This window comes from Chryseobacterium gleum (assembly GCF_900636535.1).
Lineage (GTDB): Bacteria > Bacteroidota > Bacteroidia > Flavobacteriales > Weeksellaceae > Chryseobacterium > Chryseobacterium gleum.
In genome coordinates this window covers 4,737,501-4,852,843 of the sequence record NZ_LR134289.1, presented here as the reverse complement: position 1 = coordinate 4,852,843, position 115,343 = coordinate 4,737,501, and the positions used below count along the sequence as shown (strand labels likewise).

The 115,343-nt window shown below is 37.1% G+C and carries 99 protein-coding genes, 2 tRNA genes, 1 pseudogene and 3 riboswitches (2 of these 105 cut by a window edge); of the genes and pseudogenes, 48 read left to right on the top strand and 54 right to left on the bottom strand.

Features of this window, described 5'->3' with window-relative positions; genetic code table 11:
* The 3 genes in view from EL165_RS22315 to EL165_RS22305 are tightly spaced (at most 1 nt apart) and all read right to left on the bottom strand, a layout consistent with a single transcriptional unit that may run on beyond the window.
* Positions 1 to 158 carry the 5' portion of a DUF3408 domain-containing protein gene (locus tag EL165_RS22315; RefSeq protein ID WP_002981495.1) on the bottom strand. It extends 139 nt beyond the left edge of the window, so 158 of the gene's 297 nt are visible here — the first part of the coding sequence; it begins with the start codon at positions 156 to 158; the stop codon falls past the left edge of the window.
* A 1-nt stretch (position 159) separates the two neighbouring features.
* Complete coding sequence (locus EL165_RS22310; RefSeq protein ID WP_002981497.1) at positions 160 to 567, bottom strand: DUF3408 domain-containing protein; 408 nt, start codon at positions 565 to 567, stop codon at positions 160 to 162.
* Between the two features lies 1 nt (position 568).
* Positions 569 to 1,336: a nucleotide-binding protein gene (locus EL165_RS22305; RefSeq protein WP_002981499.1), complete on the bottom strand. Its 768-nt coding sequence runs from the start codon at positions 1,334 to 1,336 to the stop codon at positions 569 to 571.
* A gap of 676 nt (positions 1,337 to 2,012) precedes the next feature.
* Here EL165_RS22305 and mobA point away from each other — a divergent pair.
* The 27 genes and pseudogenes from mobA to EL165_RS22170 all read left to right on the top strand — a co-directional run bounded on the left by mobA (position 2,013) and on the right by EL165_RS22170 (position 27,853).
* On the top strand, positions 2,013 to 2,441 hold the full coding sequence (gene mobA, locus EL165_RS22300) for a conjugal transfer protein MobA (protein ID WP_002981500.1): 429 nt from the start codon (positions 2,013 to 2,015) through the stop codon (positions 2,439 to 2,441).
* Positions 2,438 to 3,721: a conjugal transfer protein MobB gene (mobB, locus tag EL165_RS22295; protein WP_002981503.1), complete on the top strand. Its 1,284-nt coding sequence runs from the start codon at positions 2,438 to 2,440 to the stop codon at positions 3,719 to 3,721. Before mobA ends, mobB begins: the two co-directional genes overlap by 4 nt.
* Before the next feature lie 131 nt (positions 3,722 to 3,852).
* A riboswitch (Fluoride riboswitch) is annotated at positions 3,853 to 3,919 on the top strand.
* 248 nt (positions 3,920 to 4,167) lie between these two features.
* A complete protein-coding gene (locus EL165_RS22290) occupies positions 4,168 to 4,623 on the top strand; it encodes a universal stress protein (RefSeq protein WP_002981505.1) in 456 nt (151 codons plus the stop codon).
* Between the two features lie 3 nt (positions 4,624 to 4,626).
* Positions 4,627 to 4,911 (top strand): DUF211 domain-containing protein, encoded by a 285-nt coding sequence (locus tag EL165_RS22285; RefSeq protein ID WP_002981507.1) that lies wholly within the window; start codon positions 4,627 to 4,629, stop codon positions 4,909 to 4,911.
* Positions 4,908 to 5,444, top strand: coding sequence for a hypothetical protein (locus EL165_RS22280; protein ID WP_002981509.1), 537 nt, complete (start codon positions 4,908 to 4,910; stop codon positions 5,442 to 5,444). Before EL165_RS22285 ends, EL165_RS22280 begins: the two co-directional genes overlap by 4 nt.
* A 214-nt stretch (positions 5,445 to 5,658) precedes the next feature.
* Positions 5,659 to 6,084, top strand: a complete 426-nt coding sequence (locus EL165_RS22275; RefSeq protein ID WP_228370551.1) for a phosphatase PAP2 family protein — start codon at positions 5,659 to 5,661, stop codon at positions 6,082 to 6,084.
* Positions 6,085 to 6,144: 60 nt separating this feature from the next.
* Positions 6,145 to 6,819 carry a response regulator transcription factor gene (locus tag EL165_RS22270; protein ID WP_002981512.1) on the top strand — a complete coding sequence of 225 codons (675 nt, stop codon included), beginning with the start codon at positions 6,145 to 6,147 and terminating at the stop codon, positions 6,817 to 6,819.
* A complete protein-coding gene (locus tag EL165_RS22265; protein ID WP_041461912.1) occupies positions 6,816 to 8,105 on the top strand; it encodes a sensor histidine kinase in 1,290 nt (429 codons plus the stop codon). The genes EL165_RS22270 and EL165_RS22265 overlap by 4 nt, the downstream gene beginning before the upstream one ends.
* A gap of 114 nt (positions 8,106 to 8,219) precedes the next feature.
* Entirely contained in the window at positions 8,220 to 9,518 is a 1,299-nt protein-coding gene (locus EL165_RS22260; protein WP_002981515.1) for a TolC family protein, read from the top strand.
* 23 nt (positions 9,519 to 9,541) lie between these two features.
* Positions 9,542 to 10,450, top strand: a complete 909-nt coding sequence (locus EL165_RS22255; RefSeq protein WP_002981517.1) for an efflux RND transporter periplasmic adaptor subunit — start codon at positions 9,542 to 9,544, stop codon at positions 10,448 to 10,450.
* 17 nt (positions 10,451 to 10,467) lie between these two features.
* Positions 10,468 to 13,590: an efflux RND transporter permease subunit gene (locus EL165_RS22250; RefSeq protein WP_002981519.1), complete on the top strand. Its 3,123-nt coding sequence runs from the start codon at positions 10,468 to 10,470 to the stop codon at positions 13,588 to 13,590.
* 23 nt (positions 13,591 to 13,613) lie between these two features.
* A complete protein-coding gene (locus EL165_RS22245) occupies positions 13,614 to 15,944 on the top strand; it encodes an HAD-IC family P-type ATPase (protein ID WP_002981521.1) in 2,331 nt (776 codons plus the stop codon).
* A 58-nt stretch (positions 15,945 to 16,002) separates the two neighbouring features.
* A riboswitch (Fluoride riboswitch) is annotated at positions 16,003 to 16,073 on the top strand.
* Between the two features lie 178 nt (positions 16,074 to 16,251).
* Complete coding sequence (locus EL165_RS22240) at positions 16,252 to 17,790, top strand: MutS-related protein (protein WP_002981523.1); 1,539 nt, start codon at positions 16,252 to 16,254, stop codon at positions 17,788 to 17,790.
* Positions 17,787 to 18,559: pseudogene (locus tag EL165_RS22235) on the top strand (hypothetical protein); the annotation flags it as partial. The gene EL165_RS22240 and the pseudogene EL165_RS22235, both read left to right, overlap by 4 nt.
* Before the next feature lie 66 nt (positions 18,560 to 18,625).
* Positions 18,626 to 19,276 (top strand): MutS-related protein, encoded by a 651-nt coding sequence (locus EL165_RS22230; protein WP_488154038.1) that lies wholly within the window; start codon positions 18,626 to 18,628, stop codon positions 19,274 to 19,276.
* A gap of 37 nt (positions 19,277 to 19,313) precedes the next feature.
* Entirely contained in the window at positions 19,314 to 19,673 is a 360-nt protein-coding gene (locus EL165_RS22225; RefSeq protein ID WP_126358695.1) for a hypothetical protein, read from the top strand.
* A 32-nt stretch (positions 19,674 to 19,705) separates the two neighbouring features.
* Positions 19,706 to 20,296, top strand: coding sequence for a hypothetical protein (locus EL165_RS22220; RefSeq protein ID WP_126358694.1), 591 nt, complete (start codon positions 19,706 to 19,708; stop codon positions 20,294 to 20,296).
* 81 nt (positions 20,297 to 20,377) lie between these two features.
* Positions 20,378 to 20,445, top strand: a riboswitch (Fluoride riboswitch).
* Between the two features lie 212 nt (positions 20,446 to 20,657).
* Positions 20,658 to 21,101: a universal stress protein gene (locus EL165_RS22215; RefSeq protein WP_002981529.1), complete on the top strand. Its 444-nt coding sequence runs from the start codon at positions 20,658 to 20,660 to the stop codon at positions 21,099 to 21,101.
* Positions 21,102 to 21,152: 51 nt separating this feature from the next.
* Positions 21,153 to 21,599 (top strand): universal stress protein, encoded by a 447-nt coding sequence (locus EL165_RS22210; protein ID WP_002981531.1) that lies wholly within the window; start codon positions 21,153 to 21,155, stop codon positions 21,597 to 21,599.
* A 41-nt stretch (positions 21,600 to 21,640) separates the two neighbouring features.
* Positions 21,641 to 22,924: a phosphopyruvate hydratase gene (gene eno, locus EL165_RS22205; RefSeq protein ID WP_002981534.1), complete on the top strand. Its 1,284-nt coding sequence runs from the start codon at positions 21,641 to 21,643 to the stop codon at positions 22,922 to 22,924.
* Between the two features lie 7 nt (positions 22,925 to 22,931).
* The gene (locus EL165_RS22200) at positions 22,932 to 23,489 is read left to right on the top strand and encodes an inorganic diphosphatase (protein ID WP_002981536.1); all 558 of its coding nucleotides are present in this window, start codon (positions 22,932 to 22,934) and stop codon (positions 23,487 to 23,489) included.
* Positions 23,490 to 23,494: 5 nt separating this feature from the next.
* A complete protein-coding gene (locus tag EL165_RS22195; RefSeq protein WP_126358693.1) occupies positions 23,495 to 24,877 on the top strand; it encodes a voltage-gated chloride channel family protein in 1,383 nt (460 codons plus the stop codon).
* Between the two features lie 37 nt (positions 24,878 to 24,914).
* The gene (locus EL165_RS22190; protein WP_002981539.1) at positions 24,915 to 25,277 is read left to right on the top strand and encodes a DUF190 domain-containing protein; all 363 of its coding nucleotides are present in this window, start codon (positions 24,915 to 24,917) and stop codon (positions 25,275 to 25,277) included.
* Between the two features lie 12 nt (positions 25,278 to 25,289).
* The gene (gene crcB, locus EL165_RS22185; RefSeq protein ID WP_002981541.1) at positions 25,290 to 25,661 is read left to right on the top strand and encodes a fluoride efflux transporter CrcB; all 372 of its coding nucleotides are present in this window, start codon (positions 25,290 to 25,292) and stop codon (positions 25,659 to 25,661) included.
* 7 nt (positions 25,662 to 25,668) lie between these two features.
* On the top strand, positions 25,669 to 26,112 hold the full coding sequence (locus EL165_RS22180) for a universal stress protein (protein ID WP_002981543.1): 444 nt from the start codon (positions 25,669 to 25,671) through the stop codon (positions 26,110 to 26,112).
* A gap of 24 nt (positions 26,113 to 26,136) precedes the next feature.
* On the top strand, positions 26,137 to 26,904 hold the full coding sequence (locus tag EL165_RS22175) for a metallophosphoesterase family protein (protein WP_002981545.1): 768 nt from the start codon (positions 26,137 to 26,139) through the stop codon (positions 26,902 to 26,904).
* 157 nt (positions 26,905 to 27,061) lie between these two features.
* Entirely contained in the window at positions 27,062 to 27,853 is a 792-nt protein-coding gene (locus tag EL165_RS22170; protein ID WP_002981547.1) for a metallophosphoesterase, read from the top strand.
* On the opposite strand, the gene EL165_RS22165 is transcribed toward EL165_RS22170, so the two are convergent.
* Positions 27,854 to 28,114 (bottom strand): hypothetical protein, encoded by a 261-nt coding sequence (locus tag EL165_RS22165; RefSeq protein ID WP_002981548.1) that lies wholly within the window; start codon positions 28,112 to 28,114, stop codon positions 27,854 to 27,856.
* A gap of 549 nt (positions 28,115 to 28,663) precedes the next feature.
* Positions 28,664 to 29,056, bottom strand: a complete 393-nt coding sequence (locus EL165_RS22155) for a phage integrase SAM-like domain-containing protein (protein WP_126358692.1) — start codon at positions 29,054 to 29,056, stop codon at positions 28,664 to 28,666.
* A gap of 228 nt (positions 29,057 to 29,284) precedes the next feature.
* Between EL165_RS22155 and mobC the strand changes: the two genes are divergently transcribed.
* Positions 29,285 to 31,279 carry a conjugal transfer protein MobC gene (gene mobC, locus EL165_RS22150; protein WP_085950998.1) on the top strand — a complete coding sequence of 665 codons (1,995 nt, stop codon included), beginning with the start codon at positions 29,285 to 29,287 and terminating at the stop codon, positions 31,277 to 31,279.
* Positions 31,280 to 31,437: 158 nt separating this feature from the next.
* Here mobC and EL165_RS22145 read toward each other — a convergent pair whose 3' ends face one another.
* The 8 genes from EL165_RS22145 to EL165_RS22110 form a co-directional block, all read right to left on the bottom strand.
* On the bottom strand, positions 31,438 to 36,768 hold the full coding sequence (locus EL165_RS22145; protein ID WP_002981558.1) for an N-6 DNA methylase: 5,331 nt from the start codon (positions 36,766 to 36,768) through the stop codon (positions 31,438 to 31,440).
* On the bottom strand, positions 36,755 to 37,192 hold the full coding sequence (locus EL165_RS22140) for a DUF1896 domain-containing protein (protein WP_002981559.1): 438 nt from the start codon (positions 37,190 to 37,192) through the stop codon (positions 36,755 to 36,757). Before EL165_RS22140 ends, EL165_RS22145 begins: the two co-directional genes overlap by 14 nt.
* A gap of 169 nt (positions 37,193 to 37,361) precedes the next feature.
* Positions 37,362 to 39,446: a type IA DNA topoisomerase gene (locus tag EL165_RS22135; RefSeq protein ID WP_002981562.1), complete on the bottom strand. Its 2,085-nt coding sequence runs from the start codon at positions 39,444 to 39,446 to the stop codon at positions 37,362 to 37,364.
* An 11-nt stretch (positions 39,447 to 39,457) separates the two neighbouring features.
* Positions 39,458 to 40,846: a DUF3945 domain-containing protein gene (locus tag EL165_RS22130; protein WP_002981565.1), complete on the bottom strand. Its 1,389-nt coding sequence runs from the start codon at positions 40,844 to 40,846 to the stop codon at positions 39,458 to 39,460.
* Positions 40,847 to 40,918: 72 nt separating this feature from the next.
* Positions 40,919 to 41,218: a helix-turn-helix domain-containing protein gene (locus EL165_RS22125; protein ID WP_002981567.1), complete on the bottom strand. Its 300-nt coding sequence runs from the start codon at positions 41,216 to 41,218 to the stop codon at positions 40,919 to 40,921.
* 239 nt (positions 41,219 to 41,457) lie between these two features.
* Positions 41,458 to 42,300, bottom strand: a complete 843-nt coding sequence (locus EL165_RS22120; protein WP_002981569.1) for an RteC domain-containing protein — start codon at positions 42,298 to 42,300, stop codon at positions 41,458 to 41,460.
* A 366-nt stretch (positions 42,301 to 42,666) separates the two neighbouring features.
* Entirely contained in the window at positions 42,667 to 43,566 is a 900-nt protein-coding gene (locus EL165_RS22115; RefSeq protein ID WP_002981572.1) for a 4Fe-4S dicluster domain-containing protein, read from the bottom strand.
* On the bottom strand, positions 43,563 to 44,096 hold the full coding sequence (locus EL165_RS22110; protein ID WP_002981574.1) for a hypothetical protein: 534 nt from the start codon (positions 44,094 to 44,096) through the stop codon (positions 43,563 to 43,565). The genes EL165_RS22115 and EL165_RS22110 overlap by 4 nt, the downstream gene beginning before the upstream one ends.
* Positions 44,097 to 44,254: 158 nt before the next feature.
* Here EL165_RS22110 and EL165_RS22105 point away from each other — a divergent pair, with 158 nt between their 5' ends.
* Together EL165_RS22105 and EL165_RS22100 are read left to right on the top strand one after the other, a co-directional pair.
* Positions 44,255 to 44,863: a Crp/Fnr family transcriptional regulator gene (locus tag EL165_RS22105; RefSeq protein WP_002981577.1), complete on the top strand. Its 609-nt coding sequence runs from the start codon at positions 44,255 to 44,257 to the stop codon at positions 44,861 to 44,863.
* A gap of 978 nt (positions 44,864 to 45,841) precedes the next feature.
* Positions 45,842 to 46,081, top strand: a complete 240-nt coding sequence (locus EL165_RS22100; RefSeq protein WP_232529147.1) for a GIY-YIG nuclease family protein — start codon at positions 45,842 to 45,844, stop codon at positions 46,079 to 46,081.
* 475 nt (positions 46,082 to 46,556) lie between these two features.
* On the opposite strand, the gene EL165_RS22095 is transcribed toward EL165_RS22100, so the two are convergent.
* The 4 genes from EL165_RS22095 to EL165_RS22080 all read right to left on the bottom strand — a co-directional run bounded on the left by EL165_RS22095 (position 46,557) and on the right by EL165_RS22080 (position 50,370).
* Positions 46,557 to 48,134: a recombinase family protein gene (locus EL165_RS22095; RefSeq protein WP_002981582.1), complete on the bottom strand. Its 1,578-nt coding sequence runs from the start codon at positions 48,132 to 48,134 to the stop codon at positions 46,557 to 46,559.
* Between the two features lie 347 nt (positions 48,135 to 48,481).
* On the bottom strand, positions 48,482 to 49,102 hold the full coding sequence (locus EL165_RS22090) for a hypothetical protein (RefSeq protein ID WP_002981585.1): 621 nt from the start codon (positions 49,100 to 49,102) through the stop codon (positions 48,482 to 48,484).
* On the bottom strand, positions 49,083 to 50,069 hold the full coding sequence (locus EL165_RS22085; RefSeq protein WP_002981587.1) for an MvdC/MvdD family ATP grasp protein: 987 nt from the start codon (positions 50,067 to 50,069) through the stop codon (positions 49,083 to 49,085). The genes EL165_RS22090 and EL165_RS22085 overlap by 20 nt, the downstream gene beginning before the upstream one ends.
* Entirely contained in the window at positions 50,038 to 50,370 is a 333-nt protein-coding gene (locus EL165_RS22080; RefSeq protein ID WP_002981589.1) for a hypothetical protein, read from the bottom strand. The genes EL165_RS22085 and EL165_RS22080 overlap by 32 nt, the downstream gene beginning before the upstream one ends.
* A 210-nt stretch (positions 50,371 to 50,580) precedes the next feature.
* Between EL165_RS22080 and EL165_RS22075 the strand changes: the two genes are divergently transcribed.
* On the top strand, positions 50,581 to 53,451 hold the full coding sequence (locus tag EL165_RS22075; RefSeq protein WP_002981591.1) for a tetratricopeptide repeat protein: 2,871 nt from the start codon (positions 50,581 to 50,583) through the stop codon (positions 53,449 to 53,451).
* Between the two features lie 244 nt (positions 53,452 to 53,695).
* Positions 53,696 to 55,342, top strand: coding sequence for a hypothetical protein (locus EL165_RS22070; protein WP_002981593.1), 1,647 nt, complete (start codon positions 53,696 to 53,698; stop codon positions 55,340 to 55,342).
* A 365-nt stretch (positions 55,343 to 55,707) separates the two neighbouring features.
* Here the strand turns inward: EL165_RS22070 and EL165_RS22065 are convergent, their stop codons facing one another.
* The 5 genes from EL165_RS22065 to EL165_RS25965 form a co-directional block, all read right to left on the bottom strand.
* On the bottom strand, positions 55,708 to 58,992 hold the full coding sequence (locus EL165_RS22065; RefSeq protein WP_041461917.1) for a DEAD/DEAH box helicase: 3,285 nt from the start codon (positions 58,990 to 58,992) through the stop codon (positions 55,708 to 55,710).
* Positions 58,993 to 59,871: 879 nt separating this feature from the next.
* Positions 59,872 to 60,723 carry a hypothetical protein gene (locus EL165_RS22055; RefSeq protein WP_002981599.1) on the bottom strand — a complete coding sequence of 284 codons (852 nt, stop codon included), beginning with the start codon at positions 60,721 to 60,723 and terminating at the stop codon, positions 59,872 to 59,874.
* A complete protein-coding gene (locus EL165_RS22050) occupies positions 60,723 to 61,853 on the bottom strand; it encodes an AAA family ATPase (protein ID WP_002981601.1) in 1,131 nt (376 codons plus the stop codon). The genes EL165_RS22055 and EL165_RS22050 overlap by 1 nt, the downstream gene beginning before the upstream one ends.
* The gene (locus tag EL165_RS22045) at positions 61,850 to 62,917 is read right to left on the bottom strand and encodes a DUF262 domain-containing protein (RefSeq protein ID WP_002981603.1); all 1,068 of its coding nucleotides are present in this window, start codon (positions 62,915 to 62,917) and stop codon (positions 61,850 to 61,852) included. The genes EL165_RS22050 and EL165_RS22045 overlap by 4 nt, the downstream gene beginning before the upstream one ends.
* Before the next feature lie 176 nt (positions 62,918 to 63,093).
* Positions 63,094 to 63,249 (bottom strand): hypothetical protein, encoded by a 156-nt coding sequence (locus EL165_RS25965; RefSeq protein WP_002981605.1) that lies wholly within the window; start codon positions 63,247 to 63,249, stop codon positions 63,094 to 63,096.
* A gap of 436 nt (positions 63,250 to 63,685) precedes the next feature.
* Between EL165_RS25965 and EL165_RS26675 the strand changes: the two genes are divergently transcribed.
* The 6 genes from EL165_RS26675 to EL165_RS22015 all read left to right on the top strand — a co-directional run bounded on the left by EL165_RS26675 (position 63,686) and on the right by EL165_RS22015 (position 68,509).
* On the top strand, positions 63,686 to 63,760 hold the full coding sequence (locus EL165_RS26675; protein ID WP_429830936.1) for a hypothetical protein: 75 nt from the start codon (positions 63,686 to 63,688) through the stop codon (positions 63,758 to 63,760).
* Positions 63,761 to 64,192: 432 nt separating this feature from the next.
* The gene (gene moaA, locus EL165_RS22035) at positions 64,193 to 65,179 is read left to right on the top strand and encodes a GTP 3',8-cyclase MoaA (protein ID WP_041461560.1); all 987 of its coding nucleotides are present in this window, start codon (positions 64,193 to 64,195) and stop codon (positions 65,177 to 65,179) included.
* Between the two features lie 2 nt (positions 65,180 to 65,181).
* On the top strand, positions 65,182 to 66,381 hold the full coding sequence (locus EL165_RS22030) for a molybdopterin molybdotransferase MoeA (RefSeq protein WP_002981611.1): 1,200 nt from the start codon (positions 65,182 to 65,184) through the stop codon (positions 66,379 to 66,381).
* Between the two features lie 7 nt (positions 66,382 to 66,388).
* Positions 66,389 to 66,865 carry a cyclic pyranopterin monophosphate synthase MoaC gene (gene moaC, locus EL165_RS22025; protein ID WP_002981613.1) on the top strand — a complete coding sequence of 159 codons (477 nt, stop codon included), beginning with the start codon at positions 66,389 to 66,391 and terminating at the stop codon, positions 66,863 to 66,865.
* Complete coding sequence (locus tag EL165_RS22020) at positions 66,846 to 67,454, top strand: NTP transferase domain-containing protein (protein WP_002981615.1); 609 nt, start codon at positions 66,846 to 66,848, stop codon at positions 67,452 to 67,454. Before moaC ends, EL165_RS22020 begins: the two co-directional genes overlap by 20 nt.
* 11 nt (positions 67,455 to 67,465) lie before the next feature.
* A complete protein-coding gene (locus EL165_RS22015; RefSeq protein ID WP_002981617.1) occupies positions 67,466 to 68,509 on the top strand; it encodes a HesA/MoeB/ThiF family protein in 1,044 nt (347 codons plus the stop codon).
* Positions 68,510 to 68,558: 49 nt separating this feature from the next.
* On the opposite strand, the gene EL165_RS22010 is transcribed toward EL165_RS22015, so the two are convergent.
* From EL165_RS22010 to EL165_RS21965, 10 genes are all read right to left on the bottom strand, one after another.
* Positions 68,559 to 69,476: a bestrophin family protein gene (locus EL165_RS22010; protein WP_002981619.1), complete on the bottom strand. Its 918-nt coding sequence runs from the start codon at positions 69,474 to 69,476 to the stop codon at positions 68,559 to 68,561.
* Positions 69,477 to 69,508: 32 nt separating this feature from the next.
* Positions 69,509 to 71,908 (bottom strand): FdhF/YdeP family oxidoreductase, encoded by a 2,400-nt coding sequence (locus EL165_RS22005; RefSeq protein ID WP_002981622.1) that lies wholly within the window; start codon positions 71,906 to 71,908, stop codon positions 69,509 to 69,511.
* Positions 71,909 to 71,936: 28 nt separating this feature from the next.
* On the bottom strand, positions 71,937 to 72,287 hold the full coding sequence (locus tag EL165_RS22000; protein WP_002981624.1) for a DUF7009 family protein: 351 nt from the start codon (positions 72,285 to 72,287) through the stop codon (positions 71,937 to 71,939).
* Entirely contained in the window at positions 72,284 to 73,159 is an 876-nt protein-coding gene (gene fdhD / locus EL165_RS21995) for a formate dehydrogenase accessory sulfurtransferase FdhD (protein WP_002981626.1), read from the bottom strand. Before fdhD ends, EL165_RS22000 begins: the two co-directional genes overlap by 4 nt.
* A 46-nt stretch (positions 73,160 to 73,205) precedes the next feature.
* Entirely contained in the window at positions 73,206 to 73,622 is a 417-nt protein-coding gene (locus EL165_RS21990; RefSeq protein WP_002981628.1) for a molybdenum cofactor biosynthesis protein MoaE, read from the bottom strand.
* A gap of 5 nt (positions 73,623 to 73,627) precedes the next feature.
* A complete protein-coding gene (locus tag EL165_RS21985; RefSeq protein ID WP_002981630.1) occupies positions 73,628 to 73,870 on the bottom strand; it encodes a MoaD/ThiS family protein in 243 nt (80 codons plus the stop codon).
* Positions 73,871 to 73,886: 16 nt separating this feature from the next.
* The gene (locus EL165_RS21980; protein ID WP_002981632.1) at positions 73,887 to 74,636 is read right to left on the bottom strand and encodes a sulfite exporter TauE/SafE family protein; all 750 of its coding nucleotides are present in this window, start codon (positions 74,634 to 74,636) and stop codon (positions 73,887 to 73,889) included.
* Between the two features lie 224 nt (positions 74,637 to 74,860).
* On the bottom strand, positions 74,861 to 75,385 hold the full coding sequence (locus EL165_RS21975; protein WP_002981634.1) for a thermonuclease family protein: 525 nt from the start codon (positions 75,383 to 75,385) through the stop codon (positions 74,861 to 74,863).
* Between the two features lie 139 nt (positions 75,386 to 75,524).
* Positions 75,525 to 76,205, bottom strand: coding sequence for a hypothetical protein (locus tag EL165_RS21970; protein ID WP_002981635.1), 681 nt, complete (start codon positions 76,203 to 76,205; stop codon positions 75,525 to 75,527).
* Positions 76,206 to 77,123: 918 nt separating this feature from the next.
* Positions 77,124 to 77,762: a hypothetical protein gene (locus tag EL165_RS21965; RefSeq protein ID WP_002981644.1), complete on the bottom strand. Its 639-nt coding sequence runs from the start codon at positions 77,760 to 77,762 to the stop codon at positions 77,124 to 77,126.
* A gap of 357 nt (positions 77,763 to 78,119) precedes the next feature.
* Here EL165_RS21965 and EL165_RS21960 point away from each other — a divergent pair.
* Together EL165_RS21960 and EL165_RS21955 are read left to right on the top strand one after the other, a co-directional pair.
* A tRNA-Pro gene (locus EL165_RS21960) sits at positions 78,120 to 78,194 on the top strand.
* Between the two features lie 33 nt (positions 78,195 to 78,227).
* Positions 78,228 to 78,301, top strand: a tRNA-Arg gene (locus EL165_RS21955).
* Positions 78,302 to 78,604: 303 nt separating this feature from the next.
* Here EL165_RS21955 and EL165_RS21950 read toward each other — a convergent pair.
* Positions 78,605 to 79,282, bottom strand: a complete 678-nt coding sequence (locus EL165_RS21950) for an MBL fold metallo-hydrolase (protein ID WP_002981648.1) — start codon at positions 79,280 to 79,282, stop codon at positions 78,605 to 78,607.
* Between the two features lie 54 nt (positions 79,283 to 79,336).
* Positions 79,337 to 79,924, bottom strand: coding sequence for a Crp/Fnr family transcriptional regulator (locus tag EL165_RS21945; RefSeq protein ID WP_002981650.1), 588 nt, complete (start codon positions 79,922 to 79,924; stop codon positions 79,337 to 79,339).
* A 178-nt stretch (positions 79,925 to 80,102) separates the two neighbouring features.
* Between EL165_RS21945 and EL165_RS21940 the strand changes: the two genes are divergently transcribed.
* The 5 genes from EL165_RS21940 (at position 80,103) to EL165_RS21920 (ending at position 84,066) form a co-directional block, all read left to right on the top strand.
* The gene (locus tag EL165_RS21940; RefSeq protein ID WP_002981652.1) at positions 80,103 to 80,927 is read left to right on the top strand and encodes a 5'-nucleotidase, lipoprotein e(P4) family; all 825 of its coding nucleotides are present in this window, start codon (positions 80,103 to 80,105) and stop codon (positions 80,925 to 80,927) included.
* A 98-nt stretch (positions 80,928 to 81,025) separates the two neighbouring features.
* Positions 81,026 to 81,625, top strand: a complete 600-nt coding sequence (locus EL165_RS21935; RefSeq protein WP_002981654.1) for a TetR/AcrR family transcriptional regulator — start codon at positions 81,026 to 81,028, stop codon at positions 81,623 to 81,625.
* A 59-nt stretch (positions 81,626 to 81,684) separates the two neighbouring features.
* Positions 81,685 to 82,965 carry an MFS transporter gene (locus EL165_RS21930; RefSeq protein WP_002981656.1) on the top strand — a complete coding sequence of 427 codons (1,281 nt, stop codon included), beginning with the start codon at positions 81,685 to 81,687 and terminating at the stop codon, positions 82,963 to 82,965.
* 5 nt (positions 82,966 to 82,970) lie between these two features.
* Positions 82,971 to 83,525, top strand: a complete 555-nt coding sequence (locus EL165_RS21925; protein WP_002981659.1) for a cysteine hydrolase family protein — start codon at positions 82,971 to 82,973, stop codon at positions 83,523 to 83,525.
* Positions 83,526 to 83,649: 124 nt separating this feature from the next.
* Positions 83,650 to 84,066 (top strand): EamA family transporter, encoded by a 417-nt coding sequence (locus EL165_RS21920; protein ID WP_002981661.1) that lies wholly within the window; start codon positions 83,650 to 83,652, stop codon positions 84,064 to 84,066.
* A gap of 375 nt (positions 84,067 to 84,441) precedes the next feature.
* On the opposite strand, the gene EL165_RS21915 is transcribed toward EL165_RS21920, so the two are convergent.
* The 8 genes from EL165_RS21915 to EL165_RS21880 form a co-directional block, all read right to left on the bottom strand.
* Positions 84,442 to 85,281, bottom strand: coding sequence for an SH3 domain-containing protein (locus EL165_RS21915; protein ID WP_002981663.1), 840 nt, complete (start codon positions 85,279 to 85,281; stop codon positions 84,442 to 84,444).
* Positions 85,282 to 85,302: 21 nt separating this feature from the next.
* Positions 85,303 to 86,130 (bottom strand): 50S ribosomal protein L11 methyltransferase, encoded by an 828-nt coding sequence (prmA, locus tag EL165_RS21910; RefSeq protein WP_002981665.1) that lies wholly within the window; start codon positions 86,128 to 86,130, stop codon positions 85,303 to 85,305.
* Between the two features lie 456 nt (positions 86,131 to 86,586).
* The gene (locus EL165_RS21905) at positions 86,587 to 87,300 is read right to left on the bottom strand and encodes a 3-ketoacyl-ACP reductase (protein ID WP_002981666.1); all 714 of its coding nucleotides are present in this window, start codon (positions 87,298 to 87,300) and stop codon (positions 86,587 to 86,589) included.
* Positions 87,301 to 87,624: 324 nt separating this feature from the next.
* On the bottom strand, positions 87,625 to 89,187 hold the full coding sequence (locus EL165_RS21900) for a calcineurin-like phosphoesterase C-terminal domain-containing protein (protein WP_002981668.1): 1,563 nt from the start codon (positions 89,185 to 89,187) through the stop codon (positions 87,625 to 87,627).
* 64 nt (positions 89,188 to 89,251) lie between these two features.
* Positions 89,252 to 90,700: a SusD/RagB family nutrient-binding outer membrane lipoprotein gene (locus tag EL165_RS21895; RefSeq protein WP_002981671.1), complete on the bottom strand. Its 1,449-nt coding sequence runs from the start codon at positions 90,698 to 90,700 to the stop codon at positions 89,252 to 89,254.
* A gap of 11 nt (positions 90,701 to 90,711) precedes the next feature.
* The gene (locus EL165_RS21890; protein ID WP_002981673.1) at positions 90,712 to 93,675 is read right to left on the bottom strand and encodes a SusC/RagA family TonB-linked outer membrane protein; all 2,964 of its coding nucleotides are present in this window, start codon (positions 93,673 to 93,675) and stop codon (positions 90,712 to 90,714) included.
* A 489-nt stretch (positions 93,676 to 94,164) separates the two neighbouring features.
* Positions 94,165 to 94,911 (bottom strand): glycerophosphodiester phosphodiesterase, encoded by a 747-nt coding sequence (locus tag EL165_RS21885; RefSeq protein ID WP_002981675.1) that lies wholly within the window; start codon positions 94,909 to 94,911, stop codon positions 94,165 to 94,167.
* 104 nt (positions 94,912 to 95,015) lie between these two features.
* Positions 95,016 to 98,102, bottom strand: a complete 3,087-nt coding sequence (locus tag EL165_RS21880; RefSeq protein WP_002981677.1) for a TonB-dependent receptor — start codon at positions 98,100 to 98,102, stop codon at positions 95,016 to 95,018.
* Between the two features lie 324 nt (positions 98,103 to 98,426).
* Here EL165_RS21880 and ligA point away from each other — a divergent pair, with 324 nt between their 5' ends.
* Positions 98,427 to 100,430: an NAD-dependent DNA ligase LigA gene (gene ligA / locus EL165_RS21875; RefSeq protein ID WP_002981678.1), complete on the top strand. Its 2,004-nt coding sequence runs from the start codon at positions 98,427 to 98,429 to the stop codon at positions 100,428 to 100,430.
* 87 nt (positions 100,431 to 100,517) lie between these two features.
* Here the strand turns inward: ligA and EL165_RS21870 are convergent, their stop codons facing one another.
* Genes EL165_RS21870 through EL165_RS21860 form a run of 3 tightly spaced genes read right to left on the bottom strand, consistent with a single transcriptional unit; the run spans position 100,518 to position 101,518 of the window.
* Positions 100,518 to 100,805, bottom strand: a complete 288-nt coding sequence (locus tag EL165_RS21870) for a type II toxin-antitoxin system RelE/ParE family toxin (protein ID WP_002981679.1) — start codon at positions 100,803 to 100,805, stop codon at positions 100,518 to 100,520.
* Positions 100,787 to 101,023, bottom strand: a complete 237-nt coding sequence (locus EL165_RS21865) for a hypothetical protein (protein ID WP_002981680.1) — start codon at positions 101,021 to 101,023, stop codon at positions 100,787 to 100,789. The genes EL165_RS21870 and EL165_RS21865 overlap by 19 nt, the downstream gene beginning before the upstream one ends.
* A gap of 36 nt (positions 101,024 to 101,059) precedes the next feature.
* Positions 101,060 to 101,518 carry a hypothetical protein gene (locus EL165_RS21860; RefSeq protein WP_002981681.1) on the bottom strand — a complete coding sequence of 153 codons (459 nt, stop codon included), beginning with the start codon at positions 101,516 to 101,518 and terminating at the stop codon, positions 101,060 to 101,062.
* 232 nt (positions 101,519 to 101,750) lie between these two features.
* On the opposite strand from EL165_RS21860, the gene EL165_RS21855 reads away from it, so the two are divergent.
* Together EL165_RS21855 and EL165_RS21850 are read left to right on the top strand one after the other, a co-directional pair.
* Entirely contained in the window at positions 101,751 to 103,745 is a 1,995-nt protein-coding gene (locus EL165_RS21855) for a hypothetical protein (protein WP_002981682.1), read from the top strand.
* Positions 103,746 to 104,182: 437 nt separating this feature from the next.
* Positions 104,183 to 104,620, top strand: coding sequence for a hypothetical protein (locus EL165_RS21850; protein WP_002981684.1), 438 nt, complete (start codon positions 104,183 to 104,185; stop codon positions 104,618 to 104,620).
* A gap of 243 nt (positions 104,621 to 104,863) precedes the next feature.
* Here the strand turns inward: EL165_RS21850 and EL165_RS21845 are convergent, their stop codons facing one another.
* From EL165_RS21845 to EL165_RS21805, 9 genes are all read right to left on the bottom strand, one after another.
* Positions 104,864 to 105,331 (bottom strand): hypothetical protein, encoded by a 468-nt coding sequence (locus EL165_RS21845; RefSeq protein WP_002981685.1) that lies wholly within the window; start codon positions 105,329 to 105,331, stop codon positions 104,864 to 104,866.
* Positions 105,332 to 105,409: 78 nt separating this feature from the next.
* The gene (locus tag EL165_RS21840; protein WP_002981686.1) at positions 105,410 to 107,125 is read right to left on the bottom strand and encodes an ATP-binding protein; all 1,716 of its coding nucleotides are present in this window, start codon (positions 107,123 to 107,125) and stop codon (positions 105,410 to 105,412) included.
* Positions 107,126 to 107,131: 6 nt separating this feature from the next.
* Positions 107,132 to 108,241 (bottom strand): histidine kinase, encoded by a 1,110-nt coding sequence (locus tag EL165_RS21835; protein WP_041461922.1) that lies wholly within the window; start codon positions 108,239 to 108,241, stop codon positions 107,132 to 107,134.
* A gap of 56 nt (positions 108,242 to 108,297) precedes the next feature.
* Positions 108,298 to 109,347, bottom strand: a complete 1,050-nt coding sequence (locus EL165_RS21830; RefSeq protein ID WP_041461923.1) for a porin — start codon at positions 109,345 to 109,347, stop codon at positions 108,298 to 108,300.
* 103 nt (positions 109,348 to 109,450) lie between these two features.
* Complete coding sequence (gene kdpC / locus EL165_RS21825) at positions 109,451 to 110,008, bottom strand: potassium-transporting ATPase subunit KdpC (protein ID WP_002981689.1); 558 nt, start codon at positions 110,006 to 110,008, stop codon at positions 109,451 to 109,453.
* Between the two features lie 10 nt (positions 110,009 to 110,018).
* The gene (kdpB, locus tag EL165_RS21820) at positions 110,019 to 112,058 is read right to left on the bottom strand and encodes a potassium-transporting ATPase subunit KdpB (RefSeq protein WP_041461924.1); all 2,040 of its coding nucleotides are present in this window, start codon (positions 112,056 to 112,058) and stop codon (positions 110,019 to 110,021) included.
* 174 nt (positions 112,059 to 112,232) lie between these two features.
* Entirely contained in the window at positions 112,233 to 113,927 is a 1,695-nt protein-coding gene (kdpA, locus tag EL165_RS21815; RefSeq protein WP_002981691.1) for a potassium-transporting ATPase subunit KdpA, read from the bottom strand.
* Between the two features lie 6 nt (positions 113,928 to 113,933).
* Positions 113,934 to 114,011, bottom strand: coding sequence for a potassium-transporting ATPase subunit F (locus EL165_RS26670; protein ID WP_077415921.1), 78 nt, complete (start codon positions 114,009 to 114,011; stop codon positions 113,934 to 113,936).
* Between the two features lie 354 nt (positions 114,012 to 114,365).
* Positions 114,366 to 115,343, bottom strand: partial view of a sigma-54-dependent transcriptional regulator gene (locus tag EL165_RS21805; protein WP_002981692.1) — the 3' portion only. Its footprint extends 345 nt past the window's final position; the window shows 978 of its 1,323 coding nt (coding positions 346-1,323); its start codon lies off the right edge, out of view; its stop codon occupies positions 114,366 to 114,368.

Genomic DNA, 115,343 nt, shown 5'->3' with positions numbered 1-115,343 from the left:
AATCTGGTATGATGCTCTACGCTGACATAGATGCTCTTATCGCCACGTTTATCCATCAAAATATCTGATAGGAAAAGTGATTCGTAATTCACATTTTCATAAGTTATCTGCTGATGTACTTTTACAGTAACTTCAACCTTTTTCTGTTGCTTTTTCATCTTATAAAATGGGTTTAAATTTTTTATTGAAATACTCGGTAATCTCATCCCCATATTCTCGGAAATGATTTTCCAGTATATTGTCTATATACGAATACAGGGTTATTTTTTCCTCACGTGTTAACTGCACTATGCGCAGGAGCCGTTCGTGATATTCAGATCGGATATAGACAACCTTTCCACTCCTCCCGGTTGGAAAACGGTTGACAAGAAACAGTTCTTCGTAATCCATTTTTTTACCGGATCTTGGTCTGGACTTCTCAACTTTAACCGTTGGCATTATATCTCTATCGGCGGCTTTCTCTGGATTTGCCTCTGGCAAAGGCTCATCGCCACTCATAATGTTCATCAGGTACTCCTCATCTATGATGGGCTTCTCAAATTCTTTACGATCTTTCTTTATTGCCATCTCAGATATGAATTATTTTTAAAAATTCTTTAACAAATTCATCTACACGCGTAGCTTTTAAAATCTGTAAGTCCGCAGGTAGCAGCGTGGACTTGAAAACATAGCTTCCTGTGTCATCAATTTCTTTCCGAAACCGCTTACTGTCCATGATCCTTGTTGCCATACTCTTCAGTGATAATCCCTCTATTACAGTTTGATAAGAATCATAAAGACCTGTCTTTTCCCTACCATCAACCTGATTCCAGAATAGAAACAGTGATTGCTCAATGGCATTTTTGTTCTGTGCGGGAAGTTTCAGGAAAACCTCACTGAATGCCAATGTACTCTCAACGACCAGCCGGTCTGCGGTAATTGGCGAAAAAATATAGTTCATGCCCTTTAAAGCACCGATAACGCCCTGCGTATTTGCAGTTCCAGGGAGATCGAAAAAAATAATATCCGGCTGAACGGAGCTGCTCTCACAGTAGTCAAAGGCTTTTTCAAGTGCGTTCTCCGCCTTACACTTTATGATCGGATAAGCTTTCTTATTGATCGTATGGAATTGTTTAACAGCCAATTTTTTATGGAAATCGCTTTCCATAATTGTCCGCTTATCTCTTTCGCGCATACCGAGAAGGCTGTGCTGCGGAAAATCGCAATCCAGTACCACGATATTATATCCAAGCCGATAATGCAGAACGCTCGCAAGAAGAATCGTCATTGTCGACTTACCAACTCCGCCTTTCTGCGCATAGATACTTACCTTTAAGGTTTCTTTCTTTTTTTCCATATTATATTATTTTATAGCTTGTTAATTTTACAGTTGTAGCAAAGAGCAAGAACCTAAGTTTACAAATGCGTCGTAAAATATATGTATAGTCAGTATTGCAGATTTAAAAAAGACCTTGCGTAAAGCCTTATATCTTATTTGTAAATCATATGTACTTCTTAAAATATGGTAGGCTGGTAAAAAAACTTGCTCTATTTATGACCTCATATTTTACCACTTTTATGCTTTTACACTTTTATAGTTTTATGCTTTTACAGTTTTAAAACCTAATACTTTTATGATTTTACTATTACTTGCTTTGTAAGACGGTCAGTTTACCATAGTTCTTACTGACATGCTCTATGCAAAAGAATGCAACTGTAGGGGCTGTAAAGCAGAAGCTTTACTACCTTTCCTCTTTTTACCTACGGTTTCCGAAAGCTCTTTATGATGCGAGCTTTATTCTATTCTTTCTCATATCTGTTCCCAAGAACAGAGCAAGTTGTGTTTTGAGTGCCTCAAAACTCGTTTTGTGCCCCAAAACTACTTGCTCTGCCGAGGGCTGGGTAATCCTCCGAAGTCGGATTTACCTTTTATGTTGTCTTAGATATCTTATGAATCAGTAGGAAAAACTAGGTTTTTAATGGCTCATGAGCTTGAATGTTAATCGCTTTCAATTAGGTTTTGAAAAAAAGATATGACAACAAATCGGAAAGGAGGTCGAAAACCCAAAATCGACAAGGCAACCCATCGTTATGTTTTCCGCCTCACGGATACAGAAAACACGAGATTTTTAGCATTATTGGATCAATCAGGACTTGACAATAAAGCTAAGTTTATTGTATCTCTATTGTTTGAAAGGAAGATAAATTCGGTGATTATAGATAAAGGAGCAATGGATTACTGCACAAAATTAACGCAGTTTTTTGGTCAGTTCAGGGCAATCGGTGTTAACTATAATCAGATCGTAAAGATCCTGCACACAAATTTCGGTGATAAAAAAACAGTCTTTTATATAGGAAAACTTGAAGCGTTGACCATAGAACTCGCTAATATCTGCCGGGAAATTTTGATCCTCAGCAAAAAATTTGAAAACGAACATCTTGCTAAAAAACAACATTTATGATCGCAAAAATAGGTCGTGGCTCAAAAATATATGGTGCACTGCTATATAATCATAACAAAGTTTTACGGGATAACGGTCAGATATTACACATGAACAATATGCTTGAAACGCCTGATGGAAACTATACGACAGGACAAATATTAGCTTCATTCGTCCCGAACCTTGCAGCAAATAAGAACACAGAAAAAACTGCAATCCATATTTCGATCAATCCAGATCCGCATGATATTTTATCGGATGACGACTTCATCAACATTGCAAATGAGTACATGACCAAAATGGGCTATGCTAATCAACCCTATGTGGTTTTTAAGCACAATGATATCGATAGAACACACATCCACATTGTATCAACAACAGTAGATGAAAACGGAATAAAAATATCTGATGTTTTTGAGAAGAAAAAATCAATGGAAATCTGCCGCCAGATTGAAAAAAAATACAAATTAATTCCAGCAGATCAAAAGATAAGTTCTGATGAGCGTTTTTCGTTCACCCCTGTTGATCACAACAAAGGAAATATTAAAAGTCAGATTGCGTCGATTGTCCGTTACCTACCTGCCTATTATAACTTTCAAAACCTGGGTAGCTACAACGCTCTCCTTTCACTTTTCAATATTAACGCCGAACATATAAAAAAAAATTATAAAGGCGAGATCAAAGAAGGATTAGTTTATAGCGTTCTGGATGCTGGCGGTACTAAAATAGGTAATCCATTTAAAGCATCCCTCTTCGGAAAACAAGCGGGACTTATAGCTCTTCGATCACATTTTGAAAAGAGTAAAATACTACGTCCCGAAATTAAAGAGAAAACCAGTCTGATTATTTCTGCGGCCTTAACAATAACCAGCAATGAAAAGGAGTTTACCACTTATTTAATAGAGCACGGAATAAATACAGTAATCAGAAGAAATGAACAGGGCAGATTGTATGGAATTACCTTTATAGATCACAATACCGGTCATGTATTAAACGGTTCACATTTGGGCAAGCAATTCTCTGCTAACGTATTCCAAAAGCTGTTTGCCGACAACAAACTCAGTGAACCGCCTAGCAACAAACAAACCACACCTCCAAATCACACGAATATAAATATGATATCTCTTAAAGATGAACTCCATCCGCTATTCGATTTTATGATAAACAGCGGAAGTTTAATAGGTGAATGGGGACTGTTGGATTCACTTTTGTTAGGTGGAATGTCCGAAGATCCAGAGGAACAGATATTTGAGTTCAACATGAAAAAAAAGAAGAGAAGGAGAAGGCAGAGCAAAAACTAAGGCGTAAAAACAAGCAAAGCGCTGATACAAATATGAGCATACTAAGAAAGATTGAAACTCCTTAGCTTCGCTTAGGTCGGAAATATTTTAAAAAAAAGAGTGCGATTAAAAAAAAATTAATACATTTACTAAAGAAAAAAGGAAATGGTGTTCTTCCTTACCCAACCGCTCTAAAGAGCTGATGACGCCTGATTAAATTAGATGTATAACATTTTAATCAGGTTGAGCATGCTTCTAAAACAATCTTCAAACGCCCATAACAATTTATATTTTGTTTATCATAGGATGATAAACCATCTTTATTTGCGTCGGATGATCTGGTGTAATCCTATCCCTATATACAATTTCAAGCAACCTTACTTTTCGGGAAGATATCAATCTGTTTCATGTCTTCAGCCGTATTCAATCACTAATTGATATCTATTAACAATTAAATCCAAAATACTATGGAATCAATAAAAAAAATCTTAATCATGGTTGACGAAACTCCTTTGTCACAAAATGTTGTAAAATGTGGCTATACTTTAGCCAAGCAGTTGACAGCTGAAGTTGCTTTGCTGCATGTTGAAAATTCCAAAGAATATCATATGGATATGCTTACAGAAGTTAACCCCGCCGAATCCGATAAAACATTTATGCAAAACATGCACTATCTGGAAAACCTTTCTATGAAATTCTCTGATGGAGTACAAACAAAAATCTTTGTAATGGACGGACGAATAAAAGAGAGTGTTCTATCTGCAGCCAGAGAGTGGAATGCCCAACTAATTGTTGCCGGCACGCACGAGCGTAAAGGTCTTGGAAGACTATTCAAGGAAAGTGTAAGCGAAGATATTCTACATTCATCACCTGTTCCAATGCTGATCGTACCCGAGAAAAATAAAACAATGCAAAATATGTAGATCATGGGTATAAGACAATTATTACTGGATGTCGATAAAGCCAAGGACCTTCCCGATATCACTGAAATTGCCACGGCTATAGAAAGCATAGAGCAGGTAGAAGGACTGAGCATTGTGGTCAACGAAATAGATATGGAGACAGTCGGTATGGAAATTACTGTTGAAGGAATCGATCTCCCCTATGACGACATCGTAAATGCCATCGAAAAAACAGGAGCTGTTGTACACAGTCTTGACCAGTTGCTTGCTGGCAAAAAGATGATCACACCCGTTCACCGCACGCGATGAAAAATCTGTTTAAAAATAACCTTTTTGCATTGCTGTTGGGATTGATAGATGGAATTCTCACTGTTCTGGCACTGGTGACCGGTCATGTCCTAACATCTGAAGGCATGCCGATCACTTTATCGCTGGCATTGAAAGTAGCATTTGCCACCACGGTATCAGGAGCCTTTATCTATTTTTTTTCAGAATATTCACGCCAGCACACCCACCTGATCCATGCTGAAAAACAGCTTAATCTTGCATCGCACGGCAAACTTGCCACAACGCAGCTCGGAAAGCGGATACTGAAAGATAGTCTGCGGGGCGTTATTATTTCTTCCATTTGCAACTTTTCAAGTGCGATGATACCAATGATTGTTGCACTGATTTTTCCTACTATGCAATGGATAGCCCTTATAATAGCCCTTATCATGCTCGTGACAGTAGGCATCGGTATTGCCCATCTTACTTATGGAAGCGCTACAAAGTGGTCAATTTCACTGCTGGCAGCAGGATGCTTTGTAGCCTATATCGGATATAAACTAAATGTAATTTAAAATGTCACATAATCTCATTATTTTAGGTCTAGCTGTTCTTTCAGACTTTTTTGTAAAACTCAAAGATTTAGATAAACGTTTGCTTCTTTACATCAACCATGCACATAATGATGCACTGGATGAGGTCATGTACTGGGCAAGTAATAAGTGGTTCTGGGTCCCACTATATCTGGCCCTTGCGTTATTTTTAGTAAAAGTATATAAAAAACGGAGTTTGTACATCTTTGTTGCGATCGCAATAGCCATTACATTAGCTGACCAGATATCATCAGGACTGATTAAACATCTTGTTCAGCGTCTCCGCCCTTCACATGAGCCCTTGCTCATACCATTGATACGTCTCAGTAAAGCAGGTCCCGGTGGTCTTTACGGTTTTGTATCCTCCCATGCTGCCAATGCAATGGCTTTAACTGTACTACTTTCCATAATTCTACCCCCTCATCATAAAGATATAAAAGTCAAACTTTTCATCTGGATGTTACTGGTGAGCTATAGTAGGATTTATAACGGTGTCCATTACCCCTCTGATGTCTTAGGCGGGATAATCGTGGGAACTGCTGTAGGACTTATCATCGGATTGCTTACCAAACGATTTGTACTCAAAGAAGTTCCCGAATCTAAAAATTCACTCCTTTCATAAGATTATAGACTATCACAAAAATCCAGAAATTCTCCAAAATTCAGATTTTACCTTTAAGCCATGAAAATTTTGATTATCGAAGACCAAAAGGAACTTGCAGAAAATATTTCATCCTATCTCAAGGGTGAAAATTATGTCTGTGAATTTGCATCTGATTACCAGGAGGCTATATTTAAAACGGAAGAATATAATTACGACTGTATCCTGCTCGACCTTATGCTGCCCTCCGGAGATGGACTCAGCATCCTGGAAAATCTTAGATCGAGAAGCAAACAAGATGGCGTGATCATCATTTCAGCAAAAGATGCTATCGAGGATAAAATAGATGGTTTAAAACTTGGTGCAGATGATTACCTGGCCAAGCCCTTTCATCTTTCTGAACTTGGTGCACGCATCTACTCGGTTATCAGACGTAAACATTTTGGAAGTACGAATGGTATATATGTTAACGAAATTTACATCGACCTGTTGGCAAAAACAGTAAGAGTCAATAGTCTGCTTTTAACATTGACAAGAAAAGAATTTGATCTGTTGCTTTTTCTTGTAGGTAATAAAAACAAGAACATCTCGAAAGTTGCCATTGCGGAACATCTTTCCGGTGAAATGGCCGATATGATGGATAATCATGATTTTATATACTCCCACCTTAAAAATCTAAAAAAGAAACTGACTGAAGCAGGATGCAAAGACTATATTAAAACAACCTACGGTATGGGTTATAAATGGGAATCATGAACAGGTTATTACATAAAACGTTAATCTATTACTCTGTTTCAGCAATTTTTATCCTATTGCTCAGTGCCCCATTTATCTATTATACGCTTGAAAAGCTATATCAGGAGGATGTTGATGAAGCTATATTTCTACGTAAAACAGAATTCGTTGTCAATAATCAGAAAGACCTATTCATAAAAGATATTCCTCAATGGAACAGGTTTAATAGAGATACCAGAATCTTTTCTTCCATCCCAACCAATTATTCTAGAAACCAGATACTCCAGCAAAAGTTTTATGATGAACTAGTACCTGAATGGGAACCATACCGGGTTTTATATGCGGATATCCACATCGAAGGAAAACCCTTTATACTGATGATCCGGTTGAACCTTGTTGAATCCGAAGACTTGATAAAAACGATTGTCTGGATCTATCTCGGAATTTTGGTTATACTACTCACGGTTATCTTCTTTATCACGGTGCTGATCTCAAATAAACTTTGGAAACCCTTCTACACAACCCTTGAAATAATCGAAAACTTCAATATCGAAAAAGGAACAAAGGCAAATTTTCCTGCGACGAAAATTATAGAGTTCAAACAGTTGAATAACCGGCTTTCAACACTCATCGACCAGAGTATGCGCTCCTATTCCATGCAAAAAATGTTTACTCAAAATGCTTCTCATGAGCTGCAGACGCCTTTGGCGGTATTCCAGTCAAAGCTCGATCTTCTCCTTCAGGATAATACGCTTAGCAAAGAACAAATCACGATACTGCATTCGCTGTATCAGTCAGTGTCAAAATTGAGCCGTATCAATAAAAACCTTTTACTGCTCTCCAAGATTGAGAACAACCAGTTTGCTGATCATCGCAATTTCTTGCTCAACGACATCATTTCAGAAGTCGTTCCTTATTTTACCGAACAGGCAGCAGCGAAAAACCTGTTGATTGAACTTCAAATCGGTGGGGAGCTTCACCTAAATGCCAATAAAGTCCTAACAGAAATTCTCATCAACAACCTATTGCTGAATTCCATAAGGCATAATATTGAAAACGGCCGTATTGATATCCTAATCGAAAAAAAATCCCTTACCATTACCAATACCGGGCAACGGAAAGGACTTGACCATACTGCACTATTTCAGCGTTTCGGTAAAAAATCAACCGATAACAGAAGCAGTGGCCTCGGACTGGCAATCGTAAAAGAGATCTGTGACCAAAGTGGCTGGAAAATCAGCTACGTTCATTCGGGGGGATCATGGCATACATTTAAAGTTGATTTTATACCGCCAGATAATCCTTAATTATTTTCTCCGGTTACCGCCATTAAATCCAGAATTTCTCCAGAATCTCAAAAGTATTTTTGCCAGGATAAATTATATGGAATTATCCACCAAGACAATAACAATAGTAAATATATGGTAAAAAAAATCCAACTTTTATTTCTGATACTGGTTGCTTTTAACCCGCATAAACTTATGGCCCAGCGGAACCTGAACGACTTTATCAGGATTGCGACAACGAATGCACCTATGCTAAAAACCAATATTCTGCAGTCCAAAGCCAATGAAATTGAGACAAAAAGGATCCTTGCAGGTCTGACCAAACCACTGGTTACAGCTCAGATGGATTATATGATGGCACCTGTATATGCAAATGATGCAGACAACCGCGGGATCAAAATAAACCCGTCCAAAAGTATCACCGACTATTATGGACTGGATTTCTCTGCAACCAACGGAGGTTTGTATAAAGGGGTACTCACATTGGATCAACCGCTGTTTAATAAAAAACGTATTGACATGGCCCAGCAGCAGATGAAAATACAGAATGAGCTCCTTGGCAACTCTTCAATTCTCGCTGTTCACGATATTGAAAAGCTTATTACAGATCAATACATCCTTTGCCTCCAGGACATTGGTCAACGGGAAGCGATGCGACACACCAGTGAAATTACCCAGCAGCAAATTGCAATTGTCCAAAAATTATCTACTAGTGGTCTGTCCAGATTAAGTGATGCCAAATTATTGACAATAGAACTCTCACAACAGCAGACTGCTATTAAAACACTTCAGAATAGTTATCAGGTACACCTACTGGAGCTTTATAGCCTCTGTGGTATTACGAAAACGGATATTGTCGAACTTGATCCGTTAGCTATAGAAATCCACAATCCCCCCAAAGTAGACAGTTCAGGATTTATTAAGCAATATAAATTGGACAGTCTCAATCTTGAAACCAACCGCAAGTTATTCAACCTTCAATACCTCCCTACCGTTAGTCTCTATTCTACGGCTGGATTATATGCAGATTACCTGTCTGATATCCCCAAAAGATTTGGAATGCTAATAGGAATACGTTTTACACAAAAAATTTTTGACGGAAATCAACGGAAACTAAATGATGAAAAACTACGGGTGCTCCAAGAGGCGACGACTATAAACAGTAATTTTTTCAAGTCAAAAAACGAAAACAGAAAAAAAGCTTTTATGGAACTGATCAATTCACAGCAGGAGCAAATTACCTCCATTGACAGACAGATCAATGAATATGAAGAACTTCTGAAATATTATCAAAAACAGATCGCCGCAGGACAGGGGTCTGTGATCGAATACCTGACCACCCTCCGGAGCAACACAGCATTGCTCAACAATAGGGTTTCCCTACATACAGCCCGCCTGTGGACAATTAATAATTATAATTACTGGAACTGGTAAAACCTCTCAATTTATTTAAAGACATGAAACTTTCAATCATACCGATACTATCTGTGGTTCTTATCCTACACGGTTGTGTACAAAAAAAGACCGATGAAGAAAAAATCAGGGCAAAATCACTCGTAAGCCTTACCTCAATGCGCAAGGGTACCATGGCTCATATTGAGCCTTTACCTTCCATCGCCCAATACCTGCGCCATACTACAGTAGAAACCCCCATCGCGGGAACAATTAAGTTCGTAAAGATCAATTTTAACGACCGGGTACATAAAGGGCAATTGCTCTATACAATTGAGACAAAAGAGCGGCGCGCACTTGGAAATCTCGGAAGCGATATACCGCTCGATAAAAATTATGGGCTTGTGAACGTATATGCGCCCATGGATGGAGTGGTGACGTCTCTTCCACAATCGCAACCGGGAATATTTGTTCCGGAGGCAGCTGTACTATGCGACATAACAGATGAAAAAAGCCTCTATTTTCAGGTCAATATCCCATATGAATACAATCGATATATCGCAGAGAACACAAGCGGTAAGATTATTCTTCCCGACGGTACAGCCTTTAATGCCCGTCTCCAGACACCGGTTATACAGGCAATAACTGGATTACAGACTATACCCTATATGGCCAAATTGGATAATGCCCATTATATACCGTCAGGAACCATTGCAAAATTTGAAATGGTACTTTACAAAAATAAAGAAGCCCTCCTTCTTCCCAAAAAGGCAGTACTGAGTGATGAACTGATGGAAAAATTCTGGGTAATGAAACTTGTCAATGATTCTTTGGCCATAAAAGTATCCATTCAACTTGGAGATCAGGATAGTGAAATGATCGAAATTAAAAACCCAAAATTCACCGGAGAAGACAGAATTTTGGTAAGCGGAAATTACGGTCTTGGAGACAGTGCACTGGTGAGTATTAAATAAAATGATATCAGAATAAGATGCATAAAAACTATTATAAAAAATACAACAAGCCCTTTTTTTTTATAGCTCTGTTATTAATATCCCTAGGACTGTTCACCTTTAGCAAAATGCAGACGGCCCTATTTCCAGAGGTTATGTTTCCAAAAGTAAAACTCATAGCGGACGTGGGTTCAATCCCCATAGACCGTATGATGATTACCGTTACAAAACCCATTGAAAGTGCTGTGAAGCGAATAAAAGGTGTCACTGTGGTCAAGAGTGTCACAAGTCGGGGAAGTTCAGATATACAGATATACTTCAATTGGGGAACTGATGTAAACAATGCTAAACTATTGATAGAAAGTAGGCTGAACGAAATAAAAAACCTTTTGCCCAGCGGAACGAATATAGCTGTGGAAGGCTATAACCAGTCCTTGTTTCCTGTTTATGGCTTCACCCTGGAGAGTGCAAGTGATGAAATCGGACTAGTAGGACTAAGAGATCTGGCCATGAATAGCGTTCGACCTCTATTCTCCCAGATAGAGGGAGTTTCAACCGTTATCTTACGTGGCGGAAAAACAAAGGAATTTGTGATCGTTCCCGATATTATTAAGATGTCTTCTCTGGGAATACGCCCTGAGGATCTGGTACAACTCTTCAGGCAGAATAATTTTGTACTCTCCAATGGTAAAATTTCAGATTTCCGTAGACTATATCTCACTCTCACGGATAACCGTATCAATGATGCCGAATCACTGAAGGATATCATTGTCAAAAATAGTGGCCAGCGTCTTATACGTCTCTCTGATATAGCCAGAATAGAACTTCAGCAACAGGTTGAATTCAATGCGATCAATACAAATGGCCATCCCGGAGTTATTGTCGATCTTGTCAAGCAGCCGGGAGTCAATCTTGTCCAGTTCGCCAAAGATGCGGATGCCAAAGCTGGTGAAATTAAAAGACTCCTGCCCAAAGGAGTCAAATTGAGGCCATATTATAATCAATCAGCCTTTGTTGGTGACAGTATTGACAGTGTGATCCATACTATTCTGGAAGGATTACTACTGGCAATCGTGGTAGTCATCCTATTTTTGCGGTCTTGGCGAGCCAGTACGGTTGTGATATTGACTCTTCCCGTTACACTTGGCTTTACCCTAATTACACTACATATTTTCGGTATTACCCTCAATATCATGTCGCTGGGTGGAATTGCAGCAGCTGTGGGCTTATTCATTGACGATATCATTGTCATCGTTGAACAGATCTACCGTATGCATGAAGACCATCCCGAAAAGGACAGGTTTGAGGTCGTAAAAGATGCCATAACCGATCTTTATCCTGCAATGGTGGGTTCTTCCCTCAGCACCATCGTTATATTTCTTCCTTTTGTTCTTATGGGCGGGCTGGCGGGAGCATTCTTTAAGGAACTCGCTGTAACGATGGAACTGACACTGGTATGTTCATTTTTCGCTACATGGATCGTAACACCTGTTCTGCATCTTTTGATCGGATACAGACCGCATAAAAATTCCCACAGCCATGATGAACAAAATATAAATAAGTATACCTGGCTTACCAAACTCTATAGAAAGCCATTTTTGGCTTATTCTTTTATATTCTTTATAATTTTTGCGGGCTGGTTTTCTTCCCGTCAGTTACAGACAGGTTTTCTTCCTGAGCTGGATGAGGGAACCATCGTATTAGATTATTTTTCGCCTAGTGGAACCGCGATTGAGGAGACAGATCTGCTCTGCCAGAGGATGGAAAGAACGATCCTTTCAAACCCCGATGTGGAGAGCTATTCCAGACGTACAGGCTTAAGGCTGGATTTCAGGAACGTAGCACCTAATTATGGTGATTATCTTATCCAGCTAAAAAAAGACAGAAAACACGATACTAAGGAGGTTATCGACCAGCTCCGAAAAAGTATACAGACTTCCGTACCCGTTATGAACATAGAATTCGGACAGCGTATACAGGATCTTCTGGGCAATCTGATGAGTACGCCCAGTCCAATAGAAGTAAAAATTTTCGGAAGTGATCAGAGAGAACTCGAAAGGCTAGCAAAACAGGCCGACAGTATTATGCGACATACGAAGGGACTGGTAGACATATCAAGTGGAATGATTTCTGCAGGCCCCACCCTTGTTGTCCGTCCAGACAATGCCAGGCTTGCACTTTATGGAATTAGTCAGACTGACTTTCAGAATCAGCTCCGTATGTACACCGAAGGTATCGTACTTGGAGACAATGCCGCTGTTACAGAGCCCTCTCCAGTTCAGTCATCTATGCTCGGAAACCTACAGGTGGGACAGATCCAGGACGGTGAGCAGATGCGAAAGATAAGATTACGCCTGACCGGCTATCAACAGAATGATGTCAATAAGATATTAAAACAGATGATTTTTTTGCCAGATGGAAGTCTAAGACCTCTTTCATTTTTTTGCAGTATAAAATCTGAAAAAGGTGAAATCGATTATAAACGTGAAGACCTGAAACTTTGTATCGTATTGACTTCAAGATTAGCCGGTAAGGATCTCGGAACGGCCGTAGCGCAATTGAAAGAAATTTTTTCAGCGAACCTCCATCTACCTTCAGGTTATTATGTCAACTTCGGTGGTGCCTATGCAGAACAGCAACAGTCATTCCGGGAGCTGTTGACCATTCTCATTGCAGCATGTCTTTTAGTATTTACAGTTCTGCTCTTCCTCTTTAGACAATGGAGCATATCGCTTCTCGTCCTGCTGATTTCCATACTGGGAATACCTGGGTGTCTGATCGCACTTTACCTGACAAACACACCCCTGAACGTGAGCAGTTATACCGGGATTATAATGATTGTTGGGATTATAGCTGAAAACGCCATTTTTACAGTCAATCAATTTATGTTCAATATGGAAAAATCCAAAGGAAATGTAGAAAAATCGGTCAACTATGCCCTTGCCCTGCGTATACGCCCGAAGCTCATGACCGCAATCGGTGCCATCCTTGCACTGCTGCCGCTTGCCCTCGGTCTTGGAATGGGTGCCCAGATGCAGCAGGCATTAGCCATTGCCGTTATCGGTGGATTTATGACAGGTATCCCTTTGCTCCTGTTTGTTTTCCCAACATTGCTAAAGGCCATTTATGAAAGACCGACGTTTGCGAAAAAATATGATTGATAAAAACTTTAAATTAATATAAGATGACAGCACAGGATAATAATTTTGAGAATACCTTTGAAAGCGGGCAAACGGGACTTTCAGATATTGCAGTCAGAGATGCCCTGAACAAATTCGGCTATAACGAAATACCCGAAGAACATACAAATAGTCTTAAAGGTGTACTAAGACGTCTTTGGGGGCCCATTCCCTGGATATTGGAGATGGCACTGATACTGGAGATTGCACTGGGCAAACTTCTACAGGGATCAATCATTGTTGTTCTACTTATTTTCAGTGCTATCATAGGGGAACTGCAGGAACGACGCGCACGTAAAGCACTTAATTTTTTAAAGCAAAACATACAGGTAAGGGTGCGCGTGGTAAGAAATAGCAAATGGCAATTTTTAATGGCAAAAAAAATTGTGCCCCAGGACTATATTCACCTTAAAGCTGGTGATATCGTACCCGCTGACTGTATTGTGATTAAAGGAGCACTTGAACTGGACCAATCTTCAGTGACAGGAGAATCTGCTTCTGTTTCCTATAATGAAAATGAAAATATCTACAGTGGTTCTGTTGTCCGCTCGGGCGAGGCACTGGTTAAAGTAGCAGCCACGGGTAGCAGCAGTTATTTTGGAAAAACAGCGGAGCTTGTAAAGACAGCTTCCGCACCGGGGCATCTGGAAAAGATCCTTTTCAGCGTTGTACGCTATCTGGCTGTAATAGATCTCTTCCTTGCTGCAGTTCTCCTGATTTCTGCAATAATTAATGGACTGGCGCTATTACCCCTATTGCCTTTTTTTATTGTACTGGTCATTGCTACGGTTCCGATATCAATGCCGGCAAGTTTCACTGTTGCAAACGCGCTTGAGGCCCGTTCTCTCGCCAAAGAAGGGGTTCTGGTAACCGGTCTTACAGCTCTGCAGGAAGCAGCCTCGATCCAGGTGCTGTGTGTTGATAAAACCGGAACACTTACTGAAAACCGACCAGTCCTTTCAGAGATCACAGCATTATCCACAGAAACCGAAAATGAGGTGCTGAGATATGCCGCTGCATGCTGCGATAGTTCATCCTTAAATCCTGTGGATATTGCCATTCTAAAAGAAATAAAAAATAGAAATATTCAACCTTTAAACCGTCAAGAATTTATGCCGTTTAATCCGGTCAATAAATTTTCACAGGCAACAGTATCGGACATAAATAAAGTCCAAAGAATCATTCTTGGGTCACCAATGGTGATGGAACAGTATACCTCATCACCTCAGCGGATAAACGAAGTTTATCACAGGATGGCTAAAACAGGTAACCGTGTCCTTGCAGTCGCAGTTCTCGGTGAGGAAAACACAAGGATATGTGGCCTTCTATCACTTGCCGATTACCCGCGAAAAGACGCTTTCCAGCTAGTCCAGACAATCAAGGGAATGGGCGTTAAAATAATAATGATTACCGGTGATACTGCAATGACCGCGCAAGCCATAGGTGAAGATCTGGCTATCGGCAACAGGGCAGGAACTCTGGATCAAGTGTTGCAATCACCAATGGAATATGATTCAGTGGCCAATATATATCCCGAAGATAAATACCAGATCATCAAATCCCTTCAACAAAAAGGGCTGATTACCGCAATGACCGGTGATGGAATGAATGATGCTCCTGCACTTAAGCAGGCAGAGATAGGAATTGCTGTAAAGGATGCCACCGATGTGGCCAAGGCATCTGCCAAAGTTATCCTGACCCAACCCGGACTTTCGGATATCATTAAAGTAATCCAGGGAGGAATGAAAGTTTATAGAAGGATGCTCACATGGACAATCACGAAGATTTCCAGAACGATCGAGCTTTCCGTGCTGCTGACCGCAGGATATATACTCACTGAAGATTTTGTTATTCCGCTAAACCTTATTGTGCTCGTTGTAGTATTCAATGATCTGGTTACGATCACGCTCGGTACAGATAGGGCTGCCATATCGCAAAAGATTGAACAGTGGGATATGAAACGAATTTTAAAGATATCCGGTATATTTGCACTTGGATGGACCACATTGGGAGTAACGCTTATTTACCTGATGCAGAGAAAGATGAACGTTCCAATGCAGCAGATTCAGACCTACATGTTTCTATACCTGATATTTTCGGCTCAGCTTACCATTTACTGTACCAGAGTTAAAAATGCTTTCTGGAAATTCTGGCCGAGCAGAATGGTCATCGCTGTCACAACCGGAAATATAATTATATCAGCAATCCTGGCAAGTGCTGGTATCCTAATGCAGGCCGTTCCGCTGGCTCACATTGTAATATTATTTACGATATCGGTAATGTTTACAGTTCTGCTGGACTATTTAAAAATACTTTTTTACAGAAGGAAAAGCTAATAATTATAGCCCTTCTACTAACGAATTCACGGATTGATAAAAAAGTTGTATATTTACTTTAGTAAAAGGAAATGGTGTTCTTCCTTTCCCAACCGCTCCAAAAAAAGAGCTGATGACGCCTGATTAAATTAAGTGTTTAACATTTTAATCAGTTCAGTCATGGATTTATTACAGCTTTTCATCAAAATCTTATTTTTCACAGCTTTTTTTGGGCCATGGTATCCCATAGGTCTACTTTGTCTTCACACCGTTTCCGTATCTAAGCATTTGCTGTTCTCCATTTTCATAATCTTAAAAAAGTCAGCCTATGTATTTTAAAAGCTTATTGTACAGGTCTGGGGAAACTCCTGCTTCCAAAACCAGTCCCCTAATGCCCCAATTTATGATCGATCTGAATATAGACCAGATTATCAGTGAGGTAATCCGCGGCAAGGAAGAATATGAACTTCGACCAATTTTCTCCAATTGGCCATTGAACCGTGATACCATAACCTACCGGCAGCAGATCATGCAGGAAATAGACACTCCTGAACTATATGAAATATTACTGGACTTTTCCGCTGCAATGCGGGACATGCGCATGATGCTGAAAAATGCAATAAAGTGTCGTTATGAATTCCAGAAGGAAAGATTGTTCATGGATTCCGTATATGCCTATTGCACCATCGTACAGACCCTTTACGAAAAATTGGGGACACTGAAGCTTCAAAGCGAAGGATTCAGCGCTTTTTTTCAGTACCTATCCAAATATGTAGGTTCCTCTGAGTTTATAGCCGGCCGCGAAATGATCGAAGAGCTGTTTTCAGAAATAGGGAAAATCAGATACGATCTCATGGTTGAGGGTCTGCTAGTCAGGGTACTTCCCTACAGATCACAGGATGATTACGATAAAGAAACCAGAACGCTTTTTTCCAGGTTTTTAAGTGGTAATAATAAAAACTACCTTGAAAAATTTCCGGTTTCCGTCCATATGAATGATGTGGAGGCTCAGATCCTCAAAGGAGTTGCCACACTATATCCTGCTGTCTTTGATAAGATCGTACTTTTTTATCTTAATAATCAGGATTTCCAAGATGAGATTATTCAGGATTTTGACAGGGATGTCCATTTCTACCTTTCTTATTTAGAATATTTTAAAAAAATTGAAGTTAATGGCTCCCCTTTCTGTTATCCGGAAATTACACCGGTACAGGCTGATATCTTTGCCTTTGATACGTTCGATACCGCACTGGCTTCACATCTTGTTGCCCTTGAAAAAAAACCTGTACTCAACAATTTTTCTCTTTCCGGCAAAGAGCGGATCATATTTGTATCAGGCCCTAACCAGGGAGGTAAAACCACTTTTGCAAGAACTTTTGGCCAAGTCCATTACTTTGGCAATCTTGGGCTTCCAGTTGCCGGAAGCAACGCAAAAATACTCCATTGTGACAACATCCTAACTCATTTTGAAAAATCAGAGGATATCCAGCTGCAACAGAGCAAACTTGAAAATGATCTCAACAGGATACATGCAATTATACAGCGAGCATCTACCCGGAGCATCATCATTCTTAATGAAATATTCTCTTCCACAACACTCCTTGACAGTAAGTTCCTTTCTTCAAAGATTATAGAGCAAGTAGAAAAGATTGGGTCGTACTGCGTTTGGGTAACGTTTATTGAAGAGCTTTCTGCAGCCACAAAAACCTCAATAAGTATGTCAGCAACGGTTAACCCGGAAAGTCCGGATGCCGAGAGAACCTTTAAGATCATTAAAAAAGATCCTGATGGAAAAGCATATGCACGATCACTGGCAGAACGTTACGGACTATCTTTTAACCAGCTCTTAAAACGCATTGCCTCATGAATCCTTATCTTTTATATCCTAACCGTGATTTCAATATTGGCCAACCGCTGGTATGGAATAGTGATGAACTTATGAAGGACCTGGAACTACAGGTACTGCTTGATACGATGTCTGACGGAAATAATGTCATTGATACTGTTGTTCCCAAGGTCCTCCTTCAGGAAGATATAAATGACATTCCCACAATCCTCTACAGACAAAATATTTTGAAAGATTGTCTAGCAAATAGTGCGATTATAAAGTCACTGTTTGACCTTTCCTTAAAAGCTATTGAAAGCAAAAAAACAAGTTGGTATGGTATTTTTATCAAGCATCCTACCTCGCTGTTGCACAGTTCTGTTGCACTTATGGAAATTTCTATGGATTTTTTACGTCAATTTCGCGAAATTGCTGCTCAGGTTATCTCGCAATTTCAGTCCGATGGAATGCTCCGCTTCTTCCGCATATTCATAGAACAGACGGATGATGCATACTTCATACAGGTAATGGAAAATTTAAAAAGTCTGAAACTGTACGGCCGAATCCATACCAGTGTAGAGCTGGGAAGAGCTAACAAAGGAACACAATATACATTGAGAAAAAATACCAAAAAAAACATACCTGGTGGAACTGGCTCTTTCCCTCAAAGATCGAAGGCTATTATTTTGAGATCAACCCCAGGGATATCGGTGGGTGCAATGCACTCTCCAGTCTCAACGATCAAATGGTCAACCGTACCGCAAACACACTTGCACAGGCCAATGACCATCTCACTGATTTTTTCACCCTGATACGGGATGAGCTGGCTTTTTATTTAGGGTGCATTAATCTTCATGACAGGTTAAAGAATCTAAAAATGCCGGTCGGATTCCCTGAACCTGTACCTACACACCAGGAATCATTTAATGTCACTGGACTATACGATCCATGCCTTGCTCTTACAGCCGGACATCAGCTGGTTGGAAATGATATCTCCGGTGATAAAAAACTGCTCTTTATTATTACGGGAGTAAACAGGGGCGGCAAATCAACATTTTTAAGAAGTGTAGGTATTGCCCAATTGATGATGCAAAGTGGAATTTTTGTTGCCGCCACAAAATTTAAGAGTAATCCTGCAGGACACATCGCCACTCATTTTAAAAAAGAAGAAGACAGGTCAATGAACAGCGGAAAATTTGACGAAGAGCTTCATAGGATGAATGAAATTGTCCGTCATTTGAAGAAAGGAGACTTTGTTCTTTTCAATGAATCTTTCGCTGCAACCAATGAAAAAGAAGGATCGGATGTCGCCACGCAGATTGTTTCTGCCCTTCAGCTCAGTAATATTAAAGTCTTTTTTGTCACGCATCTCTACGATTTCGCATTTAGTTATTATCAGAATAAAACAGACAGTATATTGTTCCTTCAGGCATCTAGAGAAAAAGATACACAGATTGGTAAACTTACCGAAGGATTTCCACTGCCAACAAGCTTTGCAGAAGATCTCTATAATAAAATATTCGAGTAATTAATCAATAAAAAAACAATCAAAACCATAAAAATAGATGAAGAATCCAATGATAAGCGCGCTGGTTGCCGTATCTTTCTGTTACTTAATGACATCATGTGCCGGGCTGAGGAATGAGCAGCTTAAAATACAGCTGGAAAAAAGTAACTGTAACCAGCTCAGTATCTATTCCTATACCGCACAGGATATTCCGACTCCGATCGAACATTTAAAAATTGATTCAGATCTAAAGAAAAACTTCGGCAGAAAAAGCCTGAATATAGCCAATGCTATCGGTGCCCTGCACCTATTAAAAAAGTATGCTGACCTTAAAAAGATTACGCGGAACACCCTTCTACTGAAAAACGTCTGGAACTGCTGGAATGTACACAAAAAATTAATCAGCGTATTAATATAGCTTCACTGGAAATTTCTGCGGTAGCATCTGAAATGGACTGCGAAGAAGAAAGGGCTGATCAGATCGCCAGTTATCTAAAGGATAAAGAAGACAATATAGAAACCAAATTAACAGTAGGCGGATTGGTAATAGGTGCTTCAGGGGCACTCGCATCTGGATTTCTGGTCAATAAAGGAAATGCCAATGATTATCTGGGAATCGGTACGGGTATAGCTGGAGCAGTTGCCGGAGTACTGATATTGACAAACAAAACCAAAGTGGAATTTTATCATAAAAGAAATCCGTTGGGTGATATCTGGCATGCAGGAGAAACTTCCACCATCTTTCCTCCCGCCGTCTGGTATTATCTAAATTATGAAGATAGCTCCGACTGCCTCCGGGGTTCACTGAGGAACCAGATAAAACAAAAATGGATGGATCTTGGAGAGATTTCAGGGATTAAAGCCGAGCGAAAAAGAAAATCACTGGATCTGTATTTCGGAGCGGGAGGTAAATACACTGCTGAGCAGCTCAGTAAACGGGCAGACATGCTTGATCAGATTGAATCAATTGTCAATCTTATGAAACAGGATCTGAAGGAGTTTGCCTTAGCTTTTGAAACAATTGATACGCCGGTGAGATGATCCCAATATCTTCTTTATTTTTCTGCGCATAATTTCCCTAAAAAAATAGGTTAATTGTCAAAAAAAGTCTATATTTACTTTAACAAAAAAGGAAATGGTGTTCTTCCTTACCCAACCGCTCTAAAAGAGCTGATGACGCCTGATTAAATTAGATGTTTAACATTTTAATCAGGTTTGTTATGTATTTAAAATTCCTTCTACACTACAATAAAAGCAGCTTTAAACTTTTACCGGACAGCGATTGTTATCCCCACGTCGGTCGGTTTGTTATGCCTTTCATCATCCCGCTTCATCTATTGTCGGGCGCTCTATTCGTTGTTCACACAGTTACCCTACATCAACCAATAAAAAATAAAATATTATGGAACCTTTGACAAAAATATTGATCATAGCGGATGAAACCCCATTTTCGGAGAAAGTGATCCAGTACGGTTATCTAGTGGCTAACCAGATGCAGGCAAGAGTAGGCCTGCTGCTCGTCGATGATTCCAAACTTCATCCAATTGATACTGTGATGCCCTATGAAACAATTTATGGGGACAATACCTTTATGCATGCAAAACATTTTCTGGAAAGCATGCGGGAAAAATATGCACTCGGTATAGATACGAAAATCTTTGTGGTAGAGGGAGAAATAAAGGAAACTGTCATTTCAACATCACTCCAGTGGAATGCGCAATTGATCGTAGCAGGAACACATGCTCGCAGGGGAATCAGTAAATTTTTTATGGGGAGCATTTCAGAGGGAATCCTTCATGAAACAACGATTCCCATGTTGATAGTACCCGTAAATAAAATGGAATAAACAAAATAATGAATCATTATCAATTAATTCATCCTGTCAACTTAAAGTAGTATGGAACTTATCTCTAAAATTTTAATTGCCGTCGACGGTTCGGCCTCTTCGGAAAAAATTGTTGAATACGGTTACAACATGGCCAGGCAGATCCATGCCCGGGTAGGCATACTCATGGTGGAAGACAGCGATATTAACCTAGCGGACACTTTGGTTGAATACGTCAACAGCCTAAATAAGGATCAACAGCCTGTCGAAAGCGATTTTCTTTACAGAATGAAAAGCATGTTTGCTAAAGGCACACCTACAGAACTTTTTTTGGTAAAGGGTCCAGTAAGGGATGTCATTTTCGATACCGCGACTGCATGGGGAGCTCAGATCATCGTAGCCGGAATACATCACCAAACAGGTATTAGTCGCTTTTTTGTTAGTAGCACCGCGGACGATCTCCTGCACAGCACAAATATTCCGATAATTTTGGTACCCCTTTCAAAAACAGAACAATAGAATTTAAAGTTTATTTAAAAATAACAATAACACATTACAATATGACGATAACTAAAATCATTTCCAGAGAAGTATTGGACTCCAGAGGAAATCCAACAGTAGAATCTGAACTTTGGCTAGATAACGGCCAGGGCAAAGCAATTTGTCCCTCAGGCGCAAGCACCGGAGAGAAAGAAGCGGTTGAATTACGGGATGGTGATCCCTCCAGGTATGGTGGTAAAGGTGTACTGAATGCGGTATCGAATGTAAATAATATCATTGCCGCCGCCCTAAAAGGTAAGCGTTTTTCCAGTCAGGAAGAATTCGATAGATTCCTGATTGACCTTGATGGCACAGCTGAAAAGTCAAATCTCGGTGCCAACGCGATACTTTCGGTTTCCATGGCTTTTGCCCGGGCATCCGCAAAGCAGCAGGAAATTCCATTATACAGCTATCTTAATAGCAGTGGTAATCTGGTCCTTCCGGTTCCTTGTATGAATGTGATCAATGGTGGGAAGCACGCAGACAATAATATCGATTTCCAGGAATTTATGATTGCCCCGCACAATGCGCCATCTTTTAGGGAAGCTATCCGAATGGGCGAAGAAACTTTTCATACATTAAAAAGTATTCTCAATAAAAAGGGATATTTTACAGGTGTGGGCGACGAAGGAGGATTCGCTCCCAATCTCAGATCCAATGAAGAAGCCATAGAAGTTATTCTTGAAGCCATCCACGCTGCAGGGTATAAACCGGGACAGGATATATCGATCTGTCTTGATCCCGCAACAAGTGAAATGTGGCAGGATGGCAAATACTGCTTTTTCAAATCTACTAAAGAGCTCGTTTCCTCAGAACAGCTTTTAAATACTTGGAAACAGTGGCTTCAAAAATATCCGATTATCTCGCTGGAAGATGGCATGGGTGAAAATGACTGGGACGGCTGGAAATCCATGACCGAAGAACTTGGGCAACATACGGAACTTATCGGCGACGATATCCTGTGCACCAATCCCAAGATCCTTCAAAAAGCAATTGATGAGAAGGTCGCAAATTCGATCCTGATCAAGCCCAATCAGATAGGTACAGTCTGGGAAACCTTAAATACGGTACAGCTTGCCTACCAGAACAATTACGGATGCTTTATCTCTCATCGCAGCGGTGAAACCGAAGATACTTTTATTGCGGATCTGGCCGTAGCAAAAGGCGCAGGAAAGCTAAAAACAGGAAGTGGCTGCCGCTCAGAACGGGTCTCCAAATTCAACAGATTGCTCAGAATAGAGGATGAACTAGGCACTGAATCACAATTTGCAGGCATAGCGGCTTTTAAAAATAATAACATATAACTCAACAATGATAGGAACACAACATCCATGGCACGATCTTTCTCCGGGAGAAAATCTGCCATTTGAAGTGACGGCGGTAATAGAAATACCGGCTGGAAGCAGGACTAAATATGAATTGGATAAGCCCTCCGGCCTGATTAAAGTAGACAGGGTTCTATTTTCCTCCATCCATTATCCTGCAAACTATGGACTGATTCCCCATACCTATTACACCGATCATGATCCACTGGATATACTGGTTATCTGTACCGAAAATCTGGTCCCTCTGACAATCGTACAGTCAAGGGTCATCGGGATGATGGAAATGATCGATGGCGGTGTTCAGGACAATAAGATCATCGCAGTAGCTTCACATGATATTTCATTGAAACACATCGAAAATATAGAAGATCTTCCACCTCATACCTTACATGAGATCAAGAATTTCTTTGAAGATTATAAAAAGTTGGAAAATAAAAAGGTTGAAGTATTGGGGTTCAGCAACCGTGAATCTGCTTATAACTGTATCAATGACAGTCTGATCTCCTATACCACGGAAATTGTACCTCAGCTAAAAAGTAAATAACGCATATGATGAGAATGGAACATGTCAGCATATTTCGGCAGCTGGTTCGGTGGAGTGTCATTGTAATTCCTATTTCGGTTGCTATAGGTAGTATCGTAGCCTTTTTTCTATGGATATTGAACCTCGCTATCCATTATAGGTTTGACCATACTTATCTGCTATATCTTTTGCCAGTGGCAGGACTATTGATTCATTTCCTTTACCAATCTGTCGGTAAATCCTCAGAGAAAGGAAATAACCTGATTATGGATGAAATACATCAGCCGGGAGGTGGAGTACCCAAAAGAATGGCTCCCATTGTCCTTTTCGCTACCGTCATAACACATCTTTTTGGCGGATCAGCGGGACGTGAAGGGACAGCGGTGCAGATTGGTGGAAGTATTGCCCAGATGTTCGGAAAATGGTTCCGTCTCAATCAGCGCGATACCGGAATTGTATTGACAGCAGGTATAGCTGCCGGTTTTGGTGCTGTTTTTGGAACACCGCTGACCGGAGCCATTTTTGCACTGGAAGTATTGGCTATCGGAAAAATAAAATACGATGCCCTCCTGCCCTGTCTTATTGCCGGGACTGTCGGTGATATCACTGTATCCGCATGGAAAATCCACCATACCCATTATCATATAGATGCGATACCTCCTATGGATCAGTCATTCTGGCTTTCACAGTATATCCCATTTGATCTGCTGCTGCTCGGAAAGATTATCATTGCATCAATTGCATTTGGGCTTGCCAGTTTTATTTTTGCTGAAATGGCACATCGTATCAAAAATGTCATGGTTGCCTCCGTTTCAAAAAAATGGCTTATTCCTGTTATAGGTGGATGCGTGATCATTTTACTGACTTTCATTAACGGTAAGCCTGATTATCTCAGCCTGGGAGTAGACCCCGAATATCAGGGGGCGGTTACAATCCAATCTGCATTTCATGCGGGAGGTTCAGATCCATGGAGCTGGCTCTGGAAAACGGTCTACACGACTGTCACTTTAGGAACCGGTTTCAAAGGCGGTGAAGTCACCCCGCTATTTTATATCGGTGCAACGCTGGGTAACACACTTTCTGATCTGATGAACGCGCCGGTAGGACTTTTTGCGGCACTTGGATTTATCGCTGTATTTTCCGGTGCGACCAATACGCCGCTTGCCTGTACGCTGATGGGGATAGAACTCTTTGGTGGCGAGTATACACTTTACTATGCAATAGCCTGCTTTACCGCCTATTTCTTTAGTGGCCATTCAGGAATCTACAGCGCCCAAAGAATTGAAGTGCCCAAAATATTTGATTCCTATTTTTCTTCCGATGGATCGCTATCCGAGGCCGGAAAAAGAAGGGAACATTTCCTGAAACACCATATCAGCAGATATAGGAAGATGATCAAAAGAAAATAATCCGTCCCAAAGTAGAACGTGAATAAAATAGTACAATATGAAAGAGATCATAAAAAAATCACTGGGAAAACTCAAGATCTACATAGAGCCCTCCCATAAGGTAAAAGATAGCGAAGCTTCATTTTTTAGAAAAATGTTTCCAAAATCAGCGTATCTTCATATTGTCTCTGACGCTAAAAAAGATGGTATCCTGAATGCATCTGTTTACCAGACGCATTCGGGATTTTCCCGCGAGGGAAAAGTCCAGCGCTACCAGCTTGAAGGAAACAATACGAACCTGGCTATATGTATCGAGCTCATCGACGAAAGGGAAAAACTGGAAAACTTCTTTTTAAAGCATCATGTCCTGCTAAAGGATAAGATCATTATCTACAAAGAAGTCGAATTCTGGGAAACATAAAAAAATAAACCAATGCTAAAAGCGATACTCATAATTTGGATAGGAAGCGGGATCGGCGGTGTATTCCGCTATCTCGTTCAGGATCTTGTTGCCAGACATTTTCACATCACTTTTCCGCTCGGAACATTTCTGATCAATGTCGTGGGATGTTTTTTGATCGGGATATTCTTTGGACTGACTGAAAAATTCAGCTGGATGACTGCGGAATGGAGATGGTTTTTGATTACCGGGATATGCGGTGGTTTTACAACATTTTCAAGTTTTTCTTATGACAGTATCAGTCTGCTGAGACAGGGAGATTATCTCTATTGTGCACTCTATCTGATCTTCAGTGTCGGCTTAGGGCTTTTAGCTACTTACTTGGGAACACTAACAATTAAATGAAAATATCATGAATTTCAGTAAAATACTCATTGCCGTTGATGACAGTGCCTACGGCATGAAAGCTGCGCGTATCGGCTTTGAACTGGCACACCAGATTTCAGCATCAATCGCAATTGTTTTTGTCATTGATGCTGTAAAAGAACTGCCCAACCCCGATCTTGGTATTAATGAAGGGCAGCAGCATGCCATCTTATTACAGGAAGCAGAGAATACTATTCAGCAATACATAGAATTATATGATGGAGTTGATAAAGTATTTCGTTTTACCCCCGAAGGAGAACCTCATAAGGAAATACTGAATGTCGCTGAACAATGGAAAGCTGAACTTATTGTTATGGGAACTCACGGACGTACTGGTTTAACCAGACTTTTAATGGGATCGGTAGCAGACTATGTTCTAAAACATGCTAAAATACCGGTTTTGATTACGCCGCGTGAAATGACAAATTAATAATCTTGCTTAAAATTTAAAATTATGAAATTAGCATTTATCAGCGATATACACGCAAATCTTCCGGCTTTGTTAACGGTAATGGGAGATATAAAAAAACATAAACCGGACGATATTTACTGCCTTGGGGATCTGGTCAACTTTGCAGGATGGGATAATGAGGTCATTGAAGCAGTGCGCTACTACGGAATCACCTGTCTCCAGGGAAATCATGATGAGGGAATAGCCTACAAAAAATCTTCCTTCCCTTTTTCATTTAAAACAGAAGCCGAAAAAAAGTTTGGTTATGAATCAATCAAACTGGTGAATGAAACCATTACTTCGGATAACAGAAGCTTTCTTCTGAGCCTCCCTTTTATGTTGCAGATACAGTTCCGCTTCCCTTTTCAGCAGATAAAAGTCGCGATGGTACACGGCAGTACACTTTCCAATACAGAATATATCAAAGAAGATTGTTATGAAGAATATCTATTGGAAATGATGGATAGCGTTGAAGCAGATATTTTACTGATGGGACATACCCATATTCCCTATCATAAAAGTATATTCTGCGAAGAGGCTAACCGAAAAATTTACAGGCATGCAATTAATGTAGGCTCTGTGGGCAAACCAAAACACGGAGATAATAAATCTTGCTATACGTTATTGGAAATAGACCACAACTCGGATCTATCATCACCTGATACAGTAAAGGTTAGTTTTCATTATGTAGATTATGATGTTCAAAAAACCATCGCTCACATCCATGAAATTGGACTATCTAATGCTTATGATGATTTCCTGAAAATGTAAGTTATATTAAAAAGTTGCATCTTAAAAATCAAGATAATCAATTCAAAAGCACATGATTTCAAACGTAAACAATTAAGGTTTTCTCCTTAAAATAGGTTGAAATTGCCCTTTATTGTAACTGAAATTTTGTAAATTTATACCATAATGATGAGGGAAAATGAAAAAGCAAAAAGGTCAAACCTTCATTATCGGTGATCTCCACGGAGCCTATAAAGCTTTAATTCAATGTTTAAATAGATCGGCTTTTGATTATCAAAATGACACCTTAATTCAACTCGGTGATGTAGCCGATGGTCATAACGAAGTCTACGAATGTGTAGAGGAACTTTTAAAAATTAAAAATCTGATAGCGATTAAGGGAAACCATGACGCATGGTTCCAAGAGTTTATCCAGACTGATTTTCATCCTGTATCATGGAATTACAGTGGAAAAGGAACAATAGAATCTTATCTGAAATACAAAGATGGTCCAAAGGTGTGCTTTTCCAAAGGATCAGGATTTAAAACTTCCTTAAACTCTTCTGATATCCCGCCATTGCATCGACAGTTTTTTCGGGATCAAAAACCATACTATATTTTAGATGACAATATATGCTTTGTTCATGGTGGTTTTGATCGATACCTAGATTTCTTTGAACAGCCAGAAAAAAACTACTATTGGGATCGCAGACTGTGGACCGAAGCATTGAGCCATGTAGATGAAGGAAAAAGAATGGACACTTTTGAAATAGTTACTCATTTTGAAAGTATTTATGTGGGTCATACCTCTACGCTAAATTGGGGAAAAAGCCAACCTATGGAAGCTTTAAATATCACTAATATGGATACTGGAGCTGGATCAAATGGAAAATTGACTATAAGGAATATTGATACGGAAGAAATTTGGCAGTCAGACGCACTGGACACCCTTTATGATGATTACAAATATGTCGCACACATGCATGAATAATTATGCGAAAATTCGGTACCGTAATGAAATCGCACGCCATATATCGTTGGCTAGCTCCCGGTCACTACCATGTTCAAAAAGCCACTTTCCCTCCTCTTTAATCATTTTCTGAATTACACCATCTAAAAGTATGCTTATTTCCTTAAGATCTTTTTTAAGATCCTTTTTAAGTAAAATTACCTGATAATCCTTCAATTTATAAGTTACCCTGAATACCTGTTTGTCAAAATGCTCCTCATATTTGCCAATTGTGTCTTGCATAGAAAAAAGTTACGTGTAAAATTCTCCCTAATTATAGGAATTTTACATCAAAAAATAAATACTTTAGTCAATTACTGTTTCCGAAAGGTCTATCTTAAAAAATTGGTGTGTGGAAATTTTCAGGGCAACTGCGATATTATCACATCTCATATATCTAAAAAAAGAATTGAGCGACTTATGGCCCGTTATCTTCATCAGGTCGAATGGGCTTATTCCCGCGAGATAGCCATTAGTTGCAAAGGTTCTCCTTGCTGTATGACTACTAGTTAATGATGAAAGCTTTACAATTTTTTCCGTTTTCTTCCCTCCTTGCGTTCTAAAAAAAACAACTTCTCTTTCAATTTCGGACTTTTCAACAATTTTCTTAAGCGTAATATTATAGTGTGATTCCGAAAATCCTTTTGCAGGGAATTGCCGTATTTTTCAAAGATCTTTATAACAATTATGGCGGCTGGAATAACGACAGGAGTACCTTTTTTACCCGTTAATATTTCAAAAAAAACATGGCCATCCAATGTCCGTTGCCTTACAGTGATATTTTTCAAAAATTTAAATATACAATGTCCTTAATTCCTCAATACTTAAAGCAATTGCTGTGGTAATTTCCATCGGGTATTTACCACGTTCGCCACAGTAATCAAGTAATTTTTCACCGCAAAATCTTCTTATCCAAAATCGAAGTCCGTTAAGTCTTCCTGAAATAGTATTTTTAGCCAGATTTTTATCAAGCAAAAATTGATGGAAATCGGCTACAAGTTCTTTATTTACGTCCTTCATTCTAAGTACACCACGCGTAGCAACTACAAAACTTTGTACCACACGGATGTTACTGCGCATACTCCGAATTGTGAATGCACTATATAGATCCCCGTCTTTCTTTTTCACAATTCCTAATTCCATATCATCCATCACTTTCCGACAGCGATCAATAAAACATCCCATTATCTTCTATTTAGTAATATTTAAGCCCAATAAATTCTTCCTTAAAATTTAACGGCTCCAAAGATATAACGTGGGTACAATATATGCAATGCATAACATCTGATATTAATCATCTATAAATCAATTAACTAATCAACAAAATTGAGACAATATAGGTCATTATAGGTACCTGTAGTTCACATTGGAAAATAGTCATAGCCATCCTTATATCTATGCCGAAAACAGTTTATTATGCAAGAAGACGATTTACGGGGATTGGCCAAGATCATGGCCTTTATGCGCGCAGTAAGTATTTTATTGCTACTGATGAATTTCTATTGGTTCTGTTATTCTTTCTTTCATGTACAGGGATGGACCCTTGAAGTTTTGGAGAGGATATTGAAGAATTTTCAAAGAACCTCAGGCCTGTTTTCCAATTCCTTTAATAGTAAGTTATTTGCCCTGATTCTATTGGCACTAAGTTGTTTGGGTACAAAAGGAGTAAAAAATGAAAAGATAAAATGGACAAATATCAATAGCTGCCTGATAATAGGTTTAATACTTTACCTTTTAAACTTTCCCCTTATCCAAATTTCTGCTTTGCTCTATATGCTAACAACCTCTGCTGGATTTATCCTACTTATGGTTGCAGGACTATGGATGAGCAGACTGCTGAAAAGCAGGTTAATGGATGACCCTTTTAATAACGAAAATGAAAGTTTCTTACAGGAAACCAGACTTATCGAAAACGAATATTCCGTCAACTTACCTACCAAATTCTACTATAAGGGTAAATGGAACGATGGATATATTAATGTGGTCAATCCTTTTCGTGCAGCAATAGTTGCTGGGACCCCAGGATCTGGAAAAAGCTATGCTATAATCAATAATTATATCAAGCAACACATCGAGAAGGGATTTTCGATGTATGTTTTCGACTTTAAGTTTGATGATCTTTCTGTCATTGTATATAACCATTTGTTGAAGCATTATGATAAATATAAGGTCAGACCACATTTTTATGTCTTAAACTTTGATGATCCACGTCGCAGCCATCGTTGTAATCCTTTAAGTCCATCATTTTTGACAGATATATCAGATGCATACGAATCAGCATATACCATAATGTTAAACTTAAACAGAACATGGATTCAGAAACAGGGCGATTTCTTTGTTGAATCTCCCATAATACTACTTGCTTCAATTATCTGGTTTCTTAAGATTTATCAAGATGGCAAGTATTGTACATTTCCCCACGCTATTGAACTTTTGAACAAGAAGTACGCCGACCTTTTTACCATTCTGACTAGTTATCCGGAACTGGAAAACTATTTAAGTCCTTTCCTTGATGCATGGGAAGGCGGAGCCCAAGATCAGCTCCAAGGGCAGATCGCGTCGGCTAAAATACCATTATCAAGAATTATATCTCCCAAACTCTATTGGGTAATGAGCGGAAACGATTTTAGTCTTGATATTAACAATCCTGACGCTCCTAAGATCTTATGCGTTGGAAGCAATCCCGACAGACAAAATATATACTCCGCTGCTTTAGGTCTTTATAATTCTAGGATTGTCCGTTTAATCAACAAAAAGAAGCAATTAAAGTGCTCCCTAATTATCGATGAGTTGCCACAAATATTTTTTAGGGGCCTCGATAATCTGATAGCCAGTGCCAGAAGTAATTTGATTTCGGTATGCCTGGGATTGCAGGATTACTCAATGTTGACACGGGATTACGGTGATAAAGAGTCCAAAGTAATCCAAAATATTGTGGGTAATATATTCGCTGGCCAAGTTGTTGGAGATACCGCAAAAAACCTTTCCGAAAGATTTGGGAAAATTGTACAAAAAAGACAGTCAATCAGTATCAATAGAAATGATACAAGCTCATCCATTTCTACGCAGCTGGATAGCCTGATACCCGCATCTAAGATTTCAACTTTATCACAGGGAATGTTTGTCGGAGCTGTCGCTGACAATTTTGGGGAGAAAATAGAACAAAAAATTTTCCATGCCCAGATCGTAGTAGATAATGAAAAAGTTGCCAATGAAACCAAGAATTATAAACCGATTCCACAGATTCGGTCCTTTCTTTCAGACACTGGTGAAGATATTATGGAAAAAGAAATTGACGAAAATTATCGCAAGATAAAACTTGATGTTTCCATCATAATTTCAAATGAGCTATCAAGAATTAACAACGATCCTGAATTATCTCACTTAATCAAAAAAGATAAAAAGTAGATTTTTCACCTATTTCTTTTGCTCACATATAAAGTTAAAAAAATTGTCATATCCTCTTTCCGAACAATATGAAGCTATCCGACTTGGATAGCTTCCTTTCATTTTGATCTCCGCCAATAGAATGTATACACCTCCATCTTATATAAAAAGAGATGACTTTAGATTTTGAATTGATTGCTTTTTTTTGACTTCTCCTCTTCAAGTACTTCAACTTTTTCATCTTCCGCCCCATCCTTTTTATCTGTTTCTAAGGATAATTGTATTTTACGTTCAACAGAAGCTAATTCCGTCTTAAGCGACGCGAGCTGCTTCTCTTTATTCCAGCTTCCAGAAACAATATCTTTAAGCACAACCTGATCCTCTTTCAGTGCCTTCAATTTTTTCTCGTCTTCCTCGATAAGTCCGGGAAGTTTCTGCAGTGCACTGATAAAATTTAGACTCGCCCGCTCTGGATCGCTTGCCATGATACCATTGTTATGGGTGTATTTGATATTACCCTCACCGCAAATGAAAAACCTGTTATCTCTTTCCACAAGGCTGGAACTGTCTTTTTGAGTCATTTCTGTTTTAACAAGTAAACGGAAACCATATAATGACCCTATTTCCTCATAATCTCCTCCAGTTCTTGATACAGCAGCCAGCTTACTGAGTCTAGCACCTATTTCCTTTATACTCGCATCTTTAGAAAGCCCATCCAGCTGTATTGGATTTAATATATTTCCATCCTTAGACCTCTGTACCCGGTTCTGAAAATTGTTCCAGTCGGCATTGAACCTTTCTAACCGCGAGGATCTTGTTTCAAGTTCTTCTGTCAGGTTTTCAAGTTTGGAGGAAGAACTCCATTTTGAACGTAAAAATGCATGCTTCTCGCTTTCCAGAACAGATATCTTCTTTTCAACCTTCGCCTTTTCCAGCAGATCGGTATTGCCGGAAAGTAAAGCTACATATTCGGAAAAATTCATTCCTGACACTTCATCCATACCTCCTTCATCAAGTGTTCTCACCGCAATCGTATTGCTTTTTAATTGGCCTATAAAGCGCTGTTTATTCGCCAATGTATTAAATTTATACGCATCAAGGGATTTTTCAACAGCATAAATAAAGACATCAACCTTATTTCCAGCAAAAAATTTAGCAATCTCATTCCCTTTTCGTACCGCACGACCATCCCGCTGTTCCAGATCCGACGGCCTCCAGGGAATGTCAAGATGATGTACAGCAACCGCCCTTTTCTGCGCGTTTACACCTGTTCCCAGCATTTCAGTAGATCCAAATAAAACTCTGATCCTGCCTTCGTTCGTCGCTTTTATCAGCTCCTTACGCTGATCTTCGGTCCTCGCTTCCTGAATAAAACGAATTTCATCTGCTGGTATACAATGATCATGAACAAGCTTTCTTTTTATTTCACTGTAGATGTTCCATTCGTCCGACTTATAGGTTCCAAGATCTGAGAAAACAAACTGTGTCCCCTTTTGTGCATTGTAATCCCTATAATATTTTGCAATATTACCTGCGCAAACCGAAGCCTTGTTTCCGGGGTCGTCAGCATATCGTGGAGAGATCAGACGCATATCCAGGGACATTTTCCTTGCGTAATCCGTTGCAATAAGCATTTTCGCTTTCTGCTCAGTCGGTGACAGAGGCAGCCTCCCAAGTAATTCAGCATTGCCGGTCTTCGCAAATTCCATCAATTTTTTAATAAAGATTTCCTGCTCGGCAGTTGGGGGAATATGGTAAAGGATCTCATTTTTTGTGGGCCGGTCTATACCGATATCTGCTGCTGTACGATAATCGGTAATTTCAGTATAGAACTGTGAAAGTTCGGGAACCTTGATAAAATGCCTGAACCTTTCTTTTTGCACAATATTGTTCGCTACCGAGAATTCATAGTCTATGGACTTTCGGGCATAGATAGCAGCCCAGGCATCAAAACAGTTTATTCCCTGTCGTTCCAGCGCATTGGGTCTTAAAAACTTAAACAGACAGTATAGCTCAGTCAGTGAATTTGAAATTGTCGTACCGGAGAGGAATGTGGCCCCGAGATCCTTTCCTGTTCTTTCCTGAATAGTGCGTATCGCAAAAAGCAGGTTGAGCGCCTTTTGGCTTCCCTGAACATTTCCAAGCCCAGCGACACGCTCATGGCGCGTGTTGAACATCAAATTCTTGAATTTATGGCTTTCGTCCACAAACAGGTGATCAATTCCCATCATCTTAAAATCAACCACATCATCTTTACGGTTTTCAATATCATGTTCCAGCGTTTTCAATTTTACGTTAAGGTTCTTCTTTCTAATTTCCACACCCTTAAGCATTGCACCCGATACATCCTTTCCCTGATTGCGCAGGGCATCCAGGTTCTGTTCCACAGAATGAAGTTCTGCCTCTAAAATTTCTTTCTGTAACTCGGGAGACTGGGGGATCATTCCAAACTGATCATGCGTTAGTATGATACAGTCCCAGTCATTATTTTTGATATCACCAAAGATTTTTAACCTTTTCTGTGGTGTAAAATCTTTTTTACCCGGATATAAAATTTTCGCTAATGGATAGGCCTTTCGATAGGTTTCGGCTATTTCATGGACATTGGCTTTCAGCGCAATGATCATCGGTTTATGAACAAGACCCAGCCTTTTCATTTCCTGTGCGCCCCCGACCATAATAAGTGTCTTTCCGGCTCCTACCTCGTGGTCGCAGATACCACCATTGTTGCTTTTAAGCATATAGATGGCATCTTTCTGGCTATCATATAGATCCTCAATACCTAGTGCTGCACGGTCCAGTCCTGGAAAGGTCTGGTGACCACCGTCGTAATGAGGTCTTACATGACAGTTAAAAAGGTCATTGTAGCGTGCTGTCAGCTCATTTTTAAAATCATCATTCTGCTGATATAACCAGTCCGTAAACTCATTTCTTATTTCATCAATTTTTCCATTCGCCATCTGTATAGCGTCCATATCTTTGACTTTTACAGCAGTTCCGTCCGCGAGATATTCTGTTTTGGTAATGTCGGGGGTCGTATTCACCAAGGCATGACGCAGTAGATTCAGTCCGTCAAATGTTCTGCTCTCCGACTTTATCGCATATTTTTCAGTGATTTTTATATTGCTGGCTTTTGCATTGACCGAAAAGTCATCACTGCTTTCCGAATAGTAAATTTTGATTTCCGTATCAAAAAGGTGGCTGGCAAACCTGTTGTAAATATCACATCCGATCCATCGTTCGCCCAGGTTAAAATCCAGTTCATCAAATTTTATGGGCTCAGGCCGGGCTTTTTCAAGCGCCGCTAGGCTTTTTAGGGCTTCTGTGTCTTGTGGATGCAAGGAAATATACTCGGTCAGCTGACGGGCCTTTAACACGACATTTCCAGCCAAAAACTTTTGGGAAACCTCCATTTTGCCTGAAAGTGGATTGTAGAATATCTGACCCTGTAAATTTTCGAGCAATTCACTTTCAGTAAATCCGCTGATATCTTCCATAAACCCCAGATCAACACTACCCGACAGGTTAAGCGAGGCAGATAGAGCTTCAGAAGCACTGTTTACCGTGACTTCTCTTGTCGAAAAGCTGACCGGATGGTCAAAAATATCAGACTTATGTATTACACCGCCAACCACCCGCTCCAGATAGGGAATTTCATTCCCCGAAGCATCCATTTTTATAAATTTAATGTTCTCTGCCGTGTTTAAATTTCCAAACCGAGCCACAAAATCATCATAGGTCCAGTTTAAAAGTTTTCTGGTCTCTACATCCTCCAGCCTGTTATTGGCTTCAAAATCATAAAGTAGTTGATAGCTGTCCCGCAGCTTAATATAACTTTGGATACGTTTATTGTCCGTTACGGATAATTCAATCGGCTGAAAAATAAAAGCTCTGTCCCGGCGGTTCATTTTTAGTTTACCTACCCTACCGTTTGAAACAATCAGCGTATTCTCCCGATAAAAAGATTTTACTTCTCCTGCAAAAGTTTCCGGTTCATTTTTGCAAACCTTACTATCGTCGATTTCATGGAACAACGAAAGAGATTCAACCCTTTTCTTTGAGGAATTGGACGAATGTTTTTGAATATTAGCTTTCTTTTCATTATGATTTAATTCAGTATCCAGTTTATCTTTCTGATCCACCGTGCCGATTTCTCCGGAATCAAAAAAGGAAAGCTGTTTAAATTTTGTAACATTGCTTTGAGACGTCTTTCTACCTCTTCTCTTGGTCTTTTTAACAGACATTTCTCCGAGCACTTGATCGGAAAAAAGATCGAGCTGTATAGCTCTTTTATCACCACTGTTATGAATGATATTTTTCTCAGGAATGTTATCAGCAGGCTTTGATAAAACTTTAGTGTCAATTGCTGTTACTTTATGTTCATTAAACATTTTAAGGTCAAAATACCGCTGAAAGTCCTCAGAAAGCTTTCGGTAAAGATCTTCTGCAATTCTTTCAGTCCCACCATCATGTAAATGAATTGTTATAGGCTTTCCATATTTGTCAGTATCCTGAAAAGATCGTGTCGCAATGATGTGATTGGGGTTGTTAAATAGCAGATTACAATTTTCGCTGGTTCCCATAAAATCAAGTGCGCGTCCGGACAGTGACCGTGGCCCGCTGCTCTTCTGCAAAACAATCAGGTCTGTTCCTACTGATGTTCCACTTTCTTCGAAAAGATTATTGGGTAAACGTAATGCAGAAACAAAGCGGTGCTCGTTCATTAGTGCCTCCCGGATAGGAAAATTGGACTGACTGTTTAGAACTCCCTGCGATGTTATAAATGCAAGGAGCCCACCTTCCCTTAACTTATCAGTTGCCTTCAAAAAGAAATAATTATGCACGCTCTGTGCAGCAAATTTTCGTGCTTGGTCTTTTCCTCTGGAATAAGAAAGATCAAAAATAGAAGTAGTTCCAAAAGGAATATTACCTATAATCAGGTCGTATCCTGTATCTTCTTCGTGCATATTTTCAAAGCTATCAATGCGGATATCAGCATTGGAGCCATAAAGATTTTTCAAGATTTTCCCGGTTAGTAAATCCTGTTCATAAGCGCATATTCTGCGGCCGTCGATGCCAGTAAATGGCTCGATAAATGCTCCCACCCCAGCTGAAGGTTCAAGAATGCTTGATATAGAAATTCCTGTGTCTGTAATTGCTGCTGCAATACTCTGAGTGATTTCCGTAGGTGTGTAAAACGCATCGAGGATAGAACCTCTAATTTTGGATATATACTCCCTATAACTGTTTTCACTTTCAGAATTGTCCTTAATATGCGAAAACAATTCCTGTGTAAGTGGAAAATATGGCATATCAGAAGCCTTCCACTGATTTATATCGTCTGGCTGCCCTACTGGATTCAAGATGAACTTTAATCCTCCAAATCCTGAATATTGCTTTAGTATGGATATTTCATCGTTTGTTGCTGTTCTTCCTTCTTTTTCGATGGAGAAAACCGTCCGGATAGCTTCAATGTTCTGGCGGATGTTCCGCTTCTTATCGAATGCCATTTTGCTCAATCCAGATGGCGATGAAACCGGTTAGCTCCGTATACAGCAGATCATAGTCAGTTGTATATGCAAAATCATCAGTCAGCTCATAATGACCAAAGATCTCCTCACATTTTGGAAGGACCTTTAATGCAAAATCACGATAATCGAGCTCATCGAAAACATCCGAAAATTCATAGGTCAGCACTTCAAATAGTGTATCAAATCTGGAAAAATGCAGTCCTTCATATAAAATGTAATCAGCAATCTCATTACATTTAATGATCGGATTAGCTGAGCGGAAAGCCCCCTCATAAGCATTTGCGGCCCACCTTGCACGCTGGCTAATAAATTTAACGTCCCCTGATCTCTCGGGAAAACTGGAATCAATGTGATCCTGCAACTTTAGCTGGTAGTAGGAAAAGTCCTGGTTATGATTTTTCATATCGCTATATTTTTTTTAAAACTTTATAGCGGTAAACCTAATCAGCTAATGGACTAATCTTTGTTTTGATTCCTAAGCTTTCCTATTCTTGCCAAGATATTCCCATTACACAAAAAAGCCCGGAACCATTGCAGGTCCCGGACTTCACCAACCAAAATCACATCATGAACTATTTGTATTTTCCTTTCTTTTTTTGTTCAAATTCAAAGGATGTTGAACCAGACCCGTCCAGAAGTATGTAGGCATTAAAGGATTTCCCATTTCTGCCCATCATCTTTTTTATCAATGGGGTTCTGCCTTTTACAAGAAGGGCATCAATTTCCCGATAACTTAGCTGAACGCCACAGATATTGCGAAATAATACCCAATCACAGGCTTCATCTCTGCATTTAACAACTTTTTCACGCAGGATCACTTTGCCCTTACATTTAGGACAGCATAGATCCGTATTATCCCCGGAAGCTCTTTTTACGCCCAGTAATTCATTGGTTATTTCATGTACCGCGAGCTCAACCTCCGCATGAAAAAGTTCCGCATCAATCTCTCCATTTTCAATTTTTTCGAATGCAATCTCCCATTGCGCCGTCATCGCAGCATCAGCAATTTTCTTGTCCCCCACTATTTCATAAACAAGCATGCCTTTATCGGTGGGAACTATACTCTTTTTCTCCCGAAGGATATATCCCCTATCAAAAAGGGTTTCGATAATAGCAGCCCGTGTGGCAGGTGTGCCGATACCGATGTTTTTTAGGATTTTTCGTTCTTCCTCGTTTTCAACTGTACTGCCTACATTTTCCATTGTCGCAAGGAGGTCTGCCTCCGTATAGAGCATCGGGGGTTTTGTTTTTTTCGCAAGTACATTTACAGCATCAATGTTCAGCTGCATTCCGGTCTGCAGATCAGGAAAATCAGTGACAAGATCCTCACCTTCCACCTCAAAATTTCCATTGATCAATTTCCAGCCAGCAGAAGTGATCCTGATAGCTTTCAGTTTAAAATCATAATGAAGTGCTGAGATTCGTATGTCTGTGATCTCCCGGTGGCAGGGCGGGGAAATAGATTCAAGAAGTCGTTTTGCGATCATATCGTACAAAGCATCTTCGCTTCCTTCCAGCCTGGTAGGAATATTTTCAGTAATCAATATGCCGTGGTGATCCGTAACCTTCACATCATTTACGATATGCTTATTATAGCGTTCCCACTTGATATGATCAACAGCTTCCTTACAGGATGTCCGGGAACCTAAAGCCAGGATTAAAGTGGGTATTTCTGGCCAGATATCCTCCGGTATGTACTTAGAACCCGTTCTGGGATAGGTTATAAATTTCTTTTCATAAAGCTTCTGAGCAATCTCAAGTGTCCGTTCGGCAGAATAACCCAGCTTTTTATTCGCTTCTTTCTGCAATCCCGTAAGGTCAAAAAGAAGGGGAGCCTGTATCGTACCCGATTTTTTTTCCACCTCTTTTATCTCAGCGTTCCCACAGCGTTCGAGCGTCCGCATGATGGATTCTGTCTTTTCTCTAGCATCCCACTTATCCTCGGATTGACTTCTGAAACTTATCCCTTCTTTTATAAAGGATAGTTCCAGCTGAAAATAATTTTTGACCTCAAATGCTTTATGCGCAAGAAAACGCTTACAGATCATTGCGAGCGTAGGCGTCTGCACCCGTCCCAACGAGAATAAGCCATCACCCATCGCAATGGTAAGCGCCTGTGTCGCATTTATTCCCACAAGCCAGTCACATTGTGACCGTTCTCTGCCGGCCGCAAATAGACCATTAAATTCACTTCCCTGTTTTAGATTCTGAAATCCCTGGATTATTGCCTTTTCCGTAAGGCTGTTTATCCACAGACGCTCAAAGGGCTTGGTACAGCCCAGATATTGATAGATAAACCGGAAGATCACCTCTCCTTCCCTTCCGGCATCCGTCGCCACAATGATGCTGTCACTCTTTCTAAATACAGAGTCAATAATTTCAAGCTGCTTCTTTGAACCCTCATCATAGACATAGCCATTCCCAGATTTCACCTTTCTTCCATTCAATTTGAATTCAGAAGGAATGATGGGGAGGGATTCCCTGTTGAATCCCTTAATCCCATATTCCTCCGGCATCGCCAGTCCTACAAGATGTCCAAAGGCCCAGGTTACAAAAAACCCTCCACCTTCAAAATAACCGTCCCTCTTCTCTGTCGCCCCAATAATGCGAGCCAGTTCATTGGCTACTGAGGGCTTCTCTGCTATAATCGCTTTCATCAGATCAGGGTTTAATGCATTTTCGGCCCTCTGGCATTTTCCTTTTTAGCAGCATTTTTCTGCGCGTTATTGGCAGTATCATCCTGTTTTTTTGCCTGCCCCTGATCAGATCCCTGAGTTTCGGCCTGTTTCTGGGTTTTCTCCTGCTGAGGGTTGTCAAAATCGAATTCCAACCTACCGGTTTGCTTATTCTGCCAGACATATCCATTGTAAACCTTTGTTGCCTCTTTATTAACAATACCTTTCATAAAAATAACTTCACCATCTTCCAGACGTTTTCTATCCTTCTCATCCAGGACCTGACCTCTAAATTCATTCGGGATGGCATTATTCTGCCCCTGCTGCTGTCCTTCACTTTGCCCAATAAAGACCAGCTTTTTAGCATCCGCGTTATACTGCAGCTGCTGGTTAAAGACTTCACCTGTCTTTGTATTTACCATGCCTTCGACAAGAACTGGTCTTCCTTCAAGAAGTTCGGCTTTCTGTTCGGGATTTAACTTAACTCCCCCAAACTTTTCACTGATCTTGATACGCTCCACTGGAAATGACACGACCTCATTGGTGAGTTTATCAATGCTGATAAGCGACTTTACTTTAGTACCATCTGAATAGTTTGTGAGTTCTGCAACTCGCCCCATGTTCCCAGTCTTTAAAAGATTCTCTTTATCTTCAGGGGAAAAAGAATGCCCATAAAACTGGTTTTTAAGATCCGGTTCGATTCGGACACCATGCGTCATGACTTTTACCTGATCACTATCTTTTGCTTTTCTTAGTGACAATCGGGCATCAGCTTTCACGACTACACTGTCAAAATTTCCTTCGATCCTGTAAACTCCGTCTGATTTATACCCTTTTAACATTTTGTCCAATTGTCCATTCTTTTCAAGTAGTGCACGATTCAGGTTAAATTTTTCAAGTGTTGTCCAGTCAATATCCTCGACTTTGTATTTGTAAACCGATTTGGTTTCAGTTGCTGGCGCTGCGCCTTCTGAGTTTTGATTTGTATCCATATTTTTTTGATTTAATTTGTTGTCATACTTAATCTCAAGGGCATCCAAAAGTTTATTGCCCTCCGGTGTAGGATGGTCTATTGCTTTCTGCAATTTTTTTGCAACCTCATTCAAGTCAATTTCAGGAGCCCTGAAAAACCGGAATGATATCGGGTCATTAAGCCTGCGCCAGAAGTTGGAAAAGAAATTACTTATTGCATCTCCCTTATCAATTCTCATAAAATCCAGTAGATTTGACTTCTTTGGCTCAGTTGTCTTTAGATTTCCTTCTTCATCCACACCTTTTACTGCCTCAATACGGTTTTTTTTCTTATCAAGTACCAGGAGGATATCCGATAATGCTTCCAGTACCTGCTGTCCGTTTTCTTTAGAAATTGTTTGTTCGCTCATAATAAAAAGTTTTTACTTTGTTCGAATCTATCCTTTGTTGAATGTCATCTGCGGTAGCTATCCGCTGTTTTCCTACATAGGCGTATATTTGCCACCGTGATAACTGTCGCGGATAAACTGGTGGACATCGGAACTTTTGTAGAACACTTTGCCGCTTATGGTAAAGTATTTGATCTTGCCAATGGTACGATAGCGCTGCAGACAGCGATAAGTTATCTTTAACATCTGAAGGACATCCTGATTGTCCAGCAGCTCTTCCCCGTCAATACTCAATCGTTTCTTTTCTCTGCTTTCAAGGTCTCCGGCAAGGATGTCAAAACGCTTCATAATGCGCTCCATCCAATTCAAAAATTCAACTCTGTCAATATTCATAGCTTTTGCTGTTTGTTTACAGAGCCAAAATTGGCCTAGTTTTTCCGGCTATTTCTACAAGTGGGTCTACCCATATTGCAGTCATATTGAATTTTTTTTTTCTAATTATAATTGCGAAAAATCATTGATAAATCTATTTTGAGGCTGACTCTATGGGTACAGTATGACTAGATATGGGTAAAAAAAAAGAGGGGTAATCTAATAGATTACCCCTCTCTGAAAAAATTGGCTTTTTTTAATTACAAATCATTATCCATATACTGTTCAAGTGAATGCTTCAGAAAATGTAAATATCGGGCTCTCTGACCTGCTCTGAATTTCATTTGGTAAAATGCATGATGGATATCCCCAAGACTGACCTCAAAAATATCTTCAAACATTTGGCTGATCTTTCGTAACCCCACCCGTCCATTTGAAACACTTCTCGAAATATGAAGCGCATAGATAAGTTCTATCAGTGCATTTTTTGAATCAGTCCAGGAAAACTCAGCATCTTCATTGATATCAAAGTTAGTATTGTCCGTTGGTTCCTGGCGGTTGAATTTTCCTGAAAGATAGGAATGATAGAGATCATATGCTTTGATCTGTGCAATCTTGTAATCGTAGTAGGTCGAAAACTCACGGTCAACTTCAAAGAAGAAACTGTCCACACCATCGAAATAGTTGATGTTACCGAGCCTAAAGTAGTATTCATCCTTATCAGATCGACCTGTACGGTAATAACTGTAAAAGTCAGAAGAAGCGATATGCTTTTTGTATTCCTTATTGAGTAACCTTACCTGTTCTGTATAATAAGGCTCTGTGAGCTCTGAATTTATCGGGCTATATGCCTCTATTTTTACAACTTTATTGTAAAACATCAGCATGCCCAAAATTTCAGGTTTCACACGTTTGAAAAAGATGATTTCATCAAGGATACTCTCAAATCCTTTAAGATTAATTTGTGCTTTTAATTCCGTTAAAGTTTTATCGAGAAAAGAGACCATGTGATAAGCTTCATCAATAGCACTTTTCTTGCTTCTTGACACATTTATCTCTTCTTTCTCGATAGATAATAAAATGTTTTTATATGCCTGTTTCATATGATTTTTTTTTTAAAGTGATTATGCCCCACACTTTAAAATATATCCCATCATATTGAGATAAAACAAAATTAAATATACACTATAATTTATTTCTTATGTATTGGTTACAAGGGTGCTTAATTATTTGCAGTAACACAATTGGTATCTGCTCGGATTTTGCAAAAATCCGGTTTATCAACAAGTTTAATTATTGCCGCATGGGAATTCATAGTATTAAATAAAATAATATTAATACTACAAAGAAATTAGACTGCTATTCCAATAAAAGATAAGATAAAATTATTACCTGATTTTCTTATTATCATTCCTGGCTGTCAAACATTCTTAAAGACTTTTCTACAAAAAAGCTAATACTTATAATCCTTAATTACAAATTGTGCTAGTTGGCGGAACGATTCGACCTAATTGAATATTTGGATTGCCTTCCTGTTTCAGATTTGCCAAATAAGTATAAACGCCATCTGGTGTCAAAAATCCATTATTATTTAATTGTCCATTGCTCGGAAGGAGTAAATTAAATACATCGGTAGCATAATGTGTACAGTTATTTTCATTGAGATCATAGGGTACTTTTGATAAGGCAATAGACTGACTAATAATTAAATTGAATTGTGTCTTGGTAACATAAAGGCTATATCTTGCGTCACTTCTTCGGTATTCATCACTCGATTCTTCTCCCATAGCACTGGGAGTAGGTTGCATGGTAGCCGATGCTGCACCGGATTTTGGGTAGAAGCCATATGATAACCGCTGTAGCTGGTTTCCGTTTGATTTTTCAATAGTAAGATAAGCATGCCCCGGTTTATCAGAATTGAGGTCTATCCTATGTGCGTTCAAAGTTACTTTATATGTTGTATTTATATTATCTACAACATTGTTGAAACAGTTCAGTCGGTCCTCCAGGTTGATTGTTGATACGGGTGCAATTGCCGAAAAAGATCCACTCGAATTTCCTCCTGTTCCACCCCCGTCAGAACCTGGGTTTGTCCCCGGAGTAGTACCCGGACTACCACCGCTCAGGCGCAGCATAATTGCTTCCGTTGGGCACTCCGGTTCACAGACACCGCACATGATACATGTATCAAGTTGAACATATAATGCCCGGATATTCAATATTTCATTTACATAACCTTCTACAAGTGTCAATGCTTCAACTGGACAGATATTTACGCAATGACTGAATCCTTCGCATCTTTCTTGGGAAATTTGAAATCCATCCTGTTCGTAGTCAGGATCGGTTGTTCCATATATCGAGTTATTCATGACTGTGCATTTAGTTGGTTAATATGAATATTTTTATTTTCTTTCAGATCCTTATCAGAAATGTAATAAATCGTTTGTCCACGTCCTAGCGGTCTTGAAAGTGAACTCGGGGTTTTATAACTGATCATAACTACATCATCACTCACTAACTCAAACAGGTGACGAAATCCCCTATTAACTAAAATATCCACATTCACGTTCTTTTTGAATATCAATGCTCCAATGATATCTAAGTTAGTCCTAGCTAATGGCTTGAATGTTTTTTTTGTTATATTTTCAACAAGTTTAGGATCGAGTTCAACACGCACTATTTTCATATTTTTCCTAGCTTCCCTATGCTTTCTGGGCGAGGTAACGTATATAGTACTATTTGTCAACAATAAGTTGCGAAGATTTCTAAGGTCATTTTCCGGAATCCCATTTCCATGCACAGGCACGAAATCCTCCTCGGCACAGGACAATAGGTTAAAACCTAAACATAAAGAGGCATTGAGTAGCAATACCTTTTTAATAAATGTACTTCTTTTCATAAATAAATTTTTGTAATATGGTTTTCAGAATAACAAATTAAACACTATTTACAGGTAATATTTTTGATAAAAGGCAAAAAAAAGTGTGTTTAATTGAAATTTTTCACGTAAATTCCAATATCGTTACTAACTATACATTTAATCTTTCCAGAAGTAAAATGAGAAATATTGTAAATGCAGTGGAAGAAGATACAGCTAAGGAATCTTTATTGGAATTTCTCGGAAGTATCCATTCCATGTCACCAGAACTGCGTGCTGCCTTATTTTCAAATACACATTTGGTAAAAGTAAATAAGAAGCATATTCTACTCGACATAGATGAAATCCAAAAATCACTTTTTTTTATTGTTAAGGGGATTGTTAGATCGTACTACTTGGATAGCTATGGTAAGGACACAACTTCTTGGCTTCTTTTCGAGGGTGATCTTGCCATTTCAGTATATAGTTTTTTTAGTCAAAAACGATCTTTTGAGGTATTAGAAACTGTAGAAGATACAAGTCTCTTGGTGCTTAGCTATGAAAATCTGATGATGTTATACCAGATATTTCCTGAATTCAATTATATAGGACGGATTCTTACGGAGCATTATTATATCAAAGCCGAGGAAAAGGCAAACGAACTACGGGTATTTAGTGCAACAGAACGCTACCATCATCTTCTTGAAAAATATCCCAATATTATTGCTCGCATACCGTTGGGCATGATCTCTTCATATCTTGGAATCACACAATCAACTTTAAGTAGAATTCGCGCCAAAAAAGATTAGTAGATCAAATATCACTTGTTGGCACCTGAAAATTGACTACATGATTAGGAATCTGTAGGAAAAAATACGCTACAAGCACTTTACTCCTTATTGCTCACCCAATAATTAGGATCTTTACACAAGTTTCCGACTATCAGACTATCATATATTTAAAAAAATACTACAGATATTTTTTCTAAAACTCCAAATATTCATTATGGAAAAATTATTTATTATAAATGAGGAAATTACAGACGATATACGATGAACACATAAATCTAAGATCTCCTATTCAATTATGATATTATTGTTCATTCATAAATAACCAAATTATAAAAAATAAAAATTAAGAAGATGAAAAAAAGATTGAAAAGACCACCTCCAAAAGTGAATTCACTTAAAGTTGCAAATGATACCTTTAAAAATTATAGCCCCACAAATTTTTGAAGGAATTAATACAGCCTAAATTAAATCAACAATTATAAAAAATTAAAATTCAATGGATAATTCTTTTAAAATATCATCCACAGATTTTGAAGATAAAACAAAAATAGAGTTGGCTAAACGCCAACTCTATAGCTTCTATTTTAAGAATAATACTACGATAAAAGGGAATGGTCACAGGATTCGAACCCACAAACCTACACACAACTTATTGTTTTTCAGAATAATAAAATTATTCAACAAGGAATTACAGTTAAAAAAGTTCGAAAATACGATCCCATATAGATATGTTAATGGGATTCGAACTTTTTTAAACAACTCGCAAATCATTATTTTTCAGATAGTTATGCGCAAAATCCAATTCAAATCTTGTACCAAACGGTTCAATGATAATCCTTCCAAGTTCACAAAAAACCTCATAATTTTTATTGTGAGGTTTTTTGTTTTTATTACCTTCATACAAATTGCTCTGCACGATTTATTTTCATAGAAAATCTTGAACTTTTTGTTTATATTAGTTCTATGTGCTATTGTTATATACTTCATTCTAAATCTTTGGATAAATTCTATGTTGGACATTCCTCAGAGCCTTTACAGGAAAGGTTAAGAAAACATTTATCAGATCATAAAGGATATACTTCAAAGGCTAAAGATTGGATTGTAGTACATTTTGAAAATTTTGACTCAAAATCCTCAGCATATAAAAGGGAGAGAGAAATTAAGGCATGGAAAAGTAGATCCAGAATTCAGAAACTCATACAAACGACACACGGGAGAGAGCATCCCGATTTGTAATCGGGACGGTCAAAGGTTCGAATCCTTTCGCGCTCACTTAATGACACCATTAGGACAATTTAGGCCAAATGGTGTCATTTTATTTATAAATACCCATCAATCAGCCTATTTAATGTATTTTACCCCCTTTTTCTTTATTTTCTAAAACAAAATATCTCTTTAAAAAACAAATATTTTATCTTTTTCAGTTTGTTTTGAAGCTAAGACTCTTTAAAAACACAATGATCCAAACAGGATTCGAACTTTCTACACAAAATTAAAACACTGAAAAACAACTATTTAACATAAATCATATATTCCTTGGAAGCAAAAGTTCGAAACCTGTCAAGTTATTCAGAAAGGTTTCGAACTTTTTAAAAACAAAAACGAAATAAAATACGAATAATCAATATTATCCAATTCATTTTTAAAGTAATTATGACAATTTAATTTTATTTAAATGTATTCTACAAACCTATGTTCAATATATTTATTTTTAGATATTTTTCAAGTTTTGTTCATACCCTAAAAAATATAATTCTTTAAAAAATTCAACTATTCTTTGCTCTATCTGCTGACCATGGATTTCTTTTATTTTCGAGGTTGGAACGGTTAATCCAAATATGACTTTAACACTTTCTGAGAGCATTTTATCAATATTCCCTTCTATTACTTTTACCTTCTCCGGAAAACATAACCTGATAATTCTCTGTTTGGTTATAGTATCTGAATTTTCATAAAACTCCCCTAAGTGGTTAATTATATAACCTGTTCCTTTCTCTGTATGTTTTTCAGCCACTATTTTTAAAGCCTGCTGTCTCAACTTATCAGTATTATCTTTTAAAGATTCTTGGCAGCGACTTCTTATTAGTATATAATCATCATAGTCAATATTTCCATCTGAAAATAGCTTTTGTGCATTAAATCCCCTATCAATCAATTTTTCCATTTCTTTCTTTATCTCCTCTTTTTTCTGAGTATAGTCATGGTGTTCTTCACTGTAAATTTCTTTTGAAATACTATCTGCAAGCTCTAAAAATGGTTCTACCACTCTATTCTTCTTAAGAAATGAAAGAAAACTCAAATTGATAAGGTCAGCTCTTACCCGGTATGAACAATGCCCCATACAGTGGTAGTAATAATATTTTTTAATATGGCCTTGTGAACCACTTCCTGTCAGCGTCTTTCCACAATTAGGACATTGTAGGATACCTCTAAAAATTAAATTTTCATTAGCTATCCTTTTTGAAGTTAATTTCTTAGGATGGTTTAAATCCGCATCTTTTATTATTCTTTGAACATGATCAAATAAAACGACAGGTATAAGACGCTCATGAGCACCTTCAACAATTTTTTCTGGTTTATTTTCAAATGCCGGAATTTTTATTTTACCGCAATAAATAGGATTTCTTACCAATCGGTAAAAAGCACTTCTGCTGCAATTAAGCCCATTTGATACCGACTCTTTGTATATGTCATTTAAACAGTATTTATTTTGTCTTACTATAGCTGTGAAAGCTTCACGGATAAAATATGCTTCCGGCTCATAGATGGCTATATATTTTTTTCCATCAGATGTGATTTTATTTCTATATCCTAGAGGAGCTTTATTGATCCATCTTCCTTCTAGTCTTGCTTTTTGCATTCCCAAACGCACATTACGACTTCTTTTATCGTTTTCTACTTCAGAAGTAGCCCAATACATTGCCAACATAATTTTACTTTCCGGGATTGAGAAGTCTAACTGCTGTTCAATTGCCTGAATGGAAACTTTCATACTCTGCAATCTTTCTAACATCTTATAAGCGTCCATAATATTGCGGCTGAATCGATCCCAATACGTAAAGAGAATAAGTGATGATTGGTTTTTAGTGAGCTTAAGCTCAGCGAAAAGTTTGTTCCACTCCGGTCGGTTGAATGTTTTTGCCGAATAGTCTTCGAAAATGGTTTTGGTAACAATGAGATTGTGATCTTTACAATAAAGCACAAGTCGGTCCAACTGGCTGCGTTGGGAATATCCTTTTACAGCCTGTTCATCAGTACTGACTCGTATGTACAGATAAACGGCTTGCATGGCATGGGTATTTTACATATTCATTATTATTTTAAAGCTCCTAAATATATATTAAACGAAAAACAGAAAAATTTATTTGACTCGTTTATATACGTGTTTTTACAAAATGCTTTTTATGTTTCGCTCAGATTTTGTTTTACTGACTGGCAATAACATAATTTATATTTATTGCAGAATCATGGAAGTAATTTGAAAATTATTAAAATAGAGGTTATATGCTATTTAAAAAAAGATAGTTCGGATCTGAGTAGAGATCAGAAAAGGTTATATAAAATATTTGAATCTATCAAAAACTTTTACAAAGGTTTAAATGAACGATACTTGTCTAAGCGAATTCTGGATTTACACTAAAGGAAAAAACAAAAATAGAAAACCATGAATGCATATAAACATATAACAAACATTGCCCTCTTGTAATATTCTTGCGCCATAACTAAATGCGAAACCTTCATATTTATTACGGCCTCATTACCCTTTATTATTTTGAAAAATGATGAAATAATGTCTCTTTTGTATTTGTTTTTATCGCCTGAAATATTTATATCCTCATTACCTAGTACATGGTAGGTTCCCCTTTCCAAAACTTTTACTGAAAACCATACCGTTCTGAGTGTATAAATTGCTAAAACGATCGATATAAACACCGAAGTTTTAACAACCCCACTTGGGATCTCTTTGCCCCATATTAATGTATTTGCACCTATTACAATAGTATTAGCCAAACTTAAAGATCCCATAAATAGAGCTGCTTTGGATTCAGTACCTTTTCTTCGATCATCTTCTTCTTGATATATCTTACCTTGTAATTGCAATGCAAGATCCAGATTTTCATCCTCAATTTTCAGAACTGGATTTTCCTCAACGGCTTCGACTTCTTCTGTTAAACACTGATTAGATATGTCATTATTAATATCCTCTTCAAGCAACGGCCATACTAGCTCTCTAAGTTTATGTAGTTTTTCGTTCATCACCTTTATCTTTTAACAAATTTACTATAGCACCCGAAATATCTAAACCAAGCAATTTTTCGATCCATGCCCACTGGCCATTGGGATTAATTTCAAGGAATACATATTCACCATTTTCATTTAAAATGAGATCTATCGCACCGAAATTTAAATCCAACTCTTTCAGCAGATTGATACAATTAGCTGAAATATCTACTGGTAATGTATAATTACTGTGTTTTAGTCCATCTTGGCTAACCCTCCAATCCACTTTTGAGTCGTCAGAATCTTGTGAGCGTATGAAGGCCGAAAAAACCTTATCTCCCACTACAGTCACCCTGATATCTCCTCTCTTTTTTATATGCTTTTGGAAAAATGTCGGACATCTTTCTACACGCTGAGCATTATTTTTGTCGAGGTATATTTTATTGGTGAAAATGATCGCTTCTTCATTTCCATCATCAGATATTAATCCTGTACGAATCGGTTTAATAATACAGTCCTCTTCATTCATTTCATAAAAATTCATTGCTGAGCCAGCATTAGTTGTAATCAAACTGTGGGCAATGGTAAAACCTATCTTCTTTGCTAATCGCAGTTGAAATATTTTATTTTCAGCATTTCTAATATTTTTAACATTATTTAACCAGTATGCTGAATTTAAAATTTTATAGATACCTTCTAATGTATAACTAATCTCATTGCGTATAAATTGATTTTCGGCCCTACTAAGCTCTGGATTATCATTGGGCAGTTCTGGTCTGCGAAAATACACGCTTTTAATATCCAATAGATCTATTTGATTACCAGTTATTCTGTCGAATATTTTAAAATTATCTTTATGAAAATCTAAATTTACCTCAACATTATCACCTAACTCTTCAGTATTTAGTCTGTAAAACTCTATTTTTTTCTCTTTAAGCCTTTTTACTACAAAATCAGTTGTAACATCTGCTTTATTGGTTATAAGGAGTACGTGTATCATCATTTTCCATTTTAACAAGAGTTTTTGTAGTATACATCACATAATCTAAATTATAGTCATCTTTTTCACCACTTACCTTAGTCCTGGTAGTTAAATCAAAAGACAATGCATTAGTATCACTTTCAGCTGTAACTTTTGTGACGGTAGCTAACGCTACCATAATATCGGTTGATGCATCAATTAGTGGGATCTTTGTACCGTCAATTTCCAGCATATTGAGGGATTCTAATGAATCATATTGGTAATTGGGGGCAAAATCTGGCTCCGAACGAACAATTTTATAGTCTAATATTAATGGCTTCATATCTGTCTCAGGTATATTTCGTAAAAATAATAATTATCCTTTCATTTTTCATCAGAAAAAATTATACATATCAGAAACAGAATGGGTAACAGCATATAAAAATCTTGAGCTATTGATTTTTAGATTTAGAGAATTCAAGAATGTTTTTCTTGTTCAAATTATTTCAATAAATGATATATTTGAGTTTATTTTAAAACTGTTCACTAAGGAATGCCAGATATAGACCTAAACTCAATTAAGATTTTTAAAAGAAATGGCGATGCGATTTCAACGAATAGAGGTTTCTATTATCAGTACTTATCTTTCTTAAAGAAATGGATAACTAACTTTATAAATGGAGATGACAGTCCCATTTATACAGAAGTTGACAATGATATTAAAGAAGTTGGAAAGAACCTTGTGTTCACACAATTAAAATGCTATAGTTCAGATTTTAGTTTAAATTCAAAAGAGATTAAACATACTCTATTTGACTTTTTTATAACCTACCTTAGGTACAAGCAAAACAACATTACGCCAAAATTCTCTTTTCTTACCAATTCTGGAATACAAAAGAGAGAAAAATTATTGGGAAAATGGCTTAACAGAGAAGTTTTTGATAATTCTACAGACCTTGAATCTTTAAAAAAGAAAAATAGAGAAATACTTAAAGGTGAATCTAATAAAATAAGGCTGGCTAAACTTAACCGTCAAAATATCACTTCAATAAAAAAGCTTGAAATCAACGAAAGTTATAAAGCGCTTTGCACTATTCTCTCGGATGATTTAATTGTTGAAGATTTTTGTAGAGCTGTCCACTGGGATTTCGGAGAAATTACGACAGAGGAAGCTATTTTCCAAATTAGGCAAAACATATTATCCTTATTAAAGAACAAAGTATTTGGTGATAAGCCGACCGAAATTATTTTTAGAGTTCTTTTGTCTGAAATATACAGATGTTCACAAGAAACCGAAGCTTCGATGCGCTGCCTGGCAAGCTTGGACTTACAAAACCTTTTAAATCTAACAGATACTGAAATATTTCAAAGAATTGATTCAAAATTTATACAATTAATTGGTTTTGAATTAGAGGAAATAAAGGATAGAATTAAAGCGGTTGAATCCGTACAGGAAAGTCAAGCTGTATTAATAGAAAAGCTAAGACCAAATACATTAGAAAAGCTTGATTTGACATTAGTTCCATATGTCAATGATGTTGAAGAAGTATTTGGTTGGGAAAATGAACTTAAGGAGGTATTTGATATTCTCAACAAAAAAAAACTTATAACAGTTAATAATTATGGTGGTGTTGGAAAAACAACATTTGCTAAAAAATTTCTTACAATTAACCGCAATAAATTTAATAACGTCGTATGGTTAAATATCGAAAAATCAATAGAAACTTCATTTGTCTTTAATAACCTGTTGCTTTCTAACTTGCGTATCAATTTGGATAAGGATAAAACTGTAGAAGAACAGTTTAATATTATATTGAATGAGCTAGATAAAATTGGTGAAAATAACCTTATCATACTAGACATCCAAGAAAATGACGAGACTTATTCTGCTCTTAACAACATCGCGAATTTAAGAAACTGGAAGAAAATATTTCTTACGCGAGCAAAACTTAAAACGTTAAACCCTTACTTACTTCCGTATTTGGATTATGACAGTGCAATCAGCCTTTTTAAATTACATTGTTCAAAGGAATTTGACGAAACAGTATTTAAATCTTTTATAAATTATATCGAGTTTAACACCCTTATCATAGAGCTTGTTGCCAAAACTATTGAGAATGGATTTGATCTAACTTTAGAGTTTGTATTTAATTCCTTAGAAACACAAAATCTAAATAATGAATTGCTCAAAATAGATATTGACCTTTATGATAAGGAGAATAAAGTAACGGCTATATTTGACTTTATTCTGCAAAAATTTTCTGTAAAAGGTATCAACGATACAGAAAAGTTCTTTTTGGATTATCTTGCCTTACTCCCATCTACAGATATTGTCATTGAAGATTTAGTATTAATTTGTGGTAAGGAATTTTATGATGCTAACAAACTAAGTTATATAAACTCAATTAATTCTTTAGAAAAGAAAGGGCTTGTACAATACGAGAATGACAAGAAAAGTATACGAGTTCATAAAATACTCCAACAAACAATTATATATAGATTAAGAGCTGGGAATAGCGATTTTATAGGTTTCATGTTATATATATCTTGGCTAACACATAGATTAACCGAAGGTTATAATAATCCAAAAGAATCATTCAGATTTTTAAAATATGCTGAATCAATTTTAAATAACATTAAAGAAGAGTATCGGACAAGTATTTATCAGCCGCTTTTACTTCTTGAAAATGAATATTTGCATTTATCATCATTCTTCTTTATACGTGATAATAGCGATGAATTATGGGCAGACTTGATAAAGAGAACTGAAAAATATTTAGGAAAGGATGCGCTTTGCTTGGGAGCAATGTATAACAATCTAGCATCAACATTAAATATTGAAAATTCTTTGGATGATATTATTAAATACCAAAGAAAAGCTAATAATTTATATTTACAACATTCTCGTGATTTTAAAAACGGTGATTTATTAATGTTTATTACATCATTACAAAATCTGGCGCAGGCATATCTTTTAAAAGATGATCCAGAAAACGTACTCAAATGTCTCCAAAAAGTAGCAGCCCTTAGAAAACAAAATTATTTTTATCATGATGCACAAGTCGGCGTAGGGTATAGTATATTGTCTGAACTTCACCGTAGGAACAAAAATTTTGATGAATCTGAGTCATTGATCAAGAAAGCTATTAAATATCATAATTCAATACCCAAAGAAAAGAGAAATGAACTTCTATTATCTAGCTACTACAATAAATTATCGGAAAGTTCCATTTTGAAAAACAATTTGGATGATGCAATAATACATCAATTAAGATGTGTAGAAATTCTGGAATCGCAAGGAATCAAAAATACGCATGCTGTAAAGATGTATCAATTTCTCATTGACTTATTTAAAATAAGTAATAACCCTGAGAATCACATAATTTATAAGGATAAGCTTGAATCATTAATAAAACAGAATTGAGAAAGATGTTGCACATTCTACTTCCTAAATAATACAGTAGATTCCATATATTATTCTTTAATGTTTATACTCAGTTTAACCCTATCAAGCTAACTTTTTTTACATAAAAATTTAATTTCATTGATTACATCTACTTAGGAAGCGTTAAAGAACTTACAAGACGAAGGGTAATACAAACAAACTATTGATTATTAACAAACTGTTTAATACTGTGATACTTTTAAATAACTAAAAACAAGTACTTATGGAAAATTCCAAGAATTCTCAATTGGTAATAGAAGATAATACTTACGGGTATGAATTAAAGAAATTACTTTGGAAACATCAATATCATTATCCTGCTTACAAAGAAATGATAGAATTAATTCTGAAACTCATTAATATTGATTTCCAGAAGTGTGAAGTGAAAGACCTGAACTTATATTTTACTGAAAATGAAAAAAAGTTATTTCAAGACACAAAACCTATTCAAGGAATTAAAAATAAAGAGGTTTTAGCAAGATGGTTTGATGTAATGTTAACTTTAAATAAAAAGAACATTAGAGCCTACATCAAACTAGCCCATGAAAGCTATATGGAGGTATATGCAGCAACTTCTGAGATATACTATATGATCCGTTCTCTTGCACTGGTAAAATATGCAAAGAGCTTTTTTAATGATGAATTTGAAGAGATATTCGAGAAGGTAAAATATACATTCATTGAATGTTCGTCGGCATACTATCAGCAACTTATATTAATTGAATTGTCCTCTATCTATGGTCAAAACAAATGTCAGGACGAGTTTAGTGAATACATAGAACTGAAAATAAATCATTTCGGTAAAACCAAGGACTTTCGCTCTGCAAGATTTTGCATCAGATCATTACAACTTATTGGCATATTAGACAAAAATCAATGCAATATTAGAATGGCTGAAAATTACGAAGCAGAAGGTGACCAGTATGTGTCAGAAATGGAACCCAATACTTACTATCCTACAATTTCTGCAGTATATTTAAAGGGCTTTAGATTGATAGCTTCTACAAATGGTTGCCAAGAATTGCATAACAGACTACAGCGAAAAGTTGCTAAACTTCAACTTGAGGATTTTCGTACAATACAGGCTGGTGGTATTCGTCTTATTCCGGAAATTGATATGGCTTCAATTCATAATAATGTACTAAAATTGAATCTAAGTACTTCAAGCCTTGCATATCACACTTTGCTAGAACTACCAATGATCTCCAACTCGATAGTTGAGGAATTGGCTAAGTCAGACAGGAAATCCGCTATGGGATTAGCATCGTTCTTCTCAGAGCAAGTTAAAATTTCACAGAAAGGTGCTCAAGTTGCTTCTGAAGATATTGCCGAAAGTTACAGTAGTAATGCGCGGACTTACTTGAGAGAAAAACTAATGGCTTATATTTATTTTGTAAAGGGTACCCTGGATGGATACATTGACATGAATCATGCAATGGTAACGAGACTTTTAATCGAATCTAAAAGTCCGTTTGTTCCAGAGGATAGGTTGCATATTTATAGCTTAGGAATTACGGCTGGCTTTCAAAATGATTTTGTCACTGCCGCTCATTTACTTATTCCCCAGCTGGAAAATAGCCTCAGGCACTTAGCCGCTACAAATGATATTATTGTAACAACCTATGAAAAGAGATTCCACCTAGAAAATCTATTGGGAGGATTAATTGCTAAAATCCGTCCCTTGGCTAATGATGATATTATTGAAGAACTGGATAGTTTTCTTGTCCATAACAGCAACGTCAATTTTCGAAATGAATTGCTGCATGGACTGATGGAAACTACGCTCGTTCATAAGTATGGGCTCTATGCCTGGTGGTTATGTTTAAAACTGATTTTACAAACGAAGTTGCATTTTCCAGGAATAAAATAGTAACTACTGTAAATATCATGATTTTATGCAAATAATTTAATAACCCAAAGATAATATTGGATAAGCCCGCCTACCAAGGCCGTTACTCCAGCTGCTTTGAGGAGTAGCTTATCTTTTATACCGATTATCCAGACTCCTCTGCATTCTAAGTATGCGATCCCCAAAATCTATTCGATTCATTGATTTATTTTTTTAAATATCTGGACTAAAAACCGCTCGCCTTCTGTTCAATCAATTGCCATACAAGAAAAAAAATATCCCCAATGGACTTTTTTTAATATAGTATCAGTCTGTAATCTTCCCTAAAAACAGCTACGATTATAAATGTAATGTTTCCATTATTTGGCTATTTTATTTTTTTGTTTTTATTCACTCGTCATTACAAAGAAATTATTTCCTGTCTTTTTTAACAACAAATCAGTAGCACCAAGTAATTTTAAGTGCTCCGTTTCTTTTTCAATAACCTTTTTAGAAATGCCGGGCTGCACAACATAAATATTGAATTCGAGTTCACAGTATCCTGATGTTATCATATTTAATAAGGTGTTCATTTCTTCATCCCCACCGACTTCGTACCTACTTGCTTTCCCTTGGTTAATACGTGAATTTTGACGTCTAACCATATGTTGCAGAAGTTCATAAGTGGTATGCCTCCAATGAAAGCTTCTTTGCGCTTGCCCACACACCTCATATAAATCCTTTAAGCGACCACCGCTTTGCGATTTTGATGAAAACTTACAATGGTACAAGTCTATTTTTACTCTACTGTCTCCACCCTCCCAAAATTTTATCGCTATAATATCACTCGCTTCATTGGCATCATCGTCGTCAAATATTATTTTATAATCAATATTAGATTTTAGCTTTTCAATAATATGGTATTGAATTGAGTCAGTTCTCTTTTCTAGTTTCTGTGATTCTTTCCGAATGTCTGTACCCGTCCATTCTAAAGCAAGTATTTTTGAGGTATCAAAAAGGCTAATTTTACCTTTAAAAGGGAAAAAGATATTATTATACATTTTGGAATTGTCATGAAACCAAGTTATCGGAGGAAAATCATAAAATAATTCGGCTATATCTATTTCGTTTCCTTTATAAGTAATTATAAAAGGTATACTACCAATCAATTCGTATTTATAACCACGTCCAATCGTAGAATCCAATACCAATTTATAGTCAATGGTACTCTGATTTGACTCAATCGAGAATTCGACGTAATTATGACTATATGATTTCAATCTGACATTAAAATCAACCACGGGAATGCCTCTGTGCAGGGTCATAGAGGTATAAGCATATAATTCTTCGTTCCATTTCATGGCTACAGGAACTTTGTTCGCAGGGAGTTCTGTAATCAATTCTGGTTTCTGAATGAATTTGAAAATGTCTTGTGTATCGATAGAATCATCTAAGAGCTTGTTGCCAAGACTATCACACCATTGGCAGAAATCGGGAATACTTTTCACCAATTTAGTCCAAACTCTACCTTTCGAGGAGCAACCAATTGTAACCTTATCTCCATTCTCATAACCGACTCCGAAAAGATTTGAACTGGATTTAGTATCCTTGTCCAATTCATCCAGACCACTCACTATAGAATTTCCTGCATACATAGTGAAACTGATAGGACCATCTAAAGTAGACTTTAAACCTAGATTAAATAGCTCCAATTGAAACACTCCATCCAGGCACTTATAAATATCAGCCTCGTTAAACAAACTTTTATTGGGTCCTACAATTGCTTCGGCAAGTTTATCATGCGTTGTTCCATTATTTGTACTGTTTATATAGAGTAGTTTCTGTTCTTCGTTCAGGTATATTATATAGAGATCATATTGACAGTTTAGCAAATCGTCTATTTTCCCCCATTTTACAGGATCAACTTTTTTTGCAACAATAACGAGTAGATTTTTTTCTTCATGTTCTACTGATACTGTTTCATATTTTTCTTCATTAAAACAAGATGTATAATTCTGTGGTTCCCATTCGATCTCATCATCAAATAACCTGAAGACAACTGTGCTCATCGCTGGCGTTATATTTCGCAATGGAATTTTTGCCGGGATCTCAGCATCTGAAAAATTCTGAAAAAAGTCTTGTTCTTCTTTTACTGAGCCTATTATATCTTCATTCGCCATACTGATAATTTTATCCCAGTCCGAATCTTTTTGATATAATTTTTTCAAAGTCCCTTTTAGCTCCGGATCTGCAATATTGGCTACTATAGACGCATTGCCCAATTTTAATATTGATTCGCGCGTAAACCTTCCAAAGAACTGAAATGAGGTTGTGATGTTTTTATGCAAATCGTGCAATGCACAAATTTTTAACTGAGGAAGGTCAAATCCTTCTCCAAGCATATCAACGCATACAATTATTTTATGCTTTCCTGCAATGATGTCTTCTAATATTTTCTTGCGGATTGCCTGCTTAATACCGCTATGAATAAATACAGGGTTGTACTTCTGATATGGTTTATAGATTTTTTCAAATACCTCTTCAGCTTTAGACATTGTATCCACCCTTGCCATCAATATATGGTCGTATTTTCCCTCTATATCTTTTTCCAAAATGGAAATTGCTTTCTCTGCAATAAGTTGGTCAGATTTCAGTGGATTAAATTCGAGAATAGGGTGAAAAACAATTTGTTTATAGTAATTGTCTCTTTGAGCGAGTGAGAGGGGATAATCGTAAATAACCTTACCTTGTAAACGTTTCTTGTCATTTCTAAATGGAGTCGCTGTGAATAACAAAATAGGTTTATTATAAGTTTCAAGTTGTACTTTGATGTTATTCCACTCTTTTGCCTGACTATGGTGTGCTTCATCCATAATCAAAAGATTGCACCAATTCAGAAATGATGTCTTTATTTTTACATCACCATTCAATATCCCTGTAATTATTTGCGGAGTGGAAATAATTACATTTGATTCGAACAAACTGTTTGCATCTTCTATGCTTTTAATACTCGTTTTTAGAAAACCTACAATTGGATTTTTGGCAGAAGAGGAAACAATTTGAAACTTACGATCTTTTAGAACACCCAGAGATTTAAATTTATTGAAAATCTGGGTTCTCAATGAGGCCGAAGGAACGATTACCAATAAGCCTTGACACTTTTCTGCTATAGTTAAACATAGCATTGTTTCAGTCTTACCTGTCCCAGTAGGCATTACAATTACAGCAGGTTTATTTGAAATGCTCCAATGGGAAAGAATAGAATGTAATGCACCAATTTGTGGAGGTCTAAGTCCAAACTGTGTAATATTACCAGTTTCATCTTTGATTTCCTTTTTGTAATTAAATTTCCCTTCCCAAGTCTGAAGGATATTTTTGTGATCAGGAAGTTTTATATACTCTGCTTTCTTCTTACATTTCGAAAGAATTGCAATGGTCAGTTTTTCATACTCTTCAAGCAATGTGAATACAGCATCATAATTTTGTGGGATCTGGCTCTTAATTATTGAGATAAAATACTTTGAATCATTTTCGGAAAGAAATTCATATCCTGAAAATGTACTTCCATTAAATTTTCTTATAACACCTTTTTCAACTCCAATATAGTATTCTTGTTTATTGCCGTTGATATTTTTTACATATGTACAATTGAAAGTAATTTCAATCTTTTCCTCTGGGAATAGGCTATCCATCTTGAATAAATTTAACATATATTGAAAGCCAATATCGACTATTGAAATTCTCCTATATGGTGATAGTTCTTTTTTCTTTAATCAATCTGCAATATTCAGGCTTTCAATAAATTGCACTATATACAAATATATTAAAAAAAGAAATTGAAAAATTACGGAAAACCGTATGAAACACTTTTATTAAAATCAACCTTTTCTATTATCTTATGGTTGATTTTATAAATATGAAATTGCTACAGTATATTAGAGAATCTGATTATAAAAATTCTAATGAATCATCTTTACCGGCTTTTCGCTACTCATGCTAAAATTAAGTATAGAGATGATCAAATCAACTCTATACTTAATACTTGAATATTTAAATTAAATATAAAACATTATAAATCAGCAAAATACTCACAAAATCCAATTAAGATCAGTAACCAAAGAGTTCGGAGATAATCCTGTCAAGACAAAATGAGATAACTTTTTAAAAGCTGTCTCATTTTTTATACCCATAAAAAACTGTGGCCCAAACTTTTACAATTGGGATATTTAGAGTTCGATTTTTGAAGCTAGAATTCCTCTTCACTTGTTTGAAATTATCTAGAAGAGCCTCAATATATTTTCTATAGGACTTTTTCGCAAATTCGAAATCTCCTTAGGGCTATAGTGTCTTTTGTTCTGGTTTTTTATAATTTTTTGAGATAAGATAAAGCAAGTCCAAAATAACTGCTATTTCTTCATCATCTACTTTAATGCCATTCTTTGCTAATAGGGGAAAACACGATTGTCTTATTGCAAACAGAATTGAGTTTCTCTTATCTATGATTAAAAATAATACCAACATTTAAACTTTCTAATAGTACCCAATTATTTATTGAGGAAAAATATTAATAATTATTCTCTGGTTTTAGTAATAAATTGTTGAACTTTTAAATCAACTTCTCTTTGGTCAATTGGATGGTATGCGTGAAAACTTTGAGCTCCTGGAGCATCACATTTCCACACCATGAATTTATTATTGCTGGGATCGTAATTATATAATTCATTCGATTTGCGATATCCAATAGCTTCTTCTAAAAATAATTTTGCATCATCTTGGCTGCATTCCAATGGAGATACCTGTTCATTTTTATTTGGAATAACTCCAACTCCATTTTCTCCATGCTTTTTATTCCAAGTATAACTTCTTTGATCTCTATTGCTATGAAACCACTCAATTGCTTTTTTTACCTCTGTTAAGCAATCTACATTATGTCCTGTTGTAATTATTGGAGGCTTCAAATTGGCTCTGGAAATAAGAATTGTAGAATTTTTACTGAATTCTGAAGAATAAAAATTAATTATATAAACCTTATTTCCTAAATATTTATACTCACAAGCTTCGGCAAAACTTTTATCATTAACATATGCAGTTTGAGCGCCTGAATCAAATATATAATAATATCTATGATCAACTTGTTGTTTTTTTTGAATTGTCCAATCCTTTGACTCGGCCTCTAATAATAATTGTCTAATTTTGTGTACTGGATTTGTAATCGAATAATCTGTCACCTCATCCAACATATCTATGTTATTAAATAGCTTTCCTAATTCTACACTTGAATAGAATAGTTCAACATTTGGAAGAAACAAAAAAGAATGTAAAATATCTAATAGATTATCAATATTTCTATTGAATTCTTCAAGAGTTTCTGGAATCCAATCTTGACCATCTAAATACATCCTTTCATTTAAAAATGCCTTCATTAGAATCCCATTATTTGTTTCATATCCTTACTAAATTGATCAAAAAAGTCTTGAGGAGGACCAATTATTCTCGCGTCATCTCTTACTTTTATGGGATGTACCAAAGAGATATGTGATTCATTTTCTCTCTCAATAAAATATATAGCTACGTTATCTGTTGTAATTCCTATATTAGAGTTTCTTTTATTCTCTACTATATTGACTAGAATTGAATTAACAATATGGTCGCTATGCGTCTCAACTATTAGTTGTATTCCACATTGTGCGGCCAGACAAAAAAGTTTTCCTATTACTGACTGTCCAGCAGGGTGCAAGTGAGCTTCAGGATTTTCAATTAGTATAACGGCTCCTTTTTGGGAAGTTAAAATTGCAACCAATACTGGAAGAATATAAGAAACTCCGAATCCAACATTTTCAGGTTTATACTCTTTTGTTTGACCTAAAGATGTTTCAAATTGATATCTTAATGTAACTGAATTTTGAGCTGAATTTTCATTTATACTTATTTTAATACTAGGAGAAATCTCGTGTAGCCATGCTTCAACCTGGGATTTCAATTTAAGGCTTTTAGCTTTCTCATGAGCCATTTGAGGAAATACAATGTCTTTCTCTGCATTACTTGCTAAATAATGTACAGTGTATTTACCATCACCATGTTTTTCTGAAATTTGGTTTAGTTGTTCAACATAGTAGGTATTCCTTTCATGTGACTCTCTAGCGCCAATATGCTCCGCTGCAATATATTGAAAATTTTTTCCGAAAATTTCTAATTTTGAAAAATCATCTTCCTTAATTGCATTTTTGAGTGGTAAAAAGTTCTTATCAACATTTCTGGAGAATAACCATTGATGCTTAATAGAGTTTTCTAACGTAATAGAAAATTCTAATTCATCTCCATCCCCGCTTTCGCAAAATGCATCTTGTGAATTGCCAATCATAACTAAATCACCGTTTAATAATAGTCCTTCAAATTTGCGTTGAGACAAATAAGACTGCCTTAAAAGTAAAATAGATTGTATAATTGAAGATTTACCCATCCCATTCCTTCCAGTAAATATATTTAGACCTTTTAGATCGAAAAAGGCGTTTTCATGAGCTTTAAAATTTTTTAGTTCAAGCTTTGTGATCATATTTTAAATTTTTTTAACAGTTGAAATATTACTTCAAATCTGTAATCAACCTTGTTTCTACTATTTGTTGAAAATGAAATTGACTCATTAAAATATCTATTATAAAAGATATTCTGTAATTCTAAATTCAATTGATCTTTATTTGTTTTTAAATTTTCTAATTCATCTTCATCAAGCCAAGCAAGATTTACACTTATTGCTTCGAAAAGTGCTTTATTAATTCTTGGAGTTCGAATTTTTTCGGGATCTAATTTTTTAAATCTATTATCCCCAAAAATTTCAATAGAATAATACATTGATTTAAAAAAAACATCTCTAACATGTTCAATATTATAATAATTCTTATTAATTTGAACCAAACAATTATTCATAAATGTTTCTAAATTTCCATTATAATCAATTTTCAACAAGTAGAATGCTAAAAAACCATTTACATATTCAAAATCCTTCATCCTACGGGGGCTAATAGAATTGAATGTCGCCTCTTTAAAATACTTTGAATCAGCAAGTTCCATAAGTAATTTTGTGGCAACTCCCTGATTCAGAGCATATCTTAATTCTTGATTATTAAGATTAATACCACCGGTATTAATTCTACTAAATATTATGAATTTTATTTCATCAGGAGTCCCTCTATTAATGAGATAAATATTTAATGGAAATTCTTCAATCCTCCTTTGAAGTTCGCGTGGGAGCTCTGAGAAAGTATAACCATTGAATTCTGGCAAAAATTCCAAACCATCCAATTTGAAATTCTCTTTAACAATAAAATTATAAAATGTTGTTACACGTTGTAATCCATCAACAACCTGCCAATCACCTTTTTCATTAGAGTCGAAATAAAAAGAAGGTATTGGAATTCTAATCAATATAGATTCAATTAATCTACTTTGTTGTACTCTACTCCAAATATTCCAATGTCTCTGATAATCTGCGAATAAATCTATTTCTCCATTTTGTAATCTTCGAAGAATATAATACAAACTTATTTGTTGTATAGATATGTCTATATCATTTGGATTAAACTTGTAGTCGTAACTATCTCTAAATAAGTCGTTTGGCATCGTTTTAGTTATTTTCAATCCTTCTTAATTAAACTTTCTTAATTTTGAAAGCCAACATAATTTTTTGACCTCCCAAAAAATATTTATTCATTTTGTTGGGCTATCCTTTATAATTCAAATATAGAACAAATTTAAGGATCGTTTTTTTATTATTTAAGAATAATATGTTATCAATATTAATCATCTGCATCAGCTTTTTCCATTAACATTCTATGATAAGAGCAAATATTGCCCTCATAAGCTTCTTCTAATTCATGCATGAAACCACATATCGTACAACTTTTAGCAATTTGACGGTATCCACAAGATAATATTTTTAGCTTTATTTGCATATAATTTGTTTGAGTTTTATGCTCTTTGTCTTTATGTTAAATATGTTAAAGTTAACAGCAATTGCCATTTTAGGGATTTAATTTTTAGTGGCAGAATCGTGGTAGCTTTAAAAAAGTTACTTAAAATACAGGTTTATTACGAAATGAGAGATTTAGTTCGAATCCCTCCCTTTCATATGAAAAAATGAATTATAAAAATTACAATAAACATTATGATTAAGAATATATGAAGCTCTTTTTTCCAAAATTTCTTTTATCTTATTTATAAATGTGTGGATTTCAAAACTACTAATAATAAAGATGCTGATATAATCACATAATATTCCCTTTTACAATTGGAACATTTGAATGCTTTTTGTAGATTTTAAAGATCCAAACGATATTGTGGTCGTATGTTTATGATATTTATTCGCCAAGAGGTCCATCAAAAGAAGAAATGGGTGGACTTTTAGGTATGGCTCGAAATGCAATCCCAGCTGATCAATTATGGTTAAATTCTAATTACGGATAAAACCAGACACTAGGGATGAAAATAGAGAAAGCATTGATTACTATAGTAACAGCAGCGAAAGAATCGGCTTCTGTCTTTAGTAGCAATTCTGTTTTGTACGAATTTATGGCAGACTATTAGCTAGCCTGCCGTATCAATCCATTAACAACCTCTATAAAATACTAAATATCAACAAAATATACGCAAAATCCAATTAAGATCATTTATTAAAGAGTTCGAAGATAATCCTTTAAGGATCACAAAAAAACCTCACAATTTTTATTGTGAGGTTTTTTGTTTTTTTTTATTCGCCATCCACTGATCAAAACGATTTTTACATTTTCCCGGCCGCATGAATCAGGATATCCGGTTCTTTGATCGGATTTAAGCTAAAATTCTCTCTCTTTCAGAAGAAACAATCAGTATATTTGTAATAGGACTTATTGTATTTAAATGTTGACAGATCAATTTGGAAGGAGCATAAACTATCTCCGGCTTGCTATTGTAGACCGGTGTAATCTCCGATGTACTTACTGTATGCCGGAAAACGGTCTTAGCTGGATCAAGCAAAATGAACTCATGACTGACGAAGAAATGCTCAGAATCTGTTCGGTATTTACAGAAATGGGGGTCGATAAAATCAGGATAACAGGAGGAGAACCTTTCGTCCGTAAAAACAGTATTGAGCTTATCCAAAATATATCACAATTAGCCGGACTTACTGATCTCAGCATCACCACCAATGGTCTTCTTACCGGACAACATATTCCACGACTAAAAGAATACGGAATAAAATCTGTCAATCTAAGTCTTGACACCCTTGATAAAGAGCGGTTTTTCAAAATTACAAGAAGAAACAGCTTTGATAAGGTGATGAAAACGTTAGATAGTCTCCTGCAGTATGATATAAAAGTAAAAATCAACACAGTGGTGATGGAAGGGGAAAATATTGAGGACATTATTCCTTTAGTAATGCTTACAAAAAATCTTCCGGTAGATGTCCGTTTTATTGAGGAAATGCCTTTTAACGGAAGTGAAACTGATATTTCCCTAAAATGGAATTTCACACAAATCTACAGCTATATCAAAGATCATTTTCCTGAAATTCAAAAGACAAATGATCCTAAAAGTTCAACATCATACAATTATAAGATTCCTGGCTTTACAGGAAGTATAGGAATCATTGCAGCTTATACCCGTTCATTTTGTGGAGACTGCAACAGAATAAGAATCACGCCTTCCGGTATCCTCAGAACCTGTTTGTATGAAGGAACCGGTATCAACCTGAAGGATGAAATCCGTATGGGAAGAACAAATGAAGAGCTGAAAAGTATCATTATCGGCAGCATACACAAAAAACCGAAAGACGGCTGGGAAGCTCAGAAACTGAGTTTAAAGCCATCACAAATACATCAGTCAATGGCAACAATAGGAGGGTAATTATGGAAATGATCAGTGTACAGCAGGCAGAAGACATCATCTTTTCTCAAATCAGAAATTTCGGGACAGAAGAAATTTTCTATGAAAATGCCACAGGACGAATTTTAGCAGAAAATATTCTGGCAGACCGTGATTTGCCGCCTTTTGACAGGCCAACGGTAGATGGAATTGCCATCAGTTTTAAATCCTATGAAAGGGGAATTCGTGACTTTACCATCAAAGCTGTACAGGCAGCAGGAGAATCTCCACTTTCCATTGATGAAGAAAACGAATGCATAGAAATTATGACCGGAGCAGCATTGCACTCTTCAGTGGATACTGTCATACGTTATGAAGATATTCTGATCAATAATAATGTTGCAAGCATTAATATTGATATTAAAAAAGGACAGAATATCCATTTGAAAGGAAGGGATAAAAAATCAGGAGAAATATTGGTAAAAGCCAATCAGGTCATCACACCATCTATTCTCGGGATCGCTTCGTCTGTGGGAAAAACATCTTTAAAGGTAAAAAAACTTCCCAGAGTCGCCATTATTTCCACCGGAGACGAAATGGTTCCGTCTGAACATACTCCTACCCCATTCCAACTGAGACGTTCCAACGGAATTACTATACAATCTGTTTTGAAAAAATATAAAATTGATGCTGACTGGCTGCATTGGAATGATGATTTTGAATTGATAAAAAAGGAATTATCCCAATGTATTGACAGTTATGATATTCTACTGATGAGCGGCGGGGTTTCTATGGGAAAATTCGATTATTTGCCCAAAGCCTGTGAAGAGCTGGGAATAAAAAAGCTTTTTCACAAAATAAAACAGAGGCCGGGAAAACCTTTCTGGTTTGGAAAAAGCCAAAACGAAAAATTGGTTTTTGCATTCCCTGGAAACCCGGTTTCCGTATTTATGTGCCTGCACCGGTATTTTATTCCCTGGCTTGAAAAATCTTTGGAAATCCGGGAAAAACCTCAATATGTCGTTTTACAAAATGATATTGATTTTCCCTTTTCGTTACAATATTTTGCCCAGGTAAAACTCAGCATGAATCCATCAGGACAATTAATCGCAGAATCAGTAAATACCAATGGTTCCGGAGATTTTTCTCATCTTGCGGAAACCGATGCATTTATAGAACTTCCTCTGGAAAAAACTGTGTTTAAGAAAGGCGAAGTCTATAAAATCTGGAGATATAATTTTTAATGTAATCATGACAAATTTTTCACATCTTAATAAAAAAGAACAGCCCGGTATGGTGAATGTAGGCGGTAAAAAAGCTACCCACCGGAAAGCCACTGCCAAAGCTATTGTAATACTTCCTGAACATATTCTGGAAGCGCTTCAAAAAGATGATTTTAAAACTAAAAAAGGTTCAGTTTTCCAAACCTCTATCATTGCAGGAATAATGGCAGCAAAAAAAACGGGAGAACTGATTCCTCTCTGCCATCCTATTGGTATGGACAACTGTGAAATAGATATTGAAATCAATGATCAAAATGAAATTGAAATCTATTGTACTGCCGAGATCGAAGCTAAAACAGGCATCGAAATGGAAGCATTGACAGGTGCATCTGTTGCCGCACTTACTATTTATGATATGTGCAAAGCCATGAGTCATGACATCGTAATCAAAGAAATACAACTCATCGAAAAATCCGGAGGAAAAAATGATTTCAAAAGAGACTGATGTACCCCAATTAAACGGGCTGGTACTGGCAGGAGGAAAAAGCCAGCGTATGGGAAGCCCTAAAGATAAAATGAACTGGCATGGCAAAGAGCAGCGGTATTATGCGGCTGATCTTTTAGCTCCGTTTTGTGATGAGGTTTTTATTTCCTGCAGACAAGACCAGCTGGAAAATTTTGATTCAAATTACAATGCCCTTACTGACACTTTTCTGAATATGGGACCTTTCGGCGGAATTCTTTCGGCATTACGCTCCCAAAGAGATGCGGCATGGTTGGTCGTTGCCTGTGATTTACCTTTATTGGATGAAAAATCGTTAGAGTTTTTAATTGAAAACAGGAATATAGAAAAAGCAGCCACCACTTACGAAAGTCCTTTTGACAGATTACCGGAGCCATTGATTACGATTTGGGAACCTAAAAGCTATCCTTTGCTCCTCAATTTTTTAGGATCAGGAATTACCTGCCCAAGAAAAGTTCTGATCAACAGTGATACCTTAATCCTGAAACCAGGCAACCCGGATTCTTTAATGAATGTGAATACTCCTGAAGATAGGGAAAAAGCCCAGGAAATTTTAAGAAAACAGATTTAAGACAGAAACAGATGAGTAACCCGCTTGAACGTTATCATTGCCAGATGGCTTTACCCGGATTTGGAGCTTCGTCTCAGGAACTTCTTAAAAACGCTAAAGTCCTGATCGTAGGTATGGGAGGGCTTGGCTGTCCTTCGGCACAATATCTTACTTCTTCAGGTATAGGAACAATTGGTCTTGCCGATAATGATACCGTCTCTGAAAGCAATCTTCACCGCCAGATTTTATATGCTCCGGAAGATATCGGAAAATCGAAAGTTGATGTTGCTGCTAAAAAGTTACACCAGCAAAATCCATCGGTAAAGATTATTCCTTTTAATTTCCTGGTAACCTCTGAAAATGTCATGGATTTGATTTCTGAATTTGATCTGATTATTGAAGGAACAGATAATTTCGAAACAAAATGTCTGCTGAATGACGCCTGTGTACTGACGGGAAAACCTTTGATATATGGTGCTATTTACCAATACGAAGGCCAGGTAAGCATCTGGAATGTTATACAGAAAAATGGCACTTATTCCCCTAATTACCGTGATGTTTTCCCGAATGCGGAAGAATCACAGGTACCGAACTGCAGAGAAGGAGGTGTATTGCCTACATTGGCGGGAATTGTTGGATGTATGCAGGCTAATGAAGCTATAAAATACTTTACACATCCCGAAGATTCACTGGCAGGAAAACTCTGGATGATGAATGTGCTGAACGGCAAAACCCAGATCATTAAATTAAGAAAAACTTCCGTGCAGATTACAGGTTTGCCTCAGACCGTAAAAACCATTACGTTTGAGCAACTGATGCAGGAAAAAGATCTTTTTGAAATCATAGATGTCCGTACACCACAGGAACATGATGAGTTTAATATCGGAGGAATTAATTTTCCTGTAGAAGAATTACAGAGCCATTCAGATTATATTTCAGCTTGTCCAAAATCTATTGTCGTATATTGTCTATCCGGGAAACGCAGTGCAGAAGCGGTGAGAAAAATTAAAAATATCTTTCCTGGGAAGAAAGTGTATTCTTTAAAAGATGGCATTCAAAAATATAAGCATATATGACAGTAATTTATGAATTAAGAGAAGCAACAATCACTTTCGCTTTTCGACATTAATCAATAATATTCTGAGCCATTTTCTGAGAAACAGCAATATGTTCTCCCACCATCTCATGAATGGTTTCATCAATCATGACACACATACTGTTAAGGGCTAAATCATTCGCATCTGTTCCAAAAGGTTCCTCAATTTCGTCAGCTATTGCTTCAAACGCAACAAATGTATAAGCTACAAAAACCACAATAAGTGGTGTAAACCATCCGAGCGAATCCACCAGTCCGAAAGGTAACAGAAAGCAATAAATGTATACCGTCCGGTGCAGTAAAACCCTGTAGCTGTAAGGGATGGGAGTTGAAATAATTCTCTCGCAGCCTCCAAGAATATCAGACAGTTTATCAAAATTTTCATCAAAGCGGGCCTGCTGGATAGAATCCAGGGAACCTTCATCTTTTAAATTCTGTACCCATTCTGCAAGCAGGCGCATCATTACAGCCGGTTTATATTTGGATGCAGCGACAATTTTCAGCTGATCTTCATCAAGTCTGGATTTTAAATCTTCATAAGCATCTGTTCCTCTCAGCTGATGTTTCAACGCAAAAACAAAGGCCCCAAGCAGCTGCACAAAATTATGGACTGAAGCCTGATCATTTTTTATATTTTTCAGCGTGATGGCCTGGCGGGTCAGTGCCCTGGAAGTGTTCAGCAGAGCGCCCCACAGTTTTCGTCCTTCCCAGAATCTGTCATAGCTGGCATTGTTTCTGAATCCGAGAAATAAAGCCAGTACAAAACCGAACAGGGTAAGTGGTGCCGGATTTAGCGGAACTTTAAACGAGAGAATGATCCCATGAAAATAGGTCACCAGTAAAGAAAGAATTAAAAGCAATCCCAAACGGGGAAGCAGGGCTGGCAAAACAGAGCCATGCCACACAAAAAGCATTCTGAACCAGTGTTCCTTTTTTCTTATGATCATTGCTGAATGATAATTTATTCAAATACTATATTTTATGGTTGTTCGAGACTTGTTCCGGAAGCTGCAACTACATGATCATCAATCTTTCTAAAAACAGCAGGATCATGCTTTCGGATTTTGATACGGACATATTTGGAAGCCGGCATATTGGCACCGTTCACCACGTTATTGATAGATACCAATACATTAGTTTCCGGGAAATACGTCATGGTACTTTTCTGAGGAATAGGATATTTTACGACAATGAAAAGTGGTGCAATCCTTTCAATTCCATCATCATAATTGAAAAGGTCTACGTGATCTCCTTCTTTGAGGCCTGCTTTTTCAATATCTTTTTCATTCATCATTACGACTCTTCTTTCATTGAAAATCCCACGGTAGCGGTCATTCAAACCATAAACAACCGTATTGAACTGGTCATGTGTTCTGGTGGTTCCCATTAAATATTCGTCTTCTGCAAGCGAATTATCTGGTACGGCGGTTATATTGAAAGCCGCTTTTCCGGGGTAAAATTCGCTGTTGAATTTACCGTCTCTTGGTCCGTTCGGAAGATAAAAACCTCCTTTCTGCACTACCCTTTCGTTATAATTTTCAAATCCTGGAATGCATTGTTCAATATCGTTACGAACAGCATCATAACTGTTGATAAACTTATCCCAATCCACTACGGAACGTTCTCCTAAAACCGCTTTTGCCATTCTGCAGGCCACATGAGTTTCGTTGATCAGATGTTTTGAGATAGGATCGAGAACTCCTCTTGACCATTCCACAACGCCCATTGAATTTTCCGTACTTACGTGTTGAAGCTCACCGTTTACTATATCTTTTTCACTTCTGGAAATTACAGGTAAGATCAAGGCTTCTTTTCCATGGATAAGGTGGCCTCTATTTAATTTTACAGAAACAATTACTGACATTTCTAATTTTCGCATTGCCTCTGCTGTAAAAGTTGTATCCGGTGCGGCAGAAAGGAAGTTTCCTCCCATGCAGAACATAAATTTCACTTTACCCTCATGCATTGCTTTAAGCGCATTTACAACGTCATATCCTCCTTTTCTGGGTACTTTAAAACCGTAATATTCCTCCAGTTTATCCAATTGCTCAGTTGTTGGATGATGATTGATAAGTAACGTCCTGTTTCCCTGCACATTACTATGGCCACGAACAGGACACGCTCCTCCTCCCTTGATTCCTATGCTCCCTTTCATCAGCAGGATATTCACAATATTGTAAATCATTTCCACCCCGTTGTGCTGCTGTGTAATTCCCATTCCCCAACAAATGATGATCCGTTTTCTGGAGGCAATCATCTGTGCCGCTTCTCTCAAGTTTTCGACCGGGATGCCACATTCTTCTGATAAAAAATTAAGGTCATAGCGTTTTAATTCTTCAACCAATTCATTGAAGCCGGCAGTTTTATTCGTAATAAAATCATGGTCAATAACTTTTCCCGGGCTTTTGGCTTCTTCTTCCAGCACGAGAATTTGCAGTGCTTTTAAAAGCGCCATATCTCCATTAATTTTTACAGGGAGATACAGATCTGACAATTCATAAGGCTTATTGAGCAAGGCACGGATTTCCTGAGGATTCCTGAAACCTTTCAATCCGGCTTCAGGAAGCGGATTAACCGCTATAATTTTTGCCCCGTTTTTCTTTCCTTTAGTTAATGCGGAAAGCATTCTCGGAGAATTGGTTCCCGGATTTTGTCCTATGATCATGATCAGGTCCGCATCGTAAAAATCTTCCAGCTTTACGGTTCCCTTCCCAATTCCTATGCTTCTGGAAAGTGCGTAACCGGAAGTCTCGTGGCACATATTGGAACAGTCCGGAAAATTATTGGTCCCGAATTCACGGGCAAATAGCTGGTAGACCCAGGTCGCTTCATTACTTGTTCTTCCTGATGTATAAAAAATAGCTTCATCAGGCGAATCTAATGCATTTAGTTTTTCTGCAATTTTTTTAAAGGCATCATCCCAGCTTATCGGCTGATAATGTGTTCCTCCCTTCGGCAAATACATGGGTTCTGCCAGTCTTCCCAACTGGCTGATTTCAAAATCTGTCAGCTTTGCTAAATCATATACTGAATTTTTTCTGAAAAACTCTGTTCCGATCTTTTTTGAGGTAGCTTCTTCTGCCAGGGCTTTTGCACCGTTTTCACAATACTCACCCAGTCTGGAACGTTCATCATCCGGATCCGGCCATGCACAGCTCGGACAATCGAAACCGTCAAACTGATTCATACTGAAAAGGGCTCTTCCTCCGCGAAGAACAGAGGCATTAAGCACCAACTGATCCAATGAATGAATCACTGCAGGAACACCTGCTGCCCAGGCTTTGGGTGGTTTCAGCTTCAGATCCTGAAGTTTATAGGGTGGTTCTGCAGAAGGTAATCTGCTGCTTCCTTTTTTATTGAATACATCTTTGTTTTCCATGATTTCCAGGTTTAAAAAAATGAAAAAATCAGCATTTCAGGTTTGGATTGGGATAATTGTCGCTTTGGTCTTCCAAAGTATTATCAATACATACAAAGTCTTTTTCTATTAAGAGTTTAATTTTTCCGGTCTGTCCTTCAAAACCGACTCTGTCTGTGGAAATCCACTCTGTTATCATTAATGCAGGCATTTTCAGAACTATTCTGTTTTCGATGAAAACTGCTGAAAGCTCTGTATCTTCCGTTCTTTCAATCGCGTAAATAAACGGACGGTCTACAAATTCTGTAGAGCTTGAAATAATCCCATCTTCCCCCAATTTTGCCACTTCGGACTGGGTAAGACGAAATCTGACTGTATTATCTTTAATTCTTATTTTCATAATAAATTTTCAATGTTAAAATGGCTGCCGGAATGGTAAATATTAAAACGGTTGTCCCGGAGAAAGCCCAGTAAAGTAATATCAAATTCTTTGGCCAGATCCACTGCCAGGCTTGAAGGAGCGCCTATTGCCGCCACAATGGATATTCCTGCCATTGCAGCTTTCTGAATAAGTTCAAAACTGGCTCTTCCGCTCAGAAGCAAAATTTTATTGTTCAAAGGAAGCAAACCGGCAGATAGTGCATATCCTATGAGTTTGTCCAAAGCATTATGTCTTCCCACATCTTCACGCAGTGCCAGAAGGTTTCCTTCCAGATCAAAGATACCGGACGCATGTATACCGCCTGTAGCACTGAAATTATTCTGGAATGACTGCAGTTTTTCAGACAGCTGATACAGCGTTTCCAGGGAAACTTCTGTATTTTCTTTTGTATGGTTATGGAAAGCGCTTACTGTTCTTATAGATTCTATGGAACCTTTTCCACATACACCACAGCTGGAAGTGGTATAAAAGTTCCGGTCTGCCTTCATCAGTTCAGGAACAAAGCCTTCTGTAAGCTCGACAATGACAACATTTTCGCTGTTCCTCGAACATTCTGCCTGCGGAGAATATATGCTTTTAATCTGTTCACGACCGGAAATAATCCCTTCTGTGAATAAAAACCCTGCAGCAAATTCTGCATCATTTCCGGGAGTCCGCATGGTTACAGAAATATTTTTAGACTCTTTTTTACCTTCAGCGCTGTAAGAAACCCTGATTTCCAGAGGTTCTTCTACAGAGATATCATCTGTATAAGGGAAACTGTTGCTTTCCCTGACTTTGATGATTTCTATCTGCTTTACAGATTTATTTGACAACAGATTTGCTTTCATGATATAATGACTGGCCTAGTAAAGGTACAAAATTTTATTCCTAAAATCAGGGATGCGCCGAAACCCACTCTTCACCATCTTCAAAAATTTCTTTTTTCCAGATAGGAACGGTCTTTTTTATATTTTCAATCATAAAGCTGCAGGCATCGAAAACCGCATTTCTATGCCCGTCACTTACCACAATGATCACGGCAGCATCACCGGGAAACAAGACTCCCGTGCGGTGGTGAACAACAATATTCTTCACTGAAAATAAGGAAATGGCTTTATCTGCTATTTTTTGTATTTCCTTGACGGCCATAGATTGATAGCATTCATATTCCAGACGGGTAACAGGTTTACCTTTGGTATGATTTCGTACGGTTCCTACAAATGACGCTATTCCTCCGTATGCGTGATCAGAAGCAAGAGCAAAGCAATCTGTAAGATCCAGTATGTGTTCTGTTATTTTTATATCAACCATATCTATTAGCCGCCGCTTACCGGAGGGATTATTGCTATTTCGTTAGACACTGTTATGATCTGATCATCTTCTGCATATTCATCGTCAACGGCAATAAAATAGGATTTTAATTTTTTCAGTTCCGGAAAGTCTTTTTCCAGAAGCTCCTTGAGTGCTTTGACACTTGCTCCTTCATGTATTTCTATTTCTTTCTCTGAAGTTCCGAAAATATCTTTCGTTATTCCGAATGCCAGTATTTTAAGTTTCATTTTTATATGCAGCTTATTACCAATATTTTATTAAAACGTTTATTCCGGCCACTAGAACCAGAACAGCCGTCATTCTTTTGATGACTAAAGGATTCCATTTCAGGGACATCCTGGAACCGATCTGCCCGCCAATGAACACGGCAAAACATAAACTCATGATTCTGAAATAATCCATATCTGCAGACAGCTTAGATAACTGGCCAAAGATTCCTGATATTGAATTTACCAATATGAAAACACTTGACGCCGCTGCAATTTTCCGTGGGGTATCCCATTTCATGAGGTTTAACAATGGGGAAAGAAAAATCCCTCCGCCAATGCCTACCAATCCTGATAAAAACCCGATTCCTCCTCCTAAAAATCCGTTTTTGAAAGGTGTAGCTTTTGTATATTTCGAAGGATTTTCTTCATTTTTTGTTTCTGTCTTTACCCAAAGCAACAGCGCAGCCATGATTAAGGTGGCACCTAATACCAGGAAAAAAGTCTCCTGGCTTATTTTCAAAACAGCTCCCAGGTATGCCATGGGAACACTTACAAGGGTAAGCGGCAGTATTTTCTTCCAATCAATCTGCTTATTTCTGATATAAATAAATACTCCTCCTATTACTACAATAACATTACAGATAAGTGCTGTTAACCGTATTTCCTGATAAGGAAGACTGTACATTGCCAGAACAGCAAGGTAACTGGATCCTCCACCAAATCCCACAGAAGAATAAATGAAAGCGATGATTAAAAAAAAGAAAAAGATTTCCCAATGCCCCATATATTTTGCAGAATTAATTTTCTTACAATAATACTCATTTTTAGGGCGCCATTCAGGGTTATCACTTAAAAGTTTCTGTTATAATTTGTGAGAAAGATGTTGCAAATTGTTTATCTAAAAGGAAGGAAGATGGAAGCGTGAGGATGGAAGTTACTATTGGACCTATCAATAAATAGCTATTAACCAATACTTATTTCTATTCTCAAACTTCTTTGGCCAAAGATTTACACTGCTTCTTTTGTTTTTGTTGCGCTCTTAGCAGCTTCGATTTTCTTGGTATTCCTAAGTTCCCGTTTCATTTTGCGGTAGTCCCAGGGAGCAATGGCATTACTATCCTGCCAAAGTCCTATTTTTTTCTGCTGTGCAGCTTCCTGCAGTTTTCCCAAAGAGTCATCTTTGGAATAGGAAAAATACCACCATCCCAATCCTGCTTTGATAAGCTCTTTGGAAAGGTATTTCCCATCGTCATAATACACTTTCGCAATGGATCTTCCATAACGGTCTGTAGTGGTTTCAACAAAGCTTACGGTTTTCCCAAAAACCTGAGCAGAAGTAAACTGTTTTGCATTTTTACCAAACGCCTGCCCATTTTCCGGACAATCGACTTCAGCCAGCCTCAGCTTTTTTTGCTGATTGCCTTTTAACAGTAAAGTAATGGTATCTCCGTCTGAAATTTTGATCACTTTTCCGGTCGTCTGTGAGAATAGGAATACAGGGAAAAGTACATACAGCAGCATTAATCGTTTCATGGGGCAAATATAGGGATTAGTGGAGCTTTTTAATTAAAAAACCTCGCGTTTTGCGAGGTTTTCATAATATTAAATTGAGTTATTTGATTTCCTACCTCAAAGTCTGGAGACTTGCGGAGCGAAGGTAAAGAGCCGGAAATTAGGAAGTTGACACTAACATAAAATCTTCTATTTCCCAATAATTACCATGCAATCTTAGTTTAAATATAGCATTTCTACCGTAATAATCTTTTTTTATACGATGGTCAACAAAAACTAATGCTGTTCTTTTAGAAGGATCAAATACAATCTCTGAAAAATAGACAACACCTATCTCACATTCATTTGTATGTTTATCATACTCTGCCAGATCCAGGACTTTTGCGGTACACAAATTAAATTGATTTGCTTTTATAGAACTTCGTATGCTTAAATTTTTAATATCTGGACTATTAGAAAAGTCTTTAAAAGAATCCTTCGTTCTTTTTATGCGTCTTAAATAAACCTCGGTATTATCTGTCCCGAAATATGTATTTTTACTTTTAGTAGAATCTATATACAAATTGCAAAATTTTTCAGGATGATTAAAAATTTCGTTGTGCGCTTTTGTCTTCTCTTCGATATATAAATCCTCATTATGAACTCTTAAACTATCAAAATATCTTTTTTCACCTAAATAATCTTCTCGAAAAAAATAAGGTATCAACTGATCTGTTAAATCATTATATAGTTTTACATTAGTATCTGTTGATTGACTTACACATTTTTTCATTTCCTCTTTACAATTCGTAAGTAATGAAGAGGATAATAAAATTATAACTATTTTAGTTTTAAAATTCATATTATTTAGGGATTTTGGGTTAATAACATGGTCTTACTCGCAAATTATCTTTTGGTTTTTTATAATTATCTAAAACAGATGGCATTTTTTGTGATTTTAAATCCCTGATTTCACGTTGTTGCCTAAAATCTTTTGCAGCATTATTCCTCCTAATTCCATCAAACTTTTCACTAATTATATCACGATCAGAATCAGAAAATTGGGTATCTGTTCCAAAATAAACAGCTTCCCAATTATCTCTTGCATTTCCAATACCACTTTTTGATTGAAAACTCGTCTTAAAACCTGGGGTAAATTCCTCGGAAACATGGTCAAATGCATAGTCTGCCCAATGACCACCTTCATGAATTATAATTTCTGCTAAATTATCAATATACTTCTATCTCCTTTATTTTTTGAAACCGTGTTTACTACGTCAGAATCTATTTTAATAACATTGTGGGATCTTCATTTGAGAAAAGCACGTACAGCAGCATTAATCGTTTAACGGGGCAAATATAGGGATTAGTCGTTATTACAAATTAACGCTATTAATTGTCTAACCCAAATTTATCTTCATAATCAAATTTTTCAATTTTATCAGAGTTTTTAATAACTATCTCTAAAGAGCCTTTTGGTTTTATTATTGAGTCTCCAGCAGAAACCTTATCCCACCAATCTCTATACACCACTATACTATCTTTATTGCTATACACCAAGAATGGTATATTGTGATTATCATAATTAATGTACTTTTGTTAACTATTGATTTTATATCCTTATCTCTAATTTCATCTAAAAAATGGTCTTTGTTTTTTGACGGAAATATAATTTTGTATAAAAATATACCGGCAATTATAATCAACATGATTATTAAATTCCTATTTCTTTTGTATGAAAAATATCTATCCATAGTCTCATGAGTTTAGAACTACAATTTCACCAGTTAAATGGCATGGGTACATAGCTATTTTCAAAGATATTTAACGGTAAAATTTCTTCTCTTTTTAATATGCATTCATCATTTTTAGTAATGCAGACTTTCAGCAATTCTCCTCGATGATGATAGCCATTTAAGATTAACGCGTGAATACCATTCATGTCTGAAGTCCTGATAAACGCTTTAAATTTATCAATATTATCTGTTAATTCCAGAAAACTTAAATTGATATCAGTAAAAGATATATTTTCATCGGTAACGATCTGAACAAAATTTTGTCCAATATCATATGCGGTCATATCTTTAAATTTTTTATCAGCAATTACAAGGTCGGTTTCTAAGCAATCCAGGTATACTTTTCGCTCTCCTGATAAGTAATTTCGGATATGCAGCTTATCATTTTCTAAGATCTCAATATTATTTCTCCTGAAAGCTCTTTTCCATTCATCTATTTTTATTAAAATATCTGTACTGGCATATTCCCATAAAAATGAATAAACTTTTCGGTCAGGAAAAAAATCACCCATTTGAATACCGTCCTCATGATTATAAAACAACCATAAACTATTATATTTAAGTTCTTTACAATTGAAAAATCTTGACAAATAATAACTGTTCGAATCTATATAGTATGTCATAAAAAATTACTGTTTGTTTTCTTGAAATCACTGCGAAATCATTTTGAAACGCTTTTCCAATGCAGGAATGTAAATTGTATAGAAATCTTCTTTTTCCATTTTTTATAATTTTAGAGCAAACCACCATGAACAAACAGTTTAAATTTTTAAAAAAGGAAAAAAGGAATAAAAAAACGAAAAATTTTCACTCATTTTTAAAATAAGTTAAGTCAATGGTTATTAACCTGGTAAAGGTAATAAAAAAGTCTTCATGAAAAATTAATTAAAAATAATTCTCAATTTTATTTTTTTATTTGAAAAAGTATTGTACCTTTGCAACCGCAAAAACGAAGTAAAACTCGTTAATGATGACACCCTCGGGGCGTAGCGTAGTCCGGTCATCGCGCCTGGTTTGGGACCAGGAGGTCGCAGGTTCGAATCCTGCCGCCCCGACTGTTTTAAATAGTTTTTTCAAAATTATTTAATGGGTGCGTAGCTCAGCTGGATAGAGCATCTGCCTTCTAAGCAGACGGTCAAAGGTTCGAATCCTTTCGCGCTCACTTAAAGACTTACTAGAAACAGTGAGTCTTTTTTGTTTTTATCTCATTATTAAATCTTTTGTAGCTAAAAAAATAGAGCATCCCGATTTTAATCGGGACGGTCAAAGGTGCGAATCCTTTCGCGCTCACTTAAAGACTTACTGGAAGCAGTGAGTCTTTTTTGTTTTTATCTCATTATTAAAAATCTTTTGCAGCAAAAAATGAATCAGGCGCAAAAAGGCTCAAAGTTGTTAATCTAAAACAAAAAAGCCACTCATAAAGCAGCCTGGATATTCATATTTTACTTGAAATTACAGCACAAAACTATCTTTCAATAGCCGTCACAAACCGCTCAAACTTGCGGTCTTTATTGTGTAAGACCGGTCCGTGACCAAAACAGATAATGGAGGGATTTAATTCTGCCAACTTTTGAAGTGATTTGATATTTCGCTGCTGGTCCGAGGTGAACATGTTTGGCGGAAGGTGCAGACCGGCAGCTGTAGTGAGCAGGTTCATGTTTGTTGAAGCATCACCAATGATCAGTACACCATCCCGTTCACGGAATAAAGAAATATGGCCCGCCGAGTGTCCAGGCGTTTCTATTACCCGGAAGTTTCCTATAGTGTCATTTTCAACGACCGTCTTATCAACTTTATGTCCCTGACCGGCCCAATATTTTTGCTGAAGCTTTGCTACCCAATGTTGTGGTGTTGGGTAATCGATTGTTACCATACCTGTTTCTGTTCTTAGCACTTCGTTAGGATGACATAGTAAAGGAATTCCGAACTCTGCGCATATCTGATCGCTGCAGCCCTGATGATCTGCATGTGCATGTGTCAGAATGTGTTGATAAACAGGAATTTTCCCGATAGCTTTTTTTACAGTGGTATATGAGCTCCGTATTCCTGAGTCTACCAATATACCTTCGATAATATAACTGTTGATACTGTTTCGTGGCATCAGTGGAATATGGAATACTTCGGGAGCAATTTGACGTAGCATAGTTTTTTTGTGCAAATCTACAGCGATGATCAGGACTGCATAAGGACATTTGTCCTATAATGCGTTAGGTTTATGAATCTGTCCCTTTGCCCGTGTAAGTGATCGTTGTGTAATGCCCAGATACGATGCAAGATCCTGAGTGCTTACGCGCCGTACAAGCATTGGTTCATTAAAAAGGATATGATGGTATTTATCCAAAGCCGACTTATTATTATAATTCAGCAGGTAACTTTCCTTTTGATTGTACTCCTGCTCCATCACGGATCTGATAACTCCGTTCCATGAAGTAACCTTCTCAATCAAATGTCGATAGTCAGAGTAGCTGATTCTATAGATGACACTATCTTCTATAGTTCTGATACTCCTTCTGGATTTTTCCTGTGCCACAAACTCCGGAAATAAGGTGGCAAATTCATTTTCAAATTTGAAACAGGTAATATTTTCCTTTCCTTCTTTATCAACAGCATATGCTTTTACAGCGCCACTAACGATAAACCCAATATAACGGCAGACTTCATCCTCACGAATAAAAAAATCACCTTTTTTCAGGCTGACCGGTTTGAAAAACTGTGAAGAAAAGTTGATTTCCTCTGCTGACAGCTCTCCTGTGGAGTATAGGTAATTTTCAAATGCGTTATTCATTTCAATTTTTTTCGTCTTTTTTTCTTATTCAAATCTAACAATTATTATACACTCATCCACATCCTTTTTTAGTTTAATACACATTACCAGAAATGAACTTTCCTATTGCTGACCGTTACTGTCCTATTTCGTCAATCAATCAAATTGTCATAAATTTGTCTGACTCTATTCTAAACCAATGAAAAATCTCACCTTCATTATCGCAGGCGGTCTTTTGGCCCTGACTACATCATGCAAAACTCCGGCTTCGGTTTCAAAGGCCACCGTTCAAGATACACCTTACCAGAATCTTGGACTTCACGGGAAAATATATGGTGCCTTTTATCAGCAGCGGGCGGCTGAATATGAAGCTTTATGCCTTCAGGCTTATAATATTGCAAAACTTCGTTTAGACGAGGCCCTGGCACGGAAATCAGAAAAACCGCTGGCTATTGTTTCAGATATTGATGAAACTTTCCTTGACAATTCGTATTATGCAGTTGAGCGTTCAAAAACAGGCAAAGGGTATGATCAGGCCACATGGGAAGAATGGACAGCAAAAGGCATTGCAACACCTCTCACCGGTTCTCAGGAATTTTATCAGTATGCAGCAAGCAAAGGTATTCAGGTCTTCTATGTGACCAACCGTAAGGAGCAGGAACGTGCAGGTACATTAAAGAATCTGAAAAAATACAATTTTCCTCTTCAAAATGATTCCCATCTTATACTTCGTACGAAAGAAAGCAGTAAAGAGAACCGAAGACAGGATATTGCTAAAAATTACAACATTGTTTTATTATTAGGTGATAATCTTGCTGACTTCTCCAGCCTGTTTGATAATAAAACAGAAGCTGAACGTTCTGCAGCAGTAAAGAGTTGCGCGGATGATTTTGGTAAAAAATTCATCATTATTCCAAATGTAGGATATGGCGACTGGGAATCATCATTTTATCATTACAAATATGATTATACCAATCAACAGAAAGATTCTATGATGTATAATGCGGTAAAGGCCAATCCTTAGAAATCAGAAATAAAAATTAATTCTTATAGCAATACAACATTTTGACAAAATTTGTTTTTTTGTCAAAATGTTGTATTTTTGTATCCATATTTTCAAAAATGTCATCTCAAACCGAACAAGACCAACTTTCACAGCAAATCCTGGAAACTGCTTCAGGGCTGTATCTGAAGTATGGCCTGAAGAAAGTGACTATGGATGATATTTCCAAAGCTGTTGGTAAAAGCCGAACGTCTATTTATTATTATTATAAGAACCGCGAGGAAGTTTTCCAGGCTGTTCTGGCCAATCTGATCAGGGAAGTTATTTCAGAGATTGATGCCAACATGAAGAAAAGAAACACGTTTGAAGGAAAAATTGAGGAGTTTTGTCTTTCCAAAATTAAAACTTCTGAAGAAAGGTCTTCATTTTTCAGAGCTATTGAAGCAGGAATGGATAATGAAGAAAAATCAAAACATATTACCGATGCCCACAACCGGATGATGGAAGCAGAGAGAAGTCTGCTACTCAATTTATTTTCAGCAAGTATCAGCAGCCATGAAATCCCGGATGTCTCTATTGAAGAGCAGGAAATCATTATTTTTATCCTGCAGAGCAGTATCAGAGGTATAAGACGTGAAATGGGCTTAAAAAATAATTTTGAAAATTTAAATACTACAGTAACCACTTTGACATCAATGGTTATTAAACATATCAGTTAAAATTTTTTATCCAAATTTTGACGTTTTTACATTATTTGTCAAAAAGTTTATTTTGAAATATGAGCAAATTAAGTAATATCAGTACATTCCGGGCGTTCAGAAGTACAAATTATACGTTGTACTTTTTTGGGCGTTCTGTATCGCAATTTGGAACCTGGATGCAGCGTACAGCAGTAGTATGGGTTGTGTACAGCATGACTCAATCTGCGTTTATGCTTGGGCTGACCATTTTTGCGGAACAGTTTCCATCTTTTTTATTTTCAGCATTCGGAGGTGTAGCTGCCGATCGGTATAACCGGTATAAAATCATACAGATCACTCAGATTCTATCATTAATACAGGCTTCTTTACTGGCTTTCCTGGTCATGACAGGACACCAGAATATCTGGAGTTTTATCATATTAAGTGTTTTTCTGGGCGTCATCAATGCTTATGATGTTCCGGCGCGTCAGGCGATGATCAACGAAGTGGTAACGGATGATGATGATCTTCCGAGTGCCCTTTCTCTGAGTGCAGCGATGGCAAGTATTGCAAAATTAGCAGGTCCTGCCCTATCCGGGATCATTCTGCAAAAATTCGGAGCAGGAACCTGTTTTCTGATCAATGCAGCCAGTTTTGCAGCAGTAATGGTTTCCATTTCCCTGATGAAAATAAAGATTATTTCTAAAAAGCCAACTAAAAAAGGAACTTTCACGGAACTGGCCGAAGGTTTCAGATATCTGAAAAAAGAACCTTCTATCAGTCTTGTAATAATCATGCTGAGTATTACGGGTTTACTGATCTTACCTTATGACACGTTAATACCGGTTTATGCTAAGGAAATTTTCAAAGGAGATGCCAAGACATTCGGATATATATCAAGTTTTATTGGTATCGGGGCTGTTTTGGGCACTGTATTTCTGGCTTCATTAAAGAAAGGAGCATCCATGAGGAATATTCTTATCCTGAGTACAATTATCCTGAGTATCGGGCTGATTCTTTTTTCATATGCCACCAACTTCTACTGGTCTATGTTCTTTGCTGCACTGACGGGATTGGGAGGCGTTGCACAGTTTACCACCTGTAATATTATTGTACAATCTGAAGTCATTCCGGAAATGCGTTCCCGGGCAATAAGTATTCTTCTGACCGCTATATTCGGAATGCTGCCTTTGGGAAGTGTACTGATTGGATTTGTTTCGGAGAGAATAGGTGCTCCTAAAACCTTATTGCTGGAAGGAATTGCAGGAATTGTAATTGCCGTTGTCTTCAGGAACTTATTATTTAAGAAGAATAAAACAAAAGCTGTCAACGAAGAATTACTTGAAGAATCTGAGGAACAATTTATCAATAAAGTATAATAACAATGGAAAAAACAAACACAGCATTACTGGTAATGGACATGCAGTCGGCTATCGTCAACACATTACCTGATACAACAACGTTGATGTCTAACACCAAAGAGGTTATCCGGACCGCAAGAAACCGTAATATTCCTGTCATTTATATTACTGTAAGCTTCAGACAGGGAATGCCAGAGATCAGTGCAAATAATAAAGCCTTTTCGACTATAAAAACCCGCATGGCAGATGTTGATATGAAAGAATGGGTAACAATTCATCCGGAGCTAGCTCCTGAAAAAGATGATATTGTTATAAACAAACGAAGATTCAGTGCTTTTACAGGAAGTGATCTTGAAGTTGTCCTTCGTGGACTGGATATTCAGCATCTGGTGCTTACAGGTGTATCAACCAGCGGCGTTATTTTATCTACCTTAAGAGAAGCTGCGGATAAGGATTATCAGCTTACAGTAATTGAAGATTGTTGTAAAGATAGTGACGAAGAGGTACACCGCGTGCTGATGAATAAAGTGTTTCCAAGACAGGCCGATATTACTGCAGCAAGTGACTGGATAAAGTAAATAAGAAAAAGACAATCATCTTTTGCTTATTTTGGTTATCTTTAAGTAAAGAATACGAAGAAGATCATTAAAAAATGGAGAGGCTTACCAATAATACTGATTAATCATTTTAAAACATTAAAATATGTGGTGGGTATATGCAATTCTTTCAGCTTTTTTTGCTTCATTGACCGCAATTTTTGCCAAAATTGGAATCACAGGGGTAAACTCAAACCTGGCAACAGCCATAAGAAGTGTTATTATTTTACTGGTAGCCTGGGGAATTGTTTTCGCACGAAGTGAATACAAGGGAATCCCTGCACTTTCCAGACATAATCTGATCTACATTGCCGTTTCCGGAGTGGCAACAGGACTTTCATGGATATTTTACTTTAAGGCCCTGCAAATCGGAAAGGTAACGCAGGTTGCCCCGGTAGATAAATTAAGTGTAGCGCTGACTATTGTCCTTTCTGTTTTATTTCTCGGAGAATCACTCACACTGAAGACCGCTATAGGAGCTCTATTGATCATTGCTGGTACAGTACTCTTAATTTTTGAATAAAAGCACACAGATCATCTTATCCGTTTCATTGGGTTAAAATACCGTTTCAACTGTCTATTTCGCTGAATCAGCAGAAATTTTGCCCATTGAGAGAACAGTACATACTACTTTTACATTGTAAACATAACCGAAAGGCCATTGGATTATCTTAATTAGTATGTAAAACATTGGTTAAGGATCAATAAAAATCTTTTTGTGCACTTTAATTCCTTGCAGCCTTTAATGGCTCAACTATACACTTAATCATGTTTGGGTAGGATTGGCTTGTTCCAGTCCTATTTTTTATGCTTAAAGCTATTGTAAGAGCATAAAGTTCTAGTAAAAAAGAAAACCGCTGTAAGGACAACGGTTTTCATGTATTGAGAATAAATACTATTATTTAAGTTTATAGGAACTTCCGTTCCACAGGTAGGTTTTGGAAGATTGTTTTTTCTTTTCCCTGTCTTTCTCATCTACCTCCATATCTTCCACTTTCAGGATAAATGCATTGGGTATTCCTCCTTTATCATTCGGAAAAACAAATTCTTCGCTATGATAAAAAGCGCCGGCATCACCCACATTCATCAATTGGGGAAGAGCAATGAGTTTTTTATCTTTAAAAAGAACATACTGATCATAGCCGGCAATTCCACATGCTTCACCAGAAACTTCTGCTTTAAGGGTGAATTCAACATTTTGCAGTTTGTGGTTGCTTTCTATATTGAAAGATCCGGAGCTAAGTTCTTCTCCTTTTCCGGTATCAAAATACACCTCATCAATGAGTGTATTTCCCTCCATCACTTTTATTCCGGCAATGTTCTGTTTTTCGATCTCATTAAATTCTTTGTTCTTCCTGTCAATTGTTTTGGAAAGTCCGAAAAGAAAATCATATCCGTTTTTGTTACGGTATCCTACACAAAGGTTACCGCCCCAGACATATCCTTCTAAAGTATTGTCACCTTTCTGATAAGATATTTTATACCAGTTCGCGGCTCTTTCTCCTAATTTCAGAACGCCTTCTTCTTTTTTAAGAATCATTACCTGCTGATTGGCCTGAAGCGAATCTGCAACCTTGCCATTCACTCCCGGATCCAGTCTTACACGGGTCCAATCTGTAAAGATCTTCTGTGCTTTATTTTCTTCGAAACCAAAGATTCCATCTGCATATGCTTCATTTTCCTGAGCGGCAAAAAACTGCAGCATCAGTAAGAATAAAGCTGTCCATAACATTTTCATATTTATATTTTGTTTTGTGTGTTATTTTTCAAGCAGAAGACTTACCCATTCTTCACGCTGCAACTGTTTTTTCAGCTCAAGTCCGCTTTCTCTGCATACTTCAAGAATATCATCTACATCAAAGAAACACAATCCTGAAAGCAATAATTTCCCTCCGTCATTCAATACTGAAACATAAGTCGGGATATCTGAAATAAGGATGTTTCTGTTGATATTGGCCAGGATAATATCATAATTCTCTTTCCCTAAGTTTTCAGCAGTACCCTGTTCAATATCCAGTTCTACATTGTTTCTTACTGCGTTTTCTTTAGAGTTTTCTACTGACCATTCGTCGATATCAATAGCTTTTGTATCTCCTGCTCCCTGCTGTTTTGCATAAATGGCCAATACAGAAGTTCCGCATCCCATATCCAATACTTTCTTCCCATTGAAATCAATATCCATCATCTGCTGGATCATCAGATGGGTAGTAGGATGATGTCCCGTTCCGAAAGACATTTTAGGCTGGATAATAATTTCATGCATTCCCGGTACAGATTCATGAAACTCTGCTCTGATCAATACTTTATCATCGATATTGATAGGAGAGAAATTCTTTTCCCATTCTTCGTTCCAGTTGATATTTGGCATTTCCTCGAAGGAATATTCGATTTTTACGTTTTCATTTTCAAAGATCGGAAGGGCCTTCAGCTGATCTTCGTTAAATAAATCTGTCTGGATATATCCTAAAATTCCGTCAATTTCTTCTGTAAAGCTGTCAAAACCTATTTCTATAAGCTCTGCCATTAAAATCTCATTCCAGGGTTGTAATGGAGAAATTTTGAAATTGAATTCTAAATAATTTTGCATGTGAATAATTTGCTGCAAAAATACTAATGTTATCACGGTTAAAAAAATGATGGAGTAACTTTTTGCTGAAACCGGGGATTTTTATGTTTTTTAAATCGTGGATGTGGTAAAAAGTTTATTTGTGAATTTTTTCTCCCACAGATTACACGGATGACACAGATAACATGGATGATTGCGCATAATATATTCAATAGGGACGGGCTTTAGCCCGTCTTCAAAATCAATACAATGCCATTGGCTTTAGCCAAAACCTATAAAAAAACTTGAAAATAAATTTTAGGATTGTTTTTTGAAAGACTAAAAATTCTAAGTTTTTGCTAAAGCCATACAGTACACGGTAAAAAGAAAGCGGGCTAAAGCCCGCTCCTATTGATTTTTATAATTCAAGGCAGAGTAATAGTTCTTTGCAGAAAAACATTAAACATTAAACCTTGAACTTTGAATTTTAAAAACTTATTATGGATTCGTAGAGAATATAGAACCGTTAGCAATCAGCGCTCTTCTGTTCATTTTCAGGATATCTCTTACCCATTCTGCAAAATCTTCCGGTTGTAATACTTTATCAGGATTTCCGTCTGTAAGACCGCCCTGGATACTCATATCTGAAGCAATTGTACTTGGAGTCAGGGTGATGACACGGATATTCTGTTTTCTCCATTCTGCCATCATGGATTGCGACAGAGATACAACAGCTGCTTTTGAAGCGGCGTATGCAGACATATTCGGACCTCCTTTCAAACCTGCTGTAGAAGCTACGTTGACAATATCTCCTTCTCCTTTAGATTTCATAAATGGATAGACTGCCTTGGCTGCGTAATATACACCGAACAGATTGGTTTTGATAACCTGTTCCCATGTTTCAGAAGGCATTTCTTCAATACTTCCGAAGTCTCCTATTCCTGCATTGTTGATCAGAATATCAATCCCTCCCAATTGTTCTGCTAAAGATTCAATTCCAGCTTTTACCTGAATTTCATTGTCCACAGAAAAAACGGCGTATGCTGAATTTACCCCCAGCCTTTTGATTTCTTCAACCGTCATTTTAAGATTTTCTTCGTTTCTTCCTGTAATGGCAACGTTTACTCCTTCATTGGCCAAAGCTAATGCTACAGCTTTTCCCAGTCCTCTTCCACCACCTGTTACGATGGCATTTTTTCCGTTTATATTCATAGTAATGATACTTTTCTTGATACAAAGTTACGAAAGAACATTTTTATGAAGCGGTGAAAACACGGATTTAACTTATATTTTATTCAACTACAAAAGTCACAAAAGGTTTCATATTAAAAACACCTGAGTCCTCTTAAGTAAGTTTAAAATGATACCACAGAAAAGTTCACATAAAATGAAGATCAAAGATTTTCACTTAAAAAAACTTAAAGGCTTAAAACTTTTGTGACTTTTGTGGTTTATACATGTCTCATCAAAAATTAAAACCGGCTCATAAGAGCCGGTTTCAAAATCTAAAAAAGGTATAGTAAAAAAATAAAAAGCTTAAGGAATCTGGATTGGATTCTGTACTTCAAACTCTTCTGAAGCGGAGAATTCATTTCCATACATGTCAACAGCCTTTACCTCAACTTTATGTTTTCCCAATGATAGTTTCTTAGGAAAATCAGCTTCCCAGATATGTTTTGACATTTCAGGATTGGAAGGTCTTCTTCCCGGGAAAATTTTCTCTGTGGAATCCCATTTGAAAACGGAAAGGGCAAAATTCGGATCGATAGTCTCGTCATATTCCATTTCTTCCCATTTTCCACCGTCTATTCTGTATTCTACTTTGTCTTTTTTGCTTCCCATGAAGAAATTAGCCAGCACTTTTGCTGAAGTTCTTGAGGAAGGAATCACTTTCGGAACATATAATTTGATCTGATAATCTTCCGGCTTTCCGGCTGTTTTGTATTTCACTTTATACTGATTGTCTGTAAAGCTGATAAAAGAATATCCTTTTGCAGTTCCGTCTCTCATCGTAGAGGTAGGAAGTCCGGCATCATCCGGTGTTCCTGAATACCAGTCGCCGCAGGTAGTTCCAACATTATATTCGTGTAATTCTTTGATTCCGTTCCAGCCTGCTTTTTTTCCATAGAAAATCTGTTGCTGAATGTGTGTATGTGCTGACAGCAGCAAAACATTCTGGAACGGGTTTAAGAAATCAAATAATTTCTGGCGGTCCGCATTTCTGAAGTTGTCTTCATTGTTATGCTCCAGCGGAATGTGGAAAGAGATGACGATCAGTTTATTTTTATCAACCAGTTTCAGATCGTTTTCTATAAACTGAAGCTGATCTTCACGAAATCCACCCCAGTATCCTTTGCCATCTCTTGGGTCCGGATAGAGAATATCATCTAAAATGATGAAGTGTACATTTCCGTAATTGAAGGAATAATTGGCAGGGCCAAAATTGGATTCGAATGTTTCATCGGAAAGCTTATCTTCTTTTGCATCATAGTTCATGTCATGATTTCCCATCACATTATACCAGGGCAGTCCGACTTCTTTCATCACCTCTGCGTAAGGTTTCTGAAGGCTTAGGTTATCTCCTACCAAATCTCCCAGACTTATTCCCAATACTGCATTTTTCTTCGTATTCTTTACTTCGTTTACGATTCCTCTTTTGAAGTAATCCAGTTCTTTTTCTGTGTAAGGCTGCGGATCACCAAAAACAAGAATGTCAAAATTTTTGTCTTCTTTTTGCTGATAGAGAGGAAAGTTCAGCTCTTTTGGAAGATCTCCTGTAGGAGCCACTCCTTTGTATTTAAAATCTGCCGGAGAACCTTTGGGTTTATGATGGTAATAGAATTGCGGAAGATTGTTTTCGTTTAAAGCAGTCTGATATCCTGAAGGCTTGATTACAAAAACAGTCTGATCTTCCTGAACCGGAAGACTATATCTGCCGTTTTTATCCGTAAGAACTACCTGAACACCATTAGAAACAGCTACCCCTTCAATTCCTTTTTCGCGGTTTTCTTTCTTTTGATTTTTGTTACTGTCTTCGAATACATATCCTGAAACAGAAGCTTGTGAGAAAGCCATTGCTGAAACCAGCAGACAAGGCATAATGCATTTTATATTGATACTCATTATTTTTAATTTTTAAATTATTGTAATCTTTAAATCTCAGTTATTTATTCCACCACATTTTCACGTTAATATTGTCTCCTCCCATTGATTGTACAGCTGCGTTATAATTATCCGTATTCATCACTTTTGTAGCTGTAGGATACATGAATCTCACAGGCATTTGTCCGCCGTTCTGAAGACCTCCGTTATTAGGAAGCACCGGCAGTTTTGTACGTCTGTATTCATACCATTGCTGGTGATCAACAAAAAACAGGGAAATGTACTTCTGAAGCATAATTTTTTCCAGAGAACCGTCATAGGCTACTTTCGGATTGCTGAAATAATTGGCAGGAACTGTTGCACCCCACTGTTCAATAATAGATTTTACTCCGGTTTCGTAGTAAGTTTGCTGATTTCCTGCAATAATTCCTTTATTAACCAATTCTGCCAGGATAAACTGCACTTCAGAATAGGTCATAATTAAAATCTTTAGAGGTGCTTTCGCCAGATTCTGATTAAGGTTGGAAGGCTGATAATTGAAAGAGGTTCCCAGAGCGTATCCTGATGGAGCTCCTTTATAACCAAGATCTTCTCCTGACGTTGCTTTAGCTTTTGTAAAAAACATGCTCAACCTTGGATCATTGTTATCTCTCATGGCATTCACAAAGAATTCACCTGCTGCCCTGTACGCTGTAAAATCCTGTGGACGGGCTATTGGCGGCAAGTAAGGAGATATCCCCGAAAGCGGAAGCACCGCGCTGTCTGTATTATTCTGAAAAATAGGATATTGAGCTGGATTATTAACTATTTCCTGGATTCTTTCGTATACATTTACTTCTCCGTTTCGGTTTAGAATTCTGGTCAGTAACCTTAATGAAAGAGAGTTACAGAATTTTTTCCATCCTAAAATACCGGTCTGACTATTGGTATTGGCATTGTAAAACAGATCTGTTTCCGTTAATGCCTGATTGTTATTGAATAATGAGTTAGCTGTTTTCAGATCATTTAACAACTGAATGTAAACATCTTTCTGCTTATCATATTTTGGTCTTAAAATATTTTCTTCTACTCTTAAGGCTTCGGATAAAGGTATATCACCAAAAGCATCAGTAAGATTGGAGGCAATCCATGCATTCAGAACCATTGAAATAGCCAGATAATTATTATTCTGTTCTTTTGTTGCATATTTTCTGAGATCACTTACCTGCTTAAGCCATCTGTATGAAGTATTCCAGTAGCCGTTACCACTTTTTTCGTCCATATAATATCTGCTGTAGGAATTTCCTTCATTGGGAAAGTCTAAAGCGATCTGCATGATATCAAATGTAAAATCATCTGCCCTGTTATAGCCATAACTTCCCATTTCATACTGTATAGGCGCAAGAAGGCTTCCAACGGAAGGATCTTTAATCTTACTCGTATCTGTATTCATTTCCTCGAATGTTCTGTCACAGGATTGAAGCATGAAAACAGAAATTACCAAGGCTAGATTTATGATTAGTTTTTTCATTTTTAAAGATTTTAGAATTTAAGATTTAACTGAAAACCGATTGTTCTTGCTGTTGGAAGCTGTCCCATCTCCACCCCCGGAGTGATGGTTGCGTTATCCAGTGTAGCCACTTCGGGATCAAACATCGGGAACTTGGTCCACATCCATAAGTTCTTTCCGAAAATGGCGATGGTAAGATCATCCAGTCCTATAGATTTTATGGTTTCTTTGGGGAAGGAATAAGCAATTCTTGCATCTCTTAGTTTAATAAAATCTGTGCTGAAGCTGTTGGTTTCCACATTGGCTCTCCTGTAGTAATCTCCGTAATAGGATGATACCAAAACTCCTTTTGTGTTGGGACTGAAGGTTCCGTCAGGATTCTGAACAACACCTTCCCCTACAATCATTCCGCCAGGATTATCTCTTCCCGGAAGGGTAGATTTCAGCTTGCCCTGCTCAGACATTTTATGATGTGACTGTGAATACGCGATCCCACCATACTGCCCATCAAAAGAGAAACTGATTGTAAAGTTTTTAATTCGGAAATCATTCTGAAGACCGGCTCTCCATTTCGGGAATGCATTCCCTACTTTTTCAATATCTGCAGGTCTTGCCGGAAGTCCGTTGTCTCCGTAAATTACTTTTCCGTCCGGAGTTCTCAGTAATTTAAATCCATACATATCTCCCAGTGAACCTCCTACTTCCATTTTATAGAAGACAACATCACCTACATTGGAAACAATTCCGTCAAAACCTTCAGGCAGCGTCATCACTCTGTTTTCATTGGTAGACCAGTTTCCACCAACCTTCCATGAGAAGTCTTTCCCTTTTATGGCTAAGATATCCGCTGAAAGTTCCAAACCTCTGTTTCGGATTTTACCAGCATTAATGATCCTTCTGGAATATCCTGCTTCAGGGGGCAAGGATACGGGGATAATCTGATTTTCACTGAAATTCTGGTAAGCAGTAAGATTAAGGTTCAGTCTGTTTTTGAAAAGACTGAAATCCATACCGGCTTCAATATTGGTATTTTTTTCAGGCTTAAGGGAAGGATTATTAAAAGTTGTAGGCGCTACCACACTTCCTGTAATATTGCTGGCCGTATAATAGTTATCCAGAAGATAAGGATCACTGTCTATTCCTACTTTTGCCCATGAAGCTCTCAGTTTCCATAAGTTCAGGTTATTGCTTTTCAAATTAAAAATATCTGATAAAATGAAACTGGTACTTACTGAGGGATAAAAGAATGATCTGTTTTGCTTTGGAAGCGTAGAGCTCCAGTCGTTTCTTCCGGTAACGTCCACGAATATTTTATTGTCATATCCCAAGGTAAGTAACCCGTACACACTATCTACATGTTTATCTCTTGGCGCCGGATATTTAACCGGAATATTAAGTGCATTGGTAAGGCTGTATTCCCCTGCTGTTTTTAATCCGATAGCCTGATAATCATTCAACAGATATTCATTATAACGGATACTTCCCCCTGCAGAAGCGGAAATACTGAGCTTGTTCCAGTCTGCTTTGTAAGAGAATAAAAGGTCATTGTTATATTCCTGATTTTTAATAAACTGTTCCCTGTAAAAACCTTTCAGATAGTTTGCAGAACTCCATGGTCTTTTGGTCGTTCTCTTTTCGTTCAGGATTTCAATTCCTGACCTCAACATTAAGCTGAAATTTTTATTAAACTGATAATCTGCCGTGATATTCCCTGTAATGGTCTTCTTTCTGACTCCATTCAGCATTTCGTAAGCAATCATATAAGGGTTGTCTATATAAGAACTAAATGGATGGATCTGATCAACCTGTTCCTGACCGGGCTTCCATATCGGTCTGTACCATTCAAGATCCACATTGGGATTCTGAAAGATCATGAAATAAGAGATCGACTGGTTGTTATATCCCGTCGCAGGAAGGTTATCACTGGTAGTAGTGTTATAAGCAAATTTTGTTGAAATTTTTAATTTTTGAGTAAGCTGATGGGCAAAAGATAAAGCAAAATTGAACCTGTCGAAACCTGTATTCGGCATCATCCACTCGTTATTAAGATACGTCAGTGAGGTTCTGAAGCTGGTTTTCTCATTGGAGCTTTCTACAGAAATACTGTTTGAATAGTTAGAACCCGCTCTCCAGAAACCTTTGATATTATTTTTATAAGGTCTCCATAATTGTCTTTCCTTACTTTGTCCCATTACATCGGGATCGTATTGGAAATAATATTGTCCGGCGAATTTAGGTCCGAAAGCGCTACTGGTGCCTCCTGTACTTGGTCCATCCGGAGAAAGGCCGTAAGAATAGTAAAAGTTTCCTGCTGTATTGGTTGCCAGTGTTCCCTGTCCGTATTCGTACTGCCAGTCCGGCCATTTTAATACTGTATCAAAGCTTGAAGAAGAATTAAAAGTTACTCTCAGTTTTCCGTTTTTCGTTTTTCCGGATTTTGTAGTAATCATTAAGGCTCCGTTAGCGGCACGGGATCCGTATAATGCGGCTGCAGAAGCTCCTTTTAATACGGTTACGGATTCAATATCGTCCGGATTGATGCTATTTAATCCATTTCCAAGATCGATTGGAACATCACCTCCGGAACCTGCTCCATAGGCTGCTGTACCGGAACCTGTAGTAGAATTTCCCAATGGTACTCCATCCACTACAATAAGAGCATAGTTGTGATCCATCATAATGGATTTTTCTCCTCTCAAAGTAATTCTGGAAGTTCCCAACGGTCCTGCTCCGGCAGTCTGGATTTTAAGACCTGCCACTTTCCCTTCCATTGACTGTGCCCAGTTGTTATTCTGGGTTTCTTCAAATGTTTTGGCTTCTACTTTTTCGGCAACATAACCTAAAGCTCTATCGTGTCTTTTGATCCCCAAAGCAGTAACCACTACTTCGTCAAGTCCTTTAACCGTGTCTTTTTTAGCTTTCTGCTGTGCTGCCAGATTGACGCTGACGAATCCTAACAGCGATAAAACCAACAGTTTTTGTGTCTCTTTACGCATTTCCTTTTTGTTTGCGCAAAATTAGAACGACATTACAAGGAACATCTTAACACACTTTTAACGTTTCTTAAAAATTTATTAAACCATTTGTTAATCCAGTCTTAATAACATTGGATAAATAACTAATTAACAAACAATTAAGCAATTAAGTATTTTTAATACGGTTTCCAGGTTGTATTTATTTATCTTTATTGTCTGTCTTTGAGATAATACCACACAAAGCAAGCAACATACTGAATTACAGCAAATTAAAACAAATTCTAAACACTTGATTCTTTCATTTACTTTTAAAAAGAAGGGCTAGCTTCTAAAAAAAGCAGCCTGCTTCCATATAAGAAGCAGACTGTATAAATTATTGGTTATTTGTTGAGATGGTTAAAAAATTTCGTTTGACCACCCATCAAAAATTCTTTGAATTTTCGCCACCCCTCCGGAAGAAGGGAATATTTTGTCTTTCAGTTGTAATATTTCTGAAAGGTTCTGAATTGTTTATTTGTTTTTCAACTGATCAGGGATATTGGTTGTTACAAACCCGATTCCCTGCTTCTTCAATTCATCATATACGGCAACATCATTTACAGTCCAGGCATTGGTAATTAATCCTAATGCTTTTGCTTCAGCAATCCATGTTGGGTTTTTCTGGAAAACACTGTAGTGGTAGTCCATACCATCCAATCCCTCTTTTTTGATCTGTTCAGGAGACAGCTCGCCGTTCAGATACTGAACTTTAAAGGATGGAGCCAGTTTTTTGATTTCCTTACAGATATTCAGGCTGAAGGAAATAAACTCACTTTGAGATTCCAGCTTCATATCTTTAATCATTTTAATCGTTTTCTCCGTAATTTCATTTTCTATTTCCGGAGTTTTGGCAGGCTTAATCTCGACAATTAGTTTCAGAGATTTATCTTTTTTTCCCTGCTTCAGATAATCTTTTAAAGTAGGAAAGTTTTCTCCGTTGGATAATTTCAATGCTTCGAGATCTTTGAAACTGGTTTCGGAAATTTCCATTTTACCATGGTGCTCATCATGATTGATCACCAATACACCATCTTTTGTCATTCTTACATCAAATTCAGACCCATATACTTTTAATTTCTGGGCATTTTCCAGCGATTGAAGTGAATTTTCCGTGGTAGGAGGCTGAGCCTGGAAATATCCTCTGTGGGCGATAATCTGGGTTTGTGCTTTCATCATAACTGTACTTAAAACTGCTAACCCTAAGATAAAATTTTTCATAATATAATTTAGATTATTAAAAACAAAGTCCTGAAACTTCTGATAAAGGTAGTTATTAAAAATTGAACCACGGAGACTGTATGTCTTCCGTGGCTCAAAAGAAGTTAGAAAGTATATTTTGCACCGATCTGGATCTGGTAAGGATTTCCTGTCAGAGGAACCAAACCACCTCCACTTACGTTTTTGGTGTATTCGTACTGCATCGTATCTTTATTGAACTTGGTTACCTTATACAAAGAAGTATTTGAGTATGATTTGTTTACCCCCCATTCTTTGTTAAGAAGGTTGGCTACGTTGAAGATATCTACAGAAAGTTCAAAAGCTCCGACTTTATCGAATTTAATTTTCTTGGCAACACGTACGTCCCAAACACCGTAGAAACCGTTTTTACCTCCGTTACGCTCTGCGATTCTTCCGTTATATTCATTGATATAATCTTTCAGGGCCTGTCCTACCTGCGGATCATCCAGAATGGATTTGGTAAGGTTAGGGAAGATAAAAGCAAGATCGTTGGAATCTACAAAGTCGCCGTTGATGTTTCCTCCTGTGGTTGCTGAGAAACGCGTTCCTCCGATTCCTGAATACCTGATCCCCAATGTAAATCCTGCAATGGTTGGAGAGTTACCGTAGATCACTACTTTGTTTCTGAACTGGTTGTCTGAATAAGTCATTCTCAGATCTCTCGGATCACTCTGGATCATGGTAGATAATGTTGCTGAGTTGGCTACGTTTCCGTTGTATGAAGTATTGTCTTTAATATCAGACCAAGTGTAACTTGCGGTGATTTCCCCATCTTTCCAGTAACGGTAGCTTGTATCGATTACGAATGAGAACTGGTTTACTTTACCATCGCTCACCAATTCCAGTACTCTTCCGAAATTATTATTGATTCTTCCCTGTTTCCAGTCGAAACTTACACTGTTATTGGCATTATTGGTAATAGCACCTGTAGGGATAAATACTCCTCTTCCGCCTTCATTAGCCAGGGTAAAGAAAGGATTTGCCACCATGTTTCTGTCGTAGTAAAAGTAATTATTTCTACCTAAAGCCATGTATCCGGCAATTCCAGCTCTGAATCTTTCATTGAAGAAATGGGTATACGAGATATTGGCTTTATAAACGATCGGGATTTTCGCATCTTTACCAGTATAGTTAATTGTTGGAATCTGATACTGGGAGAGAGACGGAACAGAATTATAGTCATTCCTGTAACTGTTAAAATCAGGAGTAAGACCAATCGCCGTAGGATTTACATCCACTGTAGCAAGGTGTCTACCATCAAATACCAGGTTGTTGATGATCATATAATTGTTGATATCGGAAGAGAAAATTCCGGCTCCAAACTTCAGGAAGTCTTTATTCCCTTCATTGATATTCCAGTCAAACTGGAATCTTGGCTGAATGACAAATGATTTGATCTGATTATCTGTTCTGATTCCCATTTCATCAAACAGTTTCTGGTTGAATTCTGCTTTCGGATAACCACCGTAGTCTAATCTTAAACCGGCCATCAAATCAAGTCCTTTTGCCACTTTAGTCTGAAACTGCCCATAGATACCAATGTTCCAAATGTTCGATCTTACGGACGGATCTGCCATCAAAGGAACTTCTCTGTAGAATCTGTATGGAGTAAGATTATCAAAATTGGTAAGCCCCTGAAAATGGAATCTTCCGTTCACCTCACTTCCGTATACAGATTTTGCCATTGTATACATAAGGTCGGCACCGAAAGTATATTTTACTTTATCTGTATTGTAATACAAGTTATCTACCACCTGAAATACATTATTTCTGAAGCTTTCCTGAGCAAAACGGTGTCCTCCGATCTGAATATTAGTTGACCCCACGCTTGATGATACTCCTTCCACAATCGCTCTCGGAACCGGTTTTCCTAATTGGCTGTTCTGGTAACTATCCTGGAAAGTGTAAAGATATTGTGCCTTCAATTCATTGGTCAGATTAGGCTGAAGGTTTGATCTTAATGTTAACAACAAGCTGTTATCAAGGTTTTTGTCATTTCCGTAAGATTCAAAGAAGTTGATATTGGTATTATCACCCAATCCGTTTTTATTAAGGTCGTAGGTAAAGTTATTTCTAAGCGTCAATAAGTTCTTTTCGTTGATCTGCCAGTCAAGACGTAAGAATGCAGCATCGGAGTTTCTCACTTTATCAAATGTTCCGAATTGCGGGGTGTTTCCTACCCCATATTTTGCTCTGGCAATATCCAGAAACTGGTTAAGTGTCTGTGTTGTTGTATTGAATCTTTTTTCGTCATCCGGAGACTTGATATCAGCAATGACCAATGGTCTTGAATCCAACTGATGGTCCCATGCTACGAAGAAATGCAATTTGTTTTTAATGATTGGACCTCCCAATGAAAATCCGAACTGGGAAGTAGAGAAATCATTATCTCTTTTGTTTCCTCTGATATCATATGGGCTGGAAAGCCAGTTGGTTCTTAAATATTCCCAGGCACTTCCTGAAAATTTATTGGTCCCTGATTTGGTAACAGCACTTACTGTTCCACCTCCGCTTCTTCCCAAAGTAACATCATATTGGTTGGTTGTGATTTTAAATTCACGTACCGCTTCAATAGAGATTGAGAAAGGGGCACCGCTTCGGCTGGTAGTAGCTCCGGCAGAAGTAGGATTTTTGGCTGTCATCCCATCAATTGTAAAGTTGGTGGAAGACCCCAGTTGCCCGGAAAGGTTTCCACCTTTCCCGCTCAGTGGAGATAGTTCAGCAAGATTGGCAAAGTTTCGACCGTTTACCGGGAGTATGCTGATATTTTTAGCAGAAATAGCGGTGGCCGCTCCCAGGTTTCCGATTTTGTTTTTAAGGTTCCCTGTAATCTTTACTTCTTCAATATGCTTCTCATTTCCAAGATCCATATTGACAGTAACCTGATCACCAAAATTCACATTGTACCCTTCTTTTTTATCATCGTTGACAATGACGGTGTAAGGCCCTCCAAGAGGAATTTCTTTAAATATATACTCCCCTTTTGAGTTCGTTTCCGTTTCCGTTCTGAATCCTGTAGACTCATTCACGATCGTTACTTTCACTTTTTCCTGAGCCGTACTTCCCGGTCCGGTAACTTTCCCTACAATAGAAGCCTGTGTGGTCTGTGCATAAGCCATTGTCCCAAGCCCTAAAAACAATAATCCCAGTACAATCTTTACTTTTTTCATTTCTTCCGAAGATCTATATTATTAATTTTTTGATATTCGCCCGGAAACCTCTTTGATTTTCACGATGATAGATCATTATGAGGTTTCTTTCAATCAGATGTGCAAAGGTATTTTGACTTTAAGAGCGGGGTGTTTAAGAAAGTTTTAACATTTTTTTAATTAAATCAGAACATTATGTTAAATTACTTTAAACACATGTTTTATGTTATACAGAACCAAAGTGTTAAAGCATATTAAGCATTTTTAATTTTCCCGTACTATTTTATTCTGTTATTTTTTAAATGAGATTACTTTAGTTATTTTTGCTCAAAAGATAGAAACCCAATGTCTGAAAACATTCAACAAAAGATAGAACAGCTCCGCAAAGAGCTTCATCAGCATAATGAAAATTACTACCAACTGGATACTCCCACCATCACGGATTTCGAGTTCGATATGCTTCTGCAGGAACTTCAGGATCTGGAAGCCAGGTATCCCGAGTTTTATGATGAAAATTCTCCTACGGTACGTGTAGGTGGTGGTGTTACCAAGGTTTTCCCCACGATTCAGCATAAATTCAGAATGTACTCTCTGGACAATTCCTACGATTTTGACGATCTTGAAGACTGGGAAAAGAGAATCATCAAAACGATTGACGATCCGGTAGAATTTGTTGCTGAGCTGAAATACGACGGTGCTTCCATTTCTATTCTTTATGAAAACGGTAAGCTTTCACAGGCTGTGACCCGTGGTGATGGTTTCCAGGGAGATGAAATTACCCCGAATGTACGTACCATTTCAGATATTCCATTGACCTTAAAGGGTGATTTTCCGGCTCAGTTTTTTATGCGTGGCGAAATTTATCTGACCAGAAAAAACTTTGACAAAATCAATAAACTTCGTGAGGAAGAAGGTCTTGATCCCTTCATGAATCCGAGAAATACAGCCAGCGGAAGCCTGAAAATGCAGGACAGCGCTGAGGTAAGAAAGCGTGGACTTTCTTCTGTACTGTATCAGTTTATTTCTGATGAAGTTCCTGCTGAAAGCCATTGGGAACTGCTTCAGAAAGCGCAGAGCTGGGGCTTCAAAACCTCTCAGCAGGCCAAATTATGTAAAACCATGGCTGAGGTACAGGAATTTATTACTTTCTGGGATACCGAACGCCATAATTTACCTTTTGAAATTGACGGAATTGTTTTAAAAGTGAATTCACTGCAACAGCAGAGACAGCTTGGCTATACGGCCAAATCTCCGCGTTGGGCAATGGCATATAAGTTCAAAGCGGAAAAAGTAGAGACAGAACTTCAGAGTGTGTCTTATCAGGTAGGAAGAACGGGTGCTATTACTCCTGTTGCCAACCTTAAACCTGTTTTACTGGCCGGAACGATCGTGAAAAGAGCATCCCTTCATAATGAAGATATCATTAAAAAGCTGGATCTTCATGAACATGATTTCGTGTACGTAGAAAAAGGAGGTGAAATTATTCCGAAAATTGTAGGGGTAAACACGGGTAAAAGAACGGAAGAAAGCAAAGAAATTGAATATATCAAACACTGCCCTGAATGCGGTACTGAGCTGGTAAAAATTGAAGATCAAGCCATTCATTTCTGTCCGAACGAACTTCACTGTCCGCCACAGGTTGTAGGAAGAATGATCCATTATGTTTCCAGAAAAGCATTGAATATTGACAATCTGGGAAGTGAAACAATTGAACAGCTGTACAGGGAGAGACTGATTGAAAATCCTGCTGATTTCTATGTTTTAACGAAAGAACAGCTTCTTCCGCTGGAAAGAATGGCTGAGAAATCTGCCCAGAACATCATCACAGGAATTGAAAAATCCAAAGAAGTTCCTTTTGAAAAAGTTTTGTACGGAATCGGAATTAAGCATGTAGGAGAAACGGTTGCCAAAAAACTGGTGAAAAATTTTCCAACGATTGAGGAATTAAAAAACGCTACCATTGAAGAACTTTGCCAGGTAGAAGATATCGGGACAAAAATTGCAGTAAGCATCGTTGATTTCTTCCAGAATCCTGAAAACGTACTGATGATCGAGCGATTGAAATCTTACGGAGTACAGCTTGAAAAAGGAGAAAGTACCAATGAAGTTCTATCCAATGTTCTGGAAGGAAAAACTTTCCTGTTCACCGGAAAATTGTCTTTATTTACCAGAGAATCTGCTGAAGAAATGGTAGAAAAGCATGGCGGAAAAAATATTTCTGCCGTTTCAAAAAACCTCAACTATCTTATAGTAGGTGAAAAAGCCGGAAGCAAGCTGAAAAAAGCCCAGGATATTGGGACAATTACGATTCTGGATGAGCAGCAGTTTCTGGATCTGATTGAGAAATAATAAAATTTAAAATATTTTCAGAAAAGACCATTGAAATAATTCAATGGTCTTTTATTATTATAGAAATGAGTCGAATTAAATAATTCCTCACTTTTTATCCTCTCTCCTTCCATCCCAAACAGAAAGTATGATTAACTCAGAATTTGAAAATTCATAAAATATCAGATAATCTCTTACTATTTTTACCCTTACATTATCAATATCTGTCTTTCTTCCAATAGCAGGGTGATCTGCTAGTAATCTTACATTATATAAGATCAGCTTATTGAGTTTTATACTAAAAGTTTTAGATTTATTTCTTAGCATCCAATATTCAAGAATTTCTTTTCTTTCTTTATTGGCTTTAACAGTCCAAATTACTTTTCTTTTAGCCATTCTTCTATATCCTGATTGGCCTGATCTTCCGTAAGATATGCTTTATTCTTATATTCTTCTCTTCCTTCAGCAACTCTTTCTTTTTGCTCGGTAGTAAGAATATATTCATTCTGGTCCAATTCAAAATCCAGAATCTTTTGAATTTCTTCAATAATTCTGGCTTCTTTTAATTGGGTAATTCTGTTAATTAAGTCAATTTTTAAATCTGATGTATTCATCTTATGTGATTTAAGATCAAATTTAGAAAAATTTATTTACTTAAAAACAATAATAGTATATGAAGTATTTTCTCCTGATTTTGGCAGAATCATCCTGATATGTTCTTTATTCCTGTAGTAATCTATGTAAGGTTCTTTCGTAATGATCTTCCCTTTCTCAGTTTCTTTATATTCAGCAGCCAATATAAGTTTAAGATATTGGTCATATTCCTTTTTATCCCTAAACTCAAATTCAATCCTGTCTTCTGATTTTTCTTCTTTATATTCAAACTTTCCGATTTTCGAGGTATAGTCCGGAGCTTCGTATTCGGTTAAAAGAAAGCCTAAGCCCTCAGTTCTGTCATAAAATCTGAACTTCAGCTGCTTCATTTCCTTTTTAAACTCATCCATTGTCAGTTTGTTGAAACCTTTAAGCTGTTCTAATGTGAATGTTTGAGCAGAGACCTGAATACTCAATACAACTGAAAATAATAAGAGTCCTAAAGTTTTTCTCATTGTTATTTTTTACGATAAATATAAAGAATACGGCAAGCCAAACCTAAGTTTAATATTTATATTTTTTTAGTACAGGATAAAATTTGGAAAAATATAATACGACAAGGTTTGTCGCGTTGTTGATCTATATTTGTATTGTTTAACAAAATATGGTTTCCCGTATTCATTGATTTGATGATTTTTATATCTTTATGCCAAAGAAAACTAAATACCTTTAAAATTAACACATATAATGAAAAACAAATTTATTGCGAAGTTACTCTCTTTAGTAACTATTATGGTCTTGTTATATTCCTGCAGGAATGAACTTACAACAGAACAAGAAACATACAACAACAGTAGCCAATTCAGACCAACATCTAAAACAATCCGTTTAGACCAAAGTAAACATAAATTAGCTCTTAAAACTGAATTGCAAAAAGCTGTAACCAGCCTTCAAAAAGTAAAAACCAATCTTTTTGGGAAAACTGTTAGTTATTCCAATGTATTTATTGATACAGATAATGTAACTTACATTGAAAACGGTCCAAATTTCTATACCTATACCTTTAATCTCATCCATGAGAAAGCACCAGAAAATGCACCAATTGAAAATCTGGTCTTAGCTCCCAAGAAAGACGGAACTTATAAAGAAATACTGGTTACATACAATCTTACTGCTCAAGAAAAACAATCTATTCTTAAAGGAAAAAATATAAGCACTAAAGGAAAATCCTATATCATGGAACTTAGTGGTAATACATTCAATCCTATTGCTTCCAAAAGCCAGAGCTGTTCATGGGTAGAGGCAGATTCTTATACATGGTGCAGTGAAGGAGTACACCATAATGGTGAAGGCTCTGGTAGTTGTACTGCGGAAGTTAAATCTCAATTAATTAAAGTGATGTTATTGAAATGTGAAAGCATAGATGATGGTTCTGGAAATACAGGTGGCGGTTCTACTGGTGGTGGAACAGGAGACTCTGGCGGCGGCGGCTCAGGTACAGGTGATGGTTCAGGAGGAGGAACCCCAACAGAACCTTGTAATGGAAATGGTGTTGCAACTGGACCTTTAGAGCCAAGTACTGATATTGGAGATGGAAATAATTGTTCAGGAATACCAACTACTCCTACTTTAAGTACATTTTTTATTTATGTGAAGAATCTTCCTGCTGAATTAAAAGCTTTGATAAATGATGCTTCTAATAGTGAATTTTATGAAGGGCTGAAAAGTTATTATGATGTTAGTAATGCTAGTGAAGATTCAAAGAATATTATTAGATGGGCTCTGACATTTAAGCAAAATAATTCTATCACATGGCAGGAATTCACACCAATGCTGGAATTTGCCAGCACATTTATTGCCGAAAATCCAGATACTTTAAATCCAGAACAAATTTTTATCAGGCAAAAAGATTTAAATGACGCTATACTTCAAAACTCTAATTTATTATTAGATATTCCTTGTAGTGAACTAGACGATTGGCAAACGATTGCCCAACATAATGTTCCGCAATCTGTAAAAGATAAATTACAAAATATAAAAAATCAAACAAGCTGGTGGAGCAATTGGCAGATCACAGATTTGGATGATGCAGCTAGCGCTAGAATAAATATGGATGTATTCCCAATACAGATTAATTCATTACCTAACAAACCCAATAGTACTCAAAAATATACACCTGAAGAGTTTTTTAACTTTTTTAGGCTCAACTTAAATTTGTTTGCAGAAAAATTCACTCCGATTGTTGACAATTATTACGGTATTAATGATATAGCTTTATGGAACTCATCAAATCCTTTAGGTGCACTCATTCATATCGAAATTCCAATTGATAATGGAACTGTAATTTGCAGTGGTTTTGGTCCTAAAGCATGGGTGTTTTCGACAATAAAAGCTCCTATGAGTATGGGTTATGATGGTGTCCATCCAGTCGCAGGGAATAGATTATTTGGTTACTATGTAAATCCAAATGATAATACAATGTACATATATACCAGAGGCGTTGACAGAGTATCTCAAGTAGCAACAAATAGTCCTAATCTTGCTAACTATTTAATTGAAACCTCAGCATTTTTCGGGGCAGACCAACTATGGAAAGGTATGCAGGATAATTTATCAAAATATATAAATGACAGAGGAGGAAATGCAAGTAAACTTCCAGAAAAAACTTATAGACCAAACTATACAAAAATCCGAAATTATTTAAAAGGTAAAACTCCTCTGAGTTCTTTAGGTTGTAATTAAATAAAATATTATGAAGCTGCTAAATAATATTCTTAAACTTATAGTTATAATGTATTTTGGCATTTTAGCTAAGAATATTTTACAATTAACTTTGGGATACTTATCTAACTCTGAGAACGACATTAAATTATATAAGTTATATAACTTACAAGAAAGTAATTACTCTTATGATTTTTTACTTCAATTAATCTTCATTTATGATTTTTTATTTCTAGCAGTTATATTTTATTTACCATTATATTTAATATTATATCTAATCGTTGCGAGGTTTGGTAATAAAGTTTGGTTGCAAATATTTTATCTAATAACAATATATTTATTGATAATTTATTTTTTAGGCCAAAGTAATTTTAATTATTTATTTATTATTATAACAACTTTAATAGGTTTATTGAATTGGTTCTTATTTAAAAAATGGATTAAAATAACTTAAAATAATGCTCAAAAAATTATATATAATTATGATTCTATCTTCGGTTTCGCAACCATCATTTTGCCAAACTTTAGAAAATAATTGTCCTAAAAGTTTAACATATTTTGCTTATACACTCCCTATTGACGGGGATAAATGGTATACCCCTATTAAATATTATATTCAAAATGATTTAATTGATTTAAAGATTATACATAAAGAAAAAGATGAGCTATTTATTCGATTCAAGATAGTTGAAAAATTAATTTGTGATTTTAAAGATATTAATAACTGTAATCTTAAATATAAAGTTTTGACTTACGATGAAGAAACTAATTTGTACGAACAAAGAGTATCAGAAATAGAATTCAAATTTTCTAATGGAAAAGGGAAGATTTACATTCAACATCCAAATTTCCCTCAAATTGTCAGTGATGCAACATCAATGAATGAAAGTAAGTAATACTATACAGTTGTAAATAGCAAAAATGGTAATTCATCAATAATATCAATTGATTATACCTAAGTGCCTTTGAGAATAAATATGATTGGTTATACCGACAGGTAAGCCAATCATTTTCATTTTAACCCATTTTCAGGCACTATCATAAATCTCCCTAAAAACGGGTAAACATTATACAGATGGTATGTCAGGATTTACTTCTGCAATTTATTTTGTAATAATATCCGTCAACAATACTTGAGTTTATGCTTCTTTAAGCAACACTTTCCGGAACAGTAAAATTTCTTCCTTGTTTAATCCTTCCAAAGAAATTGTGCGTTTTGTATTGGGCATCCAGTCAGGATAAAGAATCAATTCCACATAATTATCATGTATGTGAAACTCTCTGAGAACTTCCGGCTTTCTTGTATTTCTGCGATCTGATCCAAATCTCAGATTGATACACTTACCGGGAACAATGTAAAAATCTTTAGGAAACAAAAACATAGAATTCTGATTCATGAAAATTTCAAAACTGCACCATTGAAAGCTTTTACTATAGCTAAGACTTCCTTTAGTGACTGAAACAATGGTGCCATGGATATTTTTAAAAACTACAGCATCCGGCTGCTGATATTTATCAATAATCTTATTTTTCTGGGTATAAAAGACAACTCTTGAAATAATAAAAAATGCTACACCTGCCAATGGCAAATAGAAAAAAGGATCCATGAATTTAAAAGAATAGAATGACACGTTTTTAAATAAGAAAAATCAGCTATTTCTCAATCAAAGATATAACAATAACTCTTATGAAACCGGCAGTCTGAAATAAAATGTACTTCCGTTATTCAGAGAACTCTTCACTCCTATTTCTCCATGTTGTTTCTCAATAAAATTCTTTGAAATTGCTAATCCAAGCCCGGTACCATTCTGATGTTCGCCGGGAACCTGAAAATAGCGGTCAAAGATCTGTCGGTGGTATTTTTCATCAATTCCGCTTCCGGTATCAATGATGCTGAACTGAATGAAAGAATCCAGTTTCTCAACTACAATCTTAATACTTTCGTCCTGAAAAGAATGCTTTACCGCATTAGTCAGGAAATTATTCATTACCCAGACCGTTTTATCAAAATCAGCAGTCACAGCATCGCTGTCTTCTAGAAGATATTCTGTACTGATGGAAATGTTTTTCTGCTCTGCAAGCTTTTCAACGTTCTTTACAGCAGTCTGTACGATTTCTTTTGGGGAGCATTTTTCAACAGTCAGTCTGATATTTCCGGATTCTACCTGGGAAAGATTAAGCAGCTCGCCTGTGATATCCAGTAAACGTTGTCCGTCTTCATTGATGCTTTTCAACAATTCCTGCTGCTGCTCATTAAGCTCTCCGAACTTTTGGTTTCCAAGAAGCTGAACTCCCATCTTGATAGCTGAGATCGGTGTTTTCAGTTCATGGGAAATGGTTGCAATAAAATTGGTTTTGGCAAAATCAAGCTCTTTAAAAGGAGTAATATTTCTTAACAGAATTACCTTTCCGATATATTTTTTTTCCTTTTCACCAGTCTTTACAATATTAATCGGGATAATATCCTGTTCAAAATAATTCTCTTTATTATCACGGACAATTTTAATCGGATCTTTTACCGGATGATCAATATTTTTCAATAGCTCACGCATCAGATCATTATTGACAGCCACTTCATGAGCCGTTTTTCCGATAATATCTTCTTTATGGAGATTGGTAATCTTCAGCGCTTCATCATTAATCATGTAGATAAAATGGTTCTCATCCAGACCAATAACCGCATCATGCATATTATTAACCAGCGTTTCGATCCGTTTTTTATCCATCAGCTGCTTGGAAAGTGTACTGCTTTCGTATTCCTGAAGTTTCTCTGCCATGCTGTTAAAGGAATCTGCAAGACTGTTGAATTCTTCGCTTCCTTTGAAATGCACTCTTTCACTATAGTTTTTATCGGCAATCTGTTTAATACTGAAGGTCAATTGATTGATAGGCTCTGCGATGGTTTGTGGTAAATTAAAAAGTAATATAAAAGCAATCAGAAAACATACGGTTCCTAAACTTACGATCCAGAAAGTCGCATTTTCTGCTGTAATAATCGCGATATCACTCTTTCTTTCTATGCCTTTCATATTCAAAGACATAATCTTCGCCAAATCCTCACGGATGAGTTTTTCTTTATGGATATCCGGAGCTTTCAGATAACTGTCAAAATGCAGGTTCAGGTTCTGCGTGGCTTCTTTTTCTCCAAATTCTGTAAGGTTTTTTTCCTGAAGTTTATTGTTTTTCTGAAAATCAGCTATTGCAACAGTACTGTCTGTACTGATATTATCCAACGCCAGAAGCATATTTTTGGAAAACTCCAGGCTGTTATAATTCGCAGTAAGAATTTTTTCAGTATCGGATTTTAATTTATTGATATATACAGAACCTATGACTGAAAGCAGAACAATCAGCAGAAATAAAAGGCCCACGCCTAAGGTAAGTTTCGTTTTAAGTTTCATTACTTTTTAAGATAAAATAATAATATCTATCTGTCTTTCATTCAGTCTGTTCATCAGGGTATAGATCCAGCTGTATCCCAAGAGCCGATGCCAGAACCTGGCATGAGGCTTCCCAATACAGACCGTTGTAATATTATGGGCTATCACATATTCCAGAATTCCGTTATGAACGCTGCTTTCCTTGATGCGGACTACTTTGGCACCTAATTCCTGTGCTAAATTAAAATTATTAATCAAATACCGCTGCTTATCCAGCGCAATTTTTTCAGGATTTTCTGAGGGTTTCTGCACGTATAAAACCGTCCACGGGCTGTTATAATAACTGGCTAACCTTGCTGTCTTCCGAATAATAGTTTTGGCAATCTTCTCGTTACTGCTGATGCAGGCCAGAAATTTTATCGGTTTAAAATTTTCTGTTTTGATCTCTGTTTCTACCTTTCTCTCCACGTGGGTAGCTACTTCTTTTAAGGCTAACTCACGAAGCTGCAGAATATGCCCGCTTTGGAAGAAATTACTCAGCGCGGTCTGAATTTTTTCTTTTTTATAGATTTTTCCTTCTTTCAAACGGGTCAGCAATTCATCAGCGGTAAGGTCAATATTCACTACTTCGTCTGCCAATGCAAGAATTTTATCCGGAACCCGCTCTGCTACTTCCACTCCCGTGATTTTTTTTACCTCTTCATTCAGGCTTTCGATGTGCTGGATATTCATGGCACTGATGACGTTGATTCCGTTATCCAAAATTTCCAGCACATCCTGCCATCTTTTTTTATTTTTAGAACCTTCTACGTTGGTATGGGCCAGCTCATCTACTAACACGACTTCAGGATGTTCATTGATAATGGCCTGAAGATCCATTTCCTCAAGGTTCTTTCCTTTATAAAAAACCGATTTTCTTTCAATTTGCGGAATACCTTCTACCAGAGCTTCGGTTTCTTCCCGTCCATGGGTTTCGATATAGCCAATCTTTACATCAATGCCATTTCGCAAAAGAGAATGAGCTTCCTGAAGCATACGGAAAGTCTTTCCCACACCTGCACTCATCCCGATATAAATTTTGAATTTTCCTTTTCGGGACTTCTGAATCAGTTCTAAAAAATCTTTTGCTGATGACATTGATTTAATTCTTTTTAATTTTACTTTAAGCACTATTCTCTGTGACTAAACCGATATTAAAACCAGACCGCTAAACTCGATGTTATAAAGAAATTTCCCTTTTTAAATTCATCATTTTTCGCGAAAATAGCATCTTTTGAAGTCAAGCCTCTCGCTTCTGTACGAAAAACAACATTTTTAAATATTGCATAGTCTACATTCAGCGAATATCCGAAAGTCTGAAATCCGTTAGGTGTATCAGTGCTGATGATCACTCCGTTTTTATCATTATAATATTCCAACCTTCCTGCCAGTGCCCATTTATTATCCAGTTGATATTTCATCTGAACATTCGGGCTGTACCAGATGTTGTACTGCTCGCTTCCTTTTGATTTCTGTTCTGCACCGATATCAAATCCCAATACCGCGGAAAACTGATCCGTTATCTGGAAACTTCCATATAAATCATGGAAATAACGCATTCTTTTATCCTCTTTTGCTTTATCATTTCCAATAAACGAACTGCTGTTCAGGGTAATTTTATCATTGGGTTTATAAGTTACCTGGTGACCAAAAGAAATACTCTGATTTCCCTCAGCCTTTGCGATACGCTGCCATCCGTTCAATACCAATCCGCTTAAAAACCATTTCCCATTATCTGAAGTGTAGGAAATTTTGGCTCCGGTTTCAAAATACGGAGAATTCTCTGCAGCTAAGCTTCTTGTCAGATTGACATTATCTTTCCCAATGGCACTTTCCCAGCCGATATGTGAAGGCATAATCCCTGCATCAATCCATAAGTTTTTATTTTTTGATATTCTGATTCCTACATTGGCTTCATTCACGTACCGTAATGCATTTTGTTCAGCTGCCATATTATCCTGTGCGTAAGTTCCGGCCATTAAAGCTACATTGGCACGGATATTTTCACTCTGATAATTGGCTTTAACCAATCCCAGGTTAAGATTCATTTCATTGTGTCTGTTGTATGAGTATAAAAAATTCTGACGGATATGATTGGCAGGCTCATTAAAATCGTAGGTATAAAACAGTTCTGCATAAGCGGAAAATGTAACTTTATTGCCTGTTTTTAATGAGTCTGATGACTGTGCTTTGGAGAAAAACATTCCCAATACGGCTCCTATGACTAAATATTTTTTCACTTTTATTAAGGTATGTTAACCATGTCAAGGTTTAAAGCCCCGACATGATTATTTGATTATTAATTTATTATTTTAATTGATCCAAAGCAATATTAAGCTTCAGAACATTCACTTTTGATGGTCCGAAAAGTCCTAAAAGCGGCTTTTCAGTATTAGTATTAATCAAATTTCTGATCTGTTCCTCGGAAAGGTTTCTCACTTTTGCAATTCTCTTGGCCTGATACAATGCTCCTTCTTCAGAAATATCCGGATCCAGCCCGCTTCCACTTGCTGTAACAAGCTCTACAGGGACTTTGGTATTCCCCATTTCAGGATTATCCATTTTCAAAGTATCAATTCTTTTCTGTACAATCTCCAGATATTCTTTGTTGCTTGGACCTTTGTTGCTTCCCCCGCTTCCTGCTGCATTATAATTGACTGAGGAAGGACGGCCGTGAAAGTATTTCTCAGATTTAAATTCCTGTCCGATATTGGCATAAAACTTCTGTCCTTTATTGTAAATAAGTTCTCCGTTTCCTTTGTTGGGAAGTATTTTAGATCCTCCATATACTACAGCCAGATAAATTCCTGTTACCACCAGCATTACAAGTGTTAATCTGAATGCTGAAACAATATGATTTTTCATTTTTTAAATTTTAATAGAATAAACTGATTATCAGATCAATGATTTTGATTCCGATGAATGGAACAATAACTCCGCCCAAACCATAGATCAAAAGGTTTCTTCTTAACAATGCACTGGCTCCGATTGGCTTATAAGCTACTCCTTTCAGTGCCAGCGGAATCAGGAATGGAATAATCACCGCATTGAAAATAACCGCTGATAATATGGCCGTTTCCGGGCTGTGAAGATTCATAATATTCAATTTCTGCAGAGAAGGAATAAACGTGATAAAGAGTGCAGGAATAATCGCAAAATACTTCGCTACGTCATTCGCAATACTGAAAGTCGTCAGCGTTCCTCTTGTCATCAACAGCTGCTTCCCGATTTCCACAATTTCAATCAGTTTTGTGGGGTCATTATCAAGGTCTACCATGTTTCCGGCTTCTTTTGCGGCTTGAGTTCCACTGTTCATAGCTACACCTACATCTGCCTGAGCTAATGCCGGAGCGTCATTGGTTCCGTCTCCCATCATGGCAACCAGCTTACCTTCCTGCTGTTCTTTTTTGATGTAATTCATTTTATCTTCAGGTTTGGCTTCTGCGATAAAATCGTCTACTCCAGCTTTTTCTGCAATGAATTTTGCAGTCAGAGGATTATCTCCGGTTACCATTACCGTTTTTACGCCCATTTTTCTCAATCTCTGGAAACGTTCCTGAATTCCGGTTTTGATGATATCCTGAAGTTCAATAACACCCCATACTTTTTCATTAACGGCAACTACTAAGGGAGTTCCTCCGTTTTCAGAAATTTTGGTTACTGCATCCTGGGTTTCCTGCGGGAAGATATTCCCGGCTTTTTCAGTCAGTTTTTTTATCGTATCGTAAGCTCCTTTACGGATTCTTGTTTCATCAAAATCAATTCCTGAAGTTCTTGTTTCCGCAGTAAAATCGATATAGGTAGGATTGGAAACCAATAAATCTTCGGTTTTTAAGGCACTCAGTTCAATGATGGATTTTCCTTCCGGCGTTTCATCCGCTACAGAACTTAATGCAGAAGCTTTAATGAATTCTTCAAGCTGAATTCCATTAGCAGGATGAAATTGGGTAGCCTTACGGTTACCGATGGTGATTGTTCCGGTTTTATCAAGCAGCAGGACGTCAATATCTCCCGCAGTTTCCACTGCTTTACCACTTTTGGTAATCACATTCGCTCTCAGCGCTCTGTCCATTCCCGCAATCCCGATTGCAGAAAGCAGACCACCGATGGTTGTCGGAATAAGACAAACGAAAAGAGATATAAATGCCGCTATGGTAATCGGAGTCTGCGCATAGTCTGCAAAAGGCTTTAAAGTGAGGGTAACAATTATAAATGTAAGCGTGAATCCTGCTAATAATATGGTTAATGCAATTTCGTTTGGTGTCTTTTGTCTTGATGCTCCTTCTACAAGAGCAATCATTTTATCTAAGAAGGATTCTCCCGGTTTTGTGGTTACTTTCACTTTAATTCTGTCTGACAATACTTTTGTACCTCCTGTTACAGAACTTTTATCTCCTCCGGCTTCGCGGATTACAGGGGCACTTTCTCCGGTAATTGCAGATTCATCAATAGTTGCCAGACCTTCAATAATCTCTCCATCCATCGGAATCTGATCTCCAGCCTCACAAAGGAAAATATCACCTAATTTCATTTCAGCAGACATTTTCAGACTTGTTTCTACCTGGAACCCCGGTTTGTTATCAAGGACTACTCTGGCCGGAGTTTCTTCCCTTGTTTTTCTGAGGGTATCAGCCTGTGCTTTTCCTCTTGCCTCTGCAATAGCTTCTGCAAAGTTGGCAAACAGAACGGTGAAAAATAAAATAATAAATACTAAAAAGTTATAGGAAAAGCTTCCCTGGGTTTTATCACCGGTAAGACTGAACATGCTTACGATAAACATAACAATGGTTCCGATTTCCACCAGAAACATTACCGGATTTTTAAACATAATTTTCGGATTCAGCTTTACGAAGGACTGTTTTATCGCTTCGTTAACCAAATCTCTTTGAAATAATGTTTGTGACTGATTTTTCATTTTTTTGAAAGAGTTTATATCATTTAAATCAATAGTAACCATCAAGGTCTGCCGGATCATAAGGATAGATATGGATAATAGTAAGTGAACGTTTCGTAAGTGTCAGACTAGCTTCCTTACACTTTTCAGCTTCCTTAATGGTTGAATATTGATTTTAATTTTTAATGTTCACATTTATTTTGAGAAGTACTGGATCTGTTCTGCAATAGGCCCTAATGTCAATGCAGGGAAGAAAGACAGTGCTGCAATCAGTAAAATCACCGCCAGGGTCATAAATCCGAAAGTAGCCGTATCTGTTTTCAGTGTTCCTGCACTTTCCGGGATATATTTCTTCTGTGCCAACAGACCTGCAATGGCTACTGGTCCTATGATCGGGATAAATCTTGAGAGTAACAGTACAATTCCTGTTGAGATATTCCACCATGGTGTGTTGTCTCCCAATCCTTCAAATCCGGATCCGTTATTGGCTGCGGAAGAAGTAAACTCGTACAGCATTTCACTGAAACCATGGAAGCCCGGGTTATTCAATGTTTTTGCTCCAAACTCCGGTAGATAAGCTGTTAAAGCTGTTCCTGCAAGAATTAAGAAAGGATGGAATAAAGCGACGATCATCGCAATTTTCATTTCCTTCGCTTCAATCTTTTTACCCATAAATTCCGGCGTTCGTCCTACCATCAGACCACTGATAAACACCGCCAGAATGATAAAGATGAAATAGTTCAGGATTCCGACTCCACAGCCTCCGTAGAAGCAGTTGATCATCATGGCAAGCAGCTCATTCATCCCCGAAAGAGGCATTGTACTGTCGTGCATTGCATTCACAGAACCTGTAGAAATTACAGTAGTGGCGATACTCCAATATCCTGAAGCAGCACTTCCAAAGCGGATTTCTTTACCTTCCATAGCACCCAGACTCTTGTCTGCACCCATTTGGGTAATCAAAGGGTTTCCTCCCGTTTCATTCACTATATTCGGAATGGTAAGTGCCAGAAAACCGACCGTCATTACCGTAAAGATTACCCATGAGAGTTTTCTTTTATTCAGATAAAAGCCCAATGCAAATACCAATGCAAAAGGAATGATCATTTGAGTAACCATTTCTGTCATATTGGTTATATAATTAGGATTTTCAAGCGGATGTGCTGAGTTGGCTCCGAAAAATCCACCTCCGTTGGTTCCCAGGTGTTTAATGGCAACAAATGCAGATACAGGACCTCTGGAAACGTCTGCCTTCTGACCTTCAAGTGTTATAATATGATCTTTCCCTTCAAAAGTCATCGGACTTCCATTAATAGAAAGGATTAAAGCAACAATCACACTGATCGGAACCAGGATTCTGATCATGGATTTTGTAAAATAATCGTAGAAATTGCCAAGTTCTGTACTTGTCTTTTCTTTAAAAGCTTTGAAAAGAACAGCCATTGCTGCCATTCCCGTTGCAGCCGTAACAAACTGTAAAAACATCAGATAAAGCTGGCTCAGATAACTTACTCCCGTTTCTCCTGAATAGTGCTGTAAATTACAGTTAACTAAGAATGAAATGGTCGTATTAAAAGCCAGATCAGGTGACATATTCGGATTTCCGTCAGGGTTTAAAGGAAGCCACGCCTGATTCAGCAAAAGAAGAAAGCCAATGATAAACCAGATCAGATTAATCGCCAGCATGGCATACATATTCTGTTTCCAGTTCATCTGGCGGGCAGGATTAATTCCCGAAACTTTATAAATTAACTTTTCAACGGGTTCAAAAACCGGATCCAGAAAAGTTTTTTTGTATCCGTAGACATTAGCTATATATTTCCCTAAAAATATTCCGATAACTAATGTGATAGCAAACATTGCTATAATGCCTAAAATCTCTGTATTCATGACTAATTAAAATTTTTCAGGTTTTATTAAAACATAACAGATATACACGAAGGCAAGTATTGAGAGGAAAAATAAACTCCACATAATTTATATTCTATCAAAAAATTCAACTGATTTATATAAAAGCCAAAACAACACTGCAAAAAGCAGAATTAAACTTATCAGCATCATATCTTAAATATTAAGGTTAAAAGAGTCAACAATACATACGATACAATCAGCAGACTAAAAGTAGAGTGCTCCCGTTTTTTAAACGTTTTTCTAGAAATTGTCATTTTTAAATATTTTATTCAGAGACTATATGCCAAAAGAAAGTCCATTCTGAAAAACAAACAATTAAAATACTGAATAACAATCAATTAAATCAAAACACTCACCTATATAAAAACAGAAAAGCCTATCAAAATGATAGGCTCTTTATTAAAATGATAAAAAAATTTATTTTAATCCATATTCTTCAAGTTTCCGGTACAATGTGGCAATACCGATCTCAAGCAAACGGGCAGCTTCTGCTTTGTTTCCTTTTGTATATTGTAATACTTTTTGGATATGTATTTTTTCCAGTGATCTGATGCTTAATGAATCACTTTCAGGAACAGCTTTTTCCGAGTAATGGGGAAGGCTGCCTGCATCAAGGATATTGTCATCCATCAAAATCAAGCTGCGTTCCACAGCATTTCTCAATTCTCGGATATTTCCTTTCCAGTCGTTGCGCTCCAGCGCTTTATAATAATCAGGATTTACCTGAACGGATGCAAGATGAAGTTTATGGGAAAAAATATCTATAAAATGTTTGGCAATAGCTTTCAGATCTTCTTTTCTTTCCCTTAGTGGCGGAAGTGTGATCTCAAATACATTCAATCTGAAATAAAGATCCTCTCTGAAATTTCCCTGCTTTATTTCACCCTCCAGATCCCGGTTGGTTGCAGCAATTAGCCTGAAGTCGGATTTGGAAACTTTGGTTTCTCCCATTTTGATAAACTCTCCGGTTTCCAGCACTCTGAGCAGCTTTGCCTGCAATTCTATCGGCATTTCACCTATTTCATCAAGAAACAGGGTTCCTCCATTCGCTTCTTCAATCAATCCTTTTTTATCTTTTACCGCACCGGTAAAAGCACCTTGTTTATGTCCGAAAAGTTCACTCTCCAGGATTTCTTTACTGAATGCAGAGCAATTGATAGCTACAAATCTGTTCTTCTTCCTGTCGCTCCCTTCATGAATAGCACTGGCAAAGACTTCCTTTCCTGTTCCGGTTTCTCCTGTAAGAAGTACGGCTGCATCCGTCAGAGCCACTTTTTCTGCCAGCTTTTTAGCTTGTAAAATTAGTGGTGATTTACCTATGATTTGGTCAAACCCTTTCGTTGCAGTCTGCTGAACCACTCTCGATTTATTATCTTTCACCTTGTCAAGAGCTTT

Excerpts from the sequence above, each read along its gene's own strand:
- EL165_RS22310 (WP_002981497.1), bottom strand. The coding sequence starts at position 567 with ATGGCAATAAAGAAAGATCGTAAAGAATTTGAGAAGCCCATCATAGAT.
- EL165_RS22305 (WP_002981499.1), bottom strand. The coding sequence starts at position 1,336 with ATGGAAAAAAAGAAAGAAACCTTAAAGGTAAGTATCTATGCGCAGAAA.
- mobA (WP_002981500.1), top strand. The coding sequence starts at position 2,013 with ATGACAACAAATCGGAAAGGAGGTCGAAAACCCAAAATCGACAAGGCA.
- mobB (WP_002981503.1), top strand. The coding sequence starts at position 2,438 with ATGATCGCAAAAATAGGTCGTGGCTCAAAAATATATGGTGCACTGCTA.
- EL165_RS22290 (WP_002981505.1), top strand. The coding sequence starts at position 4,168 with ATGGAATCAATAAAAAAAATCTTAATCATGGTTGACGAAACTCCTTTG.
- EL165_RS22285 (WP_002981507.1), top strand. The coding sequence starts at position 4,627 with ATGGGTATAAGACAATTATTACTGGATGTCGATAAAGCCAAGGACCTT.
- EL165_RS22280 (WP_002981509.1), top strand. The coding sequence starts at position 4,908 with ATGAAAAATCTGTTTAAAAATAACCTTTTTGCATTGCTGTTGGGATTG.
- EL165_RS22270 (WP_002981512.1), top strand. The coding sequence starts at position 6,145 with ATGAAAATTTTGATTATCGAAGACCAAAAGGAACTTGCAGAAAATATT.
- EL165_RS22265 (WP_041461912.1), top strand. The coding sequence starts at position 6,816 with ATGAACAGGTTATTACATAAAACGTTAATCTATTACTCTGTTTCAGCA.
- EL165_RS22260 (WP_002981515.1), top strand. The coding sequence starts at position 8,220 with ATGGTAAAAAAAATCCAACTTTTATTTCTGATACTGGTTGCTTTTAAC.
- EL165_RS22255 (WP_002981517.1), top strand. The coding sequence starts at position 9,542 with ATGAAACTTTCAATCATACCGATACTATCTGTGGTTCTTATCCTACAC.
- EL165_RS22250 (WP_002981519.1), top strand. The coding sequence starts at position 10,468 with ATGCATAAAAACTATTATAAAAAATACAACAAGCCCTTTTTTTTTATA.
- EL165_RS22245 (WP_002981521.1), top strand. The coding sequence starts at position 13,614 with ATGACAGCACAGGATAATAATTTTGAGAATACCTTTGAAAGCGGGCAA.
- EL165_RS22240 (WP_002981523.1), top strand. The coding sequence starts at position 16,252 with ATGTATTTTAAAAGCTTATTGTACAGGTCTGGGGAAACTCCTGCTTCC.
- EL165_RS22230 (WP_488154038.1), top strand. The coding sequence starts at position 18,626 with ATGCCGGTCGGATTCCCTGAACCTGTACCTACACACCAGGAATCATTT.
- EL165_RS22225 (WP_126358695.1), top strand. The coding sequence starts at position 19,314 with ATGAAGAATCCAATGATAAGCGCGCTGGTTGCCGTATCTTTCTGTTAC.
- EL165_RS22220 (WP_126358694.1), top strand. The coding sequence starts at position 19,706 with ATGGACTGCGAAGAAGAAAGGGCTGATCAGATCGCCAGTTATCTAAAG.
- EL165_RS22215 (WP_002981529.1), top strand. The coding sequence starts at position 20,658 with ATGGAACCTTTGACAAAAATATTGATCATAGCGGATGAAACCCCATTT.
- EL165_RS22210 (WP_002981531.1), top strand. The coding sequence starts at position 21,153 with ATGGAACTTATCTCTAAAATTTTAATTGCCGTCGACGGTTCGGCCTCT.
- eno (WP_002981534.1), top strand. The coding sequence starts at position 21,641 with ATGACGATAACTAAAATCATTTCCAGAGAAGTATTGGACTCCAGAGGA.
- EL165_RS22200 (WP_002981536.1), top strand. The coding sequence starts at position 22,932 with ATGATAGGAACACAACATCCATGGCACGATCTTTCTCCGGGAGAAAAT.
- EL165_RS22195 (WP_126358693.1), top strand. The coding sequence starts at position 23,495 with ATGATGAGAATGGAACATGTCAGCATATTTCGGCAGCTGGTTCGGTGG.
- EL165_RS22190 (WP_002981539.1), top strand. The coding sequence starts at position 24,915 with ATGAAAGAGATCATAAAAAAATCACTGGGAAAACTCAAGATCTACATA.
- crcB (WP_002981541.1), top strand. The coding sequence starts at position 25,290 with ATGCTAAAAGCGATACTCATAATTTGGATAGGAAGCGGGATCGGCGGT.
- EL165_RS22180 (WP_002981543.1), top strand. The coding sequence starts at position 25,669 with ATGAATTTCAGTAAAATACTCATTGCCGTTGATGACAGTGCCTACGGC.
- EL165_RS22175 (WP_002981545.1), top strand. The coding sequence starts at position 26,137 with ATGAAATTAGCATTTATCAGCGATATACACGCAAATCTTCCGGCTTTG.
- EL165_RS22170 (WP_002981547.1), top strand. The coding sequence starts at position 27,062 with ATGAAAAAGCAAAAAGGTCAAACCTTCATTATCGGTGATCTCCACGGA.
- EL165_RS22165 (WP_002981548.1), bottom strand. The coding sequence starts at position 28,114 with ATGCAAGACACAATTGGCAAATATGAGGAGCATTTTGACAAACAGGTA.
- EL165_RS22155 (WP_126358692.1), bottom strand. The coding sequence starts at position 29,056 with ATGGGATGTTTTATTGATCGCTGTCGGAAAGTGATGGATGATATGGAA.
- EL165_RS22145 (WP_002981558.1), bottom strand. The coding sequence starts at position 36,768 with ATGGCATTCGATAAGAAGCGGAACATCCGCCAGAACATTGAAGCTATC.
- EL165_RS22140 (WP_002981559.1), bottom strand. The coding sequence starts at position 37,192 with ATGAAAAATCATAACCAGGACTTTTCCTACTACCAGCTAAAGTTGCAG.
- EL165_RS22135 (WP_002981562.1), bottom strand. The coding sequence starts at position 39,446 with ATGAAAGCGATTATAGCAGAGAAGCCCTCAGTAGCCAATGAACTGGCT.
- EL165_RS22130 (WP_002981565.1), bottom strand. The coding sequence starts at position 40,846 with ATGAGCGAACAAACAATTTCTAAAGAAAACGGACAGCAGGTACTGGAA.
- EL165_RS22125 (WP_002981567.1), bottom strand. The coding sequence starts at position 41,218 with ATGAATATTGACAGAGTTGAATTTTTGAATTGGATGGAGCGCATTATG.
- EL165_RS22120 (WP_002981569.1), bottom strand. The coding sequence starts at position 42,300 with ATGAAACAGGCATATAAAAACATTTTATTATCTATCGAGAAAGAAGAG.
- EL165_RS22115 (WP_002981572.1), bottom strand. The coding sequence starts at position 43,566 with ATGAATAACTCGATATATGGAACAACCGATCCTGACTACGAACAGGAT.
- EL165_RS22110 (WP_002981574.1), bottom strand. The coding sequence starts at position 44,096 with ATGAAAAGAAGTACATTTATTAAAAAGGTATTGCTACTCAATGCCTCT.
- EL165_RS22105 (WP_002981577.1), top strand. The coding sequence starts at position 44,255 with ATGAGAAATATTGTAAATGCAGTGGAAGAAGATACAGCTAAGGAATCT.
- EL165_RS22095 (WP_002981582.1), bottom strand. The coding sequence starts at position 48,134 with ATGCAAGCCGTTTATCTGTACATACGAGTCAGTACTGATGAACAGGCT.
- EL165_RS22090 (WP_002981585.1), bottom strand. The coding sequence starts at position 49,102 with ATGAACGAAAAACTACATAAACTTAGAGAGCTAGTATGGCCGTTGCTT.
- EL165_RS22085 (WP_002981587.1), bottom strand. The coding sequence starts at position 50,069 with ATGATGATACACGTACTCCTTATAACCAATAAAGCAGATGTTACAACT.
- EL165_RS22080 (WP_002981589.1), bottom strand. The coding sequence starts at position 50,370 with ATGAAGCCATTAATATTAGACTATAAAATTGTTCGTTCGGAGCCAGAT.
- EL165_RS22075 (WP_002981591.1), top strand. The coding sequence starts at position 50,581 with ATGCCAGATATAGACCTAAACTCAATTAAGATTTTTAAAAGAAATGGC.
- EL165_RS22070 (WP_002981593.1), top strand. The coding sequence starts at position 53,696 with ATGGAAAATTCCAAGAATTCTCAATTGGTAATAGAAGATAATACTTAC.
- EL165_RS22065 (WP_041461917.1), bottom strand. The coding sequence starts at position 58,992 with ATGGATAGCCTATTCCCAGAGGAAAAGATTGAAATTACTTTCAATTGT.
- EL165_RS22055 (WP_002981599.1), bottom strand. The coding sequence starts at position 60,723 with ATGAAGGCATTTTTAAATGAAAGGATGTATTTAGATGGTCAAGATTGG.
- EL165_RS22050 (WP_002981601.1), bottom strand. The coding sequence starts at position 61,853 with ATGATCACAAAGCTTGAACTAAAAAATTTTAAAGCTCATGAAAACGCC.
- EL165_RS22045 (WP_002981603.1), bottom strand. The coding sequence starts at position 62,917 with ATGCCAAACGACTTATTTAGAGATAGTTACGACTACAAGTTTAATCCA.
- EL165_RS25965 (WP_002981605.1), bottom strand. The coding sequence starts at position 63,249 with ATGCAAATAAAGCTAAAAATATTATCTTGTGGATACCGTCAAATTGCT.
- moaA (WP_041461560.1), top strand. The coding sequence starts at position 64,193 with ATGTTGACAGATCAATTTGGAAGGAGCATAAACTATCTCCGGCTTGCT.
- EL165_RS22030 (WP_002981611.1), top strand. The coding sequence starts at position 65,182 with ATGGAAATGATCAGTGTACAGCAGGCAGAAGACATCATCTTTTCTCAA.
- moaC (WP_002981613.1), top strand. The coding sequence starts at position 66,389 with ATGACAAATTTTTCACATCTTAATAAAAAAGAACAGCCCGGTATGGTG.
- EL165_RS22020 (WP_002981615.1), top strand. The coding sequence starts at position 66,846 with ATGATTTCAAAAGAGACTGATGTACCCCAATTAAACGGGCTGGTACTG.
- EL165_RS22015 (WP_002981617.1), top strand. The coding sequence starts at position 67,466 with ATGAGTAACCCGCTTGAACGTTATCATTGCCAGATGGCTTTACCCGGA.
- EL165_RS22010 (WP_002981619.1), bottom strand. The coding sequence starts at position 69,476 with ATGATCATAAGAAAAAAGGAACACTGGTTCAGAATGCTTTTTGTGTGG.
- EL165_RS22005 (WP_002981622.1), bottom strand. The coding sequence starts at position 71,908 with ATGGAAAACAAAGATGTATTCAATAAAAAAGGAAGCAGCAGATTACCT.
- EL165_RS22000 (WP_002981624.1), bottom strand. The coding sequence starts at position 72,287 with ATGAAAATAAGAATTAAAGATAATACAGTCAGATTTCGTCTTACCCAG.
- fdhD (WP_002981626.1), bottom strand. The coding sequence starts at position 73,159 with ATGAAAGCAAATCTGTTGTCAAATAAATCTGTAAAGCAGATAGAAATC.
- EL165_RS21990 (WP_002981628.1), bottom strand. The coding sequence starts at position 73,622 with ATGGTTGATATAAAAATAACAGAACACATACTGGATCTTACAGATTGC.
- EL165_RS21985 (WP_002981630.1), bottom strand. The coding sequence starts at position 73,870 with ATGAAACTTAAAATACTGGCATTCGGAATAACGAAAGATATTTTCGGA.
- EL165_RS21980 (WP_002981632.1), bottom strand. The coding sequence starts at position 74,636 with ATGGGGCATTGGGAAATCTTTTTCTTTTTTTTAATCATCGCTTTCATT.
- EL165_RS21975 (WP_002981634.1), bottom strand. The coding sequence starts at position 75,385 with ATGAAACGATTAATGCTGCTGTATGTACTTTTCCCTGTATTCCTATTC.
- EL165_RS21970 (WP_002981635.1), bottom strand. The coding sequence starts at position 76,205 with ATGAATTTTAAAACTAAAATAGTTATAATTTTATTATCCTCTTCATTA.
- EL165_RS21965 (WP_002981644.1), bottom strand. The coding sequence starts at position 77,762 with ATGACATACTATATAGATTCGAACAGTTATTATTTGTCAAGATTTTTC.
- EL165_RS21950 (WP_002981648.1), bottom strand. The coding sequence starts at position 79,282 with ATGCTACGTCAAATTGCTCCCGAAGTATTCCATATTCCACTGATGCCA.
- EL165_RS21945 (WP_002981650.1), bottom strand. The coding sequence starts at position 79,924 with ATGAATAACGCATTTGAAAATTACCTATACTCCACAGGAGAGCTGTCA.
- EL165_RS21940 (WP_002981652.1), top strand. The coding sequence starts at position 80,103 with ATGAAAAATCTCACCTTCATTATCGCAGGCGGTCTTTTGGCCCTGACT.
- EL165_RS21935 (WP_002981654.1), top strand. The coding sequence starts at position 81,026 with ATGTCATCTCAAACCGAACAAGACCAACTTTCACAGCAAATCCTGGAA.
- EL165_RS21930 (WP_002981656.1), top strand. The coding sequence starts at position 81,685 with ATGAGCAAATTAAGTAATATCAGTACATTCCGGGCGTTCAGAAGTACA.
- EL165_RS21925 (WP_002981659.1), top strand. The coding sequence starts at position 82,971 with ATGGAAAAAACAAACACAGCATTACTGGTAATGGACATGCAGTCGGCT.
- EL165_RS21920 (WP_002981661.1), top strand. The coding sequence starts at position 83,650 with ATGTGGTGGGTATATGCAATTCTTTCAGCTTTTTTTGCTTCATTGACC.
- EL165_RS21915 (WP_002981663.1), bottom strand. The coding sequence starts at position 85,281 with ATGAAAATGTTATGGACAGCTTTATTCTTACTGATGCTGCAGTTTTTT.
- prmA (WP_002981665.1), bottom strand. The coding sequence starts at position 86,130 with ATGCAAAATTATTTAGAATTCAATTTCAAAATTTCTCCATTACAACCC.
- EL165_RS21905 (WP_002981666.1), bottom strand. The coding sequence starts at position 87,300 with ATGAATATAAACGGAAAAAATGCCATCGTAACAGGTGGTGGAAGAGGA.
- EL165_RS21900 (WP_002981668.1), bottom strand. The coding sequence starts at position 89,187 with ATGCCTTGTCTGCTGGTTTCAGCAATGGCTTTCTCACAAGCTTCTGTT.
- EL165_RS21895 (WP_002981671.1), bottom strand. The coding sequence starts at position 90,700 with ATGAAAAAACTAATCATAAATCTAGCCTTGGTAATTTCTGTTTTCATG.
- EL165_RS21890 (WP_002981673.1), bottom strand. The coding sequence starts at position 93,675 with ATGCGTAAAGAGACACAAAAACTGTTGGTTTTATCGCTGTTAGGATTC.
- EL165_RS21885 (WP_002981675.1), bottom strand. The coding sequence starts at position 94,911 with ATGAAAAATTTTATCTTAGGGTTAGCAGTTTTAAGTACAGTTATGATG.
- EL165_RS21880 (WP_002981677.1), bottom strand. The coding sequence starts at position 98,102 with ATGAAAAAAGTAAAGATTGTACTGGGATTATTGTTTTTAGGGCTTGGG.
- ligA (WP_002981678.1), top strand. The coding sequence starts at position 98,427 with ATGTCTGAAAACATTCAACAAAAGATAGAACAGCTCCGCAAAGAGCTT.
- EL165_RS21870 (WP_002981679.1), bottom strand. The coding sequence starts at position 100,805 with ATGGCTAAAAGAAAAGTAATTTGGACTGTTAAAGCCAATAAAGAAAGA.
- EL165_RS21865 (WP_002981680.1), bottom strand. The coding sequence starts at position 101,023 with ATGAATACATCAGATTTAAAAATTGACTTAATTAACAGAATTACCCAA.
- EL165_RS21860 (WP_002981681.1), bottom strand. The coding sequence starts at position 101,518 with ATGAGAAAAACTTTAGGACTCTTATTATTTTCAGTTGTATTGAGTATT.
- EL165_RS21855 (WP_002981682.1), top strand. The coding sequence starts at position 101,751 with ATGAAAAACAAATTTATTGCGAAGTTACTCTCTTTAGTAACTATTATG.
- EL165_RS21850 (WP_002981684.1), top strand. The coding sequence starts at position 104,183 with ATGCTCAAAAAATTATATATAATTATGATTCTATCTTCGGTTTCGCAA.
- EL165_RS21845 (WP_002981685.1), bottom strand. The coding sequence starts at position 105,331 with ATGGATCCTTTTTTCTATTTGCCATTGGCAGGTGTAGCATTTTTTATT.
- EL165_RS21840 (WP_002981686.1), bottom strand. The coding sequence starts at position 107,125 with ATGAAACTTAAAACGAAACTTACCTTAGGCGTGGGCCTTTTATTTCTG.
- EL165_RS21835 (WP_041461922.1), bottom strand. The coding sequence starts at position 108,241 with ATGTCATCAGCAAAAGATTTTTTAGAACTGATTCAGAAGTCCCGAAAA.
- EL165_RS21830 (WP_041461923.1), bottom strand. The coding sequence starts at position 109,347 with ATGTTTTTCTCCAAAGCACAGTCATCAGACTCATTAAAAACAGGCAAT.
- kdpC (WP_002981689.1), bottom strand. The coding sequence starts at position 110,008 with ATGAAAAATCATATTGTTTCAGCATTCAGATTAACACTTGTAATGCTG.
- kdpB (WP_041461924.1), bottom strand. The coding sequence starts at position 112,058 with ATGAAAAATCAGTCACAAACATTATTTCAAAGAGATTTGGTTAACGAA.
- kdpA (WP_002981691.1), bottom strand. The coding sequence starts at position 113,927 with ATGAATACAGAGATTTTAGGCATTATAGCAATGTTTGCTATCACATTA.
- EL165_RS26670 (WP_077415921.1), bottom strand. The coding sequence starts at position 114,011 with ATGTGGAGTTTATTTTTCCTCTCAATACTTGCCTTCGTGTATATCTGT.